The 107,098-nt window shown below is 71.7% G+C and carries 85 protein-coding genes and 2 pseudogenes; 41 read left to right on the forward strand and 46 right to left on the reverse strand.

Annotated elements, in window-relative coordinates:
• Positions 1-149 precede the first annotated feature (149 nt).
• Positions 150-650, reverse strand: a complete 501-nt coding sequence (locus AC069T_RS15950) for an ATP-binding protein (protein ID WP_478783315.1) — start codon at positions 648-650, stop codon at positions 150-152.
• 260 nt (positions 651-910) lie between these two features.
• Between AC069T_RS15950 and AC069T_RS15955 the strand changes: the two genes are divergently transcribed.
• A complete protein-coding gene (locus AC069T_RS15955; protein ID WP_478783316.1) occupies positions 911-1,762 on the forward strand; it encodes a helix-turn-helix domain-containing protein in 852 nt (283 codons plus the stop codon).
• Between the two features lie 10 nt (positions 1,763-1,772).
• Positions 1,773-1,964, forward strand: coding sequence for a hypothetical protein (locus AC069T_RS15960; protein ID WP_478783317.1), 192 nt, complete (start codon positions 1,773-1,775; stop codon positions 1,962-1,964).
• A gap of 15 nt (positions 1,965-1,979) precedes the next feature.
• Here the strand turns inward: AC069T_RS15960 and AC069T_RS15965 are convergent, their stop codons facing one another.
• Entirely contained in the window at positions 1,980-3,332 is a 1,353-nt protein-coding gene (locus AC069T_RS15965) for an Nramp family divalent metal transporter (protein WP_478783318.1), read from the reverse strand.
• A gap of 320 nt (positions 3,333-3,652) precedes the next feature.
• Between AC069T_RS15965 and AC069T_RS15970 the strand changes: the two genes are divergently transcribed.
• On the forward strand, positions 3,653-5,005 hold the full coding sequence (locus AC069T_RS15970; RefSeq protein WP_478783319.1) for a M14 family metallopeptidase: 1,353 nt from the start codon (positions 3,653-3,655) through the stop codon (positions 5,003-5,005).
• Positions 5,006-5,096: 91 nt separating this feature from the next.
• Here the strand turns inward: AC069T_RS15970 and AC069T_RS15975 are convergent, their stop codons facing one another.
• From AC069T_RS15975 to AC069T_RS15995, 5 genes are all read right to left on the reverse strand, one after another.
• On the reverse strand, positions 5,097-5,642 hold the full coding sequence (locus AC069T_RS15975) for a hypothetical protein (RefSeq protein WP_478783320.1): 546 nt from the start codon (positions 5,640-5,642) through the stop codon (positions 5,097-5,099).
• A gap of 64 nt (positions 5,643-5,706) precedes the next feature.
• Positions 5,707-7,191 carry a GntP family permease gene (locus AC069T_RS15980; protein WP_478783321.1) on the reverse strand — a complete coding sequence of 495 codons (1,485 nt, stop codon included), beginning with the start codon at positions 7,189-7,191 and terminating at the stop codon, positions 5,707-5,709.
• Positions 7,192-7,319: 128 nt separating this feature from the next.
• Positions 7,320-7,730, reverse strand: a complete 411-nt coding sequence (locus AC069T_RS15985; RefSeq protein ID WP_478783322.1) for a RidA family protein — start codon at positions 7,728-7,730, stop codon at positions 7,320-7,322.
• Entirely contained in the window at positions 7,727-8,488 is a 762-nt protein-coding gene (locus AC069T_RS15990) for an IclR family transcriptional regulator (protein ID WP_478783323.1), read from the reverse strand. The genes AC069T_RS15985 and AC069T_RS15990 overlap by 4 nt, the downstream gene beginning before the upstream one ends.
• Entirely contained in the window at positions 8,485-9,555 is a 1,071-nt protein-coding gene (locus AC069T_RS15995) for a sugar kinase (RefSeq protein WP_478783324.1), read from the reverse strand. The genes AC069T_RS15990 and AC069T_RS15995 overlap by 4 nt, the downstream gene beginning before the upstream one ends.
• 134 nt (positions 9,556-9,689) lie before the next feature.
• Here AC069T_RS15995 and AC069T_RS16000 point away from each other — a divergent pair, with 134 nt between their 5' ends.
• Both AC069T_RS16000 and AC069T_RS16005 read left to right on the forward strand, forming a co-directional pair.
• Positions 9,690-11,003: an amino acid deaminase gene (locus AC069T_RS16000; RefSeq protein WP_478783325.1), complete on the forward strand. Its 1,314-nt coding sequence runs from the start codon at positions 9,690-9,692 to the stop codon at positions 11,001-11,003.
• On the forward strand, positions 10,937-12,790 hold the full coding sequence (locus AC069T_RS16005) for an N-acyl-D-amino-acid deacylase family protein (RefSeq protein WP_478783326.1): 1,854 nt from the start codon (positions 10,937-10,939) through the stop codon (positions 12,788-12,790). Before AC069T_RS16000 ends, AC069T_RS16005 begins: the two co-directional genes overlap by 67 nt.
• 15 nt (positions 12,791-12,805) lie before the next feature.
• On the opposite strand, the gene AC069T_RS16010 is transcribed toward AC069T_RS16005, so the two are convergent.
• Both AC069T_RS16010 and AC069T_RS16015 read right to left on the reverse strand, forming a co-directional pair.
• A complete protein-coding gene (locus AC069T_RS16010; RefSeq protein ID WP_478783327.1) occupies positions 12,806-13,675 on the reverse strand; it encodes a S1 family peptidase in 870 nt (289 codons plus the stop codon).
• 144 nt (positions 13,676-13,819) lie between these two features.
• Positions 13,820-14,650, reverse strand: coding sequence for a hypothetical protein (locus tag AC069T_RS16015; RefSeq protein ID WP_478783328.1), 831 nt, complete (start codon positions 14,648-14,650; stop codon positions 13,820-13,822).
• A gap of 125 nt (positions 14,651-14,775) precedes the next feature.
• On the opposite strand from AC069T_RS16015, the gene AC069T_RS16020 reads away from it, so the two are divergent.
• Positions 14,776-15,987 carry a pyridoxal phosphate-dependent aminotransferase gene (locus AC069T_RS16020; protein ID WP_358851722.1) on the forward strand — a complete coding sequence of 404 codons (1,212 nt, stop codon included), beginning with the start codon at positions 14,776-14,778 and terminating at the stop codon, positions 15,985-15,987.
• Positions 15,988-16,087: 100 nt separating this feature from the next.
• Positions 16,088-16,510 (forward strand): SCO4983 family protein, encoded by a 423-nt coding sequence (locus AC069T_RS16025; protein WP_478783329.1) that lies wholly within the window; start codon positions 16,088-16,090, stop codon positions 16,508-16,510.
• Between the two features lie 191 nt (positions 16,511-16,701).
• Here AC069T_RS16025 and AC069T_RS16030 read toward each other — a convergent pair whose 3' ends face one another.
• Both AC069T_RS16030 and AC069T_RS16035 read right to left on the reverse strand, forming a co-directional pair.
• A complete protein-coding gene (locus AC069T_RS16030; RefSeq protein ID WP_478783330.1) occupies positions 16,702-18,399 on the reverse strand; it encodes an Ig-like domain repeat protein in 1,698 nt (565 codons plus the stop codon).
• 216 nt (positions 18,400-18,615) lie between these two features.
• Complete coding sequence (locus AC069T_RS16035) at positions 18,616-20,448, reverse strand: phosphoenolpyruvate carboxykinase (GTP) (protein WP_478783331.1); 1,833 nt, start codon at positions 20,446-20,448, stop codon at positions 18,616-18,618.
• Positions 20,449-20,774: 326 nt separating this feature from the next.
• Between AC069T_RS16035 and trhA the strand changes: the two genes are divergently transcribed.
• Genes trhA through AC069T_RS16050 form a run of 3 tightly spaced genes read left to right on the forward strand, consistent with a single transcriptional unit; the run spans position 20,775 to position 22,510 of the window.
• Positions 20,775-21,479 (forward strand): PAQR family membrane homeostasis protein TrhA, encoded by a 705-nt coding sequence (gene trhA, locus AC069T_RS16040; protein ID WP_478783332.1) that lies wholly within the window; start codon positions 20,775-20,777, stop codon positions 21,477-21,479.
• Between the two features lie 22 nt (positions 21,480-21,501).
• Entirely contained in the window at positions 21,502-21,741 is a 240-nt protein-coding gene (locus AC069T_RS16045) for a helix-turn-helix domain-containing protein (protein WP_478783333.1), read from the forward strand.
• A 43-nt stretch (positions 21,742-21,784) separates the two neighbouring features.
• On the forward strand, positions 21,785-22,510 hold the full coding sequence (locus AC069T_RS16050) for a Mut7-C RNAse domain-containing protein (protein WP_478783334.1): 726 nt from the start codon (positions 21,785-21,787) through the stop codon (positions 22,508-22,510).
• A gap of 1 nt (position 22,511) precedes the next feature.
• Here the strand turns inward: AC069T_RS16050 and AC069T_RS16055 are convergent, their stop codons facing one another.
• The 5 genes from AC069T_RS16055 to AC069T_RS16075 all read right to left on the reverse strand — a co-directional run bounded on the left by AC069T_RS16055 (position 22,512) and on the right by AC069T_RS16075 (position 31,247).
• Positions 22,512-24,923 carry a galactose oxidase-like domain-containing protein gene (locus tag AC069T_RS16055; RefSeq protein ID WP_478783335.1) on the reverse strand — a complete coding sequence of 804 codons (2,412 nt, stop codon included), beginning with the start codon at positions 24,921-24,923 and terminating at the stop codon, positions 22,512-22,514.
• Positions 24,920-26,128 carry a glycosyltransferase gene (locus AC069T_RS16060; RefSeq protein WP_478783336.1) on the reverse strand — a complete coding sequence of 403 codons (1,209 nt, stop codon included), beginning with the start codon at positions 26,126-26,128 and terminating at the stop codon, positions 24,920-24,922. Before AC069T_RS16060 ends, AC069T_RS16055 begins: the two co-directional genes overlap by 4 nt.
• Complete coding sequence (locus AC069T_RS16065) at positions 26,125-27,762, reverse strand: ArnT family glycosyltransferase (protein ID WP_478783337.1); 1,638 nt, start codon at positions 27,760-27,762, stop codon at positions 26,125-26,127. Before AC069T_RS16065 ends, AC069T_RS16060 begins: the two co-directional genes overlap by 4 nt.
• Positions 27,759-29,021, reverse strand: coding sequence for a glycosyltransferase (locus tag AC069T_RS16070; protein ID WP_478783338.1), 1,263 nt, complete (start codon positions 29,019-29,021; stop codon positions 27,759-27,761). The genes AC069T_RS16065 and AC069T_RS16070 overlap by 4 nt, the downstream gene beginning before the upstream one ends.
• A gap of 189 nt (positions 29,022-29,210) precedes the next feature.
• Positions 29,211-31,247, reverse strand: coding sequence for a thioredoxin domain-containing protein (locus AC069T_RS16075; RefSeq protein ID WP_478783339.1), 2,037 nt, complete (start codon positions 31,245-31,247; stop codon positions 29,211-29,213).
• 195 nt (positions 31,248-31,442) lie between these two features.
• Between AC069T_RS16075 and AC069T_RS16080 the strand changes: the two genes are divergently transcribed.
• Entirely contained in the window at positions 31,443-34,661 is a 3,219-nt protein-coding gene (locus AC069T_RS16080) for a tetratricopeptide repeat protein (protein ID WP_478783340.1), read from the forward strand.
• A 105-nt stretch (positions 34,662-34,766) separates the two neighbouring features.
• Here AC069T_RS16080 and AC069T_RS16085 read toward each other — a convergent pair whose 3' ends face one another.
• Together AC069T_RS16085 and mca are read right to left on the reverse strand one after the other, a co-directional pair.
• Positions 34,767-35,000 (reverse strand): hypothetical protein, encoded by a 234-nt coding sequence (locus AC069T_RS16085; protein ID WP_478783341.1) that lies wholly within the window; start codon positions 34,998-35,000, stop codon positions 34,767-34,769.
• Entirely contained in the window at positions 34,993-35,874 is an 882-nt protein-coding gene (gene mca, locus AC069T_RS16090; protein ID WP_478783342.1) for a mycothiol conjugate amidase Mca, read from the reverse strand. Before mca ends, AC069T_RS16085 begins: the two co-directional genes overlap by 8 nt.
• Before the next feature lie 176 nt (positions 35,875-36,050).
• Between mca and AC069T_RS16095 the strand changes: the two genes are divergently transcribed.
• Together AC069T_RS16095 and greA are read left to right on the forward strand one after the other, a co-directional pair.
• The gene (locus tag AC069T_RS16095; RefSeq protein ID WP_478783343.1) at positions 36,051-36,452 is read left to right on the forward strand and encodes a DUF4307 domain-containing protein; all 402 of its coding nucleotides are present in this window, start codon (positions 36,051-36,053) and stop codon (positions 36,450-36,452) included.
• Between the two features lie 219 nt (positions 36,453-36,671).
• On the forward strand, positions 36,672-37,169 hold the full coding sequence (greA, locus tag AC069T_RS16100) for a transcription elongation factor GreA (RefSeq protein WP_478783344.1): 498 nt from the start codon (positions 36,672-36,674) through the stop codon (positions 37,167-37,169).
• A 76-nt stretch (positions 37,170-37,245) separates the two neighbouring features.
• Here greA and AC069T_RS16105 read toward each other — a convergent pair whose 3' ends face one another.
• The 3 genes from AC069T_RS16105 to ilvA all read right to left on the reverse strand — a co-directional run bounded on the left by AC069T_RS16105 (position 37,246) and on the right by ilvA (position 40,544).
• Positions 37,246-38,103, reverse strand: coding sequence for an ABC transporter permease (locus AC069T_RS16105; protein WP_478783345.1), 858 nt, complete (start codon positions 38,101-38,103; stop codon positions 37,246-37,248).
• Positions 38,100-39,110: an ATP-binding cassette domain-containing protein gene (locus AC069T_RS16110; protein ID WP_478783346.1), complete on the reverse strand. Its 1,011-nt coding sequence runs from the start codon at positions 39,108-39,110 to the stop codon at positions 38,100-38,102. The genes AC069T_RS16105 and AC069T_RS16110 overlap by 4 nt, the downstream gene beginning before the upstream one ends.
• 204 nt (positions 39,111-39,314) lie before the next feature.
• The gene (ilvA, locus tag AC069T_RS16115) at positions 39,315-40,544 is read right to left on the reverse strand and encodes a threonine ammonia-lyase (protein WP_478783347.1); all 1,230 of its coding nucleotides are present in this window, start codon (positions 40,542-40,544) and stop codon (positions 39,315-39,317) included.
• A gap of 164 nt (positions 40,545-40,708) precedes the next feature.
• Here ilvA and AC069T_RS16120 point away from each other — a divergent pair, with 164 nt between their 5' ends.
• The 3 genes from AC069T_RS16120 to AC069T_RS16130 all read left to right on the forward strand — a co-directional run bounded on the left by AC069T_RS16120 (position 40,709) and on the right by AC069T_RS16130 (position 42,416).
• Positions 40,709-41,215: a MarR family winged helix-turn-helix transcriptional regulator gene (locus tag AC069T_RS16120; RefSeq protein WP_476752555.1), complete on the forward strand. Its 507-nt coding sequence runs from the start codon at positions 40,709-40,711 to the stop codon at positions 41,213-41,215.
• A gap of 458 nt (positions 41,216-41,673) precedes the next feature.
• Positions 41,674-42,171, forward strand: coding sequence for a sigma factor-like helix-turn-helix DNA-binding protein (locus AC069T_RS16125; protein WP_478783348.1), 498 nt, complete (start codon positions 41,674-41,676; stop codon positions 42,169-42,171).
• Complete coding sequence (locus AC069T_RS16130) at positions 42,168-42,416, forward strand: hypothetical protein (RefSeq protein ID WP_478783349.1); 249 nt, start codon at positions 42,168-42,170, stop codon at positions 42,414-42,416. Before AC069T_RS16125 ends, AC069T_RS16130 begins: the two co-directional genes overlap by 4 nt.
• 7 nt (positions 42,417-42,423) lie before the next feature.
• Here AC069T_RS16130 and AC069T_RS16135 read toward each other — a convergent pair whose 3' ends face one another.
• Positions 42,424-43,578, reverse strand: coding sequence for a cystathionine gamma-synthase (locus AC069T_RS16135; RefSeq protein ID WP_478783350.1), 1,155 nt, complete (start codon positions 43,576-43,578; stop codon positions 42,424-42,426).
• A gap of 154 nt (positions 43,579-43,732) precedes the next feature.
• On the opposite strand from AC069T_RS16135, the gene AC069T_RS16140 reads away from it, so the two are divergent.
• Entirely contained in the window at positions 43,733-44,851 is a 1,119-nt protein-coding gene (locus AC069T_RS16140; RefSeq protein ID WP_478783351.1) for a hypothetical protein, read from the forward strand.
• Positions 44,852-45,135: 284 nt separating this feature from the next.
• On the forward strand, positions 45,136-45,552 hold the full coding sequence (locus AC069T_RS16145) for a hypothetical protein (RefSeq protein ID WP_478783352.1): 417 nt from the start codon (positions 45,136-45,138) through the stop codon (positions 45,550-45,552).
• 107 nt (positions 45,553-45,659) lie between these two features.
• On the opposite strand, the gene AC069T_RS16150 is transcribed toward AC069T_RS16145, so the two are convergent.
• Positions 45,660-46,700: an NAD(P)-dependent alcohol dehydrogenase gene (locus AC069T_RS16150; RefSeq protein ID WP_478783353.1), complete on the reverse strand. Its 1,041-nt coding sequence runs from the start codon at positions 46,698-46,700 to the stop codon at positions 45,660-45,662.
• A gap of 173 nt (positions 46,701-46,873) precedes the next feature.
• Here AC069T_RS16150 and AC069T_RS16155 point away from each other — a divergent pair, with 173 nt between their 5' ends.
• Entirely contained in the window at positions 46,874-47,788 is a 915-nt protein-coding gene (locus tag AC069T_RS16155) for a helix-turn-helix domain-containing protein (RefSeq protein WP_478783354.1), read from the forward strand.
• A 238-nt stretch (positions 47,789-48,026) separates the two neighbouring features.
• On the opposite strand, the gene AC069T_RS16160 is transcribed toward AC069T_RS16155, so the two are convergent.
• The 6 genes and pseudogenes from AC069T_RS16160 to AC069T_RS16185 form a co-directional block, all read right to left on the reverse strand.
• Complete coding sequence (locus AC069T_RS16160; RefSeq protein ID WP_478783355.1) at positions 48,027-49,238, reverse strand: helix-turn-helix transcriptional regulator; 1,212 nt, start codon at positions 49,236-49,238, stop codon at positions 48,027-48,029.
• Positions 49,239-50,267: 1,029 nt separating this feature from the next.
• Entirely contained in the window at positions 50,268-51,038 is a 771-nt protein-coding gene (locus tag AC069T_RS16165) for a globin domain-containing protein (protein ID WP_476752562.1), read from the reverse strand.
• 142 nt (positions 51,039-51,180) lie between these two features.
• A complete protein-coding gene (locus AC069T_RS16170) occupies positions 51,181-54,498 on the reverse strand; it encodes a S8 family peptidase (RefSeq protein ID WP_478783453.1) in 3,318 nt (1,105 codons plus the stop codon).
• Between the two features lie 225 nt (positions 54,499-54,723).
• Positions 54,724-54,804 (reverse strand): annotated as a pseudogene (locus AC069T_RS16175) (ABC transporter ATP-binding protein); the annotation flags it as partial.
• Positions 54,805-54,979: 175 nt separating this feature from the next.
• Complete coding sequence (locus AC069T_RS16180) at positions 54,980-56,248, reverse strand: L,D-transpeptidase (protein WP_478783356.1); 1,269 nt, start codon at positions 56,246-56,248, stop codon at positions 54,980-54,982.
• Between the two features lie 227 nt (positions 56,249-56,475).
• Complete coding sequence (locus AC069T_RS16185) at positions 56,476-56,817, reverse strand: hypothetical protein (RefSeq protein ID WP_478783357.1); 342 nt, start codon at positions 56,815-56,817, stop codon at positions 56,476-56,478.
• A gap of 128 nt (positions 56,818-56,945) precedes the next feature.
• On the opposite strand from AC069T_RS16185, the gene AC069T_RS16190 reads away from it, so the two are divergent.
• Positions 56,946-57,299 carry an LPXTG cell wall anchor domain-containing protein gene (locus AC069T_RS16190; protein ID WP_478783454.1) on the forward strand — a complete coding sequence of 118 codons (354 nt, stop codon included), beginning with the start codon at positions 56,946-56,948 and terminating at the stop codon, positions 57,297-57,299.
• 61 nt (positions 57,300-57,360) lie between these two features.
• A complete protein-coding gene (locus tag AC069T_RS16195; protein WP_478783358.1) occupies positions 57,361-58,110 on the forward strand; it encodes a DUF2625 family protein in 750 nt (249 codons plus the stop codon).
• Between the two features lie 341 nt (positions 58,111-58,451).
• Here the strand turns inward: AC069T_RS16195 and AC069T_RS16200 are convergent, their stop codons facing one another.
• Entirely contained in the window at positions 58,452-60,239 is a 1,788-nt protein-coding gene (locus AC069T_RS16200) for a DEAD/DEAH box helicase (RefSeq protein ID WP_478783359.1), read from the reverse strand.
• 501 nt (positions 60,240-60,740) lie between these two features.
• A complete protein-coding gene (locus AC069T_RS16205; RefSeq protein ID WP_478783360.1) occupies positions 60,741-61,229 on the reverse strand; it encodes a DUF5709 domain-containing protein in 489 nt (162 codons plus the stop codon).
• Between the two features lie 228 nt (positions 61,230-61,457).
• On the opposite strand from AC069T_RS16205, the gene AC069T_RS16210 reads away from it, so the two are divergent.
• The gene (locus AC069T_RS16210; protein WP_478783361.1) at positions 61,458-62,669 is read left to right on the forward strand and encodes a PP2C family protein-serine/threonine phosphatase; all 1,212 of its coding nucleotides are present in this window, start codon (positions 61,458-61,460) and stop codon (positions 62,667-62,669) included.
• A gap of 181 nt (positions 62,670-62,850) precedes the next feature.
• Positions 62,851-63,207, forward strand: coding sequence for a hypothetical protein (locus AC069T_RS16215; RefSeq protein ID WP_358853381.1), 357 nt, complete (start codon positions 62,851-62,853; stop codon positions 63,205-63,207).
• Between the two features lie 113 nt (positions 63,208-63,320).
• Here AC069T_RS16215 and AC069T_RS16220 read toward each other — a convergent pair whose 3' ends face one another.
• Positions 63,321-65,210, reverse strand: a complete 1,890-nt coding sequence (locus AC069T_RS16220; protein WP_478783362.1) for a discoidin domain-containing protein — start codon at positions 65,208-65,210, stop codon at positions 63,321-63,323.
• Between the two features lie 268 nt (positions 65,211-65,478).
• Complete coding sequence (locus AC069T_RS16225) at positions 65,479-66,474, reverse strand: LacI family DNA-binding transcriptional regulator (protein ID WP_478783363.1); 996 nt, start codon at positions 66,472-66,474, stop codon at positions 65,479-65,481.
• Positions 66,475-67,004: 530 nt separating this feature from the next.
• On the opposite strand from AC069T_RS16225, the gene AC069T_RS16230 reads away from it, so the two are divergent.
• Together AC069T_RS16230 and AC069T_RS16235 are read left to right on the forward strand one after the other, a co-directional pair.
• Positions 67,005-68,120: a GNAT family N-acetyltransferase gene (locus AC069T_RS16230; RefSeq protein WP_478783364.1), complete on the forward strand. Its 1,116-nt coding sequence runs from the start codon at positions 67,005-67,007 to the stop codon at positions 68,118-68,120.
• 195 nt (positions 68,121-68,315) lie between these two features.
• Positions 68,316-69,542: a DegT/DnrJ/EryC1/StrS family aminotransferase gene (locus AC069T_RS16235; protein ID WP_478783365.1), complete on the forward strand. Its 1,227-nt coding sequence runs from the start codon at positions 68,316-68,318 to the stop codon at positions 69,540-69,542.
• A 34-nt stretch (positions 69,543-69,576) separates the two neighbouring features.
• On the opposite strand, the gene AC069T_RS16240 is transcribed toward AC069T_RS16235, so the two are convergent.
• Together AC069T_RS16240 and AC069T_RS16245 are read right to left on the reverse strand one after the other, a co-directional pair.
• Entirely contained in the window at positions 69,577-69,738 is a 162-nt protein-coding gene (locus AC069T_RS16240; RefSeq protein ID WP_478783366.1) for a hypothetical protein, read from the reverse strand.
• 323 nt (positions 69,739-70,061) lie between these two features.
• Complete coding sequence (locus AC069T_RS16245) at positions 70,062-71,240, reverse strand: ROK family protein (protein WP_478783367.1); 1,179 nt, start codon at positions 71,238-71,240, stop codon at positions 70,062-70,064.
• 184 nt (positions 71,241-71,424) lie between these two features.
• Here AC069T_RS16245 and AC069T_RS16250 point away from each other — a divergent pair, with 184 nt between their 5' ends.
• The gene (locus AC069T_RS16250) at positions 71,425-73,545 is read left to right on the forward strand and encodes an alpha-galactosidase (protein WP_478783368.1); all 2,121 of its coding nucleotides are present in this window, start codon (positions 71,425-71,427) and stop codon (positions 73,543-73,545) included.
• A 19-nt stretch (positions 73,546-73,564) separates the two neighbouring features.
• On the opposite strand, the gene AC069T_RS16255 is transcribed toward AC069T_RS16250, so the two are convergent.
• Complete coding sequence (locus tag AC069T_RS16255; protein ID WP_478783369.1) at positions 73,565-74,140, reverse strand: hypothetical protein; 576 nt, start codon at positions 74,138-74,140, stop codon at positions 73,565-73,567.
• A gap of 470 nt (positions 74,141-74,610) precedes the next feature.
• On the opposite strand from AC069T_RS16255, the gene AC069T_RS16260 reads away from it, so the two are divergent.
• The 7 genes from AC069T_RS16260 (at position 74,611) to AC069T_RS16290 (ending at position 83,362) form a co-directional block, all read left to right on the forward strand.
• Positions 74,611-75,777: a glycoside hydrolase family 64 protein gene (locus tag AC069T_RS16260; protein WP_478783455.1), complete on the forward strand. Its 1,167-nt coding sequence runs from the start codon at positions 74,611-74,613 to the stop codon at positions 75,775-75,777.
• A gap of 170 nt (positions 75,778-75,947) precedes the next feature.
• The gene (locus AC069T_RS16265; protein WP_478783370.1) at positions 75,948-77,051 is read left to right on the forward strand and encodes a substrate-binding domain-containing protein; all 1,104 of its coding nucleotides are present in this window, start codon (positions 75,948-75,950) and stop codon (positions 77,049-77,051) included.
• Positions 77,052-77,143: 92 nt separating this feature from the next.
• Positions 77,144-78,475 carry an ABC transporter substrate-binding protein gene (locus AC069T_RS16270; protein ID WP_478783371.1) on the forward strand — a complete coding sequence of 444 codons (1,332 nt, stop codon included), beginning with the start codon at positions 77,144-77,146 and terminating at the stop codon, positions 78,473-78,475.
• 41 nt (positions 78,476-78,516) lie between these two features.
• Positions 78,517-79,494: a carbohydrate ABC transporter permease gene (locus tag AC069T_RS16275; RefSeq protein WP_478783372.1), complete on the forward strand. Its 978-nt coding sequence runs from the start codon at positions 78,517-78,519 to the stop codon at positions 79,492-79,494.
• Positions 79,491-80,354, forward strand: a complete 864-nt coding sequence (locus AC069T_RS16280; protein ID WP_478783373.1) for a carbohydrate ABC transporter permease — start codon at positions 79,491-79,493, stop codon at positions 80,352-80,354. Before AC069T_RS16275 ends, AC069T_RS16280 begins: the two co-directional genes overlap by 4 nt.
• 90 nt (positions 80,355-80,444) lie before the next feature.
• Positions 80,445-81,473: a hydroxyacid dehydrogenase gene (locus tag AC069T_RS16285; RefSeq protein ID WP_478783374.1), complete on the forward strand. Its 1,029-nt coding sequence runs from the start codon at positions 80,445-80,447 to the stop codon at positions 81,471-81,473.
• Entirely contained in the window at positions 81,470-83,362 is a 1,893-nt protein-coding gene (locus AC069T_RS16290; protein WP_478783375.1) for a DUF2264 domain-containing protein, read from the forward strand. The genes AC069T_RS16285 and AC069T_RS16290 overlap by 4 nt, the downstream gene beginning before the upstream one ends.
• A 55-nt stretch (positions 83,363-83,417) precedes the next feature.
• Here AC069T_RS16290 and AC069T_RS16295 read toward each other — a convergent pair whose 3' ends face one another.
• Positions 83,418-83,828, reverse strand: a complete 411-nt coding sequence (locus AC069T_RS16295; RefSeq protein WP_478783376.1) for a Fur family transcriptional regulator — start codon at positions 83,826-83,828, stop codon at positions 83,418-83,420.
• Between the two features lie 226 nt (positions 83,829-84,054).
• Between AC069T_RS16295 and katG the strand changes: the two genes are divergently transcribed.
• The gene (katG, locus tag AC069T_RS16300; RefSeq protein WP_478783377.1) at positions 84,055-86,286 is read left to right on the forward strand and encodes a catalase/peroxidase HPI; all 2,232 of its coding nucleotides are present in this window, start codon (positions 84,055-84,057) and stop codon (positions 86,284-86,286) included.
• A gap of 142 nt (positions 86,287-86,428) precedes the next feature.
• Here the strand turns inward: katG and AC069T_RS16305 are convergent.
• Positions 86,429-87,493: pseudogene (locus AC069T_RS16305) on the reverse strand (NAD(+)/NADH kinase).
• 129 nt (positions 87,494-87,622) lie between these two features.
• Between AC069T_RS16305 and AC069T_RS16310 the strand changes: the two are divergent.
• Entirely contained in the window at positions 87,623-88,300 is a 678-nt protein-coding gene (locus AC069T_RS16310; protein ID WP_476751155.1) for an AIM24 family protein, read from the forward strand.
• Positions 88,301-88,344: 44 nt separating this feature from the next.
• Here the strand turns inward: AC069T_RS16310 and AC069T_RS16315 are convergent, their stop codons facing one another.
• Together AC069T_RS16315 and AC069T_RS16320 are read right to left on the reverse strand one after the other, a co-directional pair.
• On the reverse strand, positions 88,345-89,451 hold the full coding sequence (locus AC069T_RS16315; protein ID WP_478783456.1) for a polyprenyl synthetase family protein: 1,107 nt from the start codon (positions 89,449-89,451) through the stop codon (positions 88,345-88,347).
• Between the two features lie 5 nt (positions 89,452-89,456).
• Complete coding sequence (locus tag AC069T_RS16320) at positions 89,457-90,743, reverse strand: tetratricopeptide repeat protein (protein ID WP_478783378.1); 1,287 nt, start codon at positions 90,741-90,743, stop codon at positions 89,457-89,459.
• Positions 90,744-91,068: 325 nt separating this feature from the next.
• Between AC069T_RS16320 and AC069T_RS16325 the strand changes: the two genes are divergently transcribed.
• On the forward strand, positions 91,069-91,695 hold the full coding sequence (locus tag AC069T_RS16325; protein WP_478783379.1) for an alpha-ketoglutarate-dependent dioxygenase AlkB: 627 nt from the start codon (positions 91,069-91,071) through the stop codon (positions 91,693-91,695).
• A 159-nt stretch (positions 91,696-91,854) separates the two neighbouring features.
• Here the strand turns inward: AC069T_RS16325 and AC069T_RS16330 are convergent, their stop codons facing one another.
• Positions 91,855-93,060, reverse strand: coding sequence for an FAD-dependent monooxygenase (locus AC069T_RS16330; RefSeq protein WP_478783380.1), 1,206 nt, complete (start codon positions 93,058-93,060; stop codon positions 91,855-91,857).
• Positions 93,061-93,338: 278 nt separating this feature from the next.
• Here AC069T_RS16330 and AC069T_RS16335 point away from each other — a divergent pair, with 278 nt between their 5' ends.
• From AC069T_RS16335 to melC2, 3 genes are all read left to right on the forward strand, one after another.
• Complete coding sequence (locus AC069T_RS16335) at positions 93,339-93,821, forward strand: cupin domain-containing protein (RefSeq protein ID WP_478783381.1); 483 nt, start codon at positions 93,339-93,341, stop codon at positions 93,819-93,821.
• Between the two features lie 339 nt (positions 93,822-94,160).
• Positions 94,161-94,532 (forward strand): apotyrosinase chaperone MelC1, encoded by a 372-nt coding sequence (gene melC1 / locus AC069T_RS16340; protein WP_478783382.1) that lies wholly within the window; start codon positions 94,161-94,163, stop codon positions 94,530-94,532.
• Positions 94,533-94,566: 34 nt separating this feature from the next.
• Positions 94,567-95,391 (forward strand): tyrosinase MelC2, encoded by an 825-nt coding sequence (gene melC2 / locus AC069T_RS16345; RefSeq protein ID WP_478783383.1) that lies wholly within the window; start codon positions 94,567-94,569, stop codon positions 95,389-95,391.
• A gap of 139 nt (positions 95,392-95,530) precedes the next feature.
• Here the strand turns inward: melC2 and AC069T_RS16350 are convergent, their stop codons facing one another.
• The 3 genes from AC069T_RS16350 to AC069T_RS16360 form a co-directional block, all read right to left on the reverse strand.
• Entirely contained in the window at positions 95,531-96,250 is a 720-nt protein-coding gene (locus AC069T_RS16350; protein ID WP_478783384.1) for a ribonuclease H family protein, read from the reverse strand.
• Entirely contained in the window at positions 96,231-97,277 is a 1,047-nt protein-coding gene (locus AC069T_RS16355; RefSeq protein WP_478783385.1) for an ArsR/SmtB family transcription factor, read from the reverse strand. The genes AC069T_RS16350 and AC069T_RS16355 overlap by 20 nt, the downstream gene beginning before the upstream one ends.
• A gap of 300 nt (positions 97,278-97,577) precedes the next feature.
• The gene (locus tag AC069T_RS16360; RefSeq protein WP_478783386.1) at positions 97,578-98,375 is read right to left on the reverse strand and encodes a VOC family protein; all 798 of its coding nucleotides are present in this window, start codon (positions 98,373-98,375) and stop codon (positions 97,578-97,580) included.
• Positions 98,376-98,526: 151 nt separating this feature from the next.
• On the opposite strand from AC069T_RS16360, the gene AC069T_RS16365 reads away from it, so the two are divergent.
• Together AC069T_RS16365 and AC069T_RS16370 are read left to right on the forward strand one after the other, a co-directional pair.
• A complete protein-coding gene (locus AC069T_RS16365) occupies positions 98,527-99,543 on the forward strand; it encodes a zinc-binding alcohol dehydrogenase family protein (protein ID WP_478783457.1) in 1,017 nt (338 codons plus the stop codon).
• A 206-nt stretch (positions 99,544-99,749) separates the two neighbouring features.
• Positions 99,750-100,664 (forward strand): SGNH hydrolase domain-containing protein, encoded by a 915-nt coding sequence (locus tag AC069T_RS16370; RefSeq protein ID WP_478783387.1) that lies wholly within the window; start codon positions 99,750-99,752, stop codon positions 100,662-100,664.
• A 19-nt stretch (positions 100,665-100,683) separates the two neighbouring features.
• Here AC069T_RS16370 and AC069T_RS16375 read toward each other — a convergent pair whose 3' ends face one another.
• Together AC069T_RS16375 and AC069T_RS16380 are read right to left on the reverse strand one after the other, a co-directional pair.
• Positions 100,684-102,312, reverse strand: coding sequence for an MFS transporter (locus AC069T_RS16375; RefSeq protein ID WP_478783458.1), 1,629 nt, complete (start codon positions 102,310-102,312; stop codon positions 100,684-100,686).
• Positions 102,313-102,507: 195 nt separating this feature from the next.
• Complete coding sequence (locus AC069T_RS16380; RefSeq protein ID WP_478783388.1) at positions 102,508-106,806, reverse strand: discoidin domain-containing protein; 4,299 nt, start codon at positions 106,804-106,806, stop codon at positions 102,508-102,510.
• Positions 106,807-107,098 lie beyond the last annotated feature (292 nt).

Genomic DNA, 107,098 nt, shown 5'->3' on the forward strand with positions numbered 1-107,098 from the left:
ACCCACCCCTGAACACCACGACGGCCTGCACCACCCCAACGGGGTCGTACAGGCCGTCGTCACGCAGGCCCCCGGATTTACCAACAGCGTCCGGAACTTCGCCGGGCGGGGGCGTCCACACGCACGCGGGCAGTCGGCCCCCTCCCCCCTCACACGGCCCTTGCGCCGTACCGTGTCGCGCCCGCCCTCGGCAGCGTCGCCCACATGCGCGTCCCGCCGCCCGGCTCGCGGGACCTGCCGAAGCCCCAGTCGCCGTCGCAGGCCCGGCATACGCAGGCCAGGACGCGCAGGGAGGCACGGCGGCGCGTGTCGCACTCCTCCGCCAGCCTGGGGTGCGCGTGCGACGGGTGGCTGTCGTAGACGATCACCCGGAGCGCGTCGGCCCGGTAGCGGAGCGACAGGTAGAACTCCACCGACTCCGTGAACTGACAGGCGACCGCTGCCAGTTCCCCAACCGCTTGCAGCCCCGCGTCCAGCAGCTCGTGCAGGCCGTGCGCGGACAGGACGGCTCGCGTCGCCGCCCTCGCCAGCTTCGGACTGGCCAGTGCCGCCGGCAGCGTGAGGCTGTAGGCGAGGGTCTCCGGGCTCGGCGCCGTGGGGTCGGCGGGGTAGGCGGTCGCCAGGGGGCAACGGGACACGGACAGCGGCATGCGGGCTCCTGTGGTCGTACGCGGATGTCGTCACCTCGGCAGCAGTGGCCTGTCCCCCTGGCGCGGGCCCGCCCCTCCCAGGGGAGGAGTACGCGGGCAGGCTCACGCGATGCACTTCCGGCTGCCGTGAGTAGTCGGTGCGCTACCGAATGTACGCAGCGTCATGGTTACATTGCCACGCATTCCAGAAAACTGACCCGTTCGTGGTCTATGAGCGGTCGGTGGCGTCAGACTGCTGATGACATCGCGGAAGGAAAGCCATGCCACCGAGGACAGTCACCACGGAGCGCCAACGGCGCTTGGGCAGCGAACTGCGGAAGATGCGGATGGCCTCGGGGATAACGGCGGACCAGGCTGCCGGGCTGCTCGGTGTCGACCGGGCGAAGATCTCCAACATCGAGACCGGCATCCGCGCCATCAGCCCGGAACGGCTGCGCACGCTTGCCTGCAACTGCGACTGTTCCGACCAGGCATACGTCGAAGCCCTGGTGGCGCTGGCCCGGCCCAGCGGGCGCGGCTGGTGGGAGCGTTATCGCGGCGCGCTCTCGCCCGGTCTCCTGGACATCGCCGAGCTGGAGTCGTACGCCGTGCGCATGCGCACCGCTCACACGGCGCACATCCCCGGGCTGTTCCAGACCAGCGATCACGCGCTCGAACTCTTCAGGGCCGTCCTGCCCCCGCTGCCCGAGCACGAGGTCGCGTTGCGGCTGGCGTACCGCGTCGAGAGGCAGCACGTTCTCGAAGGCGAGAATCCGCCCGAGTACGTCGGCCTTGTGCACGAAGCGGCCCTGCGCATGCAGTTCGGTGGCCGCAAGGTGGCTCGCGCCCAGCTTGAGCACCTGATGGCCGTGTCCGAACGGCCCGCAGTACGCCTGCTGGTCATCCCCTTCGCCGCCGGGACCTTTCCCGGGGCCGGGCAGACGGTCAACTACCTCCAGGCTTCGGTGCCCCAGCTCGACACCGCTCAGGTCGACAGCTCGCACGGCCCGGAATTCCTCGGCGACGAGGCGCAGTTGGCAAAGTACCGTGCCCACTTGGACTGGATGGAGGGCATCGCCCTGACACCCGAGGCGTCACGCGACTTCATCCACGAGATCGCCAACAGCCTGTGAGGAGACCGCAATGGACCGGATCACCTGGGAGGAACCCTTCTGCGGAGAGGGGGCCAGCTGTTTCCGTCTCGGCACCGACGAGCGCGGCAACGCCTACATCGCCATAGCCGGTGCCGAGGACGCCTACCTCACCGATTCCCGGGAAGCGCTCCGTACGCTGATCCGGGACATCAAGGCCGGCAAGGCCGACCACCTTCTCTGAGCCGCCCGGCGTCGGTCAGAAGAACTCCGACCACGGCTGGTCCCAGATCTGCTTCACGCACAGGATCAGGAACAGCAGTCCCGCGACGGCCAGCATCGCGTTGCTCAGCATGCCGTTGCGCCATTCCGCGGGCGTGCGGGACGAGTTGAGCAGCCACATCAGGGTGAGGGAGAGGAAGGGCAGGAACGCGGCGCCCAGGACTCCGTACAGGATGATCAGGCGGAAGGGCTGGCCCTCGAACAGCAGCAGCATCGGCGGGAAGGTCAGCCAGAGGAGGTACGCGCGGAAGGGCCAGGACTTCTCCCGGGCGCCGGACGCCACCTCCTCGCCGGAGGCCCCGGATGCCGGGGACGGCCCGTCGCCGGGGGCCATCCCTGCCGCCCGGTCCTTGCGGAAGCGTTCCACGAAGTCGGCGAACATCAGGCTCACCCCGTGCCAGACGCCGATCAGCGAGGTGAACGACGTGGCGAAGAAGCCGATCAGGAAGAACTTGGCCGTCGCCGTGCCGTACTCGTCCTTCAGGATGTCGCTGAGCTGGACCAGACCCTGGTCGCCGGAGGCGATGGCCACGTTCGCCGAGTGCAGGAGTTCCGCGCCGACGAAGAGCATCGCGACGACGAAGATGCCGGTGGTGATGTAGGCGACGCGGTTGTCGAGGCGCATCACCTTCATCCACCCGGTGTTCGTCCAGCCCTTGGCGTTGACCCAGTAGCCGTACGCGGCGAGCGTGATCGTGCCGCCGACGCCGCCGATCAGGCCGAGGGTGTTGAGGACCGAGTCCTTCTCGTCGGGCAGGACGGGGAGCAGGCCGGCGAACGCGTCGCCCAGGTTCGGGGTGACGCGGATCGCCAGGTAGACCGTGACGACGAACATGACGCCCACGAGGACGGTCATGACCTTCTCGAAGACGGCGTACTTGTTGAACCAGACGAAGACCAGGCCGACCAGCCCGGTGAGGATGGCCCACCACTTGAGGCCCATGACGTCCGGGAAGAGGGCCTGGAGCGGCAGCCCCGAGGAGGACATCGCCGCCGCGCCGTAGACGAAGCCCCAGATCACGACGTAGCCGACGAAGAACCAGGACGTCCAGCGGCCGAGGCTCGCCCAGCCGTCGAAGAGGGTGCGGCCCGTGGACAGGTGCCAGCGGCCGGCCGCCTCGGCCAGGGAGATCTTGACCAGGCAGCCGATGACGGCGGCCCACAGCAGCGTGTAGCCGAAATTGCTGCCCGCGATGAGCGTGGCGACGAGGTCGCCGGCGCCCACGCCCGTCGCCGCGACGACGATGCCTGGCCCGATGTACTTCCAACTGGACTTACGGGGGCGGGAGGTGACCTCCGCCGGCGCTGACTTCCCAGTGGTCTCCGACATGTCGTTCAAGGAAGCGCAAAGCGGCCGGGCACACAAGAGGGCGTGCGGTGAAGAGACCCGGTCGAGCGGGTGCGCGGCCGTGTCTGCGGTGCGGGGCCGGGCCGCGCGCGTACAGTCCCGGACCGGGCGGCCCCCGCGTACAGAGCCCGGCTGATTTTCGGCCGGTTCCCGCCACCGGCCACCCGCACCTTCTTGACCTGACCATGCCAGCCACTCACGATGAGCGCCACACCCGCACCAGGCACGTCGCCATGGACCACCCCCCGCTCCACTCCCCACATCCGGAGACCCCGGATTTCCTGGAGAATCTAGGAGACTTCATGCGACTTCGCATACGAGGCAGCGGCGTCAAAAGCGGCCGGCGCACCGCCGCCCTCGCCACGCTCCTCGCCCTCGCCCTCGCCGCCCCGATCACCGCCACGGCCACCGACGCCACGGCGACCGGGGCGCGGGCCTCGGCACCCTCGGCGGACGACATCCGCCAGTACGAGATCCACCAGAGCACCACGCCGGTGACCCGTACGGCCATTCAGCGCACCGGCGTCACCGTGGACGAGGCCGACGAGGAGACCGTCGTCGTCTCGGGCCGCGCGGACCAGATCAGGAAGCTGCGGCGGCTCGGCTACGACGTCTCGCCCCTGGGCTCGGCGCCGGACCGGACCGACGGCTCCGACGTGCGGCTCCTGGACTTCCCGTCGGCCGACTCGAAGTACCACAACTACGCCGAGATGAACACGGAGATCAACCAGCGGCTCGCCGCCTACCCGGGCATCATGAGCAAGCGGGTGATCGGCAAGTCGTACCAGGGCCGGGACATCGTCGCGATCAAGGTCAGCGACAACGTCGCCGCCGACGAGGCCGAGCCGGAAGTGCTGTTCACCTTCCACCAGCACGCCCGTGAGCACCTGACCGTCGAGATGGCGCTCTACCTGCTGCGCGAGCTCGGCGCGGGCTACGGCTCCGACTCCCGCGTGACGAACATGGTGAACAACCGCGAGATCTGGATCGTCCCGGACCTCAACCCGGACGGTGGGGAGTACGACATCGCGTCCGGCTCGTACCGCTCCTGGCGCAAGAACCGCCAGCCCAACAGCGGCAGTTCGTACGTCGGCACCGACCTGAACCGCAACTGGAACTTCAAGTGGGGCTGCTGCGGCGGCTCGTCGGGCTCCACCTCGTCCGAGACCTACCGGGGCTCGGCTCCCGAGTCCGCGCCCGAGGTGAAGGTCGTCGCCGACTTCGTCCGCGGCCGGGTCGTCGGCGGGAAGCAGCAGATCACGGCCGGGATCGACTTCCACACGTACAGCGAACTGGTGCTGTGGCCCTTCGGGTACACGTACTCCGACACCGCGACGGGCATGACGGCGGACGACCGCAACGCCTTCGCGACCGTCGGCCAGAAGATGGGCGCCAGCAACGGCTACACGGCCGAGCAGTCCAGCGACCTGTACATCACCGACGGTTCGATCGACGACTATCTCTGGGGCACCCAGAAGATCTTCGCGTACACCTTCGAGATGTACCCGAGCTCCGGGGGCGGCGGTTTCTACCCGCCCGACGAGGTCATCGAGCGGGAGACCTCGCGCAACCGGGACGCGGTGCTGCAACTCCTGGAGAACGCGGACTGCATGTACCGCTCGATCGGCAAGCAGGCGCAGTACTGCGCGAGCTGACCGGCGTCCCTCCGGGGAGTACGTCACTTCCGGGAGTACGTCGCTCCCGGAAGTGCGTCACTCCCGGAAGTGCGTCACTCCCGGGAGTACGTCACTCCTGGAAGTAGGCGTCGAGGACCGCGTCGAGCTGCTTCTCCCACTCCGGGAAGCGCGCCCGCGCCGCCGCCTCGATCTCGATCGGGTACCAGCGGCGGTCGGGCGTGTGCACGGTGACCGTGAACCGCTTGCCCCAGCGCGGCAACTCGGTCTCGACGGCGCCGATCTCGTCCCAGCGGAACTCGGCCTCCTGGTCGTCCAGCCGCAGCACCACGCCGCGGTGGTCGGCCCGGACCGAGGCGCGCCGGTCGGATGCCTCGAAGACGGGACCGTCGGGGTCGCCGTCCTCGTCGCCGGGGGCACCGGCCGTCTCCGCCCCGGCGGCGAGGGCGTCCGCGGGAGCCGGCTCCTCGGCTGCCGGCTCGGGCCCCGCGTCGACGGGATCGGCCTCGGTCCCCGCCTCTTCGGCCGGGTCCTGCGGCTTCACGGGCGCGGGTGAGGTGATCCCGGGGACGTACGCCGGATCGACCGCGGCGGCGGGGACGACGGGCACGACTGGCACGTCCGGGGACTGGCTGTTCGAACCTATGCGCTGCTCCACAGCGGGCAGTATGGTCGACGATCCTGTGCCCGGCACAGCCGGTCCCCGTATAGGTGCACGGCTGTTATACGAAGAGGCTGAGAACCGCCGCCACCGCGAAGCCGGCCACCGACAGCACCGATTCCAGCACCGTCCACGACTTGAGGGTGTCGCGCTCGGTGATGCCGAAGTACTTGGCGACCATCCAGAAACCGCCGTCGTTCACGTGGGAGGCGAAGATGGAGCCCGCCGAGATGGCCATGATGACCAGCGCGACGAAGGCCTGCGAGTGGTCACCGCCGGCCAGCAGCGGGGCGACGATCCCGGCCGTGGTGACGATGGCGACGGTCGCCGAGCCCTGGGCGACGCGCAGCACCACGGAGATCAGGTAGGCGAGCAACAGCACGGGCAGGCCGACGTCGTTGAAGGTGTCCGACAGCGCCTGGGCGACGCCGCTCGCCTTCAGCACGGCGCCGAAGACGCCGCCCGCGCCGACCACCAGCAGGATGTTGCCGACCGGCTTCAGGGACGAAGTCGACACGCGCTCCAGGGACTTGCGGGACCAGCCGCGCCGGATGCCGAGCAGGTAGTAGGCGAGCAGCAGGGCGATGGTGAGGGCGACGAAGGGGCTGCCGAAGAACTCGACGACGGAGCGGCCGGTGGACGGGTCGAACGCGATCGAGGAGAACGTCGCGGTGAGGATCAGCACCAGCGGCGTGCCGATGATGCCGAGGACCGTGCCGAGCGGCACGGGCTTCTCCGGCGGCTCGACGCCCGCGGCGCGCTGCTCCTCGACGACGGCGAGCTTGGCCTCCTCGGCGGCCTCGACCATGTCCTGCGGTACGGGGACGAAGATCCGCCGGCCGATCCAGGCGGCGTAGCCCCAGGCGGCGAGCACGGCGGGGATGCCGCAGACGATGCCCATGAGGATGACCCAGCCGAGCTGGACGTGCAGCAGTCCCGCGGCGGCGACGGGTCCCGGGTGCGGGGGCAGGAAGGCGTGGGTCATCGACAGGCCGGCGAGCAGCGGCATGCAGTACAGCAGGATCGACTTGCCGGAGCGTTTGGCGGCGGCGTAGACGATCGGGGCGAGGACGAAGATGCCGACGTCGAAGAAGACCGGGATGCCGAAGATGAGGCCGGTGAGGCCCATGGCGAGGGGCGCCCGCTTCTCGCCGAAGAGGTTGAGCAGGCGGGAGGCCAGCACCTCGGCGCCGCCCGAGACTTCGAGGATCGCGCCGAGCATGGTGCCGAGGCCGATGATGATCGCGACGTGCCCGAGGATGCCGCCCATGCCGGACTCGATGACGGAGACGGCCGTGGACTTCTGGACGGTGCCGAAGAGTTCGGTGACGGACAGTCCGGCGGCGAGGCCGACGGCTATGGAGACGGCGAGCAGGGCGACGAACGGCTGGAGGCGGACCTTGATGATCAGCAGCAGAAGCAGGGCTATGCCGAGGGCGGCCACCGTGAGCAGACCGGCGGTGCCGTCGAGGAGAAGGAGCAGGCCGCCGGTGTGGGGTGGGGTCTCGGGGGCGGGTGCCGGCGCTGCGAGCAGGGGGGACGACATGGTGGTCCTCTGTTTCGTAAGTGCATGAGGCTTTCGGGCAGGGGGGATCGCGGTGCGGCGCCCCGGGATGACGGGAGCCGCACCGTGACGACGTACGGGGTGCGGGAGTGGGGGTGGCTGAGGGAGCGTCAGCCGAGAACGGCGAGCGCGTCGATCTCGATGAGGAGTCCGGCCGGCAGGCCGACGTAGACCGTCGTGCGGGCGGCGGGGGGCGCGGTGAGGCCCTGCTCCTCGAAGTAGCTGTTGTAGATGCCGTTCATCTCGGCGAAGTGGTCGACGTCCGTGAGGTAGACGCGGATCATCATCACGTCGTCCCAGGTCGCGCCGCCCTCTTCGAGGATCGCCTTGACGTTGGCGAGGGTCTGGAGGGTCTGCTCGCGCAGGCCGGGCCCGACGGGCGTCGGGGGCTGCCCCTCGACGGCGGGCAGGAAGCCGACCTGGCCGGCGACCTGGAGGATGTTCCCCTTGCGGACGCCGTGCGAGAACCTGGCGGGCGGGGTGGTGTGCGTCGGGGGGGTGAGCGCGGTCTTCTCGGTCATGCGGGGTCCTTTGCTGGGGTCTTGCCGGAGTACTCGCGGCTGATGGCGTCCGCGGTACGGCGCACCAGCGGGAGCAGCGTGAGGAGTTCGTCGGCGGTGACGACGACGTTCGGGGCGGAGACCGACATCGCGGCGACGACCCGTCCGTCGGCGCCCCTGATGGGGGCTCCGACGCAGTTGATGGACTCCTCGTGGCCACCGAGGTCGGTGGCCCAGCCCTGTTCGCGCACCGTCGCCAGTTCCTTGAGGAAGGCGGCGGCGCTGGGGGTCGAACGGGCCGTGTACAGGGGGTAGTCGAACTTCTCCGCGAGCTGGCGGCGTTCGGCCTCGGGCAGGTCGGCGAGGAGCAGCTTGGCCACGGCGGCGACGGTGATGGCCACCGGCTTGCCGATCCGCGAGTACATGCGCACGGGGTAGCGGCTCTCCACCTTGTCGATGTAGAGCACCTCGCTCTCCTCGTACACCGCGAGGTGGACGGTGTGCCCGCAGTTCTCGTTGAGGCGGACGAGGTGGGGGTGGGCGATCTCCCGGATGTCCAGGTTCTCCACGGCTTCCTGGGCGAGCGCGAAGAGCCGGGCGCCGAGGCGGTAGCGCTGGTCGGACTGGCGGTAGACAAGACCGTGCTCGTGCAGCGTGCGCAGGAGCCGGAGCGCCGTGGACTTGTGGACGCCGAGGCGCTCGGCGACCTGCCCGAGGTCGGCGGGTCCTTCGGCGAGCAGCGGCAGGATGCTCAGTGCTCGGTCGACGGTCTGGCTCATGGGGTGCGTACCTCCTCCTGGGCCCGTGGAGCGGCTTGGGTCCAGCCGGGGCCGAGTCGAAGTCTCCCCCACGCCTCGTCGTCCAGGGCGGCCAGGCGGTCGGCGTGGCCTCGGGCGCAGGGCACGGCGAGGTCGCCGGGGACGGTGAGGGCGGCGGCGGCCGTCAGGTGGCCGTGGCGCAGCCGCTCGCGGGCGGGCAGTCCGCGCAGGGTGGCGGAGAGGAAGCCTGCGGCGAAGGCGTCGCCTGCGCCGACGGGGGCGACCACGTCGACGTGCGGCGAGGGGACGAAGGCGGCGGTGTCGCCGTCGAAGAGGGTGGCGCCCCGGTGGCCCTGCTTCACGACCAGCGTGGCGGGTTCGGGCAGCGCGGCGCGCACGGCGGCCGGGCCGCCGGTGACGCCCCAGGCGGCTTCGGCCTCGTCCTCGCCGACGAAGACGAGGTCGCTGCCGCGGGCGAGGTCCAGGAGGACGGCGCCCGGTTCCCGGTGGTGCCACAGGTGCACGCGGTGGTTGACGTCGAAGGAGACGAGGGGGCGGCCGGGCCGGGGGGAGGTCAGCTCGCGGAGCAGGCCGAGGCAGTCGTCGGAGAGGGCGGCGGTGATGCCGGAGAGGTGGAGCACCCGGCCCGAGCGGACGGCGTCCAGGTCGACGGTGTCCGCGGACATCGCGGAGGCGGCGGACCCGGTGCGGTAGTACGCCACCTCGTGGGCGTCGGTGGCCCGGTCGCCCGCCGTGCGGAAGTAGACGCCGGTGGGGCGGGCGGGGTCGCGGCGGACGGCGGAGGTGTCGACGCCGTAGGCGGTGACCGTCTCGACGAGGTGGTCGCCGAAGCCGTCGGCGCCCACCCGGCTGACCCAGCGCGCGCTGTGCCCGGCGGAGGCGAGCACGCACGCGACGTTGGACTCGGCGCCGCCGATGCCCCGCTCGAAGGAGGGTACGTCGGCGAGGCGGCCCGGCCGGGACGGCAGGAACGTGACCATGGACTCGCCGAGCGCGACCACCTCGACCGGGCCGGGGCGGCCGTCGGAGGCGCGGTGCCCGGCGGATGCGGGTCCGTAGGTGGTCACGTGGGATCAGACTCCTCGCTTGCTCCGGGTCCACGGCACCGTTGACCCTGTGTTGGCTGGGATGTTAGACAGCAGTAAGCGACATACGCAATGGCCGTTGCATATGATGCAACAGGCCCTGACGAGGAGGCTCCATGGCCGCCGACCCCACCGCCGCCGAAGCCGTCGCCCGCCTGGCGGCGGACCGCGTCGACCACCGCTTCAAGGGCCTCCCCCCGGACGCCGAGGGCCTGACCGTCGGCGAGCTGGCCGCCCAGCGCCGCAATCTCTTCACCGACGGGTTCACGACCCCCGTCCTCGCCCTCTCCGCCGAAGGCCTGCGGCACAACCTCCGGCTCATGGAGACGTACGCGGCCCGCCACGGCCTGGCCTTCGCCCCGCACGGCAAGACCTCCATGGCCCCGCAGCTGTTCTGGCGGCAGATCGAGCACGGCGCCTGGGGCATCACCCTCGCGGTGCCCCATCAGGTGCGTGTGGCACGGGAGTTCGGCATCCGGCGGATCTTCCTCGCCAACGAACTGGTCGACGCGTCCGCCCTGCGCTGGATCGCCGCGGAACTCGCCGCCGACCCGTCCTTCCGCTTCGTCTGCTACGTCGACTCGGTGCGCGGCGTCGAGCTGATGGACGCCGCGCTGCGGGGTACGGCCCGTCCCGTGGACGTCGTGGTCGAGCTCGCCGCCGGTGAGGGGGCCCGCACCGGCGCCCGCACGGAGGCGGAGTGCGCTGCGGTCGCGGACGCGGTGGCCGGCACCTCCACCCTGCGCCTGGTCGGCGTGGCCGGCTACGAGGGCGAGGTCCCGGACGCGACCGGGGACCGCGTCCGCGCCTGGCTGCGCCGCCTCACCGCCCTGGCGGCGGACTTCGACCGGGCGGGCCGGTTCGGGGGCCTGCGCGCGGACCGGGGCGCCGGCTCCGAGGACGCCGACGAGATCGTCGTCAGCGCCGGCGGCAGCGCCTGGTTCGACGCGGTCGCGGACGTGTTCGCGGAGCTCCCCGAGCTGTCCCTGCCGGTGCTGAAGCTGCTGCGCTCCGGCGCGTACGTCTCGCACGACGAGGGTCACTACCGCAGGCTCACCCCCTTCACGCGGGTCCCCGAGGAGGGCGCGCTCCAGCCCGCCTTCCGCCTCTGGGCGCAGGTGGTCTCCCGCCCGTCCGCCGAGCAGGCCTTCGCCAACGCGGGCAAGCGCGACGCCGCCTACGACCTGGACCTGCCGACGGCGCAGGTGATCCGCCGAGACGGCACCGAACACCCGGCCGCAGGCGTCACCGTCACCGGCCTCTCCGACCAGCACACGTGGCTGAGCACCGCCCCCGGGACGGACCTGCGCGTGGGCGACTGGCTGGGCCTGGGCCTCTCCCACCCGTGCACGACCTTCGACAAATGGCAGCTGATCCCCGTGACCGAACGGGACGGCACGGTGACGGAGTACGTACGGACGTTCTTCTGAGGCCTCCACCCGGGCTGCTCGCGGCGAAACCGAGGAGAGGCTGTTCTCGGCGGAGCCGAGGAGACGGACCGGGACGGGTGGCCGTGGGTGGGCAGGGACCGCGCGGAGCGCGGGAAAGAGACAGCGCGGGCGCAGCCCGGAGACACGCGCCGCAGGCGCGGAAGGAGACGCCCACCATGGACCTGGTGATCACAAACGCCACCGTCGTGGACGGCACCGGCCAGGCCCCGTACCGGGCAGACGTAGGCATCCGGCACGGCAGGATCACAGAGATCCGCAGGGACGGCCGCCGCCCCCTCCCCCGGGGGACCCGAACCGTGGACGCGGACGGCCTCGCCCTCTCCCCCGGCTTCATCGACATGCACGCGCACAGCGACCTCGCCCTCCTCACGGACCCGGACCACAGCGCCAAGGCCGCCCAGGGCGTGACCCTGGAGGTCATCGGCCAGGACGGCCTGTCGTACGCCCCCGTCGACGACCGCACCCTCACCGAGGTCCGCCGCGCGATCACCGGCTGGAACGGCCCCGGCGACGGCATCGACTTCACCTGGCGTTCGGTCGGCGAGTACCTGGACCGGCTCGACCACGGCTTCGACGGCGAGGGCATCGCGGTCAACGCCGCGTACCTGATCCCGCAGGGCTCGGTCCGGATGCTCGCCGTCGGCTGGGAGGACCGCGAGGCCACGCCCCGCGAACTGGACCGGATGCGGAGCCTGGTCGCGGAGGGCATGCGCGAGGGAGCCGTCGGCATGTCCTCCGGGCTGACGTACACCCCCGGCATGTACGCGAAGGACGCCGAACTCACCGAGCTGTGCCGGGTGGTGGCCGAGTACGGCGGCTACTACTGCCCCCACCACCGCTCGTACGGGGCGGGCGCCCTGGAGGCGTACGAGGAGATGGTGGCCCTCACCCGGGAGGCGGGCTGCCCGCTGCATCTCGCCCACGCCACGATGAACTTCGGCGTGAACAGGGGGAAGGCCCCGGACCTGCTCGCCCTGCTGGACGACGCGCTCGCGGCGGGCGCCGACATCAGCCTGGACACGTACCCCTACACCCCCGGCTGCACCACCCTGGTGGCGCTGCTGCCGAGCTGGGCGGGCGAGGGAGGCCCGGAGGCGGTCCTGGCCCGCCTCGCGGACGACGCGACGGCCGAGCGGATCCGGCACGACATGGAGGTCGTGGGCGCCGACGGCTGCCACGGCGTGCCGGTCGAGTGGGACACGATCGAGATCTCGGGCGTCGGCGACCCCGCTCTCGCGCCGTACGTGGGCAGCACCGTCCAGGAGTCCGCGGCCCGCCGCGGCGAGGCTCCGTGGACGACGGCCCGACGGCTGCTGATCGCCGACGGCCTCGGCCCGACGATCCTCCAGCACGTCGGCCACGAGGAGAACGTCCGCGCGATCATGCGGCACGGGGTGCACACCGGCGGTTCCGACGGCATCCTGCGGGGCGACAAGCCGCACCCGCGCGCGTACGGCACCTTCCCGCACTATCTGGGCCACTACGTGAGGGAGTTGGGCGTCCTCTCCCTGGAGGAGTGCGTCGCCCACCTGACCGCGCGGCCCGCCGCCCGGCTGCGGCTGCCAGACCGCGGACTCGTGCGCGAGGGCTACCGCGCCGATCTCGTCCTCTTCGACCCGGACACGGTCGCCGCGGGGTCGACCTTCGAGGCGCCGCGCACCCTGCCGGCCGGCATCCCGCACGTCCTCGTCGACGGCCGTTTCGTGATCGAGGACGGGCGGCGGACGGACGTCCTGGCCGGGCGGGCGGTCCGCCGTACGACGTGACCGCCCGCCGGACGCCTACGGCTTGGGCAGGGTGCACCCGCTGCGGCTCAGGTCGATCTTGTTGTCGATCCCGACGCACGGCACGATCTGGTAGGTCTCCTGGGCGTAGTTGATGCCCTGGCGGACGGTGACGTTGCCGCTCGCGTCGACCTCGCACGGGTTGTTGTCCGTGCAGCGGGCGCCGTCCTCGTTGCCGGTGTTGTTGACGGCGACGACCTTGCCGGTGGTGTTGTCGACGACCGGCGAACCCGACGTGCCGCCGATGGTGTTGCAGGCGGAGGTGTAGCGGACCGAGTCCTTCCAGGTCCACTCCCCCTCCTTCAGGCGGTACGCGAACCCGTCGATGTTGCAGCTGTAGATCCGCTTCCAGTAGCCGGACACGACCTTGATCGCGGTCCCGGCGACGGGGTGCGCGGCGTCGAGCGTCAGCGCGCTGATGCCGTACGAGGTCCTGATCTGCGCGTAGGTGCGGGTGAGCTGGTAGATCGAGATGTCCGTGTCGGTCATCGTCGCGTACGCGATCTTGCTGGCGCGCAGGGTCGCGACCCGCGTGCCCGCGGAGTTGAGCAGGCCGAAGGAGCGGCTTGAGGGCTGGTCGACGACGACCTCGCCCGCGGCCGGGAAGCCGGTCTCCAGGCAGTGGCCGTTGGAGAGCACGAGCGCGGGGTCGTCGTCCTCCGATCCGGGCATCCGCACGACGGAGCCGGAACAGTTGCTGAGCGCGACGGTGCCGGCGTAGTTCACCGCCTGCACGGCCGGTGCCTGCACGGCCGGCGCGGGTGCCGTCCGCTCGGCCGGGGCGGGCGCGGGCGCCGCGACCGCGGGTGCCGCGCCGGCCCCGGCGGTCACCAGGGCGAAGAGCGCGGCGACGAGAGGCTTTCTCATGTGGGGGTCCCCTCTGTTTTCTGTTGTGCGACATGGGTGGGTGGCCGGAGGTCTTCCGGCCGAGTCCTGTTTGTCATGCGCATTGTGAGGGGGCCCCGGCGGGGCGGCAAGGAGCTGTTTCCGGCCGCGACCGGCGTCTTCCGGCTACTTGGGTCGCTTGGTGGAGCCGGATCCGCGGCCCGGCCTGCCGTCCGCGCCGTTGCGCGTCCATTCGGCCGGCGCGGCGCTCGTGGGACTCGCCGGGACACTCCGCGCCGGAACCTTCGGCTCCGCGGCCTCCGTGACGCTCGCGGACGCGCGGACGACCGGGGACGCCGGAGCCGTGGACGCGGGGGCCGGGGAGGCCGACGTCGGTTTCGCGGCGACGGAAGGACGCGCCGGGGAGCCTTCGGGCGCGGACACCTCCCCCGAACCGGTGCCGGCGCCCGTGCCGGCGTCCACGTCGGCGCTCTCTCCGCGGGGCCGCGGCGCCGGCGAGGACCCGGAGCCGAAGACCCCGGCGAGCAGCGCCGCGAGCAGCACGGCACAGACCACCCCGAGGCCGGCACCCATCCGGCGCAGCAGTCGGGTGCGGCGCCGCCGCAGCAGCCGGGCGCGCCGGCCCGGCTCGCCGGCGGCGGGGCCGGAGCCCCGCGCCGGGGCGTCGGGGATCTCCATGACCGCCGCCGGACCGGGGCCCTCGGGCGCCGCTCCCCGCCCGTCGGGCGAGCCGGGACCGCCGTACGCGCCCCCGCCCTGGGTCCGCGCCCCGTACGTGTCCCGCGACCCCGTGCCCCCGGCGCCGTGGGCTTCCCCCGCCCCCTCGCCCCCGGCGCCGTGGGCTTCCCCCGCCCCTTCGCCCCCGGGCCCGTAGGTGTCCTGCCAGCCGTGCGCCGCGGCGGGATCCGCGTACGCCTCGTAGGCGGGCGTCACCGCGTCGCCGCGCGGGAGGTACACGTTCGGCGGACTCTCCGGTCCGCCGTGCTGCCATGACATGGGCGCGGATTGTAGAGACCGCAAGGGCTTACGGCGTAGCGGAGCGACAAATCACCCGAAGCCCGACGTCTCACGTGGTGAAAAACACCCCCCGCACCCCCCGGGGCGGCCGTAAGCTCGCGGACATGCAGGTGATCCAGTCCACGAAGCTCGCCAATGTCTGTTACGAGATCCGGGGTCCGGTTCTCGAGGAGGCGATGCGGCTGGAAGCGGCAGGCCACCGCATCCTCAAGCTGAACACCGGCAATCCGGCGGCGTTCGGCTTCGAATGCCCGCCCGAGATCCTGGAGGACATCCTCCGCAACGTCTCGTCGGCCCACGGCTACGGTGACGCGAAGGGCCTGCTCGCGGCGCGCCGGGCCGTGGTGATGCACAACCAGACCCTCGGCATCGAGACGGACGTCGAGCACGTCTTCATCGGCAACGGCGTGTCCGAGCTGATCGTCATGGCGATGCAGGGCCTGCTGGACGACGGCGACGAGGTCCTCGTCCCCGCGCCGGACTACCCGCTGTGGACGGCCGCGGTGTCCCTGTCCGGCGGCACGGCGGTCCACTACCACTGCGACGAGCAGTCGGACTGGATGCCCGACCTCGCCGACGTGGAGCGCAAGGTCACCGACCGCACCAAGGCGATCGTCATCATCAACCCGAACAACCCGACGGGCGCGGTGTACGACGAGTCGGTGCTGCGCGGGCTGACCGACATCGCCCGCCGCCACAACCTGCTGGTCTGCTCCGACGAGATCTACGACAAGATCCTTTACGACGGCGCCACGCACACACCGACCGCGTCCGTCGCCCCCGACCTGCTGACGCTCACCTTCAACGGGATGTCCAAGTCCTACCGGGTGGCCGGCTACCGGGTCGGCTGGATGTCGATCTCCGGGCCGCGGGCCCACGCCGACTCGTACATCGAGGGACTGACGATCCTGGCGAACATGCGCCTGTGCGCGAACATGCCCGGGCAGCACGGCGTGGTCGCCGCACTGAGCGGACGCCAGACGATCAACGAGCTGGTGCTGCCCGGCGGGCGGCTGAAGGAACAGCGGGACGTCGCGTACGAGTTGCTGACCCGGATCCCCGGCGTGAGCTGTGTGAAGCCGAAGGGCGCGCTCTATCTCTTCCCGCGCCTGGACCCGAAGGTCTTCAAGATCAAGGACGACCGGCGGATGGTCCTCGACCTGCTGCGCCAGGAGAAGATCATGGTCGTCCAGGGCACGGGCTTCAACTGGCCCGAACCGGATCACTTCCGGGTGGTCACCCTGCCGTCGGTCGCGGACCTGACCTCCGCCGTCACCCGCATCGGCACCTTCCTGGACGGCTACGGCCAGCCGTGACGCGCGGGCCGGGCGGGCACCCGCCCGGCCACCGTGAACCGACTCAACTTTAGACGGAATCCAAGGTAGGATGGCTTCCTGACAGCACAGGAGGCCTCCCATGTACGAACCGATCCGCTCCAAGTCGGTCCACAGCACGGCGGACGGCCCCAACCCCGGCTTCCCGCACCGCTCCCGCGAGGAGGAGCTGGACATCCAGCTCGCGGGGCATGTGGCGGCCCTGCTCGCGGTGACGGACGAGCTGCGCGCGCTCGCGCCCTCCGCCGACCTCGACCAGGCGGCCGAGCGGCTCGCCGGCCAGGTGGCCCGGCTGCGCGGCGGGTCGGCGCCCGTGCGGGCCCCGGTGGCCGCCGCCGTCCACGAACCCCGTCCGGCGATGCTGCACCGGCGGGCGCACGCGCTCGCCGGCCGCGCCCTGGTCGTCGCGGCCTCCCGCGCCGACACGGCCGTCGCGATCCTGGCGGCCGAGCGCATGGACGCCCACGCGGCGGCCCTCGGCCCCCGGGCGCTCGCCGCCCGCTGAGCCCTCCGGGCTCCCCCTGATCGGCCCCGGTCCGCGCGCACCCGCAGCGACGTGCGGACCGGGCGCCACCTCTCTCGGCGCCAAGCGGCGCGACCTCCGCTGTCAGCGCCGGCGCACCACGACCTCGGCTCTCACGCGCCGGCGCACCATGGCCTCCGCTGTCAGCCCCCCGCGCACCACGGCCTCGGCTGTCAGCGCCTGCGCACCACGACCTCCGCCGAGGCCGTCGCCCCCTCGTGCAGGGCGTCGCCCGCGTAGCTGACGGTGTAGGTGACCGTCCGCGTGGTCCGCGGCAGGTCCTCGACGGTGAACGCGCCGTCCGCCCCGACCGCCACCGACGACAGCGCGCCGGAACCGAGCCGGTCGGTGCGCCGCACCTGCACGGAGGCACCGGCCTCCAGGGCCCGCCCCTGCCAGGTCAGCGTGCCCGTGATCCGGACCCCGCCGTCCAGGGTTGCCTCGCCCGGGGCTTTCAGCGTGAGCGCCGTCGGCGCCTTGGCCACCGGGACCGTCAGGCTGACGTCCCCGGCCGGCCGGTGGGTCAGGTCCCCCAGGTACGAGACGGTGTAGGTGGCGTCCCCCACCGCGTCCGGCTCGTCGAGCACCGTGAAGGTGCCGTCCGCCTTGGCCTCCACGGCGGCGAGCCGGTGCGTGCCGTCCGCGTCGGTGCGTACGGCGGAGACCTTCACCGGTTCCACCGGAGCGGTGCCGTCCAGGGTGAGCCGGCCCCGGACCGCGAGCGGCTCCCCCACGACGGCTCTGCCGGGCGAGTACGTCAGACCGCCGGTGAAGCGGGAGTCGTACTGGGCGGCGGGCGGCTGGATGACGTGCAGCCAGTACTCGCTGCCCGCCGCGTCGGTGGTGACGGCGAACAGCCGCGTCCCGTCCTTGGACCAGCCCAGTCCGCGCGGGGCGACCCGGTTGCCGTCGAGGCTGCCCTCGAAGGCGAACTCCAGCGGCGCCGCCGTGCTCTGCGGGTCGGCCTTCTGCACGAGCAGGTCGGCCGTGCTGCCCGGGGCGGCGGCGCCGCGGGCGAGGTAGGTGCCGTCGCCGCTGAAGGCCACCGCCGACGCCGTGGCGCCGGCGGGCAGCGCCCCGTAGGAGCCGGCCGCGTCGGACAGGTCTGAGGTGTTGAGCAGCCTCGTCCCGTACCCGGCGTCGGCGACCGCGAGCAGCTTGCCGTCCGCCGAGACCGACATGTCCTTGAAGTTCAGCGCGCCCTTGCCGTCGCCGTCCGCGAACCGCCGGGCGGCGCCCCGCACCAGGGTGTCGCCGCCGGTGTCGAACGACGTGAGGAAGGGGTCGCTCTCGCCGCCGCCGGGCGGCTGCCCCATGAACAGCCGGTCCGGGGCGCCTTCCCCGGTCGCCAGCTGGAGCCGTCCGCCGGCGGACCACTTGGTGTCGTACGCGGTGCCCCCGGTGACGCCGAAGACGCTGTTCGTGTACGAGTGGCAGTCGCCGGTGTTGTAGTTCTGCGTGTACCAGACCTTGCCGCCGGAACGGGCGACCTGGCGCCCGCAGTAGGCGTACCAGGGCGTGTAGGCGTAGACGCTCCTGGTCAGCGTCTGCGTGTCGTAGGCGGCGATCATCTCGTAGTTGGACGCGTAGAGCGTGCCGCCGTCCTCGCTGAGCGCCATTCCCGAGACCGGGCCGCTGGACGACAGCGTGGTCACCTTGCGGCCCGCGAAGTCGTAGACCTGGATGGCGCCGTCGGTACTGCTGCGGCTGTCCTCGGTGAGGTAGACCCGTTCGTGCGCGGAGTCGATCACCATGGCCGAGTAGGAGGAGATCGGCAGCTTGGCCACGGAGTCCGTCGCGGCGAGCGCCTCGGGTGCCGCGGCCACCGTCAGGCCGGCCCCCGCCATCCCGAGTGCGGCCAGCACGGCCACCGTGCGCCCACGACTGTGTGCGGTTCTCAACTGTGCCCCCCACAGGCTGGATCGAGCGCCCCGCTCGTGACGAGCGGGGCGCCTGGAGGGGCATGAAACAGCCGCGTGGATCGCCGGGGCAAGGGGTTGCCCGGTGCGGCGTGTCGTCGTCACCGCGGCCGGCCTCGACGACGTCGCAGGTCAGGGCAACAGGCCGGCCGCGGAGCAGTGGGGGCGTCAGCCCAGGCGCTGCACCAGCGCGCGGTACTCGTCCCACAGTTCGGTGGGCGTGTGCTCACCGAAGGTGTTGAGGTGCTCGGGCACCAGAGCCGCCTCCTCGCGCCACACCTCCTTGTCGACCGTGAGCAGGAAGTCGAGGTCCGACTCGGACAGTTCCAGCCCCTTGGTGTCCAGCGCGCCCTTGGCCGGCAGCACACCGATCGGCGTCTCGACGCCCTCCGCCGTACCCTCCAGGCGCTCGACGATCCACTTCAGCACGCGGCTGTTCTCGCCGAAGCCGGGCCAGACGAACTTGCCCTCGTCGTTCTTGCGGAACCAGTTGACGTAGTAGATCTTCGGGAGCTTCGAGGCGTCCTTGTCCTTGGCGACGTCGATCCAGTGGCCCATGTAGTCGCCCATGTTGTAGCCGCAGAACGGCAGCATGGCGAAGGGGTCGCGGCGCAGCTCACCGACCTTGCCCTCGGCGGCGGCGGTCTTCTCGGAGGCGACGTTCGCGCCGAGGAAGACGCCGTGGTTCCAGTCGAAGGACTCGGTCACCAGCGGTACGGCGGTGGCGCGGCGGCCGCCGAAGAGGATCGCCGAGATCGGCACGCCCCTGGGGTCCTCCCACTCGGGCGCGATGATCGGGCACTGTGCGGCGGGCGTCGTGAAGCGGGCGTTGGGGTGGGCCGCCGGGGTGCCGGACTCCGGCGTCCAGTCGTTGCCCTTCCAGTCCGTCAGGTGGGCGGGGGTCTCCTGCGTCATGCCCTCCCACCAGACGTCGTTGTCGTCGGTGAGCGCGACGTTGGTGAAGACTGAGTTGCCCCACAGCGTCTTGATCGCGTTGGCGTTGGTGTGCTCGCCGGTGCCCGGGGCGACGCCGAAGAACCCGGCCTCGGGGTTGATCGCGTACAGGCGGCCGTCCTCGCCGAACCGCATCCAGGCGATGTCGTCACCGATCGTCTCGACCGTCCAGCCGGAGATCGTGGGCTCCAGCATGGCGAGGTTGGTCTTGCCGCAGGCGCTCGGGAAGGCGGCGGCGACGTACTTCGGCTCGCCCTGCGGCGGGGTCAGCTTCAGGACGAGCATGTGCTCCGCGAGCCAGCCCTCGTCGCGCGCCATGACGGAGGCGATGCGCAGGGCGTAGCACTTCTTGCCGAGGAGGGCGTTGCCGCCGTAGCCCGAGCCGTAGGACCAGATCTCGCGGGTCTCCGGGAAGTGCGAGATGTACTTGGTGGAGTTGCACGGCCACGGCACGTCCTTCTCGCCCTCCGCCAGCGGCGCCCCGAGCGTGTGCACGGCACGCACGAAGAAGCCGTCGGAGCCGAGCTCGTCCAGGACCGGCCGGCCCATGCGGGTCATGGTGCGCATGGACACCGCGACGTAGGCGGAGTCGGTGATCTCGACGCCGATCGCGGCGAGGTCGGAGCCGAGCGGGCCCATGCAGAACGGGACGACGTACATCGTGCGGCCGCGCATCGAACCGCGGAAGACGCCGCCCTCGCCGTCCCGCCCCTGGAAGATCTCCCGCATCTCGGCGGGCGCCTTCCAGTGGTTGGTCGGGCCGGCGTCCTCCTCCTTCTCGGAGCAGATGAACGTCCGGTCCTCGACGCGTGCGACATCGGTCGGGTCGGAGGCGGCGTAGTAGGAGTTGGGGCGCTTGATCGGGTCGAGCTTGCGGAAGGTGCCCCTGCGGACGAGCTCCTCGCTCAGTCGCTCGTACTCCGCCTCGGATCCGTCACACCAGACCACACTGTCCGGCTGGGTCAGTTCGGCGATCTCGTCCACCCACGAGATCAGTTCCTGATGCTGGGTGGGGACGTCGGTGGGAGCCGCGATGTCGCGCGCCACGATTGCTCCTAAATGAGGGGTTTTGTTGTTGAATGCCCCTTGGGGGCCGCGACCCGGATGCTTCACGGTGATGGATCATGGGCGCTCATCCGGTGCCGACCGCACTCATTTGATCATCCGACGCCGCCGCCCATATGTCCAGAGGGCCGCCCACCTGAGCGGCGTGAGCATCGCCACTCCGCCCGAGGTTTCCCCGCGCGCATCCCGGGCTCCTCCCCGACCCCTCCTCGGGGACCCCCGGCGTCCCGTGAGACGCTGGCCACTGCCGACCGCCCAGTACGCCGTACTGACGCGTAACTTACGGTGCCGTAGGTACGATTGGCCGCATGACTGCGCCCGTCCCCGACGTGCCCACGGACTCGCCGCCCGCCGGCCGCGGCCCCGTCGAGCTCCCCCTGCCGCACCCCGTCAAGCCCCGGCTCCGGGGCTGGCTGCACCTGGGAATGTTCCCGGCCGTGCTCGTCGCGGGCCTGCTGCTCACCGCCCTCGCCGACTCCGGCCGCGGCCGGCTCGCCTGCGGGATCTACACACTGACCGCCTGCCTGCTGTTCGGCGTGAGCGCCGTCTACCACCGCGGTGACTGGAGCCCGCGCATGGACGGCGTGCTGCGCCGGCTCGACCACGCGAACATCTTCCTGATCATCGCGGGCACCTACACACCGCTGACGATGCTGCTGCTGCCCGGCGCGAAGGGCCAGTGGCTCCTGTGGGGCATCTGGGGGGCCGCCGCGGCCGGCATCCTGTTCCGGGTGTTCTGGGTCGGCGCCCCGCGCTGGCTCTACACCCCCTGCTACATCGCCATGGGCTGGGCGGCGGTCTTCTTCCTCCCCGACTTCCTGCACGCGGGCGGGGTGGCGGTCCTCGTCCTGGTCGTCGTCGGCGGCCTGCTGTACAGCGCCGGCGGCGTGATCTACGGACTCAAGCGCCCCAACCCCTCCCCCCAGTGGTTCGGCTTCCACGAGGTCTTCCACTCCCTGACCCTCGCGGCGTTCGTCGCCCACTACATCGGCATCTCGCTGGTCGCCTACTAGGACCTGTCCGACAATCTGTTCCATGGCCGCCACCGCACACCGCCCAAGACCAGGACCCGGGCCGCGATCCGCGATCCGCGACGCGACGTTCCGGCTGATCGAGCAGCAGGGGTACGAGGCTGCCACCGTCGAGCGGATCGCCGAGGCGGCCGAGGTCTCCCCGTCCACGGTCTTCCGCTGCTTCCCGGTCAAGGAGGACATCGTCCTCGCGGACGGGTACGACCGCGCCGTCCACGTCCTGGAACACGGCCTCCCCGCCTGAAAACCCGGAGGCCACATGCGTTCCCCCGTGGCATCCTGACCCGGTGAACGGACCGGAGATCCACGTCGAATTCGCCCCCGAACTGGGCCTCTTCGTGCCGCCCCCGCGCCGCGCCGGCGCCACCGGCGTCGTCACCGACGGCGCCTCCACGCTCGGCCACGTCGTCGAGTCGCTCGGCGTCCCGCTCACCGAGGTCGGTGCCCTGGTCGTCGACGGCCGGGAGGTGCCCGTGTCGCACATCCCCGCGGCGGGCGAGTCCGTCCACGTGCGGGCCGTCCGGCGCCCGCAGTCCGTACCCGGAGCGCCGCTCCGTTTCCTCCTCGACGTCCACCTGGGGACCCTGGCCCGCCGGATGCGCCTGCTCGGCGTGGACACCGCCTACGAGTCCACCGACATCGGCGACCCGGCCCTCGCCACCCGCTCCGCGGCCGAGCGGCGCGTCCTGCTCAGCCGGGACCGCGGGCTGCTGCGCCGCCGCGAGCTGTGGGCCGGCGCCTTCGTCTACAGCACCCGGCCCGACGACCAGCTCCGGGACGTCCTGAGCCGGTTCGCCCCCGCCCTGAACCCCTGGACGCGGTGCACCGCGTGCAACGGCCCGCTCCGGGAGGCGACCAGGGAGGAGCTCGCCGGCCGGCTCGAAGAGGGCACCAGCCGGTCGTACGACGTCTTCGCCCAGTGCGCGGAGTGCGGGCGCGCCTACTGGCGGGGCGCGCACCACGACCGCCTGGAAGCCATCGTGGGACGCGCCCTCGCCGAGTTCGGAAGCTGACCTACGGCTTCCGCAGGTCCCCCTTCCCGCAGGCCACTCCGTTCCCGTCCCGGTCCAGGCCCAGCGGGTCGTCCCCGCCGTTGACCCTCAGCCGGCCGTATTCGTTCGTCTTCAGCCAGCCGCAGCGGGCGTCCGCCGTCTTCCGCACCCCGTCCGGGAAGACCGTCGGCACGCAGACGTTGACCGACCCGTAGTGCCGGTCGCAGCCGGAGACGGTGGGGCCGACCTTCTGCGAGGCCCGCTTCCGCCCGGGTTCCCGGACGGTGCCCTCCAGCGAGCCGGCGAAGGCGTGGACGTGCGCCGAGGGGGCGTCCGCGGCCAGCGCGGACGGCCCCTGGAGGTGCACCCACTCGGCCACCGACGGCACCCCGTTGGCATCGACCGCGAAGAGCATGTACCAGCCGGGCGGCGCCAGGTTCGGGTTGCTCGTCACGTTCAGGTCGACGTTGTTCCCGTCCACGCTCAGCGGCAGGTCCACGAAACGCTGGTTCGGGTCGGAGGAGTGCGTCACCGCCGCCGGCCTGATCAGCTCCGCCCTGGCGACCGGCCGGTCGACCGTGATCCGCTGGGTGTCGCCGTACACCCACTCCTTGTCGATCACCGAAGTGATCGCCGGGCGGGGACCCTTGAGCAGATACGGCGGGGTGTAGACGGACACGTCGTGGTTCCAGGTGCCGTTGCCCGGGTTGTCGCCCGTCGTCATCACCCGGCCGTCGGGCAGCAGGAACGCGGACGAGTGGTAGCCGCGCTCCTCCGGGTCGGGCGTCACCGGATCGAAGGCCGAGGTCGCCGGATCGAAGATCGACGACTCGTAGACCGGGTCCGCCCGGTTGTGCAGGGCACCGCCGGTCTCCAGGACCTTGCCGTCCGGCAGCAGGACGGCGGAGACGTACATCTTGCCCTGGGCGCCGGTCTGCTCCGCCTTGCCGTTGCCGAGGTCGACCTTCCCCTGCGGGATCTGCGGGCCCGCGACGTACGCCGGGTCGGCGGACTTGAGGTCGATGATGTCCGTCAGCCGGTTCGCGTCCGGGTTGGAGTCGATGTTGCCGCCGCCGAGCGTCAGCACCTTCTGGTCCTGGGCCGGCGGCAGCAGCACGCTCGCGGACTGGTCGCGCTCGTCCTTGTTCCGCAGCCCCGGGACCGCGGTCGTCGTGTTGGCGTCGTAGTCGTAGACCGCCGAGCCCGTGCCCGGGGTGCCGTTGCCGAAGACATGGCTGCCCGAGTAGAACAGGCGGCCGTCCTGCATCAGGATCATCGACGGGTACAGACCCCAGAACGACCAGGTCTGGTTGACCTTCCACAGCGGCTGCCACCGCCGCTCGGCGTCCGACCAGCGCTCGGCGGTCACCGACCCGGTGGAGTCCTCGCGCAGTCCGCCGAAGGAGAGCACGTCACCGTTGCCCAGCACGGTCGCCGACGGGTACCAGTGCCCGTCGTTCATGTCGTTCGTCCTGCTGTACGTCTCGGTGACCGGGTCGAAGAGGTACGAGTCCCGGTACCCCTCGTAGCCGTGCCCGCCCGCCACCCCGTACGCCTTGTTGCCGCTCATCACCAGCACCCGCCCGTCGGACAGCTGGACGTGCCCGGCGCAGAACATGTCCTTCGGCGTCGGGACGACCTTGTACGTGCCCCGCACCGGGTCGTACACCGCGGAGGTGAACGTGCCCGCCTGGAACATCTCCTCGCTGTTCCCGGAGCCCGCGATCAGCAGCACCTTGCCGTTGTTCAGCACGACGGAGTGCATGGACCGGACCGGGTTTTGGGTGGGCAGCACGTCCCACCTCCCGTTGGCGCACTGGTCGGCCGTGCCGGTGCACCGGACCGGCGGCGGCGCCTCGGCGACCTGCTCCATGCTGTAGTCGTCGGTGGTCACGGACCCGGTGCCGTAGACGGAGACACCCCACGTGATGCGGTCGGTGCCGGCCGGCACCGCGGGCGTACGGACCGACGCCTCGGTCCAGCCGCCCGCCATCTGCAACGTCTTCAGGTCGGTCCAGTACTGCCAGCCCGCCGTCGCGTCGTGCCGGAAGAGCGTGAGGGACACGTCCGGGGTCGTCGACCGGTACCAGAGCCCGAGGTCGTACTGCCTGCCCGCCGTGACCACCGGCGCACAGGCCGCGCTCTCGGTGATCAGCGCCTTGCGGTCACCGTCGGCACGCCGGGTCAGCTCGACCTTCATCGCTTTGCTGCCGGAACGGGCGTCCGCGACGGTGGAGAAGGTGAAGTCGTTGTCGCCCCAGCCGGACTTCTCCCAGCAGTACGGCATCCCGTCCGTGCCCGCCGTCTCGAAGCCCGGGTTCCCCACGAGGTTCGCCGCGGCGGCGGGCTGCGGCGAGACCAGGAGCAGTCCCGCGGCAAGACCCGTCACGGCCAGCAGGGACGTCCTGCGCCGTGCCCTGAAACGGAACGTCATGCGGCTCTCCCCACCGTGCGGTCGCGGCCCTCGCGCTTCGCCCCGGGGCCCCGGCGCGGCAGATAGACCAGCGCCTCGGTCCCCGCGAAGCGCAGGACGAACGTCATCACCAGCGCCAGCGCGGTGGCGGACAGCGCGCCCATCCCGAACTCGCGCACGAACAGCGCGATCAGCGGGATGCGCAGCACCAGATCGGCGTTGGCGAGCAGCACGAACCGGCCCGTACGGTCCCACCCGTTGCGATGCCTGCGGCGCTCGCGGAACAGCAGATGCTCGATCAGCAGGAAGTTCCAGACGACGCCGAACTGGTTGGCGACGATCTCGGCCGGCAGGTAGTGCAGTCCGGCGGCCGTGAGCGCGTACAGACCGAGCAGGTTCGGCAGGAACCCGGTGGCGCCGATCAGGCCGAAGGCCACCATCCGGGCGACGGGTGAGGCGGTGCGCAGCCCGGCCAGGTGGCGCAGGAAGCGAAGCCCCTCCCGCGCCGTCGACTTGGACTCGCCCGCGTACCGGTCCTGGAAGACGAACGGCACCTCGGTGACCTCGCGGGGGCGGCTGCGCACCGCGAGTTCGAGGAGGATCTTGTAGCCGAGCGGCTGGAGGATGTCCGCGGTGACCGCGCTGCGCCGGATGGCGAAGAAGCCGCTCATCGGGTCGCTGATGCCCCGCAGCCTGCCCGGGAACAGCGACTTGGTGAGCCAGGTCGCACCGCGCGAGACGGCGACGCGGTAGCCGCCGGCCAGCCCCGCACGGCTGCCGCCCTCGACGTAGCGGCTCGCGACGACGAGCCCGGCCGACGCCCGCTCGCCCGTGGCCACCAACTCCGGTACCAGGGACGGCGGATGCTGGAGATCGCCGTCCATGACGACGATCCAGTCGGAGGTCGCCGCCTTCAGCCCCTCGACCACGGCGCCGCCGAGACCGCCCACGGGCTCCTCCCGGTGCAGCACGGTGACCGGGAACGGGCAGTCCTGCGCCGCCCGGGAGATCACCTCGGGGGTGTCGTCGGTGGAGTCGTCCACGAAGACGACCTCGCAGGGCAGCCGGGCCGGCACCGACTCGGTGATGCGGCGCAGCAGTTCGCGGACGTTCGCGGACTCGTTGAAGGTCGGCACGACGATGGTGACGGCGCCGGGCTCGGGCACCTCGGCGGCGCGGACCGCCGAGGTGCCGAGCTCCTCGGGGACGGTGGACTCGTAGCTCATCGGGGACCTCCCACGGCCTGGATCCGACGGATCTCGATCCGGTCCTCGCCGGTGCCGAAGGTGGCGACCGGCGTCGAGTGCTGCATCGCTGCCGCGACGTTGGGCAGGTCGGCGGCGTCGCGCCGTACCGTCGGGGAGGCCACCACGTAGTCGAGGTCGCGCCAGCCGCCCGGCATCGTCCTCGTCACCGCCGGGTCCAGGTCGGCCTTGTAGAACCAGATGACGCCGAGCCCGGGCCGGTACCCGTCGTGCACCAGGTCGAGCCAGAGGGCGTCGTCGACGAGGACCCGGGTCCTCCCGGGGTTCTCGACCCGCGTGGTGAGCCAGTGCGACGCGGCCCGGTAGGGGGCGTTCGCGTCGGCGGTCACCGCGGTGCGGTCGCCGTCGTACCAGCGGGGCACGACGTACAGGGCGGCCGCCGCCGCCAGCAGGACCGCCGTCGCCCGGCGTCCCCAGGTGACGTACGGCCTCTCCGCGGTGCTCCGCCGCCGGCGCAGCACCGCGTGCGCCACACTCGCGGCGCCTCCGGCGAGGACCAGCGCGAGGAAGGGCAGCGCCTGGATGACGTACATCGCGGGCAGATAGCCGTTCGGCCGCAGTGCCACCAGGGCGAGGACGCCGACGGTGAGCGCCGGCCCGGCCAGCGCGCGGGCGGTCACCGACCAGCGCCAGGTGAGCATGAGCAGCACGGCGCCCGCGAGACCGCCGAGGGGCAGGACACGGTCGTAGTACAGCCAGGACCGCAGCACCCCGTTCGAGCCGGAGCCGGGGTCGAGGATGAAACCGGAACCGGGGCGGCTCATCTGGTACGTGATGCCGTCCCACAGCGAGACATGCCCGGAGCCGGGGAGCAACTCGCCCTTGAGCAGGGCGAAGAGCGGATACGCCAGGCCGATCAGGACGCAGGCGGTGACGGCTCCGGTGAGGGCGAACTTGCGGGTGTCGCGGTGGCCGTGGCGCCACATGGTGACCACCAGCGCGGGCAGGACGACCAGCATCGTCTCCTTGGTGAGCACCGCCGCCGCGGCTGCGACGCCCGCCCCGAAGTGGTGCCACAGATGACGGTTCGGCGAGGCGGCCAGGCAGAACGCGAGCAGCGTCCACATCACCGCGATGTTGTCCAGGAAGATCTCGCGCTGGAGCACGACCGACAGCGGCGACAGCCCGAAGATCGCCATGGCGAGACCGGCCGCCCAGCGCGGCAGCCGCAGCCGCCGCGCGAGGACGTACAGAAGAACCGCGCTCGCGGCGCTGACCAGCAGCATCATCATCCGCATCGGCCCGACCGCCATCAACGACGGGCTGATCTTCGCGGGGATCCAGGTGAGTGCCGCCAACTGGATCCAGCCGAGGGGCGGGTGGTCGTACCAGTACGTGTAGTGGGCGAGCCCGCCGCCCCGCTGCACGGCCCACGCCTGGGCGAGGTAGGTGCCCTCGTCGTCGCTGAGGGTCGGGTAGTCGGCGATGTTCCAGCCCTGCACGACCATGATCGCCACGAGCAGCAGCCCGCAGAGGACCAGATCGGACCGCGAACGGCGAAAACGCGGGACCGGAAGGACCACGGGAACGTATCTGGGCGCGCGAGGCCGCTGCGCGGGGACCGTGCCGGTCACCGCGGGAAGGGTGGAGGTCACGCAGGAACGTCCTCTCGGATCGCTTCGGTGAGATGCGCACCTACATGACTGGTCAACTCCCAGTCGCTGCGGCCCCGTTGCTCCCGCCACACCGCGCGGACGGCCGCCCCCGCGAGAAGCACCTGGTAGAACGGCCCGCCGGCGACGAGCTTGAGGTAGTGCACGAACCGGACCCGCAGCCCGTACTGCTTGCCGAAGTCGTGCAGGCCGACCAGCTCGAAGACGAAGGTGACCATGGCGGTGACCGCCGGCAGGAAGGTGATGAAGGCGATGCCGACCGGCACGTCGAGGAAGAGCGCGACGGCCACGTTGAGCGGGATGATCACCCCGGAGACGGCCTGCAGATACGGCGTCATCAGCGTGTAGCGGGCGAGCAGCCGCTGCCCGAATCCCGGCAGCTGCTTCCAGTCCCGTTTGCGGTAGACCTGGAGGAATCCCTGGTTCCAGCGGGTGCGCTGCTTCAGCAGGGACACCAGACTGCCCGGTGTCTCCTCCCGCGTGACCATGTCGGAGTCGTACGCGACGACGACCTTCTTGCCGACGCTGGACAGCCGTACCCCGAGGTCGCAGTCCTCGGCCAGGCAGTCCGGGTCCCAGCCGCCGGCCTCGCGCAGCACGTCGGTGCGCACGAAGACGGTGTTTCCGCCGAGCGGAATGAACCCCTTCTGTGCGTGCAGATGCAGCCGCGACCGGAACCAGAAGAAGTACTCGAGGCAGTTGCGCAGGCTGTACCAGCTGGAGTGGAAGTTGATCAGCTGCACCCCGCCCTGCACGACGTCCGCACCCGTGGTGCGGAACGCGTGGTCGACGTGGGCGAGCAGCTCCGGATGGACCTGGTCCTCGGCGTCGAAGACCCCGACGACCTCGCCGCGGCAGTACGGCAGCGCCGTGTTCATGGCCCTCGGCTTGTTCTTCTTCTCGTGGGTGTCGACGACGACCCGCACGCGCGGGTCCCGGGCCTCGGCCCGGCGGGCGACCGCGGCGGTCTCCGGGTCGTCGTGTCCCACGATGACGATGATCTCGTAGTCGTCGTGGCCGGACTCGAGCAGGCGCTGGATCGTGTGGTCCAGCACGGCCTGCTCGTGCCGCGCGGGCAGCAGCAGCGAGAAGGACAGGCCCTCCCCGCCGTCCGGTCTGCTGAAACGGGTGGAAGCGAGCACCTCGGGCGTACGCCACGCGTGCATCTGCCACCACAGAGTGAAGGCGGCCATCCAGAACAGAGCCAGTGAAACGGCAGCGATGAAGACAGACGTGAGCAACAGATCCCCCCAGATCCCCAAACCCCGGTCGCGACGGCGAGCCGTCAACCGTCGCGTCACCGTGAGGAGACTAGGGGGGAACTGTGAAGCCCGTACGCTGTTCAGATAAATAGAGTGTTTCGGAACGCTAGGCCGAGTAAGCGCATGTATGCGACTACGTCGGAAGTTACCGGTCCAGATCCGCCTGATTCAGTCAGAGACCGCGTTCCCCAGCGCCTCCCGGAGCCGCTCGACGTCGGACGTCGGAGCGTCACAGGTGAAGTTGCGGCAGACGTACGCGGCCGGTTCACCGTCCAGGAGCGGCCGGTCCGCCAGCAGCGGCAGTTCGTCACTGCCAGGAGCTCCCACGGCGACCACCGCCCCCGGCGCCGTCCCCAGCAGAGCCGCACGGTGCAGGGCCCTTGTCGCCTCGGCCTCCGCCGGGCCGACGACCGCGACCTCGCGGGGCCCGTCGAGCAGCGCCTCCGCCACCGAAAGACCCCAGCCCACGAAGCGCGGGGCGCGCGGCCCGAGCGTCCTCACCACACCCAGCGCCCGCTCCGCCGCGGTGCGGTGGGGCTCGGCGCCGGTCTGCGCCGCGTACGACAGCAGGGCACCGGCCGCCGCGCTCCAGCCGGAGGGCGTGGCGTTGTCGGTGGGGTCCTGCGGCCGGCGGATCAGACGCTCCGCGTCGGCCGCGGTGTCGAACAGGGCGCCCGACTCGGCGTCGGCGAACTGCGCGAGGACATGGTCGAGCAGGAACCCGGCGAACTCCAGCCAGACCCCCTCGCCGGTGACCGACGCCAGCGCGAGGAAGCCCTCGGCGACGTCCGCGTAGTCCTCCAGCACCCCGGCGTGGGCACCGGCCCGGCCGTCCCTGCTGGTCCGCGCCAGCCGGGCACGGTCGTCCAGGTGCAGCCGTACGAGGAGGTCGGCGGCGCCGATCGCGGCCTCCACCAGGTCGGGACGCCCGAAGTAGGCCCCGGTCTCCGCGAGCGCGGCGACCGCCAGGCCGTTCCACGCGGCGACCACCTTGTCGTCGCGGCCGGGAGCCGGGCGCCGCGACCGGGCGGCGAGCAGACGCTCCCGGACCGACGCGATCCGCTCCGCGTCGAACACCTCTTCCTGCTGCGGGAGTTGCAGGACCGAGGCGCCCTCCTCGAAGGTGCCCTCCTCGGTCACGCCGAAGTACCGGGCGGCCAGTTCCGCGTCGTCCCCGAGGACGTCGCGGAGCTGCTCCGGCGTCCACACGTAGTACGCGCCCTCGACGTGCCTGCCGGTCCCGTCGTCGCTGTCCGCATCGAGCGCGGAGGCGAACCCGCCCTCGGCGGTGCGCAGTTCGCGCACCATGAAGTCGGCGGTCTCCAGCGCGACCCGCCGCGCGAGACCGGACCCGGTGGAACGCCACAGGTGCGCGTAGACGCGGCACAGCAGGGCGTTGTCATAGAGCATCTTTTCGAAATGCGGGACTTTCCAGTCGCGGTCCACCGAGTAGCGGGCGAACCCGCCGCCGAGCTGGTCGTAGATGCCGCCCCTGGCCATCCGCTCGCAGGTGTCCCGCGCCATCTGCAGGGCGCCCTCGGAACCGGTGCGGGCGTGATGGCGCAGCAGGAACTCGATCACCATGGACGGCGGGAACTTGGGCGCTCCGCCGAAGCCGCCGCGCTGCTCGTCGTACTCCCGGGTCAGCCCGAGCAGGGCACCGGCCAGTTCCTCCTCACCCGGCGCCCCGGTGCCGCCGTAGTTCAGCTCCCGGCCCGCGAGATCCCGCACGATCTTTCCCGCGACCTCGGCCACCTCGGCGTGACGGTCGGTCCAGGCACCGCGCACGCCCTCCAGAACCTGACCGAAGCCGGGCATCCCGTGGCGGGGCTCGGGCGGGAAGTAGGTGCCGAAGTAGAAGGGTTCCGCGTCGGGGGTGAGGAAGACCGTCATGGGCCAGCCGCCCTGCCCGGTCGCCGCCTGCACCGCCTCCATGTACACGGCGTCGACGTCCGGCCGCTCCTCGCGGTCCACCTTCACGCTCACGAAGTGCTCGTTCAGGTACGCGGCCGTCGCCTCGTCCTCGAAGGACTCGTGCGCCATGACGTGGCACCAGTGGCAGCTGCTGTACCCGACACTGAGCAGGACGGGCACATTGCGCCTGCGCGCCTCGTCGAAGGCCTCGGCCGACCAGGGCCACCAGTCCACGGGGTTGTCGGCGTGCTGGAGCAGATACGGGGACGTCTCATCGGCCAGTCGGTTCACCCGTCCACTCTCCCACGGTGTCCCGTGCGGGGCAGAAGCACGGCTTCACCCGGCGTGCCTTCGCCGCGGTACGGCCCGTACCCGCGCGGGCGCCCCGGCGACGGGCCGCGCCAATGATCGCCGGTCCTCTGTCGCTCCCGCCCCGTACCAAGGACACTCATACGCACAGGAGTTGCCGCCGGAGGGGGACATCAGATGCGGGACAGCCATCGGGCGGACGCCGAGCGGCTGTTGGGCCGTGCCGTGGAGGAGGAGGTGCGGCGGTCGGGCGGGCGCACCGACGGGGCCGTGCTGCTGTCGCGGGCGCGCGGTGAGCTGGACGCCATGGCCCGGACGGCCGCGGAGGAGTACGAGGCGTACACCCGCGCGCTCGACGAGGCGGCGGCGGTCGAGTCGACCTTCGGGCAGCGGTACGCCCGGGCGGGCGCCGGCCCGGCGGTGCTGGTCGCGGGCGTCGCCGCGCTGGCGGCCTGCGTCGCCGACCTGGCGCTGGGTACCGGCGCGGGGACGGCCCTGGGTGCCGGGGCCGTGGCCGGCGCGGCCGGGGCGGCGGTCACCGTGGTGAAGGTGACCGCCTCGCATCTGCCCGCGGCGAGCCGCAGCGCGGGCGCCCGGAACCAGCCAGGCGGCGCCGAACAGCTGCGCCTGCAGTGGCTGACCGCCCTGGAGATACGCGGGATCCGGCCCTTTCTCGACCAGCAGCGGGTGCTCAGCGCGTCCGCCGGGGCCAAGCAGGGGGCTCCGCAGCTGCGGCGCACGGACAAGAGCGCCGCCGCCCGCAGGCGCACGGTCCTGGACCAGTCCTTCAATCAACTCCCGGAGCGGGACCCGGTGTTCACCGGGCGCAGGCAGGAGCTTTCGCGGGTGGCGCAGTGGGTGCACGCGGCCCGCGCGAGTACGGAGACCAAGCCGACGGTCGTGGTGCTGCACGGCGCCCCCGGCTCCGGCCGCAGCACCCTGGCGGTGCGGGTGGCGCACGAGCTCCGGGACCAGTTCCGGGGCGCGTGCGTGGTGGACCTGCGGGGTGACAGCGGGGAGGAGTCGCCGCTGTCCACGCGCGACGCGCTGCTGCATCTGCTGAACCGGCTCGGGGCGCCGCGCGAGCAGCTGCTGTTCCGGGAGCGTTCCTCGGCGGACCAGCAGGTGAGGCGGCTGAGCGAGCTGTACCACCAGCATCTGACGGGGCTGCCGGTCACGATCGTGCTGGACGACGCGTCCGACGCCGAACAGGTCCGCACCCTGGTCCCGGAGCGGTCGGACAGCCTGGTGCTGGTCACCGCCCGCACCCCCCTCGCGCTGCCCGCGGATCTGGCCGCCCGGGTGCACCATCTGCCGCTGGAGGCGCTGGAGGCGGGCAGTGCCGAGGAGCTGCTGAACGCGGCGGCGCAGGACCCGTCGGGGCCGTACGACGCCGAGTCCTGCGACCGCGTCCGGGAGCTGTGCGGCGGCCTGCCGCTGGCGCTGCGCATCGCGGGTTCCTCCCTCGGTCCGCGCACCGCGCGCCAGCTGGCCACGGACCTCGGGGCGTACGGTCCGGTCGAGCCGGTCGAGCGGGTCCTGTGGCTGCGCTACACCGACCAGTCGGAGACGGCCAGGCGGCTGCTGCGGCGGCTGGCGCTGGCGGGGCGTGCCTCGCTGGGCGCGGCAGCGGCGGCGTCGCTGCTCGCGACGGACGAGCAGGACGCGGCCCGTCAGCTGGCCGCGCTCGCGCGGGCGGGCCTGATCGGGCATGTGCGCGGCAGCCGCTACCGCCTGCACGACGTCGTGCGGAGTTTCGCGCAGGCGCGTCTGCTGGACGAGGAGGATCCGGCCGAGCGGACGGCGGCGCAGGAGCGGCTGATCGTGAACTACGGGGAGCTGGCCGACTCGGTGATCCGCCTGGTCGACGGGAAGACGTCGACGCGTGCGGACTCCGCGTTCCACTCCAGCGCGGTCGGCCCGCACGGCTTCACCTCGCTCGACGCGGCCCTGCGCTGGCTGGACGACGAGTCGAGCTTCATCACGGCGGCGCTGCGCCATGCGGAGGGCGTGAACCAGGCGGCCGTGCTCAATCTGCTCGGCGCGCTGTGCGACTACTGCCTGCTGCGCGGTGATCTGTACCGCCTGGGCGAGATCAGCGAGCTGACCCAGGCCGTGGACCAGGGGCTGCTGGTGCGGTCGGTGCAGTGGCGGACGGGTATCGCGGCCCGTCAGCTCGGTGAGCTGGACAAGGCGCGGACGACGCTGTCCTCGGTCGTGGACCTGTACTTCGAGGCGCATCACGACGCGGGTGCGGCCCGCGCGCTGTGCTCCCTGGGGATCACGCTGCACCACCAGGGCAATCTGACGGAGGCGGCGGCGCGGCTCCAGGAGGCCATGGATCTCCAGGCCGCGCCGGAGCTGGCGGGTGACCGGGCGTGGACGATGCACGCCCTGGCGGCGGTGGAACGCGACCGCGCCCGGCTGTCCGCGGCGCTGGACCTGCTCACCGAGGCGCTGGTGCTGCACCGGGAGAGCGAGTCGGTGCACGGCGAGGCGTGGGCGCACTTCCAGCTCGGTCAGCTGGGGCTGCGCATGGGCGACGTTCCGCGCGCCGAGCGGGAGCTGCGGGAGGCGCTGGATCTGTACGTCCGTACGCGCGACGGCCGCGGTGAGGCGTGGGCGCTGACGCAGCTGGCCCGCGCCCGGCTCGTCGGCGGTGATTCCTCGTCCGCGGTCGACGGTCTTCGGCAGGCGGCCTTGCGCCACCGGGACAACGAGGACGCGCGCGGGGAGGCGTGGACGGTGTACTACCTGGGCCAGGCGCTGGAGGAGACGGGGGATCTGGATCACGCGGTGCGTGAGCTGGAGCGGTCCCGGACGATGTTCTCCCGGATGCGGGACGTGTACGGCCTGGCCTGCGCCCGTCATCACTCGGCGCGGGTGACCCGCGACCAGCGGGCCGCCCAGACCGGCTCCCTGCGGAACTCGGGCTTCGCGCGGCAGCTCCTGGTGGACGCCCGCGCTGACTTCCATCGCATCGGGGTGGCCCACGGCGAGGCGTGGACGTGTCTGGAGCTGGCGGTGGTGGACGCGGGCAATGCCCGGACTCCGCAGGCGCTGTCCCTGTGCGACGAGGCGGTCGGTCTGTTCACGTCGTACGGCGACCGCCGCGGCGAGGACTGGGCCCGGTTCCTGCGCTGCACGCTGCTGCCCTACGGGGCGCCGGGCGGTTCCGAGATCGGCAGCGCGGTGGCGCAGGAGGAGCTGGCCCAGCTGGCCCGCTCACGGCATCCCGCCCGGGACGGGAAGCTGGACGAGTACGTCGAGGCGTACCAGTTGCTGCTGGAGCGGGGCGTCAGCCTGGAGGCGGGCTGGCAGGCCTGGCGGCTGGGCATGGTCCCCGACCGGCACGCCCGCGAGGTGATGGGCGTACCGGTGACGACGCGCCGGTAGCCCGGCGGCACCGTGCCGTCCCTCTCCCGCGCCGGAGGGGGACGGAGGGTGCGGACGGGCCGACGGGCGGGGCGGGTGGTCTCAGCCCTGCCGGGGCTCGGCGGCTCAGGCGCCGGGGGGCGTCTGGCCGGCGGGGGTCTCCGCCGTCTCGGGGTCCTCGAAGTCGACCTTCCGCAGTTGGCGGTTCATCGACTTCATCAGGCCCCAGACGGCCAGGGCCATCACCGCGAACACGATGAAGCCGAGGACACCGGGGGTGACCTTGTTCTCGTCGACCTCCTTGGCGAGGGAGACGAGGTTCGTCATTGCCAGGCTTGCGCTTGCGCTCATGTCAGGCATTGTCGCGGATGCCCGCAAAGAGGTCGTCCTCGGGGAGGGACGTATCGACGAGGGACTTGGCGAGCTCGTACTCCTCGGTCGGCCAGACCGCCTTCTGGAGCTCCATGGGGACCTTGAACCAGCCGCCGTCGGGGTCGATCTGCGTGGCGTGCGCGATCAGTGCCTTGTCGCGGATCTCGAAGAACTCCGCACAGGGGATGTGCGTGGTCAGCGTGCGCTCGACACGCTCGAACTCCGACCAGCGCTTCAGCCAGTCCCCGTACGGCGACTCCAGGCCGCGGTCCAGCATGGCCTGGTGCAGCGCCTCGGTGCGCGGGCGGTTGAAGCCCTGGTTGTAGTAGAGCTTCTGCGGCTGGTACGCCGGGCCGAACTCCGACTCGGGGTACTTCTCGGCGTCGGCCGCGCCCTCGAAGGCCACCATCGAGATCGTGTGGGTCATGATGTGGTCGGGGTGCGGGTAGCCGCCGTTCTCGTCGTACGTGGTGATCACCTGCGGACGGAACGAGCGGATCTGCTTCACCAGCTCGCCGGCGGCCTTGTCGACGTCCTCCAGCGCGAAGCAGCCCTCGGGGAGCGGGGGCAGCGGGTCGCCCTCGGGCAGGCCGGAGTCGACGAAGCCGAGCCACTCCTGCTTGATGCCGAGGATCTCGCGGGCCTCGTCCATCTCCTTCTTGCGTACCTCGTGGATGTGCTCCTCGATGTACGTGTCCCCCTGCAGTTTGGGGTTGAGGATGGAGCCCCGCTCCCCGCCCGTGCAGGTCACGACCAGTACGTCCACCCCCTCGGACACGTACTTCGCCATGGTGGCCGCGCCCTTGCTCGACTCGTCGTCGGGGTGGGCGTGCACGGCCATCAGTCGCAGCTGGTCAGTCAAGACTCAATCCTCAGTCAGTCGGCTGTCGCCTGGTCAAGTCGTCGGTCGGCGCCCGGCGTGGATCGGCGTGGTGGGCGGCTTCTATAGTGACGGAACAGGGGGGCGAAAAATTCCGGGGCCCGGCCCCGGGAGCCCCTGCCGGGACTTCCGCTCCGGCCCCCTGCGAGAGGACGACCATGACTACGGCGAGCACGCGGCTGCCCGAGGGCCGGTACGGCCGCTCCGCGGACGAGCGTGCCGACCGCAGGCTCAAGGTCATCGGCTCCGTGCTGGGCGTGGCCCTGCTCGCCCTCGTCGGCTGGTTCGCGTACTACTACGTGGGCGGCAGCAGGATCAGCGCCGAGGTGATCACCTTCAGTGCCGTCTCGGACGAGGCGGTCGAGGTGCATCTGGAAGTGCGCAAGGACGCGGACGCGAGCGGCTACTGCACGCTGCGTTCGCAGAGTGCGGACGGTGCCGAGGTGGGCCGTGCGGACTTCCGCTTCGGCGGGCACTCCTCGCGCATCGACAAGGTCGTCACGCTGCGGACGACGGCCCGCGGCACCACGGCTCAGCTTTTGGGCTGTCACGCCGGCTGAGCCGGGTCCTGCCCGGCGGCGACCGGCGGCGAAGCGCGGCGACACAGCTCGTCCGGCATGTACTGCTTCCGCACTGACCTGCGCCGACGTTATTCTGATGCCTTATGTCCTCCCCCTTCAGCCGTTGAATTGTTAGGCTCGTGGTTTCGCCCACCCGAGAAGGAACATTCTTCTGGGTAGGGCGATGCTTTGTATTCCCAGTACCTACGAGGAGCACCTGTGACCCAGACAAGCGAGAACGTCACCTGGCTGACCCAGGAGGCGTACAACCAGCTCAAGGCCGAGCTGGAGTACCTGTCTGGTCCTGCGCGCACGGAGATCGCCGCCAAGATCGCGGCAGCGCGCGAGGAGGGGGACCTGCGCGAGAACGGCGGGTACCACGCGGCGAAGGAGGAGCAGGGCAAGCAGGAGCTCCGAGTGCGCCAGCTGACCCAGCTCCTGGAGAACGCCAAGGTCGGCGAGGCTCCCGCGGCGGACGGTGCGGTCGCGCCCGGCATGGTCGTGACCATCGCCTTCGACGGTGACGAGGACGACACCCTGACGTTCCTGCTCGCTTCCCGCGAGTACGCGAGCACCGACATCGAGACGTACTCGCCGCAGTCCCCGCTGGGCTCCGGCGTGAGCGGCAAGAAGGTCGGCGACGAGGCCGAGTACGAGCTGCCGAACGGCAAGCGGGCCTCGGTGAAGATCCTGAAGGCCCACCCGTACCAGGGCTGAGCCCGGCGGCCACGGTCTCGACGAAGCCCCCGGCGTCCGTCGCCGGGGGCTTCGTCATGCATGCGTCACGCTGATGTCAGGCGGTGGCGGACCGGTACTTGCGGACCGCCAGGGTGCGGAAGATCAGGATGATCAGGACGGAGTAGATCACCGAGGCGAGGACGGGGTGCTGCATCGGCCAGGCGTCGGACTGCGACTGGCCGGGGTTGGCGAAGAGCACCCGGCAGGCCTGGACGGTGGCGCTGAACGGGTTCCACTCCGCGATGTGCCGCAGCCAGGGCGTCATGTTCGCGGAGTCCACGAACGCGTTCGAGATGAACGTGACCGGGAAGAGCCAGATCAGGCCGCCGGAGGTGGCCGCCTCGGGCGTCCGCACGGAGAGGCCGATGAGGGCGCCGATCCAGGTGAACGCGTACCCGGAGAGCAGCAGCAGTGCGAAGGCGCCGAGCACCTTGGCCGCGTTCGTGTCGCCGTCGGAACCCACCCGCCAGCCGACCAGCAGGGCGACGGCGGCGAGGACGAGCAGGGTGAGCGCGGTCTGGACGAGGTCGGCGAGCGTACGCCCGGTGAGCACCGCTCCGCGGGCCATCGGCAGCGAGCGGAACCGGTCGATGAGTCCCTTGTGCATGTCGTCCGCGATGCCCGCTCCGGCGCCCGCGGTGGCGAAGGTGACCGTCTGGGCGAAGATGCCGGCCATCAGGAAGTTGCGGTAGTCGACGGCGCTGGTGCTGCCGCCGATCCGCATGGAGCCGCCGAACACGTACGAGAAGAGCACCACGAACATGACGGGCTGGATGAGCCCGAAGATCACCATTTCCGGGATGCGGGACATCCTGATCAGGTTGCGTCTGGCGATGACGAGGGAGTCCCGCACGGACTGGATCAGGGCGTTGCTGGGAGCCGCGGGCTGCACGGCGTCGGTGGCGGCGCTCACTTGGCGGTCTCCTCGGGGTGCTTGCGGCTCTTGACGGCTCCGGCCGGCGCGGCGTCCTCCGCCCGCTCCTCGGCGAGATGGCCGGTGAGCGAGATGAACACGTCGTCCAGGGTGGGGCGGCGCAGACCGATGTCGTCGATCTCGATACCGCGGGCGTCCAGCTCGCGGATGACCTCGGCGAGGAGCTTGGCGCCGCCGGACACCGGGACGGTGAGCTTGCGGGTGTGCTCCTCGACCGCGGTCTCCCCCTTGCCGAAGCCGCGCAGCACCTCGGAGGCGGTCGCGATGTGCTCGCGGTCGTGCACCACGACCTCGACCCGCTCGCCGCCGGTCTGCGCCTTGAGCTCGTCGGAGGTGCCGCGGGCGATGACGCGGCCCTGGTCGACGACGCAGATGTCGTGCGCGAGGTGGTCGGCCTCCTCCAGGTACTGGGTGGTGAGCAGCAGCGTCGTACCCCCGGAGACCAGCTGCTTGATGACCTCCCACAGCTGCTGGCGGTTGCGCGGGTCGAGGCCGGTCGTCGGCTCGTCCATGAACATCACCGGCGGCGAGACGACCAGGGCCGCGGCCAGGTCGAGCCGGCGGCGCATACCGCCCGAGTACGTCTTGGCGGGGCGGTCGGCGGCGTCCGCGAGGCGGAACTGCTCCAGCAGCTCGGCCGCCCGCGCCTTCGCGGGCTTCGCCCGCATCTGGTAGAGCTGGCCGACCATCTGGAGGTTCTCCCGGCCGGTCAGGTACTCGTCGACCGCGGCGAACTGTCCGGACAGGCCGACCGAGCGGCGCACCGCGTCGGGGTGCTTGAGCACGTCGATGCCCGCGACGACCGCCCTGCCGCTGTCGGGCCGCAGCAGGGTCGTCAGACAGCGGACGGTGGTGGTCTTGCCCGCGCCGTTCGGCCCGAGCAGGCCCAGCACGGTGCCCTCCGGGACATCGAGATCGACGCCGTCCAGAGCCTTGACGTTGCCGAAGGTCTTCACCAGGCCTTCGGCATAGATGGCGCCTGGCATGTGAGGTCTCCCAAAACAGTTGGAGAATTCCTACGGAAAGATCCTAGGTTTGCGTGGTGTGCGCCGCTCGACGGACGCGATGTCACTCTCCTGGGCGAAAAACGTCGCGTCGCACGGCCACAGGTGTGGCGAGGGACACACAGTATCGCGATGTATCGCGTCTCACAACAGGTTTTCCCGGCCCGGTCCGACGGGGTGCCGGCCTCAGTCGATGACCGTGTAACCCGCCGTGCGCAGCGCCCTGTTGACCTCGGCGCAGTGCTCGGGCCCCTTCGTCTCCAGGTGCAGCTCGACCTCCACCTCCGTGAGTCCGAGCCGCGGGTCGGTCCGTACGTGGCTCACGTCGAGGACGTTGGCGTCGGCCACCGACAACACCCCGAGGAGCGTCGCCAGGGCGCCCGGCCGGTCGGTCAGCCGCAGCGTGACAGCAAGATAGCGGCCCGCCGCGGCCATGCCGTGACGCAGGATGCGCTGGATCAGCAGCGGGTCCACATTGCCGCCGGAGAGCACCGCGACGACCGGACCCTCGAAGGTGCCCGGCTCACTCAGCAAAGCCGCCACCGGGCTGGCGCCGGCCGGCTCGACGACCAGCTTGGCCCGCTCCAGGCACAGCAGCAGCGCGCTGGACAGATGGTTCTCCGAGACCGTGCGCACGTCGTCCACCAGGTCGTGCACGATCCGGAACGGCACGTCGCCCGGCCGCCCGACCCTGATGCCGTCGGCCATCGTCACCGGGTTCGCGACCACCGTCGGCCGCCCGGCAGCCAGCGAGGGCGGGTACGCCGCGGCCCCCGCCGCCTGCACACCCACGATCCGTACGTCGGGCCGCAGCGCCTTCACCGCGGTCGCGATCCCGGCGATCAGCCCGCCGCCGCCCATCCCCACGACGATCGTGCGGACCTCGGGGCACTGCTCCAGGATCTCCAGGCCGACCGTGCCCTGCCCGGCGATGATGTCGGGGTGGTCGAACGGATGGATGAACACGGCCCCCGTCTCGGCCGCGTACTCCTGGGCGGCGGCCAGCGTCTCGTCGACGACCTGCCCGTGCAGCCGCACCTCCGCGCCGTACTCGCGCGTGGCCGCGACCTTCGGCAGCGGGGCGCCGGAAGGCATGAACACCGTCGAGCGCACGCCGAGCAGCGAGGAGGCGAGGGCGACGCCCTGCGCGTGGTTCCCCGCGCTCGCGGCGACGACACCGGCGGCGCGCTCCTCGGGGAGCAGGCCCGCGATCCGCACGTACGCGCCGCGCAGCTTGAAGGAGCCCGTCCGCTGGAGGTTCTCGCACTTGAGGTGCACCGGCGCGCCGACCAGCTGGGACAGGTGCCTGCTGCCCTCCATGGCGGTCACCCGCGACACGCCGGAGAGCATCTTCTGCGCCCCGCGTACGTCGTCCAGGGTCACCGTCGGCAAGGAGTCAGCCGTGCTGTAGCTCATGACCACCAGTCTCGCAGTTCACAGCGTGCCGCTCCTCGTGTGACCACCGGGCGAGACTGGATTGCGCAGCGCCGGTACGACCCGCGTCCCGGCCGCGTACCCTGTCCCCCAACCCAGGACCCCACGCATGAATTGAGCCCCCGGCCATGCCCACAACACCTGAAATGTCGATGGACATGACGACCGTCGGTGACACCGGTCTCCTCGACACGCTGCAGCACGAGGTCGCGGTGTTCGCCCGCCGTGCCGAACAGACCCGGCTCGGCGGCGTGGGGCAGGTGCGCAACTCGATGGACCGGGCCGCGTACCTGCTGCTCAACCGCCTCGACAAGGAAGGCCCGATGGGCGTCAAGGCGCTCGCCGCGAGCATGGGGATCGACTCCTCCACGGTCACCCGGCAGGTGGCGCCGCTCGTCGACACCGGGCTCGTCAAGCGCACCTCGCACCCCGAGGACGGGCGTGCCGTGGTGCTCCAGCTCTCCCCGCGCGGAGGGTCCCGCCTGGAGGAAGTCCGCTCGTCGAGACGTCAGTTGATGGCCGAGCTGACACACGACTGGGCGCCGGAGGAGCGCGACGCGTTCTGCACGCTCCTCACGCGCTTCAACGGCGCGCTGTCCGCCCGCCAGGCGGCGCAGGGCGGCCCGGTGGCGGAGCCGCAGCCGGGTTCCTGACCGGCGACCGGACGGCGGAGACCGCTGCCCGGCCGGCGGCTTGATCGCCCGGCCCGCCCCTTTTCCCGGCTCCCCCGCCGCGTACCGTCCGTTTCCGCACGCCGACCGGCCGCGGACCGTCCGCACCGCCCGGGAGCCGATCCCGCCGCCTCGCCGCCCGCACGGGACGCCCGTCTCCCCGCCCGCACGCGCGTCCGTCTCTCCGCCCGCACGCACGTCCGTCTCCTGACTGCCGCACGCGCCCGCGTACCCGCACGCGCCCGCGTACCCGCACGCGCCCGCGTACCCGTACGCGCGCGTGTGCCCATGTGCGCCGGACCCTTGACCCCGGGGCCGGACCTGGCCTCATATGAGAGCGGGCCCCGCCGTACACGGTCTGGCATGCCGTACGCGGCCGGGACCACCGGTCCCCTCAGGTCCCACAGACCCCTCCGGGTCACCCTCAGGCGGGAGGCGCGGTGCGAGAACGGCGGGCGTTCCGTGACGCCCGCCGCGCCCGGGAGTTCGAGGCGTTCGTCGCGGGCGCGGCGGGGCGGCTGCTGCATGCCGCCACCCTGCTCACCGCGGAGCCCCCGGACGCCAACCCCCGCGCGCGGCGCCTGCTGACCCACACCCTGGCCCTCACGTACGCCCGCTGGGACCGGCTGCGCGGCGAGGACCCGTACGACCGCGCCCGCCAGGAGCTGGCCGTCCGCTTCGCGCGCGGGGCCTGGCACCAGTACGGCGCCCTCGGCCGGGCCCGGCCCGATCCCGGGAGCGTGCTGGCGCACCTGTCGCCCCAGGAGCGGCTGATCCTGGTCCTGCGGCTGTACGAGGGTGTCGCCGAGGAGCAGACGGCCGCCCTGCTCGGCCTGCCCGCCGAGCGCGTCCGGGCGATCTGCGCCCGCGCCATGGCGACCCTGCTGCATCCGCCGCGCGGACCGGCGCCGGCCCTGGCGGAGGTGGCGCCGTCGTGAACCTGCCCGAGCGGGAGGCGGCCGTACGGCGGCTGCTGGAGCAGACACCGCCCCCGGTGCCGCCCGGCCTGTACCCGGACGTCGTCCGGCGGGGCGCGCGGATGCTGCGGCGCCGCACCGCCGCCCGCCGGCTGCTGTGGCTGCTGCTGCTCGCTGCGGCCGTCGCCTTCGTGGTCTGGGCGTCGACCGCCCGGCCCTGGGTGGAGCCGCCGTCGGACACGACCCCACCCCTCACCGGCTGGTGAGCGCGGCCTAGCCGAGGGCCTGCTGGAGGTCCTGGAGCAGGTCGTCGACGTTCTCGATGCCCACGGACAGGCGGACCAGGTCGGCGGGCACCTCCAGGAGCGAGCCGGCCGTGGAGGCGTGCGTCATCCGCCCCGGGTGCTCGATCAGGGACTCGACACCACCCAGGGACTCCCCGAGCGTGAACACCCTGGCGCGGTTGCAGACCTCGACGGCCGCCTCCTCGCCGCCGTCGACCCGGAAGGAGATCATGCCGCCGAACGCCCGCATCTGCTTGGCGGCGACCTCGTGACCGGGGTGCTCCGGCAGACCCGGGTACAGCACACTCGTCACGCGCGGGTGCCGCGTCAGCATCTCGGCGACCTTGCCGGCGTTCTCGCTGTGCCGGTCCATGCGCACGGACAGCGTCTTGGTGCCGCGCAGCACCAGCCAGGAGTCGAAGGGCCCGGCGACCGCGCCCATCGCGTTCTGGTGGTACGCCAGCTCCTCGCCCAGTGCCTCGTCGGCGGTGACCAGGGCGCCGCCGACGACGTCCGAGTGGCCGCCCATGTACTTGGTCAGCGAGTGCACGACGACGTCCGCGCCGAGCGCGAGCGGCTGCTGGAGGTAGGGCGTCGCGAAGGTGTTGTCCACGACGAGCCGGGCGCCCGCCTCCCGGGCGACCTGGGCGAGAGCCGCGATGTCGGTGATGTTGAGGAGGGGGTTGGACGGCGTCTCCACCCAGACCGCCTTGGTCTTCGGGGTGAGCGCGGCCCGCACGGCCGTGGGGTCGCTGGTGTCGGCGACGGACCACTCCACACCCCACCGGGAGACGACCTTCGCGAAGAGCCGGAACGTGCCGCCGTAGGCGTCGTTCGGGATCACCACGTGATCGCCGGGGCTGAGCAGCGTACGCAGCAGGCAGTCCTCGGCAGCCAGTCCTGACGCGAACGCGAGGCCCCGGCGGCCGCCCTCCAGGGCCGCGAGGTTCTCTTCGAGGGCGGTCCTCGTCGGGTTGGCGCTGCGGCTGTACTCGTATCCGCCGCGCAGCCCGCCGACGCCGTCCTGCTTGTAGGTCGAGACCTGGTAGATCGGCGGGACGACCGCGCCGGTGAGGGGATCGGCGGTGTTGCCCGCGTGGATCGCCAGGGTCTCGAAGTGCTGACTGATGTGCCTGTCGCTCATGGGAACCGAGCGTAGTGCGCCCGCGGGGCCGATGACGGCACACGTCCGCCCGGAGCGTGATCGTTCCGCGCCGTGCGGGACGCCGGGGAGCCTCGGCGGGGGTCCGGGGCGACCGGGTTGGCCAATTGTCGGACCCTTCTGGTTCGCTTGAGGCATGGAGATTCTCTGGGTCCTGATGGCGCTGCTCATGATGGGGATGGTTCTCGGACCGTTCTTCATGCGCAGGCGGGCCGGCATTCAGCAGGTCGCCCCCGGCGACCCGGACGCCGCGGACCCGGCGGACTACGGCTTCGTACGCCAGGAGGAGCTGGACGTCCGCATGCCGGGCCCGGACGGCGACCTGGTCGACGTGCTTGACCTGGTGCAGCGCACCCGGGATTACCGGGCGGCCGCGCAGCTCCTGGCGGGCACGGAGGCGGCCGGTGAGCTCCGCTGGCAGCGGGTGCAGGCCTTCGCGGGCGCGGCCTCGCTGGAGCTCCAGCAGCGCCCCGGCGGGGTCAGTGACACGCCGGGCGGCCAGTGGCTGCGGGTGTGGCGGGCCGAGGCGCCCAAGGACGCGGGCGGCGCGGCGGTGCACGCGGAGTTCCTCGTGCAGCAGGCGTGGCGGACCGCGACGCCTGGCACGGACGAGTTCCGGATCATCATGGAGGAGGCCCGGGCTGCGTGTGCCGAAGCGGCGCTGCTGGCGCCGGGCGACCCGGTCCCGTACATCATCGAGCTGTCCGTGGCGCGCGGGCTGGCCTACGAGCGGGCCCAGTTCGAGAAGCTGTGGCTGAAGATCCTGGACCGGGCGCCGGCCCACATGGGCGCGCATCTGGCGGCGCTGCACTACTGGTGCGAGAAGTGGCACGGCTCGCGCGAGACGGCGTACTCCTTCGCGGAGGCGGCCGCCGCCCGTGCCCCGCAGGGGTCCCTGCTGGCCGCCATGCCCCTCTTCGCGGTCTTCGAGCACCTGCCCGAGGTGAATCTGGTCAGCGGCTTCTACCGGAGCGAGGTCGTGACGAAGGCGGTGCACGGCGCGCTCTTCGCGGTGCACGCGGCCCGTCCGGACGACCCGATGCTGGCCCACGTCCGCCATCTCCTGGTCTTCTTCCTGGTCCGGGGCGAGCGCTGGTCCGAGGCGATGAACCAGCTGGTCCACATCGACGGACACATCGGCGCCCTCCCCTGGACCCTGACGTCCGACCCGGCTGCGGACTACGCGGTCTACCGCGCGCTGGCCGTCGCGGGCTACGAGGCGAACGGCGGCAGCCCGGCGACGCTGACGCAGTGACGCGGGGCCGGGGGGCCGCTTCTCCGCCGGGGCTCCCTTCGGGGAACACCCGGCGCCGCCGCTGCGACAGCGCGGGACAGCTCCCCACGGCGCGTCCCTCGCACAGCCCTCCGGAACGGTCCTGTGACAGCACGGCCTGCGGAATCGGTTCGGGTCTGCACGTCACACGCGTCGACAGGACACAGCGGATCCGGAGCACCGGCAGTCAGCCGTCCTAAGATCTTTTTCGGCCAACGTCACACCGCCACGCATGAGTGATCCAGCTGCTCGCCACGATTCAGGACATGGCGACATCGGGGGCACGGAGCGGCCGGCTCGGCGGGCTGGGGCAGTGGTGGGGTGTTCTGGCCGGCGCTCTGCTGATCGCGGCCTGGATCAACAAGGCGGCCGGGCCCCCGGTGGTGGTCACCCTCTCGGCACTGGTCCTGGTCTGGTGCTTCGTCCAGGCTCCGGTGACATGCAGCGCTCCGGTCCGGGGACGTCCGGACGGCTGCCGCAACAACGCGACCGGCCTTCTGCTGGGCTGCCACATCCGTCAGCACCGGTGGCAGAAGCTGAAAATGCTGATCCTTCGACGCCGCGTACGAGAGTTCCGCTCCGGCCTCTTCTCGGACGCCAAGGCCGCCCTCGTCACCCTGGCCGCGATCGGCAGCTTCCTGTCAGGGATCGCCGCCTTCATTCCCGGCCTGGTCGTCTCCTGAGTCCTTGTCCCGGCGGCAGGTCGTGCGGCGGCCCCGAGACCGCCGAGGGGCGCCGGGCGGACCCGTGGTCCGGCGGCGCCCCCGGGAGTCGGGGCCCCGGGTCGGGGTCAGATCGTGGCCGTGTCGATCACGAAGCGGTAGCGGACGTCGCTGGCGAGCACCCGCTCGTACGCCTCGTTGATCTCGGCGGCGCTGATCAGTTCGATCTCGGCGCCGAAGCCGTGCTCGGCGCAGAAGTCGAGCATCTCCTGGGTCTCCTGGATGCCGCCGATGCCGGAGCCCGCGAGGGTCTTCCGGCCGCCGATGACGGAGAACAGGTTGAGCGCGACGGGCTCCTCGGGCGCGCCCACGTTCACGAAGGCGCCGTCCGTCCGCAGGAGGGACAGGTAGCGGTCCAGGTCGAGCGGGGCCGAGACCGTGGAGAGAATCAGGTCGAACGTGCCGCGCAGTTCCTCGAAGGTCTCCGGGTCGCTGGTCGCGTAGTAGTGGTCGGCGCCCAGCTTCAGCCCGTCGTCCTTCTTGCGGAGCGACTGGGAGAGCACCGTGACCTCCGCGCCGAGCGCGTGCGCGATCTTGACGCCCATGTGGCCGAGGCCGCCCATGCCGACGACGGCGACCTTCTTGCCGGGGCCCGCGTTCCAGTGCTTCAGCGGGGAGTACGTGGTGATGCCCGCGCACAGCAGCGGCGCGGCCTCGTCCAGGGCCAGGCCCTCGGGGATGCGGACGGTGTAGTTCTCGTCGACGACGATGTGGGTGGAGTAGCCGCCGTAAGTGGGCTCGCCGTCCTTGCCGACGGCGTTGTACGTGCCGGTCATGCCCTTCGAGCAGTACTGCTCCAGGCCCGCCTTGCAGTTGTCGCACTCACGGCAGGAGTCGACCATGCAGCCGACGCCCACCCGGTCACCGACGGCGAACCTGGAGACACCGGAGCCGACCTCGGTGACGATGCCGGCGATCTCGTGGCCCGGCACCATCGGGAAGATGGCCTCGCCCCAGCCCTCACGGGCCTGGTGGATGTCCGAGTGGCAGATGCCCGCGAACTTGATCTCGATGAGGACGTCGGACTCGCCGACCGGACGCCGCTCGATGGTGGTGCGCTCCAGGGGAGCCTTGGCGGCGGGGGCGGCGTACGCAGCAACAGTGGTCATGCCGGGGTTCTCCTCAGGAGGGTTCGTTCGCACCCGGTCGCCTGCTGACCGGGCACGTCTCCCAGAGTGCCCCTCCGCGCGACATTCACCCAGGTCACGGCTTTGCCTACGTTCAGTGGTCCTACTACTGACGGGGTCAGGCTCCTGGGCGTACGACCGTGAATACTGGACGCATGGACGATCAGGCCTCCCCTCAGCCCGCCGGGGACACCGGGCGGTCGCTGGACCGGCGTGCCGAGCTCAGCGAGTTCCTGCGCACCCGCCGGGCCCGGCTGAAGCCGGAGGACGTGGGGCTGCCGGACTTCGGGCGGCACCGCCGGGTGCCGGGACTGCGCCGTGAGGAGCTGGCGCAGCTCGCCGGGGTGTCCGTGGCGTACTACACCCGCCTCGAGCAGGGCAACGGGCGGAACGTGTCCTCGGAGGTCCTGGACGCGATCGCCCGCGCCCTGCGCCTGACCGACGCCGAGCACGCGCACCTGACGCACCTCGCCAAGCCCAAGCAGCACAAGAAGAAACAGACCGCCCGGCCGCAGCAGGTGCGGGGCGCGCTGCGGCAGCTCCTGGACACGCTGGACGGCGTTCCCGCGTACATCACGGGACGGCGTACGGACATCCTCGTCTGGAACCGGATGGCCGCGGCCGTCTTCGGCGACTGGACGGAGCTGCCACCGCAGGAGCGGAACTGGGCGCGCATGGTGTTCCTGAAGCCCGAGTACCGCGACCTGTACGTGGACTGGGGGCAGAAGGCGAGCGACATCGTCAGCTTCCTGCGCATGGACGCGGGCTGCCATCCCGACGACCCCCGGCTGTCCGCCCTGGTGGGCGAACTCTCCGTGAAGAGCGAGGAGTTCCGGCGGCTCTGGGCGACGCACGACGTCAGGGAGAAGAGCCACGGCATGAAGCGGCTGCGGCATCCGCTGGTCGGTGCGCTGGACCTGTCCTTCGAGACGTTCCGGCTCCCGGACGACGCCGAGCAGGCGATGATCACGTATCACGCCGAGCCGGGGTCCGCGTCCGCGGAGGCGTTGCGGTTGCTGGCGGCGTGGGGTGCGGATGCGACGCGTGCGGGGTCGGTGACCCCGCCATAGGGTTCTCGGCCCCGGGCCGCCGGGTGACCCCGGGCCCGGGTGCCATGTGCCCCGGTGCCCTCGGTTCCGCTCTCTCGGTCCGGGGGTTCGCCCGGGCGCGGCCGGCTCCGGTGGCCGACCTCGGCGCGTGACCTGCCCCGGCCGGTTGTCCCGCCGTCCAGGGACTGCCGCCCGGTGCAGGTTCTCAGGTGCGGTTAAGCAGGCACGCTGTCCTACCCGTCCTTGCTTTCCTCCCTACCTATGCCGCGCCGTCGAGGACTTCCCGCACTTCCGGAACGTCGCGGTATTCCTCCAGCCTGTGCAGGACCACCTTTACGCGCTCTGCTGTCCGCTCGCTCGCCACGTCCGCAGAAAGCGTGATGACCCGTTGGGCCGTTGCTGCCGCCTCCTCCGGTTCGTTGGCGTCAGCCAGAGCAACGGCAAGCCAAGAAAGGTAGAGAGCAAGTTCCCTTGTGTGCGTAGCGTCGTACCGGGCGAGGACTTCCCGCAGCAGGGGCACCGCGCGCAATGGGCGCTTCAGCTCCGTGTAGACACGCGATTCCATGACTTGCAACTCGCCCGCCTCAACCCAGTAAAGGTATTGGGGAGACTCCCGCCCCTTGGTGCCTTCGGCCAGTGCTTCCGATGCCTCGCCCAGGGCGCGCATCGCAGGCTGCGTCTCGTTGGCCTTCGTAAGCGCCCAGGCGACGCGGTCGAGGTACAAGGCCCGCGCTTTCGGGGGCGCGTCGTCGCCTGCCTGTTCCAGTGCTGCGCGAGCGAGCAACAAGCCTTGTCGTTCCTGCCCGGTATTGCTGTACTGATAGGCGAGCGAACCGGCGAGGTTGCCGACCAGCGTTGTGTCCTTCGCTTGCTGGGCAGCACTCATGCCCAGCTTGTAAATGCGTTCCGCTTCCTCGTGGCGCCCAGCATCAGAGGCAATCCATCCGGAAATCTGCGCCAACTCGCCAATCTGGGACAGCAAGGCGCGCCCGATATCCTGTGTGTGACTTCCCTCGCGGTAGAGCTTGACAGCGGACTTCAGCTCACGCAGCGCAGGCCTGATGAGGTCACCCCCCGCCAGGACGTCGTCCGCGAGGCGCAGACCGTGGACACGTCCGGCCAGGTCCGTCACATCACTGATACCAATGCGGCGCCCCTGACGCACTTTCAAAGGGGTGAGCGGATCAGTGTCCGGCAGGAAGTCAGCGACCGATACCGGGGCGCTTCCCTGGGGGACCATTGCGGCGGCCTGTTCAAGCTCGACCGCAGGCGCGCCGAGCGCGGCAGCAATGAACGGCAGCCATTCGCGCGGAGTCCGTTTCCCTTTCTCCCACCGGTAAACGTCCTGCCGCGTAAGTGAGTCGGGTGGTAAACCCGCCGCGCGGCACGCCTCGGCCGCCAGCCGTGCCTGACTCCAACCCCTGGCCTGCCGCAGGCGCCGGATCATGTGGGCCGCTGTCTCACCGCGCATGTCCCAAGTCTGGCCTACAAGGGGCCCACATGAGGCCGCTAGGCAGCGAATCAGCCGGACGGGACCTTAGGCGGACAGCAAGTACCCCGCGACGCGGCAACGTCCGGGGGCGCGGCCGACGCTTCAGAGGAGCGCTGACAATGTCCTACGTATCACGAACCCTCGAACGGGTGAGAGTGGCTCTACTCGGGCGACGCACCCCCGGCAAGCACGCTGCCGCACAGACACCCCCGGCAGCGCCCCGCAGCCGCCCTACGCCGGCCGTGCGGGGCGCACGGCTGGTCATCGGCCGCAGGCACCGCCCGTTGGCACACATCGTTCCGCAGCCGCGGAACGCCCGCACAGGCGCCCTGGTGGACCCCTGGGAGCGCGTCCAGTGATGAGCATTGAGGTGTACCGGATCAATCCGGAAACCGGAGTCCGCACTGAGGTGCGCAGAAAGCACACCGTGAAACCGGCCGAGGTGCCAGAACTCTCCAGCGGATATCCGCCCTGCGCGTGTCGGTACTGCAAGGACAGGGGCAGCAGGACCAGGCTGCGTTTCCTTGTGGCCGAAGCCAACCGGCGCAGTATGGGGAAGCTGTGACTCGCTCGGTCATCAAAAGGAGCCGACCCCGTGGACCCTGGCCACGGCTCCGTAACTGTGTCAGGGCCCGAAGATTGGCCTGAAACGGGGGATTTCGGGAGGTCAGAGGCTACCCGCACCCAGGAAGGTCAGCCGCTCCGGTCCCCCGCTTCGGCCTGGACGGCCTCGCCCTCAAACGCCGGACGGGCCGCCCCCCGGCCCCGGCAAGAACGCACCGCCCCCACCGCTTACGTCGGCGCACTCGGCGACCTCCGCCCCTAGGGCCTGTCGTTTGGATCACGTCGGCGTCGCGGGGTCTGGCACGCACATCTGCGGCGTTGTCGTCGGTCGCCGACGCTCCGCGTCGACTCCCTCCTCCGCCTTGCAGCTGCACGCGCCAGACCCCGCTCGGGTCGGTCAGGACGAACCGTCGGTCACAGCCAGCCTGATCCAAACGACAGGCCCTAGCCCTGATACGGCGGCGCAGCCCCCCACGTCCACCTGGGGACCGGCTGGTCCGCCGGAGGGGCCACGTCCGGGGCCGAGAAGTGGACGGCGAGGCGGGTGCCCCACTCGGCGTAGGCGACGAACGCGGAGCGGAACTCGGCGTCGGTGGGCAGGCCGGCGTCGTCGGCCGCGTCCTGGAGGAGGTTCACCCAGCGGCGGCGCTGGGGCTCCGTGATCCCCTTGCCGAGGTGCTTGGCGACCATGTGGCCGTGGCCGCCCTGGCTCTCCGAGTACGCGGGCGGCCCGCCGAAGACCTCCCCGAGCCAGAGCGCGACGTGCGCGGCGTGCTCGGGCGCCAGGCCCTCGAAGACGGGGGCGAGGACCTCGTCCTTGAGGACCTTCTCGTAGAAGGCCTCGGTCAGCCGGGCGAACGCCTCGGCGCCGCCCGCCCAGGAGTAGAGGGTCGGCACCGCCGCACCGGTGCCGCGCACGGTCGTCGGCTTGTAGTGGCGCATCTCCTCGATGTCGCCGACGAAGGGGCGGATCTCGGCGAGGAAGTCGGTGAACAGCTCCGACTTCCTGAACCCCTCCAGGTGATCCTCGGTCGAGGTCCAGGTGATGCGCAGGACGAAGTGCTCGAAGTCCTCCTCGCAGCGGGCCAGCTCGTAGTCCACGCACTGCGGGGCCGCGGCGAGCTGGGCGGCGGCCCGGGTGTAGGCGGCCAGGAACTCCGGCGACTGGTGCTCGGGGATCCGGTACCGGATGTACTCCACGGTCGATATGGTCATGCCCCCACACAAACACGGACGGCCCGCGGAAGCTCTGCTTCCGACGGGCCGTCGCGCATATCAGCGCTGAGCGGAAACCGGTCAGCACTCGGCGGACCACGGGGCCGGGGCCGTCCGGCGGATCAGGCCGGACGGCTCCGGGTCACTTCCCGTAGTACGCGTTGTAGATGGAGATCGTCGACTTGTTGTTCTTCTTGTCGGTGATCTTGGCGTGGAAGGAGATGCCCTTGCCCTTCGCCGGGTTCTTGACGCTGATCTTGCCGTTCGTCACGGTCAGCCTGGTCCACGTCTGGCCGTAGTCGTAGGACACGTAGACGTAGAGCGACTTGAGGTTGCTGCCCGCGGCCGCGCCCTGGACGGTGACCGGGACCGAGACCTTCCTGTCGGCCTCGACGCGGCTGTCCAGGCCGGTGGCGGCGTTGAAGCGGACCGTCGAGGCGGGCAGCTTCGCGGCGTCGACCTTCTTGGAGCGGAAGGTCCAGCTGGCGTCGATCCGGGTGGAGGCCGCGGCGACCCTGACGCTGCGCTTGACCGAGGTGGTCAGCTTGTACTCGGCCTCGCCCGCCGGGACCTTGAACTGCCCGTCACCGAAGAGCGGGTCCTCGTTCGAACCGACCTTGGTGCCGTTGCGGTACAGGGTCGTGGCGACCGAGCTGAACGTCGAGGAGCCCGCGTGGGTCTTGCCGTCGGCGAACAGCGGCAGGGAGCCGTAGATGTCGTTGCCCTGGCGGAACAGGCCGTAGGACCCGCCGATCCGCGGACCGAAGACGGCCGTGTTGAACGTCTTCTCGTAGCTCTTGCCGCCGGTGAAGCTCTGCTCGTCGCCGAGCGTGTAGTACGCCTCACTGATCGGCCAGCCGTCCTCGTCGACCCCGGCGGACTGCTCGAAGTCGATGCTCCACTTGACCCCGCCGATGGTGGACACGTGCAGCGTCCGGGTGCCCGGGAGGCTCTGCGGGATGGAGACGGCCGAGCCGCCTGAGCTGCCGGGCAGCCAGCCGAACGCGCTGACGGCGCCCGTCTTGCCGCTCGACGAGGCGCCGAGGCCGATCTTCACCGAGGCCAGTTCGCTCGCCTTGTAGTGCTTGGTGTAGCCGGTGGCGACCTGCTTCACCTTGGCGGCGGTGGTGGTGTCGTACTCCTCGTCGTCATCCTTGGTCCAGTGCGCGTCCCACTGCTGGGAGAGCGAACCGTCGGTGATCTGCGGGCCGAGGTGAGCGGTGCGGAAGTTCTCGTACGAGTCGAGCCACCAGCCGTACGAGTAGCCGGCGTCGCCCGTGTCCACGGTGAAGTCCGGGGACATGAAGGCCGGCTTGGCAGCGGCGTCCGGGACGGTGATGTCCACCGGCTTCGTCGTCCGCGCGTCCAGCGTGATCGTCGTGTCCTTGACGACGTTCAGCTTGGGCTGGGCGATCCAGTCGGCGCCCTTGGTGAAGTCCTCCCGGTCCACGTAGAGACCGGTGTTGAGGATGTAGCCGCCCTTGGGGACGCGCACCTTGACCGTGCCGGAGGCGTCGTACGGCGAGTACCACTTCTCCTTCGCGAGGCCCGAGATGCCGGACAGGTCCGTGCCGTAGTTCACGGCCGGCCTGCCGTCACGGTCGACGTGCTTGAGCGTGACGGTGTACGACTCCACCTCGCGCTGCACCGCGGCGGCCGTGCGGACACTCTGGCCGCCGCCCGTCGCCGTGACGTACGCGGAGTACGCGCCGTCCGTGGTGCCGCCGAGCCTGGTGTCGGCGGTGAGGCCGACGGAGGCCTTGCCGCCCGCCGGGACGGTGACCGTCCTGGCACCGAGGGTGAAGAAGCCCGCCGGAGCCGCCTGGCCCTTGGGGTTGGTGCCGGCGACCGAGAGGTTCAGCGTGACGTCGGTCGTGCCGAGGTTGCGGTAGGTGACCTGCCTGGTCGCCGGGGTGTCGTCGGTGTGCGGCCACTGCTGGAGGCCGAAGCTCGCCGACACCGGGTCGGCGATCACGGACTGCTTGATGGCCTTGTCGACCTGGATGCGGCCGGAACCCTGCTGGAACGGCGTGTACTTGCCGCCCTTGGCGGAGCCGGTCAGCGCGCCCTTGAGCTCGGTGTACGTCCAGCCCGGGTGCTGCTGCTTCAGGATGGCGGCGGCGCCCGCGACGTGCGGGGTGGCCATGGACGTACCGGAGATGCTCAGGTAGCCGGCCGGGTTCTGGCCGACCTCCTTGTCGATGACGCTGCCCGGGGCCGCGGCGGCCGTGATGTTCACGCCGGGCGCGGTGACGTCGGGCTTGATCGCGCCGTCGAGGCCGGGACCGCGGCTGGAGAAGGAGGCCAGCTTGTCGCTGCCGTCGACGGCGCCGACGGTGAGCGCGGCGGCCGCGCTGCCCGGGGAGCCGACGGTCTGCTCGCCGAAGTCGCCGTCGTTGCCCGCGGCGATGGCGAAGAGGATGCCCTTCTCCTCCGAGAGCTTGTTGACCTCGGCCTCGAGCGGGTCGATCTCGGGGGTGTCCCCGCCGCCCAGGCTGAGGTTGACGACATCGGCGCCCTGCGCGGCGGCCCACTCCATGCCGGCGAGGATCTCCGAGTCCTCCCCGTAGCCCTCGTCGCTGAGCACCTTGCCGTTGAGGATCTTCGCGCCGGGCGCGACGCCCTTGAACTTGCCGTTCGACTTCGCGCCCGTGCCCGCGGCGATCGACGCGACGTGCGTGCCGTGGCCGTAGTGGTCGGTGGCGTCGGGCGAGGCGGAGAAGTTCTTGGACTCCAGGACCTGGTCCTTGAGGTCCGGGTGGGTCGCGTCGACACCGGTGTCCAGGACGGCGATCTTGACGCCCTTGCCGTCGTAGCCGGCCGCCCACGCCTTGGGGGCGCCGATCTGCGGCACGGACTTGTCGAGGCTGGCCTTGCGGACGCCGTCCAGCCAGACATGGGCGATGCCGGCGGCGGCGGAGCCGTCGTCGGTGACCGCGGTCCACAGCCGGCCCGCGTCCTGCTTCGGCGTGAGGACGGCGTCCGCGTTCAGGGACTTCAGGGTCCGGCGGACCTTGGTGTCACCCGCGTCGCGGACGTCGGCCTTCGCGGCGGCCGCGGCGCCCCGGTAGCCGACGATCAGCTTCAGGCCCCGCTTCTGGGCCTTGCGGGCGGCGGCCTTGTTGAGCTCGGTGACGTCGAAGAGCCGCTGGTCGAGTTTGCCGGTGGCTATCAGACGCTGTGCGTCGGCCGGCACGACGAGCGTGTGCCCGTCGGCCTTGCGCACCTGGACGGGTATGTGCTCGCGTCCCTTGGCGTGTTCGAAGCCGACGACGCGGCCCTTGGGGCCGACGACGACGCGGTCACCGGTGATCAGTGTGACGCGGTGCTTGGCCGTCAGGGCCGTACCCGCGGCGCTGCTCGCATTCTCCGCCCCGGTCGCCGACGCCGGGCTGGTCATACCCGCCGCCAGCGCCACCGCGGCCGCCGTGGCGACCGTGGCCACGCATGCTTTTTTCACTTGTCTGCGCAAGTCTCCCCCTGGAGATGAGGTCCGGGTGAATTCCCCATTCACCCGGCCGGGGGCAGTCCCGCACGTGTGCACGTACACCCCCCGGAACATGCAGTATGCCCGGGGGGTGATCAGCTGCTCAATAGTGTGACGAGGGTGAAGAGTTGATGACTTGCTTCCGTTTTTGGCTCAAAACGCCTTGATTATCGGGGTGTTGTGCCGTCGACTGTGCGTTCAGGCGCCCGCGTTCTCCTTGACGGAGATCCGGCCCTTGCGGATCGTCGCGAGCCGCGGCGCCTTCTTCGCGATCGCTGTGCGCCGCCTCGGAACCCTGTGCGCCGTGGGGGCGGGTCCCGGCCCCGGTCAACGGCCCGGCCCCCGGCCGGGCTGGCCGCCTCACGCCCGCGAAGGCGCATCGGCAGGGCGGCGGAACGCGACAGCGGCGGCTCCCCGTCGGGAAGCCGCCGCTGTCAGCGGTACGAAGGGGCGGTCAGGCCGCCGAACCCGCCTGCCAGGCGGCCCAGTCCATGTTCCAGTCGCTCAGACCGTTGTCCGGGGAGATCGTCTTGTCGCCGGTGTTCTTGACGACGACGACGTCACCGATCAGCGAGTTGTCGTAGAACCAGGCCGCGGGCGTGTTCGAGTCGTTCGCGCCCTTGGTGTCCGACAGGCCGACACAGCCGTGACTGGTGTTCACCGAGCCGAAGATGGACTTGGCACCCCAGTAGTTGCCGTGGATGAAGGTGCCGGAGGCGGACAGGCGCATGGCGTGCGGCACGTCCTTGATGTCGTACTCGCCCTTGCCGTCCTCCTTGGTGAAGCCGACCGTCGAGCCGTCCATCCGGGTCTCCTTGAACTTCTCGGAGATCACCAGCTGGCCTTCGTACGTCTTGTTCTCCGGGGCGCCCGCGGAGATCGGGATGGTCTTGACGGTCTTGCCGTCCCGGGTGACCTTCATGGTCTTGGTCTCGGCGTCGACGACCGAGACCTGGTTGCGGCCGATCTTGAAGGTGACCGTCTTCTGCTGCACGCCGTACACGCCGTCCGCGCCCTCGACACCGTCGAGGTTCAGCTTGAGGGTGACGGTCGAGCCGGCCTTCCAGTACTCCTCGGGGCGGAAGTCCAGGCGGTTCGGGCTGAACCAGTGACCGACGACCTCCTGGCCGCTGCTGGAGGCGACGGTGATCCCCTTCTGCACGGCGGCCTTGTCGGTGATCGCCTTGTCGAAGTTGATCGAGACCGGCATGCCGACGCCGACGGTGGCGCCGTCCTCGGGCGAGAAGTTGCCGATGAAGCTGTTGGCCGGGGAGACCGTGGTGAAGGAGGCGTTCTCGTGGGCGGCGCGGCCCGCGGAGTCCTTCGCCTCGGCGGTGATCCGGTACTTCGTGGCGCGCTCGAGCTGGCCGGTGGGGGCCCAGCTCTTCTTGTCCGCGGATATCCGGCCGGCGACGGCGGTGCCGTCGGCGGTCTTCAGCGTGACGTCGGTGAGCGTGCCCTTGCTCACGGTGACCTTGGTGCCGGTGTTGATGGAGGCGTTGTCGGAGCCGTCCTTCGGCGTGATCTTGATCTGGGCCTCGGACGTCTTCTTGGCGGCTGCCTCGTCGACCTTGGCCTGCGAGGTGCTGTCACCGCCGTCCGACGCGCCGGACGTGTCGTCGCCCCCGCTGCACGCAGAGAGCACCAGCACCCCGCCGAGCAGTGCGGACGCGGCCATCAGACCCTTGCGCCGCTTACTGTCCGTCATCACACGCTTCTCCATCGTTGCCGAAAACCCGAAAACCCCGAGGGCCCCGTCGAACTGTCAACGCTACGACCGGTACGTCCCGTTCCACATCCCTCGGATGTGTGGGGCACACCACGTCGGATCGACCGGTCCCACTGCGGGACCGGGACCGGGCGTGGTGCGGAAGTGGTCAGTGCGCCTGGTGAGACGAGGAAACCCCGGACGGCGGTTGCCACCCGGGGTCACGATTTCCCCAAGCCGCGTCAGCCGAGTCCGTTCTCCTCGTCCTCCGCCGCATCATCCTCGTCCAGGTCCCAATCCGGCGAATCGGGGTCGTAGTCGATGTGCTCGCTGCTCCAGGACGCCTGGGCGAGTTCGATCCCGGGCACCTCGCTGACCAGGTCGAACGGATCCACGATGTATGCGAGGGCCTCGGCAGTGTCCTGCGTCACCGCGCTCTCGGCGTGCGCGCGCTCGTCGGCGGGCAGGTCGGGATCACCGGCGATCCGCTGCAGCGCGGCCTTGGTGACGGCGTCGGAGTCGTCGACCTCCAGCACCAGTTCGACCCGAAGCCGTACAAACCGTGATGTCTCAGGAGTACTCATGGGAGGGAGCGTACGACCCGCGCGATGCGCGACTTTCCCACGACCCGCGCCTTTCATTAGCATCGCCCCACACGGCCAATTCGCCAGCGCCACAAGGGGATCGATATTCCGTGTCCGCACGTCGCTCGTTGCTGACCGCCACCGCCGCCGGGACCCTCCTGGGGGCCCTGTGGTTCGTTCCGTCCGCCAACGCCACCCAGGACGAACCGGCGCAGCGCTCGGTGTCCATGACACGGACCTCGTCGAGTGCGGAGAACTCGTCGGCCTGGTCGGACTCGCCGGAGTCTTCGGGTGCGGCCCTTTCCTCGACGTCCGCGGAGGTGACGCGGACCTCCGCGGTGTCGGCGGACGCCGGCACCCGGCTCGCCGACACCGGCGGCATCGACACCACCCCCTACGTCATCGGCGGCACGCTCTTCCTCGGCCTCGGCGCCGGGTTCGTGGCGTACTCGGTGCGGCGGGAGCGTGCGACGGCCTACTGAGCAGCGCACGACGGCCCGTTGAGCACGGCGGCCGCGGCCCGCGAGACCCCCGGGTGGACCCATGCGAGACCTGATCGAGCTGACCGACGTCGAGGAGCCCGCCTGGCCCCTCGTCTCCGCGGACCTGGATGTGAGCGCGGTGCACGTCGACGTGCTCCCCGTGGACCCGGAGGGGGCGCGCGCGTCCCTGCTCCAGATGCAGATCACCGCCAGGTCCCGGCTCGGGGCGCTGGTCCTCAACTGCGGTGGGCTGGTGCTGGACAGCGGCTGGCTGCGCGTCTACGGCAGCCCTGGACCCGGCCCGCTCACCGGGCCGCCCGGACTGCGCGGGGTGCCGTCACTGGCCGACGTCAACGGCTTCCCCGAGCGTTTCGATCCCCGGTGGCGGCCGCGCGACGGCGGGCTCGTCGTCGGCCATGACGTCCTGGGCGGTGTCTTCGTCCTCAACGGGGCCGAGCCCCGGGCGTCGGGCCGGCCCGGCGACCCCGGGGAGATGGTGTACTTCGCGCCGGACTCGCTGCGCTGGGAGGCCCTCGAAGCCGGGTACGGCCCGTGGCTGGCGTGGCTGCTGACCGGCGGCATGGAGCAGTTCTACGAGACCCTGCGCTGGTCCGGCTGGCGTGCCGAGTCGGGCGCGCTGAACGGGACGCAGGCGCTCTCGTTCACGCCGTTCCTGTGGTCGGCCGAGGCCCGGCGGGACCTGGCCGCGACCAGGCGCCGCGCGGTCCCCCTCGCCGAACTCCTCGGCGTGCAGCGGCACTTCTGCCAGGAACTCGACTCCGTCGACCCCGGTTTCCTGGGTGACGTCTAGGGCCTGTCTGTGGCGACGCGGGGCCGGACCCGGTCCGGCGACCGGGCGGCGCCCCGGGCGCCCACGGCCGCGTACGGCCGAAATCCGGTGCGGCCGGAATCCGCTGCGGCCGGTCTCCGCGGCCCCGCGAGGACCGGCCGGACAGGGACGTTGACCTAGGGCCTGTCGTTTGGATCACGCCGGCGTCGCGGGGTCTGGCACGCACATCTGCGGCGTTGTCGTCGGTCGCCGACGCTCCGCGTCGACTCCCTCCTCCGCCTTGCAGCTGCACGCGCCAGACCCCGCTCGGGTCGGTCAGGACGAACCGTCGGTCACAGCCAGCCTGATCCAAACGACAGGCCCTAGGCGGCGCTGCGTCCGCCGCCGCCCTGGCCGCCGCGCTGCGGGGCACGGCCGCGGCCACGCCCTCCCGAGGCCGAACCCGAACCCGAACGCGTGCCGCCCGCGCCCGCTCCGGACCCGGCGGCGCCACGGCCACCGGCCCCCGAGCCGCCGCGGCCCCCGGTGCCCGTGCCGGTGCGGCCCCCGGCAGCGGATCCGGTGCGGCCCGCGGTGCCGGCCGCGGTACGACCTCCGGTGCCGTTCGTACGTCCTCCGGTACCGGTGCCGTTCGTACGGCCACCGGCGCCCGTGCCGGAGCTTCGGCCGCCGGTACCCGCGCCGGTGCCGCTCGTGCGCTTCGCGGCGCCGGTGCGACGGCCCGTGCCGGTGCCGGCCGCGGACCGCGGCCTCGACCCGGGGCGCTGCTTCGGCTGCTCGACGGGCTGGGGCACCTCGATGACGACCGGGACGCCGGAGGGCTCGCGCGCTCCGGTGAGCCGGGCGAGCTCCTCGTCGCTGGAGGAGACGCGTGCCGTGCGCGGGCTGATACCGGCGTCGGCCATCAGCCGCGTCATCTCCCGCTTCTGCTCGGGCAGTACGAGGGTCACGACGCTGCCGGACTCCCCCGCGCGGGCGGTGCGCCCACCGCGGTGCAGGTAGTCCTTGTGGTCGGACGGCGGGTCGACGTTCACCACGAGGTCCAGGTCGTCGACGTGGATGCCGCGGGCCGCCACGTTGGTCGCGACGAGGGCGGTGACGTCACCGTTCTTGAACTGGTCCAGCGTGCGGTTGCGCTGCGGCTGGCTGCGTCCCCCGTGCAGGGCGGAGGCGCGGACGCCGTTGGCCAGCAGACGCTTGGTGAAGCGGTCGGCGCCGCGCTTGGTGTCCACGAAGAGGATCACCCGGCCCTCGCGGGCCGCGATCCGCATCGCCACGGCCTTCTTGTCGGTCTCGTCGGCGACGTGCAGCACGTGGTGCTCCATCGTCGTCACCGCGCCCGCCGACGGGTCGACGGAGTGCACCACCGGGTCGGTGAGGAACATCCGGACGAGGCGGTCGATGTTCTTGTCCAGCGTCGCCGAGAACAGCATCCGCTGCCCGTCCGGCTCGACCTGCTTGAGCAGCGCCGTGACCTGCGGCATGAAGCCCATGTCGGCCATCTGGTCGGCCTCGTCGAGGACGGTGATCGAGACGCGGTCGAGCGCGCAGTCACCCCGCTCGATGAGGTCCTTGAGGCGGCCGGGGGTGGCGACCAGCACCTCGGCGCCGCGGCGCAGCGATCCGGCCTGCCGGCCGATGGACATGCCGCCCACGGCGACGGTCAGCCGCAGGTTGACGGCGGTGGCGTACGGGGTGAGCGCGTCGGAGACCTGCTGGGCGAGTTCCCTGGTGGGTACCAGGACCAGCGCGAGCGGGGCCTTCGGCTCGGCACGGCGGCCGGCGGTGCGGGCCAGCAGGGCGAGTCCGAACGCGAGCGTCTTGCCCGAGCCGGTGCGGCCGCGGCCGAGCACGTCACGTCCTGCGAGGGTGTTCGGCAGGGTGGCGCCCTGGATCGGGAACGGCTCGGTCACCCCCTGGGCCGCGAGGGTCTTCGTCAGCGCGGCCGGCATGTCCAGCGCGTCGAAGGACTCGACGGCGGGCAGTGCGGGCGTGACGCTCTCGGGCAGCGAGAATTCCTGCGGCGCCACGGCCTTGCGGACCGGGCCGCCCTTGCCGGCGCCCCTGGTGCCGTTCTTCTGGGGACGCCGGGCGGCGGCGCCGGTGGGCCGGCCGGAAGTGGTACGGGCGGCGCGTTCGGATCGAGTCATGCTGGCTCTGGATTTCCTTCCTGGGCCCCAAAAAGAGCAGGAGTCGGGGCCCGCACCCGAGAGGCGCGGGCCCCGGCTCAAAAGAAGAGCGTCCCCGGCTCGGGAGACGGGGGCGTCCTTCCGCAAAACAAAACGCGCCTGCGGAAGATTCCGATCAGGCGCAGAAAGTAAGGGGATAACCGAATAGCGTATCAACGCGACTTTAGCACAGGCGGGGCCGCCGTCCGCCGGGCAGCGGCCCCACCAGCACCTTCGGTCACCGGGCCGGGCGCCCGGCGCGCGTCGGCGCGCCGGGCAGCCGGGGCGGCCCCTGGGCGAGCGGCCCTAGGTCGTGGCCGCACAGTCTCGTCGTCCGCCCGGAGGGCGGGTTCCGCGGCGTCTGGTGCATGCTCTCGGCGTGCCGGGCGGAGACCCTCGTACTGGACGTACTTGGGGCTTCGCCCGGTGCGGCGAGAGTGCGTGCCAGGCGCCGCGGAACAGGCGGGACTTTGCGGACACGGCCTAGAGGGAGCCGGTCTCGTCGTCCGGGATGAGGTGGACGGCCGCCTCCTCGGCGGAGGCGGCGCCCCCGTCGATGCCCATGTCCTCGGCGAGCATGTCCTTCTCGGCCGCCTCGTGGGCGCCCTCGTCGGGAGCGACCAGGCGGCCGGCGCGGTCCTGCCCGACCTCGTCGTCCACGGGTTCCCCCTCGCCGCCGGGGAGGTCGCCCAGTCCGTCACCGGCATCGGGCTCCGCGAGGGCGGGGTCCGGACGCTCCTCGGACAGCCGCTGGTCCAAACTCTCGCCCTCCCGCTGTTCCCGCGCGGTCGTCCCCTCGTGCTCCACCGCCAGCGGGCGCTCGGGCGGCGACCAGCCCTCCTCGTAGGGGTCGGACTCGCGGTCGTTCAGGGTGTCCTCCGGGTCGAGGATGCCGTCGCTTCCGCGGCCCTCGGCGCCGTCGGGCTGGTAGACCTCGTCGCCCATGACTTCTTCGTTGTCCTGACTGCTCATGGTGTCTGTGTCCTCCGGACGGACGGAAGTGTTGTCCTGCAGCCCGCGTATCCAGGCTGCGGCAGACCACACGTTCCGGCACGCCAGGGACTGGTGGTGAACACGGTGCGTGACGAAGGCCGGGACATCGAGGCGCCGGTGTCCGGCCGTGAGCTTCGCGTGGGGCCCGGTCGCCGGGCGCGCGGCCCGCGCCGGTGTGAGACTGCTGGGCAGGATGCCCGGACCCGGATGTGCAAGAACGCGACGAGGGGAGAACAGGTGGTGACGGCAGAGACCGAGGAAGCGCTGCTGACGGAGTTCCTCGCCGATCCGGGCAACGTGGCGCTGGACCTGTCCACGGCGGTGGCGCGCTGCTCCGAGGCTCTGGGCCTCCAGCACTCCGTCGTCTACCTCGCCGATCTGCAGCAGCGGCAGCTCGTGCCGCTGACGGACGTCGTCCCGACACTCGACATCGACGGCTCCCTCGCCGGCTGGACGTACCGCACGCAGTCCCTGCGCGTCGAGGAGTCCGAGTCCGGCGGGATGACGGCGTGGCTTCCGCTGCTGGACGGCGCCGAACGCCTCGGTGTCCTCGCCGTGCACAGCCCGTCCCTGGACCCCTTGTCGCTGCGGCGCGCCAGGACGCTCGCCACCCTGCTCGCCATGATGGTCACGTCGAAACGGGCGTACAAGGACTCCTTCGTACGGCGGACCCGGACCGAGCCGATGCAGCTGCCCGCCGAGATGCTGCGCGCGTTCCTGCCGCCCCGCACGATCGGTACCACGCACGCGCTGTCGACGGCCGTCCTGGAACCCGCCTACCGGATCGGCGGAGACGCCTTCGACCACGCGCTGACGGAGACGACCCTGCACGTGTCGATCTTCGACGCCATGGGACACGATCTGGCCTCGGGTCTGACCACGGCGGTGTCACTGGCTGCCTGTCGCAACGCCCGCCGGACCGGGTCGGACCTGCCGGAACTCGTGGAGTCCGTCGACGCCGCTCTCGGCGAGTGGCTGCCGGACCAGTTCTGCACCTCGGTCCTGTGCCGGCTCGATCTGGCCGGCGGACTGCTGCGGTGGATCAACTGCGGTCATCCGCCACCGCTGCTCATCCGCGACGAGCGGGTCGTCGACGGTGCGATGGACCGCGACGCGGAGCCGCCGATGGGCCTGCCCTCGCTCCTCTCCCCGATGGCCAGGCACGTGCACGAGATCACCCTCGAACCGGGTGACCGGGTGCTGATGTACACCGACGGGGTCACCGAGGCGCGGACCCGGGAGGGCGGCCTGTTCGGTCTGGAGCGGTTCACCGACTCCGTCATCCGTGCCACGGCAGGCGGTGAACTGGCCCCGGAGACACTGCGGCGTCTCATCCATTCCCTCCTGGAGTCCCAGAGCGAGCGTCTGCAGGACGACGCAACGATCATCCTGTTCGAGTGGCGTCCGCCGCCCCGGTGACCTGGCGCGTCACCCGGTGCGGAACGGGCCTTCCGGGGCCGGCGGAAGAAGCTGGACACGGTCATGCCCGCTTCAGCCACGCCGGCCGGCCCGCTGTCGGACGACGGACCGGGAGCCCGTGACCGAGGACGGAAACCGGAGGTCATGACCGGGGAGCCGATCGCACGTCTAGGCTCACCGCATGGAACAGACGGAGATCATCCTGCGAGCCATCGGCGTCCTCACCGAGACCAACGCGATGGTCCGCAGGATCGCTCAGGACGAGGACGCCGAGGTCGACTCGACCGAGAGCCAGCTCGGCGCGCTCGTGACGGAGGTGTTCCCGAGTGTCGAGGTGCCCGCGGACGCCGGTCCCGCCGAAGCGGGACAGGCCGTCGCGGACGCCTACCTGCCCGCCACCATCTCGCTCGTGGGCGCCTTCGCGTTCCTCTTCTCCGAGCTCGCCGACGTGCACGACTCCGGGCGGACCGACGTCACGTCGGCCGATCTCCTTCAGGAACTGGCGCTGCGGATGTCGCGGGCGGGTGAGCAGAGCTGACGTGCCGTGGGGCCGGGTCCCGGCAGCCCGTCCGGACTCCTCCGGGAGGGCTGCCGCCCGCGGTCAGGTGGACGAGGCCGGTCGCCGGACCGTAGGTGAGGGTACGGCTCCGGTCATCGCTTCTGCTCCACGCGCACCCAGTCGACCTCCGCCCGCACTCCCCCGGCGGCGACCCGGTCGACGCTCGACTGGGGCAGGCCCCAGTAGGGCGTCGTGACCTTGTTCCAGCCCGCCGGATAGGCGCCGCCGAGGGCGAGGTTGAGGATGAGGTACTGGTTGTGGCCGAAGACCCACTGGCCTCGCGTCGACTCCAGCTTGTTGCGGGTGGTCTCCTGGACCAGGCGGTCGTCGACGAAGAAGCGCATGCCCGTCGGCGTCCACTCGACGGCGTAGGTGTGCCACTGGTCGGCCCGGCCCCCGTCGGGATAGGTCTGACGGGCGCCGATGTTGCCGTCGGCCGAATAGCCGGGACCGTGCAGCGCCGTGCTGGTCCAGTCGGCGTAGCCGATGTTCTCCATGATGTCGGTCTCGCCGGACGCCGGCCAGGACACCGACGGGTCGTCGACGTTGCTGCCCAGCAGCCAGAAGGCGGGCCAGAACCCGTCGCCGACCGGCAGCTTCATCCGCGCGCTGACCCGTCCGTACGTGAAGTCGAACCTGGTGCTGGTGTCGACGCGCCCGGAGGTGAAGTCGTAGGTGCCGCCGCCGGCCTGTGTGCAGCCCTTGCAGTACTTGGCCTTCAGCAGGAGGCTCCCGTTCTGCGTGCTGATGGTGTCGGCGGAGTCGACATAGGCCTGGGACTCCCCGTTGACCGGGCCCATCTCCTGGCCTGTCCTGACCACGCGCCACTTGGAGCGGTCGAGGCTCGCCGCCGTGAAGTCGTCGAAGAACGTCGTCTGGTAGGTACCGGACTGTTCGCCGGGCAGCGCCGGGTAGGCGGCCGAGGCGCTGCCTCCCGTGCCCCAGACCTGGAACTCGTAGAGGGAGTAGCCGAACTGGGCCGTGGCGGGCGCCGGGTTGTAGAAGGAGCGCCGTTCCTTGCCGAGCATCCGCACGTAGCGCCCGGTCGCCGGCTGGGACAGCCGGACGGTGTCGTGGCGGCCCACCGCCTCGCCCGGGGACTTCACGTCGGCGCGGCGGGCGGCGACCTCGGCGGCGGACGGCCGGTGGACGGTGCGCCAGGTTCTGTTGTCGTCGGAGACCTGGATCTCGTAGTCGACCGCGTAGGCCGCCTCCCAGTAGAGGTCGACGGTGTCGATGGTGGAGGTGGCTCCGAGGTCGACGGAGATCCAGCGGTCGGCGTTCCAGTCGCTGGACCAGCGGGTGGCGTCGCTCCTGAGGTCCGCGGGCCAGCCGCCGTCGGTGGCGAGGCCGGGTGAGTTGCCCGCGTGCTGGTAGAGGTTCGAGTAGGCGGGGTGGTTCAGCGCGAGGTTGGCCCGGGTGGTCGAGGCGGGGGCCGGTTCGCCGCCGTAGACCTTGAAGGAGTACAGCGAATAGCCGTAGGGCGTGGCGCGTTCGAGGCCGCGCAGGCGCACGTACCGGCCCGTCACCTCCTGCGGGTAGGTGTGCGCGGTGACGGATCCTCCGGTGCCGGCGGTCTCCGTGTAGAAGGGGGTCCAGTCGGTGCCGTTCCTGGACACCTCCAGGACGTAGCGCTTGCCGTAGGCGGCCTCCCAGTCCAGGGCGACGCGGTCGATGCGGAGCGTGGCGCCGAGGTCGACGCGGATCCACGCGTCGTCCGCGAACTGGCTGGACCAGCGCGTCGCGGAGTTGCCGTCGAAGGCCAGCCCGGGCGCGGTGCCGGCGTTCTCGCTGCCGGAGGCGGTGACGGCGGCCGGACTTGCGGCGTACGCCGCGGCGGCCCGGTCGGTGTCCCAGGCCGCCGCGGCGACCGCGCCGGACTGCGGGTCCTGGGCCGCGACGGCCGTGCCCGCCGACAGCAGGCACAGGGCGGACAGGGTGGCGAGGGCGGTCATCAGCGTGCGGGGAGTACGGGATGACATGCGGCTCTCCTTGGGGAGTTGGGGGTGCCGTTCCTTGCGGGGGTGCCGTTCCGTGTGGGGTGCCGTTCCTTGCGGGGGTGCCGTTCCGTGTGGGGTGCCGTTCCTTGCGGGGGCCGATGTGCTGGGTGGAGCACCGGTGCTGGACTTGCGTGTGCGGGGCCAGAGTTGGGCTTGCTTGTGCGGGGCCGAGCTGGACTTGCTGGGCGGGGCCGAGCCTTCACGCCCCCCCCCCCCGGGGGCGGCTCGCGGGGTGCGGTGGGTACGCGGGCTATCGGGCCGGGGCCGAGGCGCGGACGATCACTTCCGTGGGCAGGACGACCGGCGAGGCGGGCGAGCCCGCTCCCGCCAGCCGGGCGAGGAGCAGCCGCGCCGCCGTCTCCCCCATCTCGCGCATCGGCTGGCGGACGGTGGTCAGGGAGGGTTCCGTGTGCCGGGCCACCGGGATGTCGTCGAAGCCGATCACCTCGACGTCGTCCGGTACCCGCAGCCCCGCGTCCCGCAGGGCACCCAGCACGCCGATCGCCGCGAGGTCGTTGTGCGCGAAGACCGCGTCGAACCGTCGTCCCTCGGCGAGCAGTCCCCGTACCCGGGCCCGGCCGTCGGCCTCGGTGAAGTCGCCCTCGACCACCAGGCCGACGTCGATGCCGTGGGCGGCGTGGGCGGCACGGAAGCCGTCGAGCCGGTCTCGTACGCAGCCGAACCGCAGCGGGCCGGTGAGCACGAGCGGACGGCGCCGGCCGCCGGCCAGCAGGTGCCGTGCGGCCGCCGCTCCGCCCTCGGTGTTGGCGGCCGTCACGGACGGGAACTCGGGGTGGCGGCCGCGGTCGTCGACGAGCACGACGGGCAGCCCGTCCCGGTGCAGCGCCGTCAGCATGTCGAGGGTGTTCTCCGGCTCCACGACGAGCAGTCCGTCGAAGGCGCGGGCGGACACCTGGTGGGTGAACCGGGCGACGGACTCGGCGCCCCGGTTGCAGGTGAACAGCAGCAGGCCGAAGCCGGCCGCCTCCACCGTGTCGACCACCCCCTGCAGGACTTCGCCCATCCAGGGCCACGTCAGCGAGGGAACCAGCATGCCGACGGTCCTGCTGCTGCCGCGTGCGAGACCGACGGCGCCCGAACTGGGCACGTAGCCCATGCGGTCGATGACTCCGCGGACCCTCGCCGCCGTCGACGCGTCGACCTCGCCGCGGGTGTTGAGCACCCGCGAGACGGTCGTCTTGCTCACCCCGGCAGCCTGAGCCACATCGGCGATCGTGACGCGCAAGGCTGCCTCCTGACGCACCGGCAGGGCGACTTCACCGCCCGGAACCGGTACCGGTACCGGTTCCGACGCTGAGCCGCGAGTCAACCTCAGTGTCATGGCGTCGTCAAGAGTTCACACCGGACTCACCCACGACGGGGTCCTGCGGACCTCTTGGTTTCAGATCTTGAACGCTGCCGGCCACCGCCCACGGCGCCGGCGGGGCGGGAACACGGCCAGGGAAGCGCCGTGCCGCCTGCGGCCACGCCCACCGGCCCGGCAGGCACCCTTGACACATGCGTACTGTTTCGCGACGTTTGAGCCCCGCCGAACGGTTCGGATCTCGGTCGTCGACCGCGGGACGAGGGCGCACCGGCGTGGATCGGGGAACACCGAGGACATGACCGACCGGAGAAGGTGGCACGACGCCGCCGGCGCGTGGTGGGGGGAGCGGTCGTCCATGCGGTCCATGAGCAGTGGCACACCTGCCGTGCCGGCCCGTGCGGTGGGCGGGGCATCCGTCGCGGAGCCCGTGGAAGGGCGGTTGATCTGAGGTGGGCATCACGGTCCACAGGCTCGACGGGCTGAGCGCCTCGCTCGGCCGGGCCTGGCATCAGGCGATGGACGAGTCGCCCGAGTACGCCAACCCCTTCCTGTCACCGGAGTTCGCGACGGGCGTCGCCCGGTACCGGGGCGGGGCCCTGGTGGCGGTCCTGCACGAGGACGGGGAACCGGTCGGCTTCCTCCCGTACGAACGCAACTCCTTCGGCGTCGGCCGGGCCATCGGTCTGGGCCTCTCCGACTGCCAGGCCCTGGTGCACCGCCCCGGGGTCACCTGGGACACCCGGCAACTGCTGCGGGCGTGCGGCCTCTCCGTCTTCGAGTTCGACCATCTCGTCGAGGAGCAGAAGCCGTTCGGCAGGCACGTGACGGGAAGGTTCGCCTCCCCGGTGATCGACCTGGACCACGGCGGCGACAGCTACGCGCAGTGGCTGCGCGGTGCCTACCCCAAGCTGGCCAAGACGACGCTGAAGAAGGAACGCCGGCTGGGGCGCGACCTGGGCGAGCTGAGGTTCGTCTACGACGAGCGCGACCCGGGGGCGCTGCGCACGCTCATGGAATGGAAGTCCGCCCAGTACCGCAGGACGGGACGGATGGACCGCTTCGCGCGGCCGTGGATCGTCGCTCTGGTGAACCATCTCTTCCGGGTCCGCGAGGAGCACTTCACCGGCGTGCTGTCCGTGGTGTACGCCGGGGACCGGCCGGTGGCCGCGCACTTCGGGCCGACGTCGCGCTCGGTTTTCGCGGCCTGGTTCACCGCGTACGACCCGGAGCTGCGCTACTACTCGCCCGGGCTGATCATGCACCTCAGGATGGCCGAGGCCGCGGGGCGTGACGGCGTGCGGCTCATGGACATGGGGCGCGGCGACAAGGAGTACAAGGACTGGCTGAAGACCCGCGAGCTGCGCGTGGGCGAGGGGTTCGCGACCCGCCCGCATCCGGTGGCGGCGGCGCACCGGCTGTGGCGCCGGCCGGTGCGCGGCCTGCGGAACACGGTCCTGGCCCATCCCACGCTGCGGGACCCCGCCGACCGGCTGCTGAAGACGGTCGGCACTCTGCGGGCGTCGGGGCGGCCGGACTCCGCCAGGGCGGGCACCCGGGCCCGCTGACGCGTTCCGCCGCTCCCGTTCCGGGGACGGTGACGTGTCGCCGGCCCCCGCTCCGCCGGTCGTGCGGTGCCGACGACGGGGGCCGTCGCAGGCCGAGGCCCGGGCGCCCCACCGGCGACGTCCGCGAGCACGCGCGACTCCCGGCCGGTGACGTCCGGGAGGGCGCTCCGAGTCCCTTCGACGAAAGAGGTGACGATGCCGTACGGATCGCGGCTCGCCGCGGTGATGGCACGGCGGCTCGGGCGCGAATGCGTCTACACGCCGTCGGCGCGGCTGGCCCTCTACCTCGCGCTGCGGCACTGGTGCCGGCCGGGCGCCCGCATCCTGATGTCCCCGGTGACCGACGACGTGATCCTCTTCGTGGTCCTCGCGGCCGGACTGCGCCCGGTGCAGGCGCCGGTGTCCGTGTGGGACGGCAACATCGATCCGGCCGCCGTCCCGGAGTCGGCCTGGCGGAACGTGGACGCCGTCCTGACCTCGAATCTGTACGGCGTGCCGGACCGGGTGGTGGAACTGCGGCGCCGCTGCGTGGAGTTGGGCATCCCGCTGTTCGAGGACGCGGCGCACGCGATCGGCACGCACGTGGACGGACGGCCGGTCGGCACGTTCGGGACGGCGGCGGCCTTCAGCCTGTCCAAGCACGTGGCGGGAATGGCCGGTGGCTTCCTCGCCGTCGACGACGCGCGCACGCGCCGGGAGGTGGAACGGCTGCGCGACGAACTCCTGGTGGCGCGCCGCCTCAGCGGGGACCTGGCCACGGCCCTGCGGCCGCTGGCGCGTTCGTCCGTGCGCGGCCTCAACCTGGTGCGTCCCGTGTGGCGCACGATGGAGCGCCTCGGGATGCTCGAACGCGACGCGTTCCGCATGGCGTTGGAGGGACCGCGCCTTGCCGACTGTGCCCGCCGGGCACCGAGCCTGGAGGCCTACGAACCCTGGGTCCGCGTCGATCTGCACGGCTTCAGGTCCCGTCACGGGGCCCTGGTGAGGGGGCAGTTGGCGCTGCGCATGGCCCGGCTGGACGCCGACCTCGACCGGCGCCGGATCGGTGTCTCGCTGCTGTCCGGGACCAGCTGGGCCGCACCGGCGCTCCGCGCCCGGCCCGCGGACGGTGTCCCTCTCCCCCTCTTCCGGGTCCCGCTCCTGGTCGAGGACCGCGACGCCCTGCTGCACCGCCTGGTCGGACACGGGCTGGTCTGCGGATACGTCTACGATCCCCCGCTCGACGACTACGCGGGCGCGGAGTTCGTCGAACCGTCACCCGACCCCTCGGCCGCCCGCTGGTTCGCCTCCCACACGCTTCCGGCCGATCCCCTGTCGGCCCGGAAGGTGATCAACGCGCTGACGAAGGAACAGGCGGCCGCCGCCCGTCCCGCGCTCCCCGCGCCCCTCCCGGACAGCGCACCGCCGCCCCCGGTCAGGTGAGCCGGGCCGGCGACCCGCGATCCGGCCGGTCCGGTCAGTGGTGTGCTCCCGGCCCGGCCGTGCCGCGTCGGCGCAGGGCGAGGGTGCGGGCGAGGTCGCGGGTCGCCGGACACAGGCCGGTGACGTCGGAGACGGTCCCGGCCTCGTCGACCGGCACGCCCTTGCTGCTGGAGGTCCCGCTGTCGACCGCGGGCACAGTCGTGCGGCCGGAGCGCAGGCGATCGCGTCGGTGTCCGTGCGGACGGACACCGGCCCGGGGACGGTCCGCCTGTGCTGCGGTCGCAGGCCGGGGCTCGTGAGGCCGCCCCTCCCCCGCCGTACGCGGCCAGGACGGGGCCGCCAGGGCGGCGGCACCGCGCCCGAACAGCCCGCAGGCGACATGGCGCCGGCAGGCCACGCGCCGCCAGGGGCAGGCGGCCCTGCTGCATCATCGCCACCCTCGTTCTGGTCGGGACGTGTCCGTACTCGGCACGTGTCCGCACCGGCGGTGGGCGGCCGGGCGGTCGGCCGCCGGTCCTGTCAGTTCGGGTCCGAGGTGATGAAGGACTGGATCGCGGTGGCCGCGGCTCCGCGTGCCCACTCCTCGAAGGGCAGGGGGCGCGTCCGCACGTCGCACCGTGCGGCCGAGCCGAAGGCGGCCGCGGCGAAGGCGTCGCGGATCTGCTCGGCGAAGAGGTCGTAGGCGGCCAGGCCCTCGCCGGAGATGATCACGCGTTCGGGGCCCAGCAGGTTGGCGACCGTGGCGATGCCCCGGCCGATCGCCTCGCCCGCCCGCGCGTACACCGCGCGGGCGCCGGGGTGACCGTCGTGGGCCAGGTGCAGGGCCTCGGCGGCGTCGGCGACGTGCACGCCGGTCACCTCCCTGATCCTGTCGACGATCGCCGAGTCGGAGGCGATGGCCTCCACGCAGCCGCGGTTGCCGCAGTGGCAGAGGGGCCCGGCCGGGTCGACGGCGACGTGCCCGATCTCACCGGCGACGCCGTGCGCACCCGACACGACCTGCCCGTGCACCACGAGACCGCAGCCGATGCCCGCGCCGACGGTCACCAGGGCGAAGCCGGACAGGCCCACCCCGGCGCCGAACCACTGCTCGGCGACCGTCAGTGCCCGGACGTCGTTGTCGACGGTGACCGGCAGGCCGGTGGTCATGGCCGCAAGTCCGGCGAGCGGGACGTCACGCCACTTCAGGAACGGCGAGTAACGCACCACCCCGTCCGCGCGGTCCACGTCGCCGGCCACCGCGATGCCGAGCCCCTGGACCCGGACCCCGAAGCCGTCGGCCTCGGTCAGCAGTTCCTGGACGAGGGCCGCGGTCGAGGACAGCACCGCCTGCGGGTCGTGGGAGGTGAGCGGCACGTGCCGGGCGACCCTGATGCGGCAGCACAGGTCCGTGAGCACGGCGATGAGTTCGTCGCCCGTCATCTTGACGCCGATGAACAACGCCCTTCCCCCGTCCACCCGCACCGGGTTCGCCGGGCGCCCGAGGGACACCTGCCGGGCGTCCTCGGCGGCGTCCTCCCGCAGGTAACCGGCCTCGATGAGGGGCCGCACCGCCTTGGTGACCGCCGCGGCCGACAGCCGGGTCCGGCCGGCGATGTCCGCGCGGGTGAGCGGACCGCGGGACAGCACGGTGGTGAAGATCTGGGCGGCGGCCGGCGTGCGGGCCGGGAACGCCTCGGTCCGATCGGGGGAGCGCATGACCGGAACCTAGGTGCTTTATTTTCTCTCGTCAATGAAAGAAGCTCAATCATCGTGAGCCTCTCCTTTGAAGTGCCCTCGGCCTGCACATCTCAGATTGCGGCGAGGTATTGACACATGATCGAAGGCCGAGGTTGGCTCTCGGACGTCTCGTCGCGCCACCGGAACGTGAGGAACCCCGCCGATGATCTCCTTCGCCCCGGACACCGGAGTCTGGCTGCTGACCACCCCGCGGACCTCGTACGCGCTGAGAGTGGACGAGGCCGGAGCCCCCTGCCATCTCGCGTGGGGCCCCCGGCTGACCCTGGAGGAGGCCGGGGAACTCGCGGCGGCCCGTGTCCCGGCGGCGAACAGCTTCGAGGGGACTCCGGGCGTGGGCGAGGAGCTTCCCGTCGACGGCGGGACGCGTTACGGACCGCCGTCGCTCCAGGTCAGGTTCGCGGACGGATCCCGCGCCTTCGAGTGGCTGCCGACCGGTCGCCGCAGCGAAGGGGGCGAGCTGGTGCTGTCGTTCCGCGACCGCCACCACCCCCTGCACGTGGCCCTGCACTACCGCGTGAGCGACGACACGGACGTCATCGAACGCCGGACCGTCGTCCGCAACGACGGTGAGGAGCCCGTCACCCTGCTGCGCGCCGACTCCGCCGCGTGGACGCTGCCGGCCCTCGCGGACTACCGCCTCAGTCACGTCACCGGCCAGTGGTCCGCCGAGAGCCAACTGCGCCGCGACCACCTGCCGTACGGCGAGACGGTGCTGACCAGCCGCCGCGGCATCACGAGCCACCACGCGAACCCGTGGGTGATGCTCGACGCGGGCGACGCGACGGAGGAACACGGCCGGGTGTGGAGCGCGGCCCTCGCCTGGAGCGGGAGCTGGCGGATCACCGCCCAGCGCACGCCGGACGGACGGGCCGCCTTCACCGGAGGCGTCGGTCACGACGGCACGAGCGTGCCGCTCGCCCCGGGCGAGGAGTTCACCACCCCGGTGTTCGCGGGGGTGTGCACCGACGGCGGGTTCGGCGCGGCCAGCCGGGCCTGGCACGCGTACGCCCTCGCCCATGTGGTGCCGCACCCAGACGAGGTCGCGCCGGTCCTCTACAACTCGTGGGAGGCGACCGGCTTCGACGTCTCCGCTCCGAAGCAACTCGCCCTGGCGGAGCGGGCGGCGGCCCTCGGCGTCGAGCTGTACGTCGTCGACGACGGCTGGTTCGGGGGCCGCCGCAGCGACCGGGCCGGGCTGGGCGACTGGACGCCCTCGCCGGACCGGTTCCCCGACGGGCTCACCCCGCTGGTCCGCGCGGTGCACGGCCTCGGCATGCGGTTCGGCCTGTGGGTGGAGCCCGAGATGGTGAACCCGGACAGCGACCTGTACCGCCGGCGCCCCGACTGGGTCCTGCACTTCCCGGGCCGTCCCCGCTCCGAGCTGCGCAACCAGCTCGTGCTGAACTTCGCGCGCCGCGACGTCGCGGACTGGGCGTACGACTGGCTGACCCGCCTGGTCGGCGACCACGGCATCGACTTCCTCAAGTGGGACATGAACCGGGTCTTCAGCGAGGCCGGCTGGCCAGGGCGCGAGGACGGCGCCGACCGCCTGTGGCACGAGTACGTGCGCAACCTCTACGACGTCCTCGACCGTCTGCGGGCCGACCATCCGGGGCTGCGCGTCGAATCGTGCAGCGGCGGCGGCGGACGCGTCGATCTCGGCATCCTGTCCCGCACGGACCAGGCGTGGGCGTCGGACAACACCGACGCCGCCGACCGGATGTGGATCCAGCACGGCTACGGCCAGGTCTACCCCGCCCGCACGATGGGCGCCTGGGTGACCGACGTGCCCAACCAGCTCACGGGACGCACGGTCCCCCTGCGCTTCCGCTTCCACGTGGCGATGGCCGGGGCGCTCGGGATCGGCGGTGATCTCACCCACTGGTCCGAGGAGGAACTGCGGGAGGGGGCCGCTCTGGTGGCCGAGTACAAGCGGGTGCGCCATCTCGTGCAGCACGGCAGGCTGGACCGGCTGTCACCGCCGTCGCAGGATCTTCCCTCGGTGGTGCAGTACACGGCCGTCGACGGCGCACAGGCCCTGCTGCTGGCCTGGCGGCGCACCGCCCGCCACGGCAGCCCGGAGCTGCCGGTCCGGCTGCGGGGTCTCACGCCGGCGGGCCGCTACCGCGACACCCGCACCGGCACCGTCCACCACGCCACCGTGCTGAGCGGGTACGGCCTGAGCCTCGACCTGCCGCCGGGCGACTGGTCCAGCACGGCGGTGCACCTGGTGCGGGAACCGGAGGAGGGCCGCGGGCGGTGAGCGCTCCCCGCGGCGCGGGTCAGTAGCGCTGGGCCTTCGCCAGGTACGGGGTCAGCCTCGGCTCGGCGGGCTCCCGGCTGATGACGACCGGCTGGGCCTTCTTCCCCGGGGCGAGGTCCTGCGCTCCCACGTACCTGGTCTCCACGACCTCGTCGTCGGCGTTCCTGAAGTCGACCCGCACCGCGTACGAGGCCTGCCCGCCGCTCTTGTTGGTGATGGCGACGAGTACGGCGAGCAGTCCGCCGGTCTCCGACTTCGGGAGCCCGCTCATCGCGACCTCGGACAGGGCGTTGCCGCGGCCCTGCACCTTCTTGAGTTCCGCCTCCGCCGCGGCGGAGGCGCGGGCCGTGTCGGCCTCGACGGACGCCTCGAACGAGGACGCGGCGGCGGACGCCGAGGAGGCGGCCGCCGACGCGGAGGCCCGGGCGGAGTTGATGGCGGACGCCGCGGACGAGGCCAGCGCGGACGGCGGGGTCCCGGTGAACGAGGACTTGTCGGGCGTGCTCGGCCGTGAACTCACCGAGGCCCCGCCCTCGTCGCCGCCGCTGTCCGTGGCACACGAGACGAGCACGGCACCGCCGAGGAGCGCGGACACCAGAGCGACGGTCCGGCGACCGCGCGCCGTCCCGGCCGCCCGTCGGCCGGTCCTGCGGGGCCGGGTCCGGCGGCGGTCGGCAGCGGCGCTCCGACGTGCTGGGCGCGGTCGGTCCCCGTCTTCTGCGATTCGTGTGATCATGGCCGTTCTTCCTCTTCCCGCCGGTTCGGCGCCCGTCGTACGCACGCGTACGCCCCATGCTCCGCGCGGACTCCGGACGCCGCGAACCGCGCCGGGCCATTGGGGTGGGCACACCGCTCAGGTGTCAACGAGCAGTGGAGCGCCGCACGGCCAACGGGCCCCGCAGCAGGGGTCGTTGTGCATCGCCCCGTGCGCAAGTAGTTGACATGTACGCAACCTGGCGCAACATTGAGAGCGCTCTCACAGCGCATCCGGACGGCTTCCGTCCGTAGGAGATCCACCTCGTGAGGAGGCTGAGAGTGTCCAGACAACTCAGACTGCGATCCCTGATGACGGCCGCGGCCACGATCGCCGCGGCCCTGCTGACGTTCGGGACCCCGTCCCCCGCCGAGGCAGCCGTCCCGGCCACCATCCCGCTCCAGTTCACGAACAACTCCGGGCGCAGCGACCCGGTCTACATCTACGACCTCGGCACCCAGCTGTCGACGGGCCGGCAGGGCTGGGCCGACGAGAGCGGCACCTTCCACCCGTGGCCCGCGGGCGGTAATCCGCCGACTCCCGCGCCCGACGCGTCGATCACGGGACCGGCCAACGGACAGTCGAAGACGATCCGGATCCCGAAGTTCTCCGGGCGGATCTACTTCTCCTACGGCAGGAAGCTCGACTTCCGGCTGACCACCGGCGGTCTCGTGCAGCCGGCCGTGCAGAACCCGAGCGATCCCAACCGCAACATCCTCTTCAACTGGTCCGAGTACACGCTCAACGACAGCGGCCTGTGGATCAACAGCACGCAGGTCGACATGTTCTCGGCGCCGTACGCCGTCGGGGTGCAGCTCGCCGACGGCACCTCGAAGAACACCGGACACCTCAAGCCCGGTGGGTACAACGGGTTCTTCAACGCCCTCAGGGGACAGCCGGGCGGGTGGGCCAACCTGATCCAGACCGCTCCGGACGGCACCGTCCTGCGGGCCCTCGCCCCCGGCCACGGCATCGAGAGCGGCGCGCTGCCGGCCACCGTGATGGACGACTACGTCAACCGCGTGTGGCAGAAGTACAGTTCGTCGACGCTGACGGTGACACCGTTCGCGGACCAGCCGAACACCAGGTACTACGGCCGGGTCTCCGGGAACGTCATGAACTTCACCAACAGCTCGGGCGCCGTCGTCACCAGCTTCCAGAAGCCGGACTCGGACAGCGTCTTCGGCTGTTACAAGCTCCTGGACGCCCCGAACGACCTGGTGCGCGGTCCGATCTCCCGCACCCTGTGCGCGGGGTTCAACCGCTCCACGCTCCTGGTCAATCCGAACCAGCCCGACACCGGCTCCGCGAGCTTCTACCAGGACGGGGTGACCAACCACTACGCCCGGAAGATCCACGCGCAGATGGCCGACGGCAAGGCCTACGCGTTCGCCTTCGACGACGTCGGCAACCACGAGTCGCTGGTGCATGACGGCAACCCGCGGCAGGCGTACCTCACGCTGGATCCCTTCAGCTGAACGCGCACGTCGATCAGGTGCGCGCGGTGCGGCCCTGTCCGGACCGCGCGCCGCACCGGTGCTCCGAAGGAGTGATCCCCTCCGGTCCCGCGGCGGACGCCCGGCCGCTATGCTCGCCTCGAAACGGTCAAACGAACACGAGGCGATCGTGCCGCGAGGGGATCACGGGCATGCGGGAACCGGGCGATGTCAGGCGGCAGCGGATCCTCGCGGTCGTGGAGTCCCGAGGGGCCGTCAAGGTGACCGAGCTGGCCGCCGAGCTGGAGGTCTCGGTGGTCACCGCCCGGCGGGACGTCGAGGAGCTGGCCCGGGCCGGCAGGCTGCGCCGCGGCCACGGGGTTGCCCGCCCGGTCACCGCCGTGCTGGAGCCCGCCGTCGCCCCGTCCGCCGGGCCGGAGCGGCAGGGCGGCCCGGTGGCGCTGGTGGTGCCGGAGCGGCACACCTATCTGTACGAGGCGATGGACGGCGCGCGGGCCGTCCTGGAGGCGGCCGGGACACGCGTCGCCCTGCACATCACCCCGCAGGCGCCCGGCACGGAGCGTCCCATCGTCGAGCGGGCGCTGGCCGACGGCGCCCGGGGGCTGCTCATCGCGCCCCGCTGGCGGACCGCCGCGGCGGAGGACGCCGACGCGGACTGGCTGTCGCGCACGGAGGTGCCCACGGTCGTCATGGAACGGCGGCCCCGCCCCGGCAGCCCGCTGCACGCCCTCGACTCGGTCTGCTCGGACCACTGGTACGGGATGTGGCTCGGCCTGGAGCACCTGACCGCCCTCGGCCACCGGCGGATCGTCCTCGCGGCGCGCGACGACAGCCCCACGGCCCGCGCGCTGCGGGCCGCCTTCGCCGACATCGTCGCCGCGCGGCCCGGGATCGAGGACTCGGTGGTCGTCCTCAGCGCGAAGGACGCCGGGGCGGACTCCGCCGAGGCGGTGCCGCGGTCCCTGGCGGCCCTGCTGCGCGAGCGGGGCGCGACGGGCGCCGTGCTGCACGGGGACGTGGACGCGCTGATGCTGGTGCAGCAGCTGAACGACAGCGGGGTGCGCGTTCCCGAGGACTGCTCGGTCGTGGCCTACGACGACGTGGTGGCGGCCCTGGGCAGCACGCCGCTGACCGCCGTCTCCCCGCCCAAGTCCGAGGTCGGCCGGGTCGCGGCCGCACTTCTGCTGGAGCGTCTCGCACAGCCGGCAGGACCGGCGGCCGGCCGGCCCCGCCGGGTGGAGCTGCTCCCCGAGCTGAAGGTACGGGGATCCACCCGTTCCAGAGTGATCGTTTGACCGCTTGAGCTTCTTCTGATCGGTCTCTTGACCCTCGCTCACTCAGTCGATCAGGATGCCCGTGTCTCGCACCTGAGCCGCAGGAGGCGTCCATGCCTGGCCGACCGAGCCGCCGGTCCCTGCTCACCACGCTCGCCGCCGTTCCCCTCACGGGTGCGGCGAGCGGCTGTTCCCCGGGGGAGAACCGGGGAGCGCGGAGCGGGGGCGGCGCGACCCGCATCACCTTCTGGTCCGCGCTGCGGGGCAGTCAGGAAGTGGTCGACGCGTTCAACCGCACGCACGACCGCGTGCAGGTCGACTTCCAGCAGATCCCGTCGGGCGGGCAGGGCGGTTACGCCAAACTCAGCAACGCCGCCCGGGCGGGCAACGCCCCGGACGTGGCCACCATCGAGTACCCCCAGGTGCCCGGCTTCGCCATCGACGGCGTCGCCCGCGACATCACCTCCCTGGTGAGCGACCGGCTGCGCGGGAAGCTGCTCCCCCAGGCCCTCGGCCTCACCACATTCGAGAACAGGGTCTTCACGGTCCCCCTCGACGTGGAACCGATGGTGATGCACTACCGCACCGACCTGTTCGACCACTACGGGCTCCGCGTCCCGCGCACCTGGGACGAGTTCGAGAGCATCGCGCGCACCGTGCGCCGCACGTCCCGCACCAGGCGGCTCGCCCTGTTCCCCACCGACGGGGCCACCCAGTTCGCCGCGTACGCCTGGCAGGCGGGCGCCAGGTGGTTCGACACCCGCGACGGCGCGTGGAACGTCTCGCTGACGGACGCCCGCACCCGGGAGGTCGCCGCCTACTGGCAGCGTCTCGTCGACGACGACCTGGTGCACGTCAACGCGGTGGAGAGCCGGCGCAGCGACGCCCAGCTCAGCGAGGGGCTGGTCCTGGTGCGGCTCAGTGGCGCCTGGGACGCGGGGGCGCAGATGAACGCCCGTCCGGGCCAGAAGGGCCGGTGGTCCATCGCGCCGATGCCCCAGTGGGACACCGCCCGCCCGGCGGTCGGCACGCACGGCGGCTCCACCTTCGCGGTCACCAAGGACTGCGCGCACCCCGAGGCCGCCATGGAGTTCATCGAGTGGCAGGTCTCCCACCCCGACGCGCTGCGCGCCCGGCTCTCCAGCGGCACCAGCAGCCAGTACCCGGCGGCGCCCCGCCTCGTGGCCGTCGGACGCAAGGCGTTCGACCGCTCCTACTACGGCGGCGAGGACATCTACCGCCTCTTCGCACGGGAAGCGGCGACCATCCGGGACGGCTGGACCTGGGGCCCGCGGATGTCCGCGACCAACCGGGTCATGCAGGACGGCTTCGCCCGCGCCGGCGCCGGCCGGATGTCGCTCACCGACGCGGTGCGGGCGGCCCAGCAGGGGACGATGCCGGACCTGAGGGCGCTGGGTCTGGCCACCACCGAGCACAGCGACTGACCGACGCGGACCGCACCTCACCAGTAAGGCAGGTGACCCCCATGACCACCACCGCACCCCCGGTCGGCGCGACGGCCCGCCGGGCGGGATCCGCGGCCGGGGCCACGCCCCGGGCCTCCGCGCGCCGCCGTGAACGCTTCGCGTGCGGCGTCCTGATGGCGCCCTTCTTCCTCCTCCTCACCACGGTCTTCCTGGTGCCGGTCGCCACCGCCGTGTGGCTCAGCTTCTTCGCCGACGACCAGCCGGGGCTCGGCTTCGGCCCCGAGCGCAGGATCTTCGTCGGCCTGCGCAGCTATGCAGCCGTGCTCTCCGACCCCACGTTCCTCGGCGGCCTCGGAGTCGTGGTGCTGTACTGCCTCGTCTACATCCCGCTGATGGTGACCGGCTCCCTCGCCCTCGCCCTGCTGCTCGACTCGGGAGTCGTACGCCTGCGGTCCTGGGCGCAGCTCGCACTGTTCCTGCCGCACGCGGTGCCGGGCATCATCGCCGCCCTCATCTGGCTGTACCTCTACACGCCCGGCATCAGCCCGGTCGTGGAACTGCTGGGGAGGGCCGACGTCACCGTCGACCTCCTCGGGGTGCACACCGTGCTGCCGGCCATCGTGAACATCGCCCTGTGGAGCAACCTCGGCTACAACATGGTGATCTTCTACGCCGCACTGCAGGCCGTCCCCCGCGAGGTCCTGGAGGCCGCGGTGATCGACGGGGCGGGGCCGGTCCGTACCGCCCTCGGGGTCAAGGCGCCGCTGGTCCGCTCCTCCGTCGTCATGGTCGCCATGTTCACCCTCATCTGGGCGCTCCAGCTGTTCACCGAGCCGATGCTGCTCAGCCAGTCCACTCCGATGATCAACTCCCGTTTCTCGCCCAGCATGTACATCTACGACGCGGCCTTCACCCGCAACAACTACGGCCTGGCCGCGGCCGCTTCGGTGATCCTGCTGGTCTTCACCATCGCCCTCTCCTACGGCGTGACCCGCCTGACGAACCGCGCCGGCGCCCGGCAGGAGGTTGCCCGATGAGCGCCGACTCCCCCACCGCCCTGCGCCCCCGCCTGCTCGGCCGCACCGCCGTCAACACCGTGGTCGGCATGGGGGTGCTGTACACCCTGCTGCCGGTGCTGTGGCTGGTGCTCGCCGCCTCGAAGAACCGTGACGCGCTGTTCGGCAGCGACGTGCTGTCGCCCGGCGACTTCTCCTTCGCGCGGAACCTGCGGGACCTGTTCGCCATGGACGGCGGCCTGTACGGCCGCTGGTACGCCAACAGCCTGCTGTACGCCGTGATCGGCGCCGCGGTCAGCGCGCTGATCGGCGTCGCGTGCGGCTACGCCTTCGACAAGTACCGTTTCCGGCACAAGGAGAAGATGTTCGGGCTGGTCCTCGCCGCCGTGATGGTGCCGCAGACCGTGCTCGCGCTGCCGCTGTACCTGATGGCGTCCGGCGCCGGGCTGGTCAACAGCTTCTGGGCGGTGTTCGTCCCGGCGCTGTTCAACCCCTTCGGTGTCTACCTGGGGCGGATCTTCAGTCAGGGCTACGTCCCGGACGAGGTCCTGGAGGCGGCCCGCGTGGACGGGGCGGGCGAACTCACCGCGTACGTGAGGGTGTCACTGCGGATGCTCGGTCCCGGTCTGGTCACCGTCTTCCTCTTCCAGCTCACGGCGATATGGAACAACTTCTTCCTGCCGATGGTCATGCTGTCCGACCAGGACCTCTATCCGGTCAGCCTCGGCCTGTACACCTGGAACAGCTCCGCGTCCGTCTCCCCGGAGTACTACCCCGTCGTCATCATGGGCTCGCTGCTGGCCGTACTGCCGCTCATCGCGGCCTTCGTGCTGCTCCAGCGGTTCTGGCGCTCGGGACTGACGGCGGGCGCGGCCAAATAGCCGCAACGGGACTTTTCCGGCGCGCAGTTCACCCGCCGGACCGGCGCGGCACGCACCTCACACAGGCAACGCACGCACAACGGGAGCACCATGCACACCTCCTCAGGCGGCCGTACCCTTCCGCGGACCGCTCTCGCCATGGGGCCGGACGCGGCGGCGGCCGTGTTCACCCCCGATGCCGTGGAGGCACTCGGGCGGGTCTGCGACCTCGAACCGCCGCCCGCCCTGCACGACTTCGGCACCGAGCGGGCCCGCGCCGTCCTGCGGGACGTGGAGGTCCTGGTCACCGGCTGGGGCTGTCCCGTCCTGGACGCGTCCGTACTGGACGGTGCCCCCCGGCTGCGGGCCGTGGTCCACTCCGCCGGGTCCGTGCGCCACCATGTCACCCGGGCCTGCTGGGACCGGGGCGTCGCGGTGTCCTCCGCCGCCGCGGCCAACGCCCTGCCCGTGGCGGAGTACACGGTGGCCATGATCCTCCTCACCGGCAAGCGCATCCTCGAACGCGCCCGGGACTACCGCGCGGCGCGCCACCGCGACGCCTGGCTCGACACCCCGCAGGACGTCGGCAACTTCCGCCGCACGGTGGGCATTCTGTCCGCCTCCCTGATCGGACGCCGGGTGATCGAACTGCTGCGTCCGCACGATCTGCGGGTGCTGCTGCACGACCCCTACGTCACCGCCGGGGAGGCCGCCGCGCTCGGTGTGGAGGCCGTGGAACTCGACGAGCTGTTCGCCCGATGCGACGTCGTCAGTGTCCACACCCCCCTGCTTCCCGCCACTCGGGGGCTGGTCGGCCGGCGGCTCATCGCGGCGATGCGGCCGGACGCCGTCCTCGTCAACACTTCCCGCGGCGCGGTGGTCGACCAGGGAGCCCTCACCGAGGCCGTCACGGGGGGCCGGATCCGGGCGGTCCTCGACGTCACCGATCCCGAGGTCCTGCCGCCGGACCACCCCCTGTGGGACTGCGACAACGCCCTGATCACCCCCCACCTCGCCGGATCCCAGGGCAACGAATGGGCGCGCCTGGCGGAGCTCGCCGTCGGCGAGGTCGCCCGGTGGTCCGCGGGAGACGGCTTCGCCCATCCCGTACGGCACGAAAGGCTGGCCTACCTCGCATGACCATGCCCGGACTTCCCGCCGACGACCGCGAGTCGAGTCCCGTCACCGGTTACTCCCGCGCCCACTGGGAGACGGCCGCCGACCTGCTGCTGCGCGCCGCCTGGCGCTGGGCCACCCCGCGCGGGGCCCTGCTCGGCCTGCCGGGCCGCCCGTCGGTCTCCGGTGTCCGCTCCGACGGCCTGGAGGGGTACGCGCGGACGTTCCTCGCCGCCGCCTTCCGCGTCGCGGGCGCCGCGGGCGGGGACCCGCACGGCTGGCTCGGCCGGTACGCCGAGGGGATCGCCGCGGGCACCCGCACCCCCGGCCGTGACGACGCCGAGTCGTGGCCGCTGATCCTGGACCACCATGTGCAGGGCCAGCCGATGGTGGAGTCCGCGTCGGTGGCGCTCGGACTGCGCCTGACCCGGCCGTGGCTGTGGGACCGGCTCGACGCGGACGTGCAGGACCGGGTCGAGGAGTGGCTGCGCGACGCCCTGCGGCACGTACCGGCGCCGAACAACTGGTACCTCTTCCCGTACACGGTGGCCGGGTTCCTGGAGTCGGTCGGCCGCGGTGACGCGCGGACGGCCCGCGTGCGGGAGCGGGCGCTCGGTCTTCTGGAGGGCTGGTACCGGGGCCAGGGCTGGTACGCCGACGGCGACGGCCGGGCCTTCGACCACTACAACGGCTGGGCCCTGCACCTGTATCCGGTGCTCGACGATCATCTCGCCGGGGCGGGGAGCACCGCGTACGGTGCCAGGCTGCGCGAGCATCTGGAGGGCTTCTCCCTGCTGTTCGGAGCCGACGGGGCGCCGGTGCACTTCGGCCGCTCGCTCACCTACCGTTTCGCGGCGGGTTCCGCGGTGGCGCTCGGCGCCGTCACGGGCCACACCCCGCTGACGCCCGGCACGTCCCGGAGGCTGATGAGCGGGGCCCTGCGGTACTTCCTGGACCGCGGCGCCGTGGACGAGAACGGCCTGCTCAGCGCGGGCTGGCACGGTCCGCACGCGGCGACGCTCCAGCGCTACTCGGGCCCCGCCTCCCCGTACTGGGCGTCCAAGGCCTTCGTCGGACTGCTCGCGCCCGCCGACCACCCGCTGTGGACGGCCCGTGAGGAGCCGGCGCCCAGCGAGCGGTCCGACCGGGTGCTGGCGCTGCCGGCGCCGGGACTCCTGGTGCAGAGCACGTGCTCGGACGGCATCGTCCGGCTGCACAACCACGGCAGCGACCATGTCCGCCCGCACGAGGGCGAGTCGGCGGCCGAGGACGATCCGCTCTACGGCCGGCAGGCGTACTCCACCCGTACCGGCCCGACGGCCGCCGGGAACGTCGCGGACAACCACCTGGGCCTGGTCGTCGGCGGGGCGCGCAGTGTGCGGCGCCGGATACACCCGCTGGGGGCGGGCGGCGGCAGCGGCTGGGGCTGGGCGGCCTCCTGGCACCGGCCGGTCTTCGCCGCCGGTCCGCCGATGGTTCCCGGACTGCGGGTGGAGAGCGTCACCGTGGTCCGCGGCCGTCACGAGCTGCGGGTGCACCGCGTCGTGGGCGCCCCGCCCGGCGCGGCCGTCGAGCAGACGGGCTGGGCGACCGGACCCGAGGAGCCGCTGGGTTCCGTGCTGCATCCCCTGCACGGCTGGAGCGGGCGGGACGAGGTGCGGGCGCCGCGGGGCACGGCCTTCACGGCGTGGGCCCGGGTGCCACGGCTCACGGCCGAGGCCGCGGGCACGGCGGTGTACGCGTGCCTGGCAATGCTCACCGACGAACCCGAACCCGCCTCTCCCGCCGCGGCGGTCGACGACGTGGTCGCGTGCGCGGACGGCGTCGAGGTGCGGTGGGCGGACGACGGCTCGTTGACACGGGTCGCCTTCGAACCGTTCGGCGTGGAACACCTCACGGACGGGTGCGGCTGAGCCGGCACGCCGTCGGCACGGCGTCCGCCGACGGCGGTTGTTCCCCTTCGCCGCATCAGGCGCAGGACGGGCACAGCCCGCGGTAGGTGACCGCGACCTCGGACACCGTGAAGCCGAACCGCTCCGCCTCCGGGAGGTCGGCCAGCGGGCTGCCGGTCGGGTGGACGTCGCGGATGGTGCCACAGCCCGAGCACACCAAGTGGTGGTGCGGGTGACGCGCGTTGGGGTCGTAGCGCTTGGCGCGGCCGTCGGTGGAGACCTCGACGACCTCACCGAGGGAGACCAGTTCTCCCAGGGCGTTGTAGACCGTGGCCCGGGAGATCTCGGGCAGCCGCCGGGCCGCGCGGGCGTGCACCTCGTCGGCCGTGAGGTGCACGTGGTCGCCGTCGAGGACCTCCGCAACGACACGCCGCTGGGAGGTCATCCGCCAGCCGCGCCCGCGCAGTCGCTCCAGCAGGTCGCTCATATCGGTCACCTCTTCGGGTTGGGTGGGATGTGCGGGTACGGAGGTGGACGTCCGGGTTCTGATTCTCTATGGATTTGGCATCCTTATTGACTTGGACTCTGTCCATTGTAGGATCAGTTCCGGCAATAGCCAAGGGACAGGAAGACCCAGTACGGGCCCCGTGCCTCAACTGTTCCGCCCCCCGCAGTTCTTGAGCACCGCGATCCGCCTGGTCGGAAGGATTCCCATGTCTGAGAATCACGATGCAATCGTCACGGACCCGAAGACGGAGGACGGCGGTGGCTGCCCGGTCGCACACGGGCGCGCCCCGCACCCGACCCAGGGCGGCGGAAACCGCCAGTGGTGGCCGGAGCGGCTCAACCTGAAGATCCTGGCCAAGAACCCCGCCGTGGCGAACCCCCTCGGTGAGGACTTCGACTACGCCGAGGCCTTCACGTCCCTCGACCTGGCGGCGGTGAAGCAGGACATCGCCGAGGTCCTCACGACCTCGCAGGACTGGTGGCCCGCGGACTTCGGCCACTACGGCCCGCTCATGGTCCGCATGGCGTGGCACAGCGCCGGCACCTACCGGATCAGTGACGGCCGCGGCGGCGCCGGGGCCGGCCAGCAGCGCTTCGCCCCGCTCAACAGCTGGCCGGACAACGTGAACCTCGACAAGGCCCGCCGTCTGCTGTGGCCGGTCAAGAAGAAGTACGGGCAGAGCCTGTCCTGGGCCGACCTCCTGATCCTCACCGGCAATGTCGCCCTGGAGACGATGGGCTTCGAGACCTTCGGCTTCGCCGGCGGACGCGCGGACGTCTGGGAGCCCGACGAGGACGTGTACTGGGGCCCCGAGACCACCTGGCTCGGCGACGAGCGCTACACCGGTGACCGCGAGCTGGAGAGCCCCCTCGGCGCGGTCCAGATGGGCCTCATCTACGTCAACCCGGAGGGCCCGAACGGCAACCCGGACCCGCTGGCCGCGGCCCGCGACATCCGCGAGACGTTCCGCCGGATGGCGATGAACGACGAGGAGACCGTCGCCCTGATCGCCGGCGGCCACACCTTCGGCAAGACCCACGGCGCGGGCCCGTCGGACCACGTCGGCGCCGACCCCGAGGCCGCCTCGATGGAGGAGCAGGGCTTCGGCTGGAACAACACCTTCGGCACCGGCAAGGGCGCCGACACGATCACCAGCGGTCTCGAGGTCACCTGGACCAGCGCGCCCACGCAGTGGAGCAACGGCTTCTTCCAGAACCTGTTCGGCTTCGAGTGGGAGCTGACGAAGAGCCCCGCCGGCGCGCACCAGTGGGTGGCGAAGGACGGGGCGGGCGCGGGCACCATCCCGCACGCCCACGACGCGTCGAAGCGCCTGGCTCCGACGATGCTGACGACCGACCTCGCGCTCCGCTTCGACCCGGCCTACGAGCAGATCTCGCGCCGCTTCCTCGAGAACCCCGACGAGTTCGCGGACGCCTTCGCCCGCGCCTGGTTCAAGCTGACCCACCGTGACATGGGCCCCGTCGTGCGCTACCTCGGCCCGGAGGTCCCGGACGAGGTGCTGTCGTGGCAGGACCCGCTGCCCGCCCTCACGCACGAACTCGTCGACGCCGCGGACGTCGCCGCCCTCAAGGAGCAGGTCCTCGGCTCCGGCCTGACCGTGTCCCAGCTCGTGTCCACCGCGTGGGCCTCGGCCTCGTCCTTCCGCGGCAGCGACAAGCGCGGCGGCGCCAACGGCGCGCGCATCCGCCTCCAGCCGCAGAACGGCTGGGAGGTCAACGACCCGGACCAGCTGGCGGGCGTGCTGCGGACCCTGGAGGGGATCCAGGAATCCTTCAACGCCGCCCAGGCGAGCGGCAAGCGGATCTCGCTCTCCGACCTGATCGTGCTCGCGGGCGCCGCGGCCGTCGAGCGCGCCGCCAAGGAGGCCGGCTTCGAGATCCAGGTCCCGTTCACGCCGGGCCGTGTGGACGCGTCGCAGGAGCAGACCGACGTCGAGTCGTTCGCCGCGCTCGAGCCGACGGCCGACGGGTTCCGCAACTACCTCGGCAAGGGCAGCCGGCTGCCGGCCGAGTTCCTGCTCGTCGACCGGGCGAACCTGCTGACCCTGAGCGCCCCGGAGCTGACCGTCCTGGTCGGCGGCCTCCGCGTCCTCGGCGCGAACCACCAGCAGTCGCAGCTCGGCGTCCTCACCGCCACCCCCGGCGTGCTGACGAACGACTTCTTCGTCAACCTGCTCGACCTGGGCACGACGTGGAAGGCGACCTCCGAGGACCAGACCGCCTTCGAGGGACGCGACACCGCCACGGGCGAGCTCAAGTGGGCCGGCAGCCGCGCCGACCTCGTCTTCGGCTCGAACTCCGAGCTCCGCGCCCTCGCGGAGGTCTACGCGAGCGACGACGCGAAGGAGAAGTTCGTGAAGGACTTCGTCGCGGCGTGGGACAAGGTCATGAACCTGGACCGGTTCGACCTCGTCTGAGCGCACACCTGACGTCCGGGCCGGCACGCACCATCGCCGGCCCGGACGTCTCTTTCCGGGCTCACCCGTCCGCCGGGCGCACCTGTCTTCCAGGCTCACCTGTCTTCCAGGCTCACCTGTCTTCCGGGCGCACCGGGTCCTCTCAGGCGGGCGGGGCGGGCCTGGGCGGCATGGCCAGGTGGGCGAGGTCCGGGGGCGGCGGGGAGGTCTGCGGCCACAGCGGGGCGGCGTCCCCGTCGGCGACGGCGGCCGGGGCGTCGGTGAGGTTCATCCGCTCACGCAGCCGGCCGTAGAAGTCGGTAGGTCCCAGCCGGACGGCCCACAGCCGCCGGGGAGACGCGTAGACGCCGATCCAGTCGCCCGGTTCGAGAACGCCGCGCACCTGGCCGTCGATGCTGACGGCGGCCTGCCCGGAACGTTCGAGCAGCCGCAGGGCGACGGGCTCGTCGGGCGCGGCCACGACCGACCGGTTGAAGGTCATGTGCGGGGCGACCGGGGTGAACACCAGGGCGTCCGCACGGGGAGAGACGACAGGACCGCCGGCGGCGAAGCTGTAGGCGGTCGACCCGGTGGGCGTGGCGACCAGGAGCGCGTCGGCGGAGTAGGACGCGAGGAGCCTCCCGGCGAGGTAGACGCCGGCGGACACCTGCCGGTCCCGTGACAGCTTCTCCAGGACGATGTCGTTCAGGGCGGTGATGTTCGGGGCGACCCCCCATTCGCCACCGGTCTCGCAGTCGGTGCGCACGCGGGGCGGCGGCAGGAGCGGGCCGCGGCCGTAGCGCATCAGTGCGGCCATGTCCGCCGGTACCTCCAGCGGGCGGGAGGCGCGCAGCGTGAGCAGCATGCGCTCCTCGACGGTCAGGCGGTCCTCGCGCACCGCGTCCAGCGCCGAGCGCACCGCCGTGGCCGAGACCTCCGTCAGGAATCCCACCCGGCCGAGGTCGATGCCGAGGACCAGCGCGTCGTTCTCGGCGGCCAGGCGGGCTCCGCGCAGGAAGGTGCCGTCACCGCCGAGGGTGACGACGAGGTCGGGGTTGCCGGCCGCCTCGTTCTCCGCGTGGGCGCTGTGCCGGCCGCCCTCGTGTCACACGTCGATGTCCGTGCACTGCACGGCGTGCTCGGCGCACCAGGCGCGGACACGGTCGGCGGCGTCCACGGCTTCCCGGCGGCCTCCGTGGACGACCCGGCCGATACGGCGAACTGTCATGTGTGCCTCCATGCCCAGCGTACGGAAGCTCCCGCGCGGCCGCCTCGGGAGCAGGACCCGAGCGGGCAGTTGGTCCCGAACGCTGAGCGATCTTGGCGGAACCGATGGCTCCGGGACAAGATGGCCCGCATGAAGGGTGACCTGTTTTCCAGTGACCACATGGTGCAGCCGGCCGTAGCGCCGGGCATGACCGTGCAGAACGCCAAATCCATCAAGTACGCCGTCAACGGTGAGATGTTCGCGCGGCAGGGGGCGATGATCGCCTGGCGTGGGGCGCTGCAGTTCGAGCGCAAGGGCCAGGGTGTGGGCGGCATGCTCAAGCGGGCGGTCACCGGTGAGGGGCTGGCGCTGATGTCGGTGCGCGGGCAGGGCGAGGCCTGGTTCGCGCACGAGGCGCAGAACTGCTTCATCGTGGACGTCGAGCCGGGCGACGTGTTCACGGTCAACGGGCGCAACGTGCTCTGCTTCGACGCCTCGTTGTCGTACGAGATAAAGACCGTGAAGGGCGCGGGCATCTCCGGCGGCGGCCTGTTCAACAGTGTCTTCACCGGGCAGGGCAGGCTGGGGCTGATCTGCGAGGGCAACCCGTTGGTCATCCCGGTGTCGCCGCAGCAGCCGGTGTACGTGGACACCGACGCGGTGGTCGGCTGGAGCGCGCATCTCACCACTTCGCTGCACCGGTCGCAGTCGTTCGGATCCATGATCCGGGGCGGCTCGGGCGAGGCGGTGCAGCTGAAGCTGGAGGGTGACGGGTTCGTCGTCGTGCGGCCCAGTGAGGTGACGCCGCAGAAGGCGCAGCAGCACTGATCCCGCGTGCCCCCGGCCCTCGGGCGCCGGGGGCACGGCGGACGTCAGAGCGTGCGGTCGGTGAGGGCGGACAGCAGGGTCCGCAACTCCGCGCGCGGGCGCGGCGCGAGCGGGGCCGACTCCAGGAGTGCGTCGGCCGCCGCGAGATGGCTCCGGGCCTCCGTCAGCGCCGCCGCGCGGCCACCGCACCGCTCGATCAGGAGTGCCGCCCGGTGTACGGCGGAGTCGTCGAGGGCGGTGGGCGAGGTGAGCAACCGGGCCAGTTCGGAGCGGCCCGGCGCGTTCAGGGCGGCGAGCACCGGAAAGGTCTTCTTCCCCTGCCGGAGGTCGCCGTGGACCGGCTTGCCGGTGACCGCGGGGTCGCCCCAGATGTCCAGCAGGTCGTCGACTATCTGGAAGGCCACGCCCAGGTGCCGGCCGGCGCGGTCGAGCGCCGTCACCGTTTCCCTGTGCGCTCCGGCGAGTTGGGCCCCCAGTGCCAGCGCGCAGCCGAGCAGGGCACCCGTCTTGCGTTCGGCCATGGTCTCGTACTCCCCCGTACTGACCGCCTCGGGCCCTTCCCAGGGGCGTCGGGCGAACAGCAGGTCGTCCGCCTGGCCGTGGACGAGGTCGCTCAGGGCGGCGGTCAGGTGCCGTACGGCCGCCGGTACGTGCGCGGACGGCGGCCCGGTGTCCCGCGGGTCCGCGGCCGAGGGGCCGGCCGGTGCGGGGGCGGCCGTCAGGGTCTCGACGGCCAGGGCGAAGAGGGCGTCGCCCGCCAGGACGGCCGGACCGGTGCCGTACGCCTGCCACACCGCGGGGCGGCCCCGGCGCATCGGATCTCCGTCCATGATGTCGTCGTGCAACAGCGAGAAGGTGTGCACGAGTTCGACGCAGACCGCGGCCGGGACGCCGGTCTCGGCCGGCGCTCCGGCCGCCTCGGCTCCGAGGACGGCCAGAGCCTGCCGTACTCCCTTGCCCGCGCGCGGGGCGGCGGCCGCACCGCCGCCCCCGGGGCGGCCCAGCGCGTAGCCCGCCATCTCGCCGATCCACGGGTGCAGAGTGCCGACCGCTGCCGCGAGCGCCGGGGCGACCAGTTCACGGCAGTGGCGCAGCAGATGCGAGGCGTCGGCGGGCGCCGTCCGCTTCCCCGCGTACGGGGGTGTCGTCAGGGCGGTCACCGGCGGGCCTCCGCCTCGGCGCGCGCGACGCTGTCCGTACCGCCTTCTGGACGGCGGTCCCCGTCCCCGCCGTCCCCGCCGTCCGCGAGGTCCGGGACGACGACGCCGGCCTCCGCTTCGTCTGTGTCGTCCGCCGGGGCGGGGACGCCGCCGCCGTCCGCCGGGGTGCGGACCGCGTCGCCGGCTCCGCGCCCGACGGGGACCGCGCCCGGCGCGCACCCGGTGCTTCCGGAGGGCGCCGTCCCGGCCAACGGCGGCTCGGTGAGCCCCAGTTCCGCGCGAGCTCGGTCGATCATCGTGCGGCCGTGCCGCAGGCCTATGTGCTCGAGTACGCGGGTCAGCTCGGCCAGGTCCGCGGCCGTGGCGGCGCGGTCGCGTCCCAGCCGGGCCCGGGACTTGACCAGGCCCAGCAGGGCCAGCGCCCGGCCGCGGGGTTCGCTCATGCCCTCGAACTCGGCGAGCGCCTGCGCGTAGACGTCCCGGGCCTCCGCGTGACGCCCTGCCCGGTAGAGGACGTTGCCGCGCATCTTGTGGTTGTAGGCGAGCGCGCTGACCAGGTTCATCTGTCGGCAGGAGAGCTCGGCCTCGGTGAGCAGTTCCAGCGCGCGGCGCGTGTCCCCGTCGCGCGCGGAGACGATGTCGGCCAGTCCGCGCAGCGCCCAGGCGTGGCCGCGCCGGTCCTCGGCGCCTGCGGCGATCTCAGCGGCTTCCGTGAACATCGCGTACGCGGTGTCCAGGGAGCCGGTGTTGCGGTGCATCTGGGCGATGCCTTCCAGGGCCCACACGGTGTGGCGGGCCTCGCCGCGCTTGCGGGCCTCGGCCAGGAGCTGCTCGTGCAGGGCGGTCACCGCCTCGTAGTCGCCCTGGATCCGTCCGGTCTCGGCCAGGCCGGCGAGGGAGTAGCCGCGGACCACCACGTCCCCGGCCGACCCGCCCAGGTCGGCGGCCAGCCGCAGCAGGCGCCGGGCGAGAGGGAACGCGCCGCGCTGCCGGGCCAGGGTGCCGCCGCTCCACAGCGCCCACGCCATGGCACCGGTGTCCCCGGCCTCGCGGGCGGTCCGGTAGCTCGCCTTCCACGCCCGGTCGGCGTCCGTCACCTGGCCGAGCCTGCGGTGCGCCTCGGCGACCGCCAGTCCGGAGCGTGCCGCCTCGCGCCGTGCTCCGGCGCGTTCGGCGGCGCGCAGCTGCTCGGTGCCCGCCGCCAGGACGTCGGTCAGTGAGGAGTTCACCGACAGGGTGGTCAGAGCGCCCTGGTACTCCGGGGCGAAGGCTTTGTCGTACATGCGTGCCTTTCGGTCTGCCGTCGGTGGGGTCCACCGGTGCCCGACGGCCGGTCTGGGACGTCACGGGACGGACAGCCGCGCACGGAACCAGCACCTCTCCTCGTACGCACACCGGCATGTCCCGCATCTATACACCATGCGTATACACCGAGCGTATAGTGACCCGGACATCCGCCCGGAACACCCCTGGTCCACCGTCGCGGGCCACCGGCCCGTTGCCGATCAAGACGGCGGCGACGCCCGCGGGGTTGCCTCGCGGAGGCGACTCTTCCGATCCGCTCGCCATATTGAACACATTTTCGAATAGCAAGGTATCCTGGCAGATATGTCCATGCACCTCCAGGGCTCACTGTTCGACCAGACCGACGACGTGGGCCTGAACTCCCTCAGCGGACTGCGCCGGACCGAGCTCGGCGGCGGGGCCTGGATCGATCTGCTGCCCGGCTGGCTCCGCGGCGCGGACGCGCTGTTCGAACAGCTCGCCGCCGACGTCCCCTGGCGCGCCGAGCGCCGGCAGATGTACGAGCAGGTCGTCGACGTACCCCGGCTGCTCTGCCACTACCGGGCCGGCGCCCCGCTCCCGCACCCCGTCCTCGACGAGGCACGCGACGCACTCGGCGCGCGGTACGCCACCGAACTGGGGGAGCCGTTCGCGACGGCAGGGCTCTGCTACTACCGCGACGGCCGTGACAGCGTGGCGTGGCACGGCGACCGCATCGGCCGGGGCGCGCGCGAGGACACCATGGTCGCCATCCTGTCGGTGGGCACGGCACGCGACCTGGCGCTGCGCCCCCGCGACGGCGGCGAGACCCTCCGCTACCCTCTCGGGCACGGCGATCTGATCGTGATGGGCGGCTCCTGCCAGCGCACGTGGGAACACGCCGTCCCCAAGACGGCGCGCGCCACCGGCCCCCGCATCAGCGTCCAGTTCCGCCCGCAGGGCGTGAACTAGGGCCTGTCGTTTGGATCACGCCGGCGTCGCGGGGTCTGGCACGCACGGGTCGGTCGGGACGAACCGTCGGTCACAGCCAGCCTGATCCAAACGACAGGCCCTAGGGCGCCCGTCGCGGAGGCAGACCCGCCCCCGGGACGGCCGGCCCCGTCGCCGCGGTCAGCGGCCGGAGCGGGCCTGCACCGTGCGTGCCAGCCGGGGTCCGAGCCAGCGCTTCAGGCGGCGCAGGGCCTCCGACTGCCCGGCCGCCCGGTCGAGCCGGTAGTAGAGCTGCGGCGGGACGTACGGGAGCAGCGGGGAGTGCCGCTGGCCCAGCAGAGCGAACATCTGCGCGGGCGGCAGGCCGATGTAGCGCGGCAGGTTCTCGTACCACTGGGCGCTGTGCCGGGCCGCGCTCTGGACCGGCAGGAGGGCGGACTTGCGCTCCCGTTCGTACCGGGCGAGGGCGGGCGGCAGGTCCGTGTGGGCGCCCAGGGCGTCGGCCAGGGACATCGCGTCCTCCAGGGCGAGGGTGGTGCCGGCGCCGATGGAGTAGTGGGTGGTGTGGGCGGCGTCGCCGAGCAGGACGAGGTTGTCGCGGTACCAGGTCCGGTTGGTCAGGGTGCGGAAGTTGAGCCACTGGGCGCTGCCGTCGGGCTGCGCCCGGCCGATCAGCCCGTGTCCGTCCAGCAGGTCGGCGAAGAGCTTCTCCAGCAGCGCCAGCCCGTCCGCCTCGCTCGCCCGGTCGAGACCGAGGCCGGTCCAGGTCTCCGGGGAGCACTCGACGACGCAGGTGCTGCGGTCCCCGCTGAACGCGTAGGCGTAGCACCAGATCCAGCCGTGCGCCGTCTCGACGAAGGCGAAGGTGAAGGCGTCGAAGACCTTGGAGGTGCCGAGCCAGATGTAGCGGTTGCGCCCGAGTGTGACGTCGCTGCCGAAGTGACCGGCGTGCCGGGTGCGCAGGCCGCTGTTGACGCCGTCCCCGGCGACCACCAGGTCGGCCTCCGGGACCGGGTCGCCTACTGCGATCTCGTGCTCGAACTCGATCCGCACTCCCAGTGACGAGGCCCGTCGGGCGAGGAGGTCGAGCAGCCGGTGCCGGCCGATGCCGAACCCCTCGTCGCCGTGGTGCACCGTCGTACGGTCGCCCACGTGGGCGACGCCGTCGCTCCAGCGCACCGATCCGTCGGCGACGGCGAGCGCCGACTCCGGGTCTCCCTCGCGCAGTCTCTCCAGCAGTCCGCCCCAGTAGGTCACACCCCAGCCGTACGTCGATCCGGCCGGGTTCCGCTCGTGGACGGTGATGTCGTGGGACGGGTCCTGGCGCTTCATCAGGATCGCGAAATACAGACTCGCGGGTCCGCCACCGACGCACGTGATCTTCACGCGCACTCCCCTTGTGGTTACGCAAATGCGGTCAATTGACCACGAAGAGTAGCAGCGCGAAGCCGTTGGCCCGGCGGCCGGCGAACGGGATCAGTCGCGCGAGTGCCCACTTTCCGGCACGGACGCCTCCGCCTGCCGCAGGTGCCCCCGCGCGCCCGCCCTCCACAGGCGCCTCGCCCGCCGCCGGCGCCTCCGCAGCTGCGCGCCCGGGCGTGCGATCGCGCCCTCGCCCGCAGCCCGCAGTCCGCAGCCCACAGCCCACAGCCGGAGGCATCACCATGCGCTCGCCCGCCGTCCCCGTCCTGGCCGCACTCGACGAACTGGCCCGCGGTGCCGCCGAACGGCTGGGCACCGTCTGGCGGCTGGACGCCCCGGAGTCGGATCTGGAGGTCGCGGCCGTCCGGTTCCCGCCGGGCGCGCCGGTCGAGTTCCCGGACGACTCGGAAGCACTCATGGTCGTGCTGGACGGCCAGGGGTACATGCAATCACCGGGCCGCCGGGAGGAGTTGACGGCACACACCGCCGCCTGGCTTCCCCGGGGCGCGGAAGTCCGCGCGCACGCGGGAGACACCGGCATGTACTGCCTCACGGTCCGGCCGTCCCGGTCCGGCCTCCCCGCCCCGCTCCCGAGGGCCGCCTCGGCGTCCGCGGGCGGTGAGCCCGCCTGCCTGCTCCAGCAGGTCTGCGCCGAGTGCGGGCGTATGGCGACGGAGAGCGACGCCCACTACTGCAACCGCTGCGGCACACCCCTGCCCGCCTGAGCCGACTCCGAGGCACGCAACGGCCGGCCGGACGGGCGCGGCGCTCCGCCGACCGGCCAGCCCGGACCACGTTTCCCGCCAGTCTGCGCGAGTGAGCCACGCCACTGCGCACCCCCCGCCTCCGCAAGATGACCGCAGCACGGGGCGCCATCGGGAGGAATTCCCCTTTCCGGTCTTCCCGGGCACCCGCCACAGCAAGATCATCTTCGTTCAAACTTGCACGACATTTGGTTAATTGTCCGGATCACGGCCAACCGGGTCGCAGCGATTTCTTCCGCTCTCCGACAGACCGATAAGCATGCCGGGTCAGCACAGAGAGCCGTCCCAGGAGGACTTCGCATGTCTGAACTCACCCGCCGCCGTGTCCTCGGCGCCGCGGCCGCCCTCGCCGCGGCGGCCGGATCACAGAGCGTCACCGCACCCACCGCGTCCGCAGCCGCCGGACACCCCACCGGACCGGAAGCGTTCGACGAGGTCTACCGGGGGCGCCGCATAGAGGGCCGCCCGACCGGCGGCGGACACCATCACGGCGCGGGATACGGGGTGTTCGTCGACGGGGTGGAACTGCACGTGATGCAGAACGCGGACGGCAGCTGGATCAGCGTCGTCAGCCACTACGACCCCGTGCCCACGCCGCGCGCCGCCGCCCGCGCCGCCGTCGTGGAACTCCAGGGGGCACCACTCGTCCCCCTCGGCCCCGCCGCCCACTGACCCGCACCTCGAGCAGACCGGAAAAGACCCGCACATGACCGTACGCAAGAACCAGGCCGTCCTGACCGCCGACGAGAAGCGGCGCTTCGTCGGCGCCGTCCTCCAGCTGAAGCGCAGTGGACGCTACGACGCGTTCGTCACGACCCACAACGCCTTCGTCCTCGGGGACACGGACAACGGCGAGCGGACGGGGCACCGTTCGCCGTCGTTCCTCCCCTGGCACCGCAGATTCCTTTTGGAGTTCGAGCGGGCGCTGCAGTCCGTCGACGCCGGCGTCGCGCTGCCGTACTGGGACTGGAGCACGGACCGCTCGCCCCGCTCCTCGCTGTGGGCTCCCGACTTCCTCGGCGGCACCGGCCGCAGCCTGGACGGCCGGGTGATGGACGGTCCCTTCGCCGCGTCCGCCGGCAACTGGCCGGTCAACATACGCGTGGACAGCCGCACTTACCTGCGGCGCGCCCTCGGCGGCGGCACGAGGGAACTGCCGACGCGGGCCGAGGTCGACTCGGTGCTCGCCATGGCGACGTACGACATGGCCCCGTGGAACAGTTCCGCCGACGGTTTCCGCAACCACCTCGAGGGCTGGCGGGGCGTCAACCTCCACAACCGGGTCCATGTCTGGGTCGGCGGCCAGATGGCCACCGGCGTCTCCCCCAACGACCCGGTCTTCTGGCTGCACCACGCCTACATCGACAAGCTGTGGGCCGACTGGCAGCGCCTGCACCCCGGTTCCGGCTATCTCCCCGCCGGCTCGACGCCGAACGTCGTCGACCTGAACGAGACGATGAAGCCGTGGAACGACGTGCGTCCGGCCGAACTGCTGGACCACACGGCGCACTACACCTTCGACACCGCCTGAACCCCGGGACCGCGTTCCCCGCGAGCGCCTGAACGGAACGAGGGGGTTCGCCACGGAGCAGGCCGGCGCGGCACCGTAGCCCGAGCCGCACCCCCACCGCGGCCGTCGGTGCCGACCCGACCTGGTGCGTACGACGTACTCAGGCGTCGGCCGCGGCCGTACGGCACTCCGGGTGACCCCAGCCCTGCGCGTTCTTCGTGATGGGCTCCCCCGCCGCGTAGGAGCGTCCGCAGACGCAGCGGCCGGGGAACTTCGCCTTGATCGTCCGCGCCGGACCGCCCGTACGGGAGCCCGTGGCACCCGTACGGGCGGACTTGCTCGCGGGGCGGCGGTGCGTGCCCGAGGCGGGTGTGTCCGGCGACGGGGGCGGCTGCGGGGACCCGAGGTCACTGCCCGCGGGTTCCTGGGCGATGGCCGCCTGGCTCGCGGCGCGGTCCGCGAAGTCGTTCAGGCGGTCGCCGTCCACCTGGTGCGCGGGCACGTAGCGGAACTCGACCGAGCGGCCGTCGAGCAGTTCGTCGATCCGGGCGACCAGTTCCTGGTTGGCGACGGGCTTGCCCGCGGCCGTCTTCCAGCCCTTGCGCTTCCAGCCGGGCAGCCAGGTCGTCACGGCCTTCATCGCGTACTGGGAGTCCATCCGGATCTCCAGCGGGACGTCCGGCGCAACCGCCGTCAACAGCCGTTCCAGCGCGGTGAGTTCGGCGACGTTGTTGGTGGCCGTGCCCAGCGGGCCGGCCTCCCAGCGGGCGGGGGTCTCCGTGTCGTCGGCGACCACCCAGGCCCAGCCGGCGGGTCCGGGGTTTCCCTTCGACGCCCCGTCACAGGCGGCCACAACGCGTTCAAGCATGCCCCCGATCATGCCACGGGCCGACACCCGCTCCGGGCCCGGGGCCGGTCGCTCCGCCGCCGCTCCCGATGATCAGTCGCTGCCCCAGCGGCGTCGCCGAGTGCAGGACGTACTTGCCGTCGCGGTGGCTGGCCACCAGTCCCCCGTCACGCAGCACACCGATCTGGTAGCTGACGCTCGGCAGGGAGATGCCCACGGCGAGGGCAACCTCGGAGCTGGTCCGGGCTTTCGGACCGGCCACCGCGCTCAGCACCGTGGCACGGGTCCGCCCGAGGAGCCGTTCGAGTCCGTCGTCCGCGGTGCGGGCGATGTCCAGGGGTGGCTTGGCGACGGGGTAGACGAGTACCGGCTCCAGTCCCGGGTCGGCGAGCGCGGTCGGCCGGCGCCAGCAGAAGTAGGACGGGACGAGGAGGAGTCCGCGTCCTTCCAGATGGAGGTCGCGCCGGACGGGGTAGTCCACTTCGAGCACCGGGGCGCGCCAGCGGGCGAGCGGGCGGAGGCCGTCCAGCAGTGCCTGGGTGCCGCCGTCGAGCAGGGTGCGCGTACGCAGTCCGACGTCGCTCGCGACCGCGGTGCGGATGTGCGGCCAGTACGGCTCCAGGAGAGTCCGGAAGGAGCGGCCCAGGGCGCCGGTCAGCAGGTGGAGGCCGTCCGAGCCGGGCCTGCCGAGGGTGTCCGCCCATTCGGGGACCGGGCGGGTCCCGGCCAGCAGGGACAGCTCGCGCGCGAGCCGGTCGCGGGGCGTCGCGCGCACCCGTTCGAGGCCCGCCGGAAGGCCTTCGCCGGTGACCGGCGGCGTGAGGAAGTCCGGGATGTATCCGGTGGCGGGAATCAGCTGCCGCACGGGGCGCAGGGCGCGTGCCGCGGTCGGGTCGACGGCGAGCCGGGCGCGCACCGACCGGCGCCAGTGACCGAATTCGAGTGGCCCTTGTCCGGTTTCCAGTCGGCAGATGCTGCACACCAGTTCCCAGAGCGGATCCGGCTGCCGGGCGAGGCGGACGTTCTGCAGGTCGTGCGGGGTGAAGTGAATGCGGAGCATGCGGTCTCTTCCACTCCCAGTCCCTGTGGGGGGTGAGCCGCCCACGAGCGGGCGCGGCTACCGGAAGAGACCAATAGGTACTCCGCATGGTTGCCGTGGCGAGATGAATCCGGACGCCTTTCGGAAAATGCCGCATTCCGTTCGTGCGTCAGGTGTGAAGTCACAGATCAGACCGGCGAGCGTGCGCACGGCCGGAAATTGCCGTGCACCGCTCCGACGGAATTCCGCATTCGGCGGAGTGGAATTCGCCGTCCGGTGGATTGTCCGGGCGGTACGGAGCCAGGTGCACGGGCCCGGCGTTCAGGAGACGTCGGTGAGTTCGGGCATCTCGCCCTGCGTCGTGCTGATGTCGATCACGGTGAAGGACGCGCCCTGGGGGTCGCTCAGCGCGGCGAAGCGGCCGAACGGACTGTCCATGGGCCCGAAGCGCAGTACTCCGCCGCGGTCGGTCGCCTTCGCCACCGCCGCGTCGCAGTCCTCGACGGTGAAGTACACGTTGATGTACGGGGGCACCTCCGGCGGGAAGTCGTCCGTCATCCGCATCCGGCCCAGCACCGGCCCCTCGCCCAGCCGGTAGATCCGGAAGTCCATGTGCTCGTCCGCCACCTGCTGGGCCCGGTAGGGGAAGACAGCCGGGAAGAACGCGTCCGACTTCTGCGGCTCGCGGGTGAACACCTCGGCCCAGCAGTACGCGCCCGGCACCGCGGTCGCCTCGAAGCCCTCGTGGACGCCGCCCTGCCACACGCCGAAGACGACCCCGCCCGGATCACGGGCCAGCACCATGGTGCCGAAGTCGCCGACCTGCATCGGCCCCATCACCACCTCGCCGCCGTTGTCACGGATCTTCTGCGCGGTGGCCGCGGCATCCGGCGAGGCGAGGTACAGGCACCAGGCGGACTGGCCGTCCTGGCCGGGCATCGGCGGCACGACGGCGGCCACCGCCTTGCCGTCCGCGTACGCCTGCGTGTAGTTGCCGTACTCGGTGGACGACTCGCCGAACGTCCAGCCGAGTACGTCACCGTAGAAACTCTTGGCCATCTCGACATCGCCGAACATCGCGTCGGCCCAGCACGGTGTTCCTTCGGGTTGCACGGCCATGACGTCGACCTTCTTCTCTTCGCCGGTTGGTTTCGTTCCTCACGCTAGCCAGCCCGGGCCAGTGCCGCGCGCCGAGCGCGGCGACCTGCACGAGACTGGGCACAGCACGGGAGATGCCAGGGGCGGTCGCCGACGGGACGGAACACGGATGATGCACGCGTGGGAGGTGGCCCGGCCCGGGCCGATCGAGCAGGAGCCGCTGCGCTTCGTCGAGAAACCGGTCCCGGTGCCCGGGGACGACGAACTCCTCGTACACGTCCGCGCCTGCGGGGTGTGCCGGACCGATTTGCATGTCAGCGAGGGCGACCTGCCGGTGCGCCGGCCCGGGGTGACACCGGGACACGAGGTGGTCGGCGTGGTGGCGGGGACCGGGTCGGCCGTGAGCGGGTTCGCGAAGGGCGACCGGGTCGGCGTGGCCTGGCTGCGCTCCACCGACGGCACCTGCGCGTACTGCGCCCGCGGGGCGGAGAACCTGTGCCCCGGTTCCACGTACACCGGGTGGGACGCCGACGGCGGCTACGCCGAGTACACGACCGTGCCGGCCGCCTTCGCCCACCGCCTGCCCCGGGACGTCGACGACGTCGCCCTCGCGCCGTTGCTGTGCGCGGGCATCATCGGCTACCGCGCGCTGCTGCGCGCGTCGCTCCCGCCGGGCGGACGTCTGGGGCTGTACGGCTTCGGGGGCAGCGCCCACCTGTGCGCGCAGGTGGCGCTCGCCCAGGGTGCCACCGTGCACGTCCTGACGCGTGACGCGGCCTCGCGGCGGCTCGCGCTCGAACTGGGCGCGGCCTCGGCGGGTGACATCTACGACGCTCCTCCGGAACCCCTGGACAGCGCGATCCTCTTCGCTCCGGCGGGGGACCTGGTCCCGGTCGCGCTGCGCGCGCTCGACCGCGGCGGTGTCCTCGCGGTGGCGGGGATCCATCTGAGCGACATCCCGCCGCTGCACTACGAGCAGGAGCTGTTCTACGAGAAGGAATTGCGCAGCGTCACGTCCAGCACACGCGCGGACGGGCGCGAGTTCCTCACCCTGGCCGCGCGGTACGGCGTCGAGGCCACCACGCACGCGTACCCGCTCTCGCGTGCGCAGGAGGCCCTTCAGGACCTCAAGGCCGGCCGCTTCGACGGAGCTGCCGTGCTGGTGAACGACCTGCCCGCCCGGCACTGACCGCGCGCGCCCGCCGGGCGGCGTCCCGGGGCGCCCGCTCGTCGGGGCGCCCGGTCATCAGGACGCCCGGTCGTCGGGGCGCCGGCCACCGCCGGTGCCACCGCGCCGGGCCGGGACCGGCGCGGTGGCCGACGTACGCCTTCCCCCTTCCCGGTGGCTGTGCTTGCCTGGGAGGCCCTTTCGGCGGGCGGGGCGGGAGTGTCCGGATGCGAAAGCCGTGGATCGCGGGGATGGTGCTGGCGGGGCTGTTGCTCGGGGCGTGCGGGGATCCCGCGTCGAGTCCGCGGGCGCCCGCTCCGGTGCCTGTCGAAGGCGGAACCGCGTCCCCCTCCCCGACCGTGCACCGGCGGGCCGCCGCCTCCCCCACCGGAGCGCCGGCGAAGGCGCCCACGGTGCTCTATCTCGGGGACTCGCTGGCCATGGAGAACCAGCGGGCGCTCGGCACGGCGCTCCGGGACGGGGTACGCGCCCGGTACACGAGCGCGCCCTACTCCGGCACCACCCTGTGCGACTACCTGGAGGGCACCTCGGAGAGGTCGCTGGTGCCGGCCGCCGACAAGGCCGCCGCGCTGGTGCGGTCGGTGCGGCCGGACTACGTGGTGCTCCAGTTCTGGGGCAACTCCTGGGGCTACACGCCCTGCATGGGCGGGATCACCTACGGCAAGGCGCGCGGCACGTACTTCTCGCGGTACGCGGCGGACGCGGACCGGCTCGCCGACCAGATCGCGGGGGCGGGCGGGTCACGGCGGCCGAGGATCGTGTGGGTACTGCAGGGACCGGACCCCGTCACCCCCGACCGGGTGAGGAAGGTCAACGCCCTCTACGAGCGGCGGGCCCGCGCCTCGCACGAGCTGGTCGCCGACGCCGGGAAGGCCGTCAGCCCGGTGTCCGCCCGCTACACGTGGGCCCAGTACCTGCCGTGCACCGCCTACGAGCGTGCGCACGCGGGGTACTGCACCCAGCCGGGAGCGGGCCGTACGGCACTGCACCGGGACGACGACCACCTGCACTTCTGTCTCGCGCCCACCACGTCCAGACCGAGGCCGTGCCCGGTCCGGTCGCCGGGGATCGTCCGGATGACGCGGGAGATCGCCCGGGTCGTCGCCGGCCACGTCCGCTGACAGGGCCGGGCGTCCGGTGTCAGCCGGGCGGGGGGCTCTTGCGGGTGTCCGGCCCCCGTGCCGCCACTCCGGGGGCCGAGTCCTCGGGGACGTTCCCGGCCGGCACACCGGGGACGGCCGCGCCGCCCTGGAGCCGCTCCAGGTCGTCCGGGCGCACCTGGATGACGATCACGGCGATCAGCGCGGCCACGACGGCGAGGACGGCCGCCACGACGAACGCGCTCGAGATGCCCGAGGTCAGCACCTGGTCGCTCCACGGCGGCGGGAGCTGTCCGGTTCTGCGGAACTCGAGCCGCTGGGCGGGGGTGGCCTGAGACATGAACTGCCGGATCTGGTCGGTGGCCTCGCTGCGGCTGGCCGTACCGAAGACGGTGACCAGCACGCTCAGGCCGAGCGAACCGCCCACCTGCTGGGTGGCGTTGAGGATGCCGGACGCGGCGCCCGACTCCTGCGGCGAGACACCCGAGACCGCCATCAGGGTAAGCGACACGAACTGCATGCCCATGCCGAAGCCGAAGACGAGCATCGGACCGAGGATGCTGCCGAGATACGTGCTGTCGACGTCGGTCAGCGTCAGCCAGCCGAGCCCGAGCGCGGCCAGGATCGAGCCGCCCGCCATGAACGGCTTGGGGCCCCACCGGGGCAGCATCTGCGAGGCGAAGCCCGCACCCACCGCGATGATCGCGCTCACCGGCAGGAAGGCAAGGCCCGCGCGCAGCGGACTGAAGTGCAGGACGTTCTGCACGAAGAGGGTCAGGAAGAAGAACATGCCGAACATCGCCGCGGCCAGCGTCAGCATCATTCCGTAGACACCCGCGCGGTTGCGGTCACGGAACATCCACAGCGGCGTGATGGGCTGCTTCGAGCGGCGCTCGACGACGATGAACGCGGCCAGCAGCAGCACCGCGGCCGCGAAGGACGCGAGGGTCAGGCTGTCGCTCCAGCCCTCCTCGGAGGCGCGGATGAAGCCGTAGACGAGCAGCACCATGCCCAGGGTGGAGGTGAGCGCGCCCAGGAGGTCGAAGTGGCCCGGGTGCCGCTCGGACTCGCGGATGTAGCGGGGCGTCGCGAGGACGATCAGCAGGCCGATGGGCACGTTGACGAAGAGGACCCAGCGCCAGTCGAGCCACTCCACGAGCAGTCCGCCCGCGAGGAGTCCGATCGCGCTGCCGCCGGCCGAGACGGCCGCGAACACGCCGAACGCCCGGTTGCGCTCGGGGCCCTCGCGGAACGTGGTGGTGATCAGCGCGAGGGCGGTGGGGGACGCGATGGCGCCGCCGACGCCCTGGAGCGAGCGGGCCGCGAGCAAGTGCCAGGCCTCCTGGGAGAGTCCGCCGAGCAGTGAGGCGAACACGAAGAGCAGGACGCCGAAGACGAAGACTCTGCGCCGGCCGAGGATGTCGCCCAGCCGTCCGCCGAGCAGGAGCAGCCCGCCGAAGGTCAGCGTGTAGGCGTTGATGACCCAGGAGAGGTTCTCGGTCGAGAAGCCGAGCGAGGTCTGGATGTGCGGCAGAGCGATGTTCACGATGGTGATGTCGAGAACCACCATCAGCTGGCACGAGGCGATGACGAGGAGTGCGATACCGCTGCCGTGGCCCCGCTCCGGGGCTTCGGCAGACTTCGGGGGTGTCGAGTGAGCGGCCGTCATCATGGGATGTCCGTGCGTCGTCGCAGGCCGGCGCGGGCGCCGGCATTCACTTGACCAACGTAAGCCGGGGTGTCCCGCTCCACCAGTCGATCAACGGCCGCGGACGTGCCCGTCCCGGGCGGTGTGCCGCACGGGCGGCGGGGTGGGAGACCCCGCCGCCCGCGCGGCTGTCCGGCCATCGGCGCGCGGTGCCCGCTACGGCAGCTGGTTGATCTTGAACGTGGACGTCGTGTTCCTCACGTCCTGCGCGTTGTCGCTCATCTTGAGGTTGTGGAAGGTGACTTCACCGACGGCGGGGCCCTGGCCGGCCTCCGGCATCTCGTTGGCCCACAGGCCGAAGCCGGACTTCGCGTCGTACGCGTCGCCGCTCCTGTGCGCCCCGGTGATCGTCACGTCCGTGAGGACGGTGTCCTTGATCGGGAACTGTGGCTGTCCTCCCACGTAGTTGGTCTGGAACATGATGCCGCTGTAGGTCGGATCGACGATGTCGACGTTGTTGACGCGGATCCCCTGGAAGACCTTCGAGGCGGAGAACATCCAGATCCCGGGGAAGGTCTGGGAACCCCAGAAGTGGCCTCCCGCCCGGACGACCGAGATGTTCTCCAGGGTCGTCGGAGCGGTGCCGAAGCCGTTCATCGGGTAACCGAAGTCCAGCGAGCTGACCGTGATGCCCGAGTAGACCAGTGTGTCGGCGATGTGGATGTTGCGGAAGGTGTTGTCGTACCCGCCGTAGACGGCGATGCCGGCCGCGCGCCAGGTCAGGATCGATGTGAGGTTCTCGTACAGGTTGTTCTTCTCGTCGGCCCCGCCCGCGTCGATCGCGGAGAACAGCGCGAAGCTGTCGTCGCCGGTCGCCCGCGCCTCGTTGTTGACGACGTGGTTGTCCGTGCTGCCGTTGGTCATGTTGATGCCGTCGGCGAACATGTCGCGGATCCGGGAGTTCTTGATGGTGATGCCGTCGGTGTTGGCGCCCCAGTAGAGGCACACCATGTGTTCGTTCCAGATGTTGTCGATGGTGATGTCGGAGACGTTGGAGAAGTCGAAGACCTTGCCGGGGCCGTCGATGCGCGAGGTGTAGTTGCCGAAGTACGCGAAGTTCGCGAACGACGACCCCTTGGCACTGGCCTCGGCCCGGAAACCGATGTCCGTGTTCTCCTGCGACGACGGGGCGTGGAAGCGTGTGTACCAGGGGCCTGCGCCGACGACCCTGACCGCCTTGCCGTAGACCTGGAACTTGCTCGACGTCTCGTAGTCACCGGCGGGCAGGTAGACGCCGACGAGCTTGCCGGTGGTGTCCATGCGTACCTTGTCGAGCGCGTTCTGCACGTCCTGGTGGGAGAAGCCGGCCGGCACGGTGTAGGCGGCCGGGTCCGGGTTCGGGACCGCCGAGGCCTGCTCCAGGCTCACGAAGTCGATCGCGTACTTGGAGTCGTTGGCGGCGTCCTTCTGGAGCCGTATCCTGCTGCCGGCCGGGACGGTCTGGCCGAGCATCAGGTTCGCCTCGTCGTAGATGTGCCGCGGTGACCCCGAGCCGGGCGAGTTGCCCGGGCCCGTCTCCGCCCCGTACAGCCAGGCGTACTTCGACGTCAGATCGACGGCCTTGAGGAACTTGCCGTCGACGTAGACGTTCAGGGTGGAGTTCGTGCCGCCGCCTCCCGCGGAGTCCGGGAGGGAGAAGCGGGTCACCAGGGTGTTGGCGGCGGCCTTGGTGGTCCATTCCACGTAGTTGCCGGTGTTGTTGAGGGTGACGGCCCTGCGGCCCGACGCCTCGCCCGCGATGTCGCCGACGGTGCGGTTGGGTCCTACGGTCTGTGCGCCGCCGCCCGCGGTGCCGTCCTCGGCCTCGTACATGTCGTACGGCATGTTGGCGCCCCGGCCGACGAACAGGGAGTGGCTGGTCGTGTTGTTGTCCCGCTTGACCGGCAGTTCGTTGGCATCGGCCGCGATCACGGTCCTCACGGTGAACTTGCCCTTGCCGGCGGTCCAGGTTCCGAGCTTCACCGGGGAGGCGGTGTCACCGGCCGCGATGGCCCCGTCGTAGGAACCGGTGAGCGTCTTGACGGTCGTGCCGGCGGAGTCGAGGACGGTGAGAGTGATGCCGTGGCCGCCGCTCGCGGAGGCCACCGTGCCCTGGTTCTTCAGGGTCACGGAGAAGGTGACCGTGCTGCCCTCGGCCGGTGCGCCGGGCGACCAGCCGACGGAGGCGGCCACCAGGTCGGAGCTGGAGACGGGCTTGACGACGAGGGAGGTCGGGCTGGTGTAGGAGTTGTTCCCCTCGTTCTGCTCGATGACCTTGCCGGCCGGGTCCGCGACGGCACTGACCCGGTAGGTCCCGGCGTCACGGGCGCCGATGTCGGCGGTGACGGTCGTGGACGCACCGGCGGCGAGCGCGCCGACGGCGGCGGTGCCCGCCTTGCTGCCGCCGAGGCGGAACTCGACGTCGGTGGCCTCGGAGGCCTCCGTACCGGTGTTGCGCACGGTCGCGGTCAGCTTCACCGCGTCGGACTCCACGGGACTCGCCGGTGCCGAGGTGATGCCGGTGACCTGGAGGTCGGGGTTGGGCGCCGGGGTGCCCAGGACCTGGAACTCGGCGACCTGTCCGGCCGAGGAGCCGGAGTTCGCGGTGAACACCAGCTGGACGTCCGCGATGCGGCCGGTGACGGGGATGCGCACCGTGTTCCCGCTCGCCGGGTCGAACGTGTAGTCCTTGGCGGCGGCCAGGCTCGTGAACGAGGTGGCCTTCTGCTCACGGCCGAGGACCTGGATCCGCTGGGTCCTGGCGGCCCACGCGGCGTCGGGACTGAGCTTGAGGACCACGGTGCCGACGTCGGCGTTGGCGCCGAGCTTCACCGTCAGGCTGTTCGGGTAAGTGCCGGGACCGCCCTCCCAGTAGGTGCTGGTCCTGTCGTCGTTGGCGTTCTCCGCGACGAAGGTGAAGACGCTGGACGAGGCGGTGACCGGCTTGCCCACGGCGAGGTTCGCGTCGTCGCTCGTGGAACCGTTGCGGGTGACGGTGTTGCTGTCGGCGGACTGGTTGCCCGCCGCGTCCTTGGCGCGCACGTAGTAGGCGACGGTCGCCGAGGCGGGCTGGGTGTCCGTGTACGTCGTGACGTCACCGGCGACGCTCTTGCGCAGGGTTCCGTTCGCGTAGAGGTCGTAGCCGGTCACCTTCACGTTGTCCGTGGACGCCCGCCAGGTGAGCTCGACCTGTCCGCCGGCGGTCTCGGTGAAGGCCAGGTCGGCAGGGGCGGTCGGGGCCTGGGTGTCGCCCGAATCACCCTTGCGGGTCACGGTGTTGCTGTCGGCGGACTGGTTGCCCGCCGCGTCCTTGGCCCGCACGTAGTAGGCGACGGTGGCCGAGGCGGGCTGGGTGTCCGTGTACGTCGTGACGTCGCCGGCGACGGAGGTGCGCAGCTCCCCGTTGGCGTAGATGTCGTACCCGGTGACCCTGAGGTTGTCGGTGGCGGCCTTCCAGGTCAGCTTGATCTGGCCGGAGGCGGGTTCGGTGTAGGCCAGGTCGGCGGGCGCGGCCGGCGCCTGGGTGTCGCCCGTGGTGGGCCCGTACACCTCCAGTTCCGACAACTGCCCGGCCGGCCGGCCCGTGTTGGCCGAGACGAGCACCCGGACGAAGCGGGTCGTGGTGGCGTTGAAGGACAGGCTCTGCGTGAGGTCGTTCGCCTCGTTGAAGTCGTAGCCCTTCGAGGCGGTCAGGTCGCTGAAGTCCGAGCCGTTCGTGCCGGCCTGGAGTTTGAGCGTCTGGGTCCTGGCGCCCCAGCCGGACGGCAGTCGCAGCACCACGCGGTCGACGCGCACGGACGCGCCGAGGTCCACCTGGACCCACTGCGGAAGTTCGCCGTTCCTGCTCTCCCAGTAACTGGTGCGGTTCCCGTCGCCGGCGTTCGCGGCCACGTAGGTCTGCGTGGTGCTGCTGGCCGTGAACTGCTTGCCCGCGGCCAGGTTCGCGGAGGAGTCGCTCGCGCCGTGCACCTCCAGCTCCGAGAGCTGCGCGGCGGCCCAGCCGGTGTTCGCGGTGATGGTGATCCGCACGTGGCGGGCCTGGGTGGCCGGGAACGCGATGGTCACGGTGTTGCCCGCGCCCGGCGTGAAGGCGTACGACGCCGAGGACTTGATCGTGTCGAAGCTGGTGCCGTCACCACTGCCCTGTACCGCGAGCGTCTGGTTCCGGCTCTCCCAGGAGGCGGGCAGCTTCAGGACCACCTCGTCGATGCGGGCGGCCGCCCCGAGGTCGGCCTGCACCCACTGGGGGAAACCGGGGCCCGAGCTCTCCCAGTACGTGGACGCGTCTCCGTCGGTGGTCCGGGATGCGCCGTACTCGGCCTTGGAGCTGCTCGCCGTGGCGCTCCTGCCCGCGGCGAGGTTGGGGCCGCCGGCCGCCGTGGCCGTGGTCGTGGTCAGTGCGGGGAGCCCGATGAGGGCGAGCGCTGCGGTCAGCAGAGCGGCCAGCAAGCGGCCTCTCCAACGGTGTCTGGTCATCCTTCTCCTGCCCTGGAGGGGTGTCACGGGGGACGCGGAAGAGCCGCAAGGGAGCAAGGGTCGCCTTTTTGCGTTCAGTTGTTGGAGAGTTGCACGGTGATGTTGTTGAGTCCACAGTCCGCACAGAGAAAGTTGCCCTTCGCTGTGCGGCAGGACACACGAGCGAGCGGCGGCACGGAGAGGGGGCCCGGCAGCGGGCACAGCACAGGGGGGGGGGGGGGGCGGGGGGGGGTGGGGGGGGGGGGGGGGGGGGGGGGGGGTTTGCTTTTCCCTTCTCTCTGTGTGGGGGCCC

The sequence above is a fragment of the Streptomyces sp. NPDC043867 genome (assembly GCF_056435845.1).

What these genes read in the sequence shown, in the direction of transcription:
- AC069T_RS16295 (WP_478783376.1), bottom strand. Translation starts at nt 83,828, where the DNA reads ATGAGCGACCTGCTGGAGCGACTGCGCGGGCGCGGCTGGCGGATGACC.
- AC069T_RS16310 (WP_476751155.1), top strand. Translation starts at nt 87,623, where the DNA reads ATGAAGGGTGACCTGTTTTCCAGTGACCACATGGTGCAGCCGGCCGTA.
- AC069T_RS16195 (WP_478783358.1), top strand. Translation starts at nt 57,361, where the DNA reads ATGCGAGACCTGATCGAGCTGACCGACGTCGAGGAGCCCGCCTGGCCC.
- AC069T_RS16220 (WP_478783362.1), bottom strand. Translation starts at nt 65,210, where the DNA reads ATGTCATCCCGTACTCCCCGCACGCTGATGACCGCCCTCGCCACCCTG.
- AC069T_RS16375 (WP_478783458.1), bottom strand. Translation starts at nt 102,312, where the DNA reads ATGACGGCCGCTCACTCGACACCCCCGAAGTCTGCCGAAGCCCCGGAG.
- AC069T_RS16045 (WP_478783333.1), top strand. Translation starts at nt 21,502, where the DNA reads ATGGCCGCCACCGCACACCGCCCAAGACCAGGACCCGGGCCGCGATCC.
- AC069T_RS16000 (WP_478783325.1), top strand. Translation starts at nt 9,690, where the DNA reads ATGGCCGCCGACCCCACCGCCGCCGAAGCCGTCGCCCGCCTGGCGGCG.
- AC069T_RS16010 (WP_478783327.1), bottom strand. Translation starts at nt 13,675, where the DNA reads ATGAGAAAGCCTCTCGTCGCCGCGCTCTTCGCCCTGGTGACCGCCGGG.
- AC069T_RS16140 (WP_478783351.1), top strand. Translation starts at nt 43,733, where the DNA reads ATGGAGATTCTCTGGGTCCTGATGGCGCTGCTCATGATGGGGATGGTT.
- AC069T_RS16285 (WP_478783374.1), top strand. Translation starts at nt 80,445, where the DNA reads ATGCACACCTCCTCAGGCGGCCGTACCCTTCCGCGGACCGCTCTCGCC.
- trhA (WP_478783332.1), top strand. Translation starts at nt 20,775, where the DNA reads ATGACTGCGCCCGTCCCCGACGTGCCCACGGACTCGCCGCCCGCCGGC.
- AC069T_RS15980 (WP_478783321.1), bottom strand. Translation starts at nt 7,191, where the DNA reads ATGTCGTCCCCCCTGCTCGCAGCGCCGGCACCCGCCCCCGAGACCCCA.
- AC069T_RS16080 (WP_478783340.1), top strand. Translation starts at nt 31,443, where the DNA reads ATGCGGGACAGCCATCGGGCGGACGCCGAGCGGCTGTTGGGCCGTGCC.
- AC069T_RS16355 (WP_478783385.1), bottom strand. Translation starts at nt 97,277, where the DNA reads ATGCTCCGCATTCACTTCACCCCGCACGACCTGCAGAACGTCCGCCTC.
- AC069T_RS16110 (WP_478783346.1), bottom strand. Translation starts at nt 39,110, where the DNA reads ATGCCAGGCGCCATCTATGCCGAAGGCCTGGTGAAGACCTTCGGCAAC.
- AC069T_RS15950 (WP_478783315.1), bottom strand. Translation starts at nt 650, where the DNA reads ATGCCGCTGTCCGTGTCCCGTTGCCCCCTGGCGACCGCCTACCCCGCC.
- AC069T_RS15955 (WP_478783316.1), top strand. Translation starts at nt 911, where the DNA reads ATGCCACCGAGGACAGTCACCACGGAGCGCCAACGGCGCTTGGGCAGC.
- AC069T_RS16150 (WP_478783353.1), bottom strand. Translation starts at nt 46,700, where the DNA reads ATGACCACTGTTGCTGCGTACGCCGCCCCCGCCGCCAAGGCTCCCCTG.
- AC069T_RS16365 (WP_478783457.1), top strand. Translation starts at nt 98,527, where the DNA reads ATGCACGCGTGGGAGGTGGCCCGGCCCGGGCCGATCGAGCAGGAGCCG.
- AC069T_RS16335 (WP_478783381.1), top strand. Translation starts at nt 93,339, where the DNA reads ATGCGCTCGCCCGCCGTCCCCGTCCTGGCCGCACTCGACGAACTGGCC.
- AC069T_RS16235 (WP_478783365.1), top strand. Translation starts at nt 68,316, where the DNA reads ATGCCGTACGGATCGCGGCTCGCCGCGGTGATGGCACGGCGGCTCGGG.
- AC069T_RS15965 (WP_478783318.1), bottom strand. Translation starts at nt 3,332, where the DNA reads ATGTCGGAGACCACTGGGAAGTCAGCGCCGGCGGAGGTCACCTCCCGC.
- AC069T_RS16275 (WP_478783372.1), top strand. Translation starts at nt 78,517, where the DNA reads ATGACCACCACCGCACCCCCGGTCGGCGCGACGGCCCGCCGGGCGGGA.
- AC069T_RS16025 (WP_478783329.1), top strand. Translation starts at nt 16,088, where the DNA reads ATGTACGAACCGATCCGCTCCAAGTCGGTCCACAGCACGGCGGACGGC.
- AC069T_RS16265 (WP_478783370.1), top strand. Translation starts at nt 75,948, where the DNA reads ATGCGGGAACCGGGCGATGTCAGGCGGCAGCGGATCCTCGCGGTCGTG.
- AC069T_RS16280 (WP_478783373.1), top strand. Translation starts at nt 79,491, where the DNA reads ATGAGCGCCGACTCCCCCACCGCCCTGCGCCCCCGCCTGCTCGGCCGC.
- AC069T_RS16270 (WP_478783371.1), top strand. Translation starts at nt 77,144, where the DNA reads ATGCCTGGCCGACCGAGCCGCCGGTCCCTGCTCACCACGCTCGCCGCC.
- AC069T_RS16160 (WP_478783355.1), bottom strand. Translation starts at nt 49,238, where the DNA reads ATGCGCGGTGAGACAGCGGCCCACATGATCCGGCGCCTGCGGCAGGCC.
- AC069T_RS16060 (WP_478783336.1), bottom strand. Translation starts at nt 26,128, where the DNA reads ATGAGCTACGAGTCCACCGTCCCCGAGGAGCTCGGCACCTCGGCGGTC.
- AC069T_RS16250 (WP_478783368.1), top strand. Translation starts at nt 71,425, where the DNA reads ATGATCTCCTTCGCCCCGGACACCGGAGTCTGGCTGCTGACCACCCCG.
- AC069T_RS16320 (WP_478783378.1), bottom strand. Translation starts at nt 90,743, where the DNA reads ATGTACGACAAAGCCTTCGCCCCGGAGTACCAGGGCGCTCTGACCACC.
- AC069T_RS16185 (WP_478783357.1), bottom strand. Translation starts at nt 56,817, where the DNA reads ATGAGTACTCCTGAGACATCACGGTTTGTACGGCTTCGGGTCGAACTG.
- AC069T_RS16165 (WP_476752562.1), bottom strand. Translation starts at nt 51,038, where the DNA reads ATGACCATATCGACCGTGGAGTACATCCGGTACCGGATCCCCGAGCAC.
- AC069T_RS16095 (WP_478783343.1), top strand. Translation starts at nt 36,051, where the DNA reads ATGACTACGGCGAGCACGCGGCTGCCCGAGGGCCGGTACGGCCGCTCC.
- AC069T_RS16055 (WP_478783335.1), bottom strand. Translation starts at nt 24,923, where the DNA reads ATGACGTTCCGTTTCAGGGCACGGCGCAGGACGTCCCTGCTGGCCGTG.
- AC069T_RS16370 (WP_478783387.1), top strand. Translation starts at nt 99,750, where the DNA reads ATGCGAAAGCCGTGGATCGCGGGGATGGTGCTGGCGGGGCTGTTGCTC.
- AC069T_RS15990 (WP_478783323.1), bottom strand. Translation starts at nt 8,488, where the DNA reads ATGAGCCAGACCGTCGACCGAGCACTGAGCATCCTGCCGCTGCTCGCC.
- ilvA (WP_478783347.1), bottom strand. Translation starts at nt 40,544, where the DNA reads ATGAGCTACAGCACGGCTGACTCCTTGCCGACGGTGACCCTGGACGAC.
- AC069T_RS16205 (WP_478783360.1), bottom strand. Translation starts at nt 61,229, where the DNA reads ATGAGCAGTCAGGACAACGAAGAAGTCATGGGCGACGAGGTCTACCAG.
- katG (WP_478783377.1), top strand. Translation starts at nt 84,055, where the DNA reads ATGTCTGAGAATCACGATGCAATCGTCACGGACCCGAAGACGGAGGAC.
- AC069T_RS16200 (WP_478783359.1), bottom strand. Translation starts at nt 60,239, where the DNA reads ATGACTCGATCCGAACGCGCCGCCCGTACCACTTCCGGCCGGCCCACC.
- AC069T_RS16360 (WP_478783386.1), bottom strand. Translation starts at nt 98,375, where the DNA reads ATGGCCGTGCAACCCGAAGGAACACCGTGCTGGGCCGACGCGATGTTC.
- AC069T_RS16215 (WP_358853381.1), top strand. Translation starts at nt 62,851, where the DNA reads ATGGAACAGACGGAGATCATCCTGCGAGCCATCGGCGTCCTCACCGAG.
- AC069T_RS16325 (WP_478783379.1), top strand. Translation starts at nt 91,069, where the DNA reads ATGTCCATGCACCTCCAGGGCTCACTGTTCGACCAGACCGACGACGTG.
- AC069T_RS16180 (WP_478783356.1), bottom strand. Translation starts at nt 56,248, where the DNA reads ATGGAGAAGCGTGTGATGACGGACAGTAAGCGGCGCAAGGGTCTGATG.
- AC069T_RS16135 (WP_478783350.1), bottom strand. Translation starts at nt 43,578, where the DNA reads ATGAGCGACAGGCACATCAGTCAGCACTTCGAGACCCTGGCGATCCAC.
- AC069T_RS16350 (WP_478783384.1), bottom strand. Translation starts at nt 96,250, where the DNA reads ATGATCGGGGGCATGCTTGAACGCGTTGTGGCCGCCTGTGACGGGGCG.
- AC069T_RS16145 (WP_478783352.1), top strand. Translation starts at nt 45,136, where the DNA reads ATGGCGACATCGGGGGCACGGAGCGGCCGGCTCGGCGGGCTGGGGCAG.
- melC1 (WP_478783382.1), top strand. Translation starts at nt 94,161, where the DNA reads ATGTCTGAACTCACCCGCCGCCGTGTCCTCGGCGCCGCGGCCGCCCTC.
- AC069T_RS16085 (WP_478783341.1), bottom strand. Translation starts at nt 35,000, where the DNA reads ATGCCTGACATGAGCGCAAGCGCAAGCCTGGCAATGACGAACCTCGTC.
- AC069T_RS15985 (WP_478783322.1), bottom strand. Translation starts at nt 7,730, where the DNA reads ATGACCGAGAAGACCGCGCTCACCCCCCCGACGCACACCACCCCGCCC.
- melC2 (WP_478783383.1), top strand. Translation starts at nt 94,567, where the DNA reads ATGACCGTACGCAAGAACCAGGCCGTCCTGACCGCCGACGAGAAGCGG.
- AC069T_RS16210 (WP_478783361.1), top strand. Translation starts at nt 61,458, where the DNA reads ATGTGCAAGAACGCGACGAGGGGAGAACAGGTGGTGACGGCAGAGACC.
- AC069T_RS16260 (WP_478783455.1), top strand. Translation starts at nt 74,611, where the DNA reads ATGACGGCCGCGGCCACGATCGCCGCGGCCCTGCTGACGTTCGGGACC.
- AC069T_RS16245 (WP_478783367.1), bottom strand. Translation starts at nt 71,240, where the DNA reads ATGCGCTCCCCCGATCGGACCGAGGCGTTCCCGGCCCGCACGCCGGCC.
- AC069T_RS16155 (WP_478783354.1), top strand. Translation starts at nt 46,874, where the DNA reads ATGGACGATCAGGCCTCCCCTCAGCCCGCCGGGGACACCGGGCGGTCG.
- AC069T_RS16120 (WP_476752555.1), top strand. Translation starts at nt 40,709, where the DNA reads ATGTCGATGGACATGACGACCGTCGGTGACACCGGTCTCCTCGACACG.
- AC069T_RS15960 (WP_478783317.1), top strand. Translation starts at nt 1,773, where the DNA reads ATGGACCGGATCACCTGGGAGGAACCCTTCTGCGGAGAGGGGGCCAGC.
- AC069T_RS16290 (WP_478783375.1), top strand. Translation starts at nt 81,470, where the DNA reads ATGACCATGCCCGGACTTCCCGCCGACGACCGCGAGTCGAGTCCCGTC.
- AC069T_RS16015 (WP_478783328.1), bottom strand. Translation starts at nt 14,650, where the DNA reads ATGTCATGGCAGCACGGCGGACCGGAGAGTCCGCCGAACGTGTACCTC.
- AC069T_RS16020 (WP_358851722.1), top strand. Translation starts at nt 14,776, where the DNA reads ATGCAGGTGATCCAGTCCACGAAGCTCGCCAATGTCTGTTACGAGATC.
- AC069T_RS16005 (WP_478783326.1), top strand. Translation starts at nt 10,937, where the DNA reads ATGGCAGCTGATCCCCGTGACCGAACGGGACGGCACGGTGACGGAGTA.
- AC069T_RS16380 (WP_478783388.1), bottom strand. Translation starts at nt 106,806, where the DNA reads ATGACCAGACACCGTTGGAGAGGCCGCTTGCTGGCCGCTCTGCTGACC.
- AC069T_RS15970 (WP_478783319.1), top strand. Translation starts at nt 3,653, where the DNA reads ATGCGACTTCGCATACGAGGCAGCGGCGTCAAAAGCGGCCGGCGCACC.